The sequence below is a fragment of the Niabella pedocola genome (genome assembly GCF_021044425.1).
In the GTDB taxonomy this organism is placed as follows: domain Bacteria; phylum Bacteroidota; class Bacteroidia; order Chitinophagales; family Chitinophagaceae; genus Niabella; species Niabella pedocola.
In genome coordinates, this window is record NZ_JAJNEC010000005.1 from 2,767,862 (window position 1) to 2,883,204 (window position 115,343).

At 47.0% G+C, this 115,343-nt stretch carries 98 protein-coding genes (2 of these 98 running past the window's edge); 64 read left to right on the forward strand and 34 right to left on the reverse strand.

The annotated features are described in order from the left end of the window. On the forward strand, positions 1–962 hold the 3' portion of the coding sequence (locus LQ567_RS18920) for a 2-oxoacid:acceptor oxidoreductase subunit alpha (RefSeq protein WP_231007212.1). The gene continues 883 nt to the left of window position 1, outside the view; the window shows 962 of its 1,845 coding nt (coding positions 884–1,845); the start codon falls outside the window, past its left edge; the stop codon is at positions 960–962. Positions 963–1,049: 87 nt separating this feature from the next. On the opposite strand, the gene LQ567_RS18925 is transcribed toward LQ567_RS18920, so the two are convergent. After that, positions 1,050–1,487, reverse strand: coding sequence for a class I SAM-dependent methyltransferase (locus LQ567_RS18925; protein ID WP_231007213.1), 438 nt, complete (start codon positions 1,485–1,487; stop codon positions 1,050–1,052). A 189-nt stretch (positions 1,488–1,676) separates the two neighbouring features. On the opposite strand from LQ567_RS18925, the gene LQ567_RS18930 reads away from it, so the two are divergent. The 9 genes from LQ567_RS18930 (at position 1,677) to gltX (ending at position 19,020) form a co-directional block, all read left to right on the forward strand. Continuing rightward, entirely contained in the window at positions 1,677–3,143 is a 1,467-nt protein-coding gene (locus LQ567_RS18930) for a patatin-like phospholipase family protein (protein WP_231007214.1), read from the forward strand. Between the two features lie 114 nt (positions 3,144–3,257). Then, on the forward strand, positions 3,258–3,884 hold the full coding sequence (locus LQ567_RS18935) for an endonuclease III domain-containing protein (protein WP_231007215.1): 627 nt from the start codon (positions 3,258–3,260) through the stop codon (positions 3,882–3,884). A 386-nt stretch (positions 3,885–4,270) separates the two neighbouring features. Continuing rightward, positions 4,271–4,837: an RNA polymerase sigma factor gene (locus LQ567_RS18940; protein ID WP_231007216.1), complete on the forward strand. Its 567-nt coding sequence runs from the start codon at positions 4,271–4,273 to the stop codon at positions 4,835–4,837. Positions 4,838–4,883: 46 nt separating this feature from the next. Beyond that, on the forward strand, positions 4,884–5,930 hold the full coding sequence (locus LQ567_RS18945; RefSeq protein ID WP_231007217.1) for a FecR family protein: 1,047 nt from the start codon (positions 4,884–4,886) through the stop codon (positions 5,928–5,930). A gap of 25 nt (positions 5,931–5,955) precedes the next feature. Then, entirely contained in the window at positions 5,956–9,324 is a 3,369-nt protein-coding gene (locus tag LQ567_RS18950) for a SusC/RagA family TonB-linked outer membrane protein (RefSeq protein ID WP_231007218.1), read from the forward strand. Between the two features lie 20 nt (positions 9,325–9,344). Then, the gene (locus LQ567_RS18955) at positions 9,345–11,135 is read left to right on the forward strand and encodes a RagB/SusD family nutrient uptake outer membrane protein (protein ID WP_231007219.1); all 1,791 of its coding nucleotides are present in this window, start codon (positions 9,345–9,347) and stop codon (positions 11,133–11,135) included. 37 nt (positions 11,136–11,172) lie between these two features. Further along, complete coding sequence (locus LQ567_RS18960; protein ID WP_231007220.1) at positions 11,173–14,310, forward strand: glycosyl hydrolase; 3,138 nt, start codon at positions 11,173–11,175, stop codon at positions 14,308–14,310. A gap of 216 nt (positions 14,311–14,526) precedes the next feature. Next, positions 14,527–17,400, forward strand: coding sequence for a S9 family peptidase (locus LQ567_RS18965; RefSeq protein ID WP_231007221.1), 2,874 nt, complete (start codon positions 14,527–14,529; stop codon positions 17,398–17,400). 90 nt (positions 17,401–17,490) lie between these two features. Continuing rightward, on the forward strand, positions 17,491–19,020 hold the full coding sequence (gltX, locus tag LQ567_RS18970; protein ID WP_231007222.1) for a glutamate--tRNA ligase: 1,530 nt from the start codon (positions 17,491–17,493) through the stop codon (positions 19,018–19,020). A 162-nt stretch (positions 19,021–19,182) separates the two neighbouring features. Here gltX and LQ567_RS18975 read toward each other — a convergent pair whose 3' ends face one another. Then, positions 19,183–21,000, reverse strand: coding sequence for an ABC transporter ATP-binding protein (locus LQ567_RS18975; RefSeq protein WP_231007223.1), 1,818 nt, complete (start codon positions 20,998–21,000; stop codon positions 19,183–19,185). 67 nt (positions 21,001–21,067) lie between these two features. On the opposite strand from LQ567_RS18975, the gene LQ567_RS18980 reads away from it, so the two are divergent. After that, complete coding sequence (locus LQ567_RS18980; protein WP_231007224.1) at positions 21,068–21,451, forward strand: ribosome-binding factor A; 384 nt, start codon at positions 21,068–21,070, stop codon at positions 21,449–21,451. Between the two features lie 98 nt (positions 21,452–21,549). Continuing rightward, a complete protein-coding gene (locus tag LQ567_RS18985) occupies positions 21,550–22,773 on the forward strand; it encodes an FtsX-like permease family protein (RefSeq protein WP_231007225.1) in 1,224 nt (407 codons plus the stop codon). Between the two features lie 191 nt (positions 22,774–22,964). Here the strand turns inward: LQ567_RS18985 and LQ567_RS18990 are convergent, their stop codons facing one another. Continuing rightward, complete coding sequence (locus LQ567_RS18990; protein ID WP_449586101.1) at positions 22,965–23,852, reverse strand: transketolase; 888 nt, start codon at positions 23,850–23,852, stop codon at positions 22,965–22,967. Between the two features lie 172 nt (positions 23,853–24,024). Between LQ567_RS18990 and LQ567_RS18995 the strand changes: the two genes are divergently transcribed. From LQ567_RS18995 to LQ567_RS19015, 5 genes are all read left to right on the forward strand, one after another. Then, on the forward strand, positions 24,025–25,113 hold the full coding sequence (locus LQ567_RS18995) for an MraY family glycosyltransferase (RefSeq protein ID WP_231007227.1): 1,089 nt from the start codon (positions 24,025–24,027) through the stop codon (positions 25,111–25,113). Positions 25,114–25,200: 87 nt separating this feature from the next. Beyond that, complete coding sequence (gene frr, locus LQ567_RS19000; protein ID WP_231007228.1) at positions 25,201–25,764, forward strand: ribosome recycling factor; 564 nt, start codon at positions 25,201–25,203, stop codon at positions 25,762–25,764. 69 nt (positions 25,765–25,833) lie between these two features. Then, the gene (gene mscL / locus LQ567_RS19005) at positions 25,834–26,259 is read left to right on the forward strand and encodes a large conductance mechanosensitive channel protein MscL (protein ID WP_231007229.1); all 426 of its coding nucleotides are present in this window, start codon (positions 25,834–25,836) and stop codon (positions 26,257–26,259) included. Between the two features lie 106 nt (positions 26,260–26,365). Continuing rightward, entirely contained in the window at positions 26,366–27,154 is a 789-nt protein-coding gene (locus tag LQ567_RS19010; RefSeq protein ID WP_231007230.1) for a segregation and condensation protein A, read from the forward strand. A gap of 20 nt (positions 27,155–27,174) precedes the next feature. Next, entirely contained in the window at positions 27,175–27,591 is a 417-nt protein-coding gene (locus tag LQ567_RS19015; RefSeq protein WP_231007231.1) for an OsmC family protein, read from the forward strand. Between the two features lie 130 nt (positions 27,592–27,721). Here LQ567_RS19015 and LQ567_RS19020 read toward each other — a convergent pair whose 3' ends face one another. The 3 genes from LQ567_RS19020 to LQ567_RS19030 form a co-directional block, all read right to left on the reverse strand. Continuing rightward, positions 27,722–28,765 (reverse strand): patatin-like phospholipase family protein, encoded by a 1,044-nt coding sequence (locus LQ567_RS19020; protein WP_231007232.1) that lies wholly within the window; start codon positions 28,763–28,765, stop codon positions 27,722–27,724. A gap of 6 nt (positions 28,766–28,771) precedes the next feature. Beyond that, on the reverse strand, positions 28,772–29,311 hold the full coding sequence (locus LQ567_RS19025) for a hypothetical protein (RefSeq protein ID WP_231007233.1): 540 nt from the start codon (positions 29,309–29,311) through the stop codon (positions 28,772–28,774). Positions 29,312–29,517: 206 nt separating this feature from the next. Continuing rightward, on the reverse strand, positions 29,518–31,698 hold the full coding sequence (locus tag LQ567_RS19030; protein ID WP_231007234.1) for a helix-turn-helix domain-containing protein: 2,181 nt from the start codon (positions 31,696–31,698) through the stop codon (positions 29,518–29,520). 456 nt (positions 31,699–32,154) lie between these two features. On the opposite strand from LQ567_RS19030, the gene LQ567_RS19035 reads away from it, so the two are divergent. Genes LQ567_RS19035 through LQ567_RS19045 form a run of 3 tightly spaced genes read left to right on the forward strand, consistent with a single transcriptional unit; the run spans position 32,155 to position 35,032 of the window. Then, entirely contained in the window at positions 32,155–32,493 is a 339-nt protein-coding gene (locus tag LQ567_RS19035; protein ID WP_231007235.1) for an ORF6N domain-containing protein, read from the forward strand. Positions 32,494–32,530: 37 nt separating this feature from the next. Further along, positions 32,531–33,604 (forward strand): AI-2E family transporter, encoded by a 1,074-nt coding sequence (locus LQ567_RS19040; protein WP_231007236.1) that lies wholly within the window; start codon positions 32,531–32,533, stop codon positions 33,602–33,604. A gap of 9 nt (positions 33,605–33,613) precedes the next feature. After that, entirely contained in the window at positions 33,614–35,032 is a 1,419-nt protein-coding gene (locus LQ567_RS19045; RefSeq protein WP_231007237.1) for a S41 family peptidase, read from the forward strand. Positions 35,033–35,203: 171 nt separating this feature from the next. Here LQ567_RS19045 and ligA read toward each other — a convergent pair whose 3' ends face one another. The 3 genes from ligA to LQ567_RS19060 all read right to left on the reverse strand — a co-directional run bounded on the left by ligA (position 35,204) and on the right by LQ567_RS19060 (position 41,644). After that, entirely contained in the window at positions 35,204–37,372 is a 2,169-nt protein-coding gene (gene ligA / locus LQ567_RS19050; RefSeq protein ID WP_231007238.1) for an NAD-dependent DNA ligase LigA, read from the reverse strand. A 145-nt stretch (positions 37,373–37,517) separates the two neighbouring features. Continuing rightward, complete coding sequence (locus LQ567_RS19055) at positions 37,518–40,397, reverse strand: outer membrane beta-barrel protein (protein WP_231007239.1); 2,880 nt, start codon at positions 40,395–40,397, stop codon at positions 37,518–37,520. Then, positions 40,394–41,644, reverse strand: a complete 1,251-nt coding sequence (locus LQ567_RS19060) for a 6-bladed beta-propeller (RefSeq protein ID WP_231007240.1) — start codon at positions 41,642–41,644, stop codon at positions 40,394–40,396. Before LQ567_RS19060 ends, LQ567_RS19055 begins: the two co-directional genes overlap by 4 nt. Before the next feature lie 182 nt (positions 41,645–41,826). On the opposite strand from LQ567_RS19060, the gene LQ567_RS19065 reads away from it, so the two are divergent. The 5 genes from LQ567_RS19065 to LQ567_RS19085 all read left to right on the forward strand — a co-directional run bounded on the left by LQ567_RS19065 (position 41,827) and on the right by LQ567_RS19085 (position 50,360). Then, positions 41,827–42,531 (forward strand): NUDIX hydrolase, encoded by a 705-nt coding sequence (locus LQ567_RS19065; RefSeq protein WP_231007241.1) that lies wholly within the window; start codon positions 41,827–41,829, stop codon positions 42,529–42,531. Positions 42,532–42,653: 122 nt separating this feature from the next. Continuing rightward, positions 42,654–45,650 carry a SusC/RagA family TonB-linked outer membrane protein gene (locus LQ567_RS19070; RefSeq protein ID WP_231007242.1) on the forward strand — a complete coding sequence of 999 codons (2,997 nt, stop codon included), beginning with the start codon at positions 42,654–42,656 and terminating at the stop codon, positions 45,648–45,650. 39 nt (positions 45,651–45,689) lie between these two features. Continuing rightward, positions 45,690–47,270, forward strand: a complete 1,581-nt coding sequence (locus tag LQ567_RS19075) for a RagB/SusD family nutrient uptake outer membrane protein (RefSeq protein ID WP_231007243.1) — start codon at positions 45,690–45,692, stop codon at positions 47,268–47,270. A 16-nt stretch (positions 47,271–47,286) separates the two neighbouring features. Then, positions 47,287–48,324 (forward strand): SusE domain-containing protein, encoded by a 1,038-nt coding sequence (locus LQ567_RS19080; RefSeq protein ID WP_231007244.1) that lies wholly within the window; start codon positions 47,287–47,289, stop codon positions 48,322–48,324. Between the two features lie 113 nt (positions 48,325–48,437). Beyond that, on the forward strand, positions 48,438–50,360 hold the full coding sequence (locus LQ567_RS19085) for a beta-L-arabinofuranosidase domain-containing protein (RefSeq protein ID WP_231007245.1): 1,923 nt from the start codon (positions 48,438–48,440) through the stop codon (positions 50,358–50,360). Positions 50,361–50,379: 19 nt separating this feature from the next. Here LQ567_RS19085 and LQ567_RS19090 read toward each other — a convergent pair whose 3' ends face one another. Next, positions 50,380–51,210, reverse strand: a complete 831-nt coding sequence (locus LQ567_RS19090) for a hypothetical protein (protein ID WP_231007246.1) — start codon at positions 51,208–51,210, stop codon at positions 50,380–50,382. Between the two features lie 93 nt (positions 51,211–51,303). Beyond that, positions 51,304–52,131 (reverse strand): phytanoyl-CoA dioxygenase family protein, encoded by an 828-nt coding sequence (locus LQ567_RS19095; protein WP_231007247.1) that lies wholly within the window; start codon positions 52,129–52,131, stop codon positions 51,304–51,306. A gap of 125 nt (positions 52,132–52,256) precedes the next feature. Between LQ567_RS19095 and LQ567_RS26215 the strand changes: the two genes are divergently transcribed. The 15 genes from LQ567_RS26215 to tsf all read left to right on the forward strand — a co-directional run bounded on the left by LQ567_RS26215 (position 52,257) and on the right by tsf (position 69,329). Beyond that, complete coding sequence (locus LQ567_RS26215) at positions 52,257–53,111, forward strand: AraC family transcriptional regulator (RefSeq protein ID WP_231007248.1); 855 nt, start codon at positions 52,257–52,259, stop codon at positions 53,109–53,111. A 126-nt stretch (positions 53,112–53,237) separates the two neighbouring features. After that, entirely contained in the window at positions 53,238–54,017 is a 780-nt protein-coding gene (locus tag LQ567_RS19105; RefSeq protein WP_231007249.1) for a C1 family peptidase, read from the forward strand. Between the two features lie 145 nt (positions 54,018–54,162). Next, positions 54,163–55,278: a C1 family peptidase gene (locus tag LQ567_RS19110; protein WP_231007250.1), complete on the forward strand. Its 1,116-nt coding sequence runs from the start codon at positions 54,163–54,165 to the stop codon at positions 55,276–55,278. 27 nt (positions 55,279–55,305) lie between these two features. Continuing rightward, a complete protein-coding gene (locus LQ567_RS19115; protein ID WP_231007251.1) occupies positions 55,306–55,674 on the forward strand; it encodes a hypothetical protein in 369 nt (122 codons plus the stop codon). A gap of 206 nt (positions 55,675–55,880) precedes the next feature. Next, positions 55,881–56,186, forward strand: coding sequence for a protease inhibitor I42 family protein (locus LQ567_RS19120; RefSeq protein ID WP_231007252.1), 306 nt, complete (start codon positions 55,881–55,883; stop codon positions 56,184–56,186). Between the two features lie 113 nt (positions 56,187–56,299). After that, the gene (locus LQ567_RS19125) at positions 56,300–56,911 is read left to right on the forward strand and encodes an RNA polymerase sigma factor (RefSeq protein ID WP_231007253.1); all 612 of its coding nucleotides are present in this window, start codon (positions 56,300–56,302) and stop codon (positions 56,909–56,911) included. A 118-nt stretch (positions 56,912–57,029) separates the two neighbouring features. Further along, positions 57,030–58,268, forward strand: coding sequence for a FecR family protein (locus LQ567_RS19130; RefSeq protein ID WP_231007254.1), 1,239 nt, complete (start codon positions 57,030–57,032; stop codon positions 58,266–58,268). A 186-nt stretch (positions 58,269–58,454) separates the two neighbouring features. Continuing rightward, positions 58,455–62,024 (forward strand): SusC/RagA family TonB-linked outer membrane protein, encoded by a 3,570-nt coding sequence (locus tag LQ567_RS19135; RefSeq protein ID WP_231007255.1) that lies wholly within the window; start codon positions 58,455–58,457, stop codon positions 62,022–62,024. A gap of 19 nt (positions 62,025–62,043) precedes the next feature. Beyond that, positions 62,044–63,480, forward strand: coding sequence for a RagB/SusD family nutrient uptake outer membrane protein (locus LQ567_RS19140; protein WP_231007256.1), 1,437 nt, complete (start codon positions 62,044–62,046; stop codon positions 63,478–63,480). A 17-nt stretch (positions 63,481–63,497) separates the two neighbouring features. Beyond that, positions 63,498–64,616 (forward strand): TlpA disulfide reductase family protein, encoded by a 1,119-nt coding sequence (locus tag LQ567_RS19145; protein WP_231007257.1) that lies wholly within the window; start codon positions 63,498–63,500, stop codon positions 64,614–64,616. Between the two features lie 45 nt (positions 64,617–64,661). Next, positions 64,662–65,876 carry a TlpA disulfide reductase family protein gene (locus tag LQ567_RS19150; protein WP_231007258.1) on the forward strand — a complete coding sequence of 405 codons (1,215 nt, stop codon included), beginning with the start codon at positions 64,662–64,664 and terminating at the stop codon, positions 65,874–65,876. A gap of 497 nt (positions 65,877–66,373) precedes the next feature. Then, complete coding sequence (rplM, locus tag LQ567_RS19155; protein ID WP_231007259.1) at positions 66,374–66,817, forward strand: 50S ribosomal protein L13; 444 nt, start codon at positions 66,374–66,376, stop codon at positions 66,815–66,817. Positions 66,818–66,873: 56 nt separating this feature from the next. After that, positions 66,874–67,263, forward strand: a complete 390-nt coding sequence (rpsI, locus tag LQ567_RS19160) for a 30S ribosomal protein S9 (RefSeq protein WP_231007260.1) — start codon at positions 66,874–66,876, stop codon at positions 67,261–67,263. A 114-nt stretch (positions 67,264–67,377) separates the two neighbouring features. Next, positions 67,378–68,289, forward strand: a complete 912-nt coding sequence (rpsB, locus tag LQ567_RS19165; protein ID WP_231007261.1) for a 30S ribosomal protein S2 — start codon at positions 67,378–67,380, stop codon at positions 68,287–68,289. Positions 68,290–68,492: 203 nt separating this feature from the next. Next, the gene (gene tsf, locus LQ567_RS19170) at positions 68,493–69,329 is read left to right on the forward strand and encodes a translation elongation factor Ts (RefSeq protein ID WP_231007262.1); all 837 of its coding nucleotides are present in this window, start codon (positions 68,493–68,495) and stop codon (positions 69,327–69,329) included. Between the two features lie 87 nt (positions 69,330–69,416). Here the strand turns inward: tsf and LQ567_RS19175 are convergent, their stop codons facing one another. The 4 genes from LQ567_RS19175 to LQ567_RS19190 form a co-directional block, all read right to left on the reverse strand. Then, positions 69,417–72,926: an ABC transporter permease/M1 family aminopeptidase gene (locus tag LQ567_RS19175; RefSeq protein WP_231007263.1), complete on the reverse strand. Its 3,510-nt coding sequence runs from the start codon at positions 72,924–72,926 to the stop codon at positions 69,417–69,419. Positions 72,927–72,930: 4 nt separating this feature from the next. Next, positions 72,931–73,797, reverse strand: coding sequence for an ABC transporter ATP-binding protein (locus tag LQ567_RS19180; protein WP_231007264.1), 867 nt, complete (start codon positions 73,795–73,797; stop codon positions 72,931–72,933). Between the two features lie 80 nt (positions 73,798–73,877). Then, positions 73,878–74,090 (reverse strand): helix-turn-helix domain-containing protein, encoded by a 213-nt coding sequence (locus LQ567_RS19185; protein ID WP_231007265.1) that lies wholly within the window; start codon positions 74,088–74,090, stop codon positions 73,878–73,880. 3 nt (positions 74,091–74,093) lie between these two features. Continuing rightward, positions 74,094–74,612, reverse strand: coding sequence for a DUF2975 domain-containing protein (locus LQ567_RS19190; protein ID WP_231007266.1), 519 nt, complete (start codon positions 74,610–74,612; stop codon positions 74,094–74,096). Positions 74,613–74,822: 210 nt separating this feature from the next. On the opposite strand from LQ567_RS19190, the gene LQ567_RS19195 reads away from it, so the two are divergent. The 3 genes from LQ567_RS19195 to LQ567_RS19205 are packed head-to-tail and all read left to right on the forward strand — an operon-like array spanning position 74,823 to position 77,699. Continuing rightward, entirely contained in the window at positions 74,823–75,533 is a 711-nt protein-coding gene (locus tag LQ567_RS19195; protein WP_231007267.1) for a hypothetical protein, read from the forward strand. Positions 75,534–75,542: 9 nt separating this feature from the next. Beyond that, entirely contained in the window at positions 75,543–76,652 is a 1,110-nt protein-coding gene (locus LQ567_RS19200; protein WP_231007268.1) for a hypothetical protein, read from the forward strand. A gap of 27 nt (positions 76,653–76,679) precedes the next feature. After that, positions 76,680–77,699 (forward strand): hypothetical protein, encoded by a 1,020-nt coding sequence (locus tag LQ567_RS19205; protein WP_231007269.1) that lies wholly within the window; start codon positions 76,680–76,682, stop codon positions 77,697–77,699. A 755-nt stretch (positions 77,700–78,454) separates the two neighbouring features. On the opposite strand, the gene LQ567_RS19210 is transcribed toward LQ567_RS19205, so the two are convergent. The 4 genes from LQ567_RS19210 to LQ567_RS26105 form a co-directional block, all read right to left on the reverse strand. Continuing rightward, positions 78,455–78,610, reverse strand: coding sequence for a hypothetical protein (locus LQ567_RS19210; protein WP_231007270.1), 156 nt, complete (start codon positions 78,608–78,610; stop codon positions 78,455–78,457). Positions 78,611–78,672: 62 nt separating this feature from the next. Then, on the reverse strand, positions 78,673–79,149 hold the full coding sequence (locus tag LQ567_RS19215) for a hypothetical protein (RefSeq protein WP_231007271.1): 477 nt from the start codon (positions 79,147–79,149) through the stop codon (positions 78,673–78,675). Between the two features lie 169 nt (positions 79,150–79,318). Then, positions 79,319–80,326, reverse strand: coding sequence for a virulence RhuM family protein (locus LQ567_RS19220; protein WP_231007272.1), 1,008 nt, complete (start codon positions 80,324–80,326; stop codon positions 79,319–79,321). A 76-nt stretch (positions 80,327–80,402) separates the two neighbouring features. Next, entirely contained in the window at positions 80,403–80,525 is a 123-nt protein-coding gene (locus LQ567_RS26105) for a hypothetical protein (protein ID WP_262909628.1), read from the reverse strand. A 322-nt stretch (positions 80,526–80,847) separates the two neighbouring features. On the opposite strand from LQ567_RS26105, the gene LQ567_RS19225 reads away from it, so the two are divergent. From LQ567_RS19225 to LQ567_RS19260, 8 genes are all read left to right on the forward strand, one after another. After that, positions 80,848–81,363: a hypothetical protein gene (locus tag LQ567_RS19225; RefSeq protein ID WP_231007273.1), complete on the forward strand. Its 516-nt coding sequence runs from the start codon at positions 80,848–80,850 to the stop codon at positions 81,361–81,363. Positions 81,364–81,539: 176 nt separating this feature from the next. Beyond that, positions 81,540–82,121 carry an FEKKY domain-containing protein gene (locus LQ567_RS19230; RefSeq protein WP_231007274.1) on the forward strand — a complete coding sequence of 194 codons (582 nt, stop codon included), beginning with the start codon at positions 81,540–81,542 and terminating at the stop codon, positions 82,119–82,121. Further along, positions 82,114–82,947, forward strand: coding sequence for a hypothetical protein (locus tag LQ567_RS19235; protein ID WP_231007275.1), 834 nt, complete (start codon positions 82,114–82,116; stop codon positions 82,945–82,947). Before LQ567_RS19230 ends, LQ567_RS19235 begins: the two co-directional genes overlap by 8 nt. A gap of 74 nt (positions 82,948–83,021) precedes the next feature. Next, positions 83,022–83,378: an ADP-ribosylation/crystallin J1 gene (locus tag LQ567_RS19240; RefSeq protein ID WP_231007276.1), complete on the forward strand. Its 357-nt coding sequence runs from the start codon at positions 83,022–83,024 to the stop codon at positions 83,376–83,378. Between the two features lie 2 nt (positions 83,379–83,380). Further along, positions 83,381–83,782 (forward strand): hypothetical protein, encoded by a 402-nt coding sequence (locus LQ567_RS19245; protein ID WP_231007277.1) that lies wholly within the window; start codon positions 83,381–83,383, stop codon positions 83,780–83,782. A gap of 29 nt (positions 83,783–83,811) precedes the next feature. Next, entirely contained in the window at positions 83,812–84,318 is a 507-nt protein-coding gene (locus tag LQ567_RS19250) for a hypothetical protein (RefSeq protein WP_231007278.1), read from the forward strand. 134 nt (positions 84,319–84,452) lie between these two features. Then, a complete protein-coding gene (locus LQ567_RS19255; RefSeq protein WP_231007279.1) occupies positions 84,453–86,003 on the forward strand; it encodes a HEAT repeat domain-containing protein in 1,551 nt (516 codons plus the stop codon). Positions 86,004–86,081: 78 nt separating this feature from the next. Beyond that, complete coding sequence (locus LQ567_RS19260) at positions 86,082–86,282, forward strand: hypothetical protein (protein WP_231007280.1); 201 nt, start codon at positions 86,082–86,084, stop codon at positions 86,280–86,282. A gap of 86 nt (positions 86,283–86,368) precedes the next feature. Here the strand turns inward: LQ567_RS19260 and LQ567_RS19265 are convergent, their stop codons facing one another. Next, positions 86,369–87,184, reverse strand: coding sequence for an energy transducer TonB (locus LQ567_RS19265; protein ID WP_231007281.1), 816 nt, complete (start codon positions 87,182–87,184; stop codon positions 86,369–86,371). A 727-nt stretch (positions 87,185–87,911) separates the two neighbouring features. On the opposite strand from LQ567_RS19265, the gene LQ567_RS19270 reads away from it, so the two are divergent. Then, positions 87,912–88,790 (forward strand): alpha/beta fold hydrolase, encoded by an 879-nt coding sequence (locus tag LQ567_RS19270; protein ID WP_231007282.1) that lies wholly within the window; start codon positions 87,912–87,914, stop codon positions 88,788–88,790. A gap of 325 nt (positions 88,791–89,115) precedes the next feature. Here the strand turns inward: LQ567_RS19270 and LQ567_RS19275 are convergent, their stop codons facing one another. The 8 genes from LQ567_RS19275 to LQ567_RS19310 all read right to left on the reverse strand — a co-directional run bounded on the left by LQ567_RS19275 (position 89,116) and on the right by LQ567_RS19310 (position 98,544). Beyond that, positions 89,116–89,409, reverse strand: a complete 294-nt coding sequence (locus LQ567_RS19275; protein ID WP_231007283.1) for an STAS-like domain-containing protein — start codon at positions 89,407–89,409, stop codon at positions 89,116–89,118. Positions 89,410–89,469: 60 nt separating this feature from the next. Then, positions 89,470–90,432, reverse strand: a complete 963-nt coding sequence (locus LQ567_RS19280; RefSeq protein ID WP_231007284.1) for an ATP-binding protein — start codon at positions 90,430–90,432, stop codon at positions 89,470–89,472. After that, on the reverse strand, positions 90,432–93,608 hold the full coding sequence (locus tag LQ567_RS19285) for a type I restriction endonuclease subunit R (RefSeq protein WP_231007285.1): 3,177 nt from the start codon (positions 93,606–93,608) through the stop codon (positions 90,432–90,434). Before LQ567_RS19285 ends, LQ567_RS19280 begins: the two co-directional genes overlap by 1 nt. A 12-nt stretch (positions 93,609–93,620) precedes the next feature. Continuing rightward, entirely contained in the window at positions 93,621–94,604 is a 984-nt protein-coding gene (locus tag LQ567_RS19290; RefSeq protein WP_231007286.1) for a restriction endonuclease, read from the reverse strand. Continuing rightward, the gene (locus LQ567_RS19295; RefSeq protein ID WP_231007287.1) at positions 94,601–95,767 is read right to left on the reverse strand and encodes a restriction endonuclease subunit S; all 1,167 of its coding nucleotides are present in this window, start codon (positions 95,765–95,767) and stop codon (positions 94,601–94,603) included. The genes LQ567_RS19290 and LQ567_RS19295 overlap by 4 nt, the downstream gene beginning before the upstream one ends. Beyond that, positions 95,767–96,696 (reverse strand): hypothetical protein, encoded by a 930-nt coding sequence (locus LQ567_RS19300; RefSeq protein WP_231007288.1) that lies wholly within the window; start codon positions 96,694–96,696, stop codon positions 95,767–95,769. Before LQ567_RS19300 ends, LQ567_RS19295 begins: the two co-directional genes overlap by 1 nt. After that, the gene (locus LQ567_RS19305) at positions 96,696–98,234 is read right to left on the reverse strand and encodes a class I SAM-dependent DNA methyltransferase (protein ID WP_231007289.1); all 1,539 of its coding nucleotides are present in this window, start codon (positions 98,232–98,234) and stop codon (positions 96,696–96,698) included. The genes LQ567_RS19300 and LQ567_RS19305 overlap by 1 nt, the downstream gene beginning before the upstream one ends. Positions 98,235–98,325: 91 nt before the next feature. Continuing rightward, positions 98,326–98,544: a helix-turn-helix domain-containing protein gene (locus tag LQ567_RS19310; RefSeq protein ID WP_231007290.1), complete on the reverse strand. Its 219-nt coding sequence runs from the start codon at positions 98,542–98,544 to the stop codon at positions 98,326–98,328. Between the two features lie 432 nt (positions 98,545–98,976). Between LQ567_RS19310 and LQ567_RS19315 the strand changes: the two genes are divergently transcribed. The 4 genes from LQ567_RS19315 (at position 98,977) to LQ567_RS19330 (ending at position 104,006) form a co-directional block, all read left to right on the forward strand. Beyond that, on the forward strand, positions 98,977–99,444 hold the full coding sequence (locus LQ567_RS19315) for a hypothetical protein (RefSeq protein WP_231007291.1): 468 nt from the start codon (positions 98,977–98,979) through the stop codon (positions 99,442–99,444). Positions 99,445–99,968: 524 nt separating this feature from the next. Next, the gene (locus LQ567_RS19320; protein WP_231007292.1) at positions 99,969–100,532 is read left to right on the forward strand and encodes a hypothetical protein; all 564 of its coding nucleotides are present in this window, start codon (positions 99,969–99,971) and stop codon (positions 100,530–100,532) included. Between the two features lie 536 nt (positions 100,533–101,068). Beyond that, positions 101,069–102,145 carry a family 43 glycosylhydrolase gene (locus tag LQ567_RS19325; RefSeq protein WP_231007293.1) on the forward strand — a complete coding sequence of 359 codons (1,077 nt, stop codon included), beginning with the start codon at positions 101,069–101,071 and terminating at the stop codon, positions 102,143–102,145. Positions 102,146–103,403: 1,258 nt separating this feature from the next. Continuing rightward, the gene (locus LQ567_RS19330) at positions 103,404–104,006 is read left to right on the forward strand and encodes a hypothetical protein (protein ID WP_231007294.1); all 603 of its coding nucleotides are present in this window, start codon (positions 103,404–103,406) and stop codon (positions 104,004–104,006) included. A 144-nt stretch (positions 104,007–104,150) separates the two neighbouring features. Here the strand turns inward: LQ567_RS19330 and LQ567_RS19335 are convergent, their stop codons facing one another. Continuing rightward, complete coding sequence (locus LQ567_RS19335; protein ID WP_231007295.1) at positions 104,151–104,852, reverse strand: DUF4290 domain-containing protein; 702 nt, start codon at positions 104,850–104,852, stop codon at positions 104,151–104,153. A 130-nt stretch (positions 104,853–104,982) separates the two neighbouring features. On the opposite strand from LQ567_RS19335, the gene LQ567_RS26220 reads away from it, so the two are divergent. The 8 genes from LQ567_RS26220 to LQ567_RS19375 all read left to right on the forward strand — a co-directional run bounded on the left by LQ567_RS26220 (position 104,983) and on the right by LQ567_RS19375 (position 111,657). Beyond that, positions 104,983–106,050 carry a glycosyltransferase gene (locus tag LQ567_RS26220; RefSeq protein WP_231007296.1) on the forward strand — a complete coding sequence of 356 codons (1,068 nt, stop codon included), beginning with the start codon at positions 104,983–104,985 and terminating at the stop codon, positions 106,048–106,050. A 136-nt stretch (positions 106,051–106,186) separates the two neighbouring features. After that, positions 106,187–106,534, forward strand: coding sequence for a gliding motility protein GldC (gene gldC, locus LQ567_RS19345; RefSeq protein WP_231007297.1), 348 nt, complete (start codon positions 106,187–106,189; stop codon positions 106,532–106,534). Positions 106,535–106,678: 144 nt separating this feature from the next. Next, entirely contained in the window at positions 106,679–107,131 is a 453-nt protein-coding gene (locus LQ567_RS19350; RefSeq protein WP_231007298.1) for a GatB/YqeY domain-containing protein, read from the forward strand. 7 nt (positions 107,132–107,138) lie between these two features. Then, the gene (locus tag LQ567_RS19355) at positions 107,139–107,654 is read left to right on the forward strand and encodes a CvpA family protein (protein ID WP_231007299.1); all 516 of its coding nucleotides are present in this window, start codon (positions 107,139–107,141) and stop codon (positions 107,652–107,654) included. A gap of 128 nt (positions 107,655–107,782) precedes the next feature. Further along, entirely contained in the window at positions 107,783–108,565 is a 783-nt protein-coding gene (locus tag LQ567_RS19360) for an alpha/beta fold hydrolase (protein WP_231007300.1), read from the forward strand. A gap of 33 nt (positions 108,566–108,598) precedes the next feature. Further along, the gene (locus tag LQ567_RS19365) at positions 108,599–109,258 is read left to right on the forward strand and encodes a CBS domain-containing protein (protein ID WP_231007301.1); all 660 of its coding nucleotides are present in this window, start codon (positions 108,599–108,601) and stop codon (positions 109,256–109,258) included. Between the two features lie 24 nt (positions 109,259–109,282). After that, a complete protein-coding gene (locus LQ567_RS19370; protein ID WP_231007302.1) occupies positions 109,283–110,776 on the forward strand; it encodes a POTRA domain-containing protein in 1,494 nt (497 codons plus the stop codon). 2 nt (positions 110,777–110,778) lie between these two features. Continuing rightward, positions 110,779–111,657, forward strand: a complete 879-nt coding sequence (locus tag LQ567_RS19375) for an NAD kinase (RefSeq protein ID WP_231007303.1) — start codon at positions 110,779–110,781, stop codon at positions 111,655–111,657. Positions 111,658–112,475: 818 nt separating this feature from the next. Here the strand turns inward: LQ567_RS19375 and LQ567_RS19380 are convergent. The 5 genes from LQ567_RS19380 to LQ567_RS19400 form a co-directional block, all read right to left on the reverse strand. After that, positions 112,476–112,922 carry a hypothetical protein gene (locus tag LQ567_RS19380; protein WP_231007304.1) on the reverse strand — a complete coding sequence of 149 codons (447 nt, stop codon included), beginning with the start codon at positions 112,920–112,922 and terminating at the stop codon, positions 112,476–112,478. A 93-nt stretch (positions 112,923–113,015) separates the two neighbouring features. Next, a complete protein-coding gene (locus tag LQ567_RS19385; RefSeq protein WP_231007305.1) occupies positions 113,016–113,261 on the reverse strand; it encodes a hypothetical protein in 246 nt (81 codons plus the stop codon). A gap of 36 nt (positions 113,262–113,297) precedes the next feature. Then, positions 113,298–113,939, reverse strand: coding sequence for a ribonuclease HII (locus tag LQ567_RS19390; RefSeq protein WP_231007306.1), 642 nt, complete (start codon positions 113,937–113,939; stop codon positions 113,298–113,300). Continuing rightward, positions 113,936–114,835, reverse strand: coding sequence for a diacylglycerol/lipid kinase family protein (locus LQ567_RS19395; RefSeq protein ID WP_231007307.1), 900 nt, complete (start codon positions 114,833–114,835; stop codon positions 113,936–113,938). The genes LQ567_RS19390 and LQ567_RS19395 overlap by 4 nt, the downstream gene beginning before the upstream one ends. A gap of 15 nt (positions 114,836–114,850) precedes the next feature. Beyond that, positions 114,851–115,343 carry the final stretch of a 3-oxoacyl-ACP synthase III family protein gene (locus LQ567_RS19400; RefSeq protein ID WP_231007308.1) on the reverse strand. It continues 557 nt past the right edge of the window, so 493 of the gene's 1,050 nt are visible here — the last part of the coding sequence; its start codon lies off the right edge, out of view; the stop codon is at positions 114,851–114,853.

The following is a 115,343-nucleotide window of genomic DNA, read 5'->3' on the forward strand; positions in this document are numbered from 1 at the left end:
CGATCAGTGCCGCCATCGGTGCTTCCTACGGCGGATCGCTGGGGGTTACCACCACATCCGGACCGGGAATGGCCTTAAAAACAGAAGCTATGGGACTGGCGGTGATGCTGGAGATCCCGCTGGTGATTATCGACGTACAGCGTGGCGGACCTTCTACGGGGCTGCCTACAAAAACTGAACAGTCGGACCTCCTGCAGGCTTATTACGGCCGCAACGGTGAGTGCCCGATGCCGGTGATCGCTGCCGCTTCCCCGGCGGATTGTTTTGATGCGGTGTATGAAGCGGTAAAGATCAGTGTGCAGCATATGGTACCCGTTATCCTTTTAAGCGATGGATATATTGCCAATGGTGCGGAGCCCTGGAAGTTTCCAACAGAAGATTCCCTGCATCCCATTCACGTAAAATTTAAAACAGAGCTGGGACATCATGAAGATAAATTCCAGCCGTATATCCGGGATGAAAACCTGGTGCGCCCCTGGGTAGTGCCTGGTGCAAAGGGCCTGGAACATCGCATCGGCGGAATCGAAAAACAGAATATTACCGGCAATATCAGCTATGATCCGGCCAATCACCAGCAGATGGTAAAGATCCGCCAGGAAAAGGTAGATAAGATCGCGGAATTTATTCCCGAGCAAAAAATAGATACCGGCAAGCCGGAAGGCGATGTGCTGGTGCTGGGATGGGGATCTACCTATGGCGTCATCAAATCGGCAGTACTGGAATTACAGGCGCGCGGAAAATCGGTGAGTCATGCACATCTCCGGCATTTAAGACCCTTCCCCAAAAACCTGGGTGAGCTGCTACGGCGTTTCAAAACCGTACTGATCCCCGAGATCAATAACGGTCAGCTGATAAAGATCATCCGCGATCAATACCTGATCGATGCGAAAGGATATCATAAGATCATGGGCGTTCCCATTACCAAACAGGAGTTGATCGAGGAGATTGAAAATTATTTTTAATAGATTTTTCCAATAAAGTAAAAGGCAGTTGTGGCAACGTGCACAGCTGCCTTTTGCATGGGTAACCAGTCCAAATGCATTCTGGACTCAGGGTAACCGCAGGGCGCGAAAGCGCAATTCTTTCAGGGGATTTCCGCCATCAATAAATAACCGTCCTTTTTTTGTTAGTGCTTTTGCAATGCTTGCTAGTGCCAGTGGCTCCAGTTGCGGGTGCCGGCCGTCCAGGGCGCCTACGCGAACCGCAAATGCCAGATCAAATAACGGAACGCCGGCCGGTAGTTCAAAGTCTTCGATAGCACTTTGCTGAAAGCCGAGAAGCCCGGCGGCTATTTCCTCCGTAGCGCTTTTCAGGGCTTGCTGGATGGCTTTGGCCGACCGGTCTACCCCAAGCACGTAACCATTGCCGATGCGTTTTGCAATGGCCCGGGCCGCAACGCCGGGTCCGCATCCGATTTCCAACACGCGGATGCCACTCCAAAGGGGAAGGGCATTTACAATGGCGGCCAGGCGGGGCGAAAGATCCATGGGATGATGTTTTTGGTAAAATTGTATCCGGAAACGTTTGGGAACGCCGATCCCGGAAGAAGCGGGTATTACCCGAAAATAGCGATTTAATACTAAAAACGCGGCAGATAGAGTATCTTTAGGAGGAAGCAAAAAACCCTAAAGCCGGCCTGCTTTTACCAAGGCCCGTTCAATCTAAAACCTCCGGAGATGGCCGCCTCTAAGAAATTAACGGTAACCGATTTCCTGCAAAGCCCCAGGGTGCAGGAGCAGCTGGCAACGCTGAGAGCCGCCTTTGGCACCAACGGGGAGCACCTGGTGATTTCGGATACGTTGGATGGAGATGGCCATCAATATGTAAATCTTGTTCAAAAAGGAGGCGGCGTATTGGGTGTGGCCCTGGTAGGATATACCTATGTTCTTGAGCAGATGGGCATCCGCTTTATGCGGCTTGCCGGAACCAGCGCGGGTGCCATCAATACCGCGTTGCTGGCCATTACCGGGAAGAAGGAATCGGAAAAATCAGCAAAGATCCTGGAAGCGATCACTGCACTGGATTTTTTTGATCTTGTTGACGGCCATCCGGCAGCCCGCTGGCTGATCAAAAACTTTATCACCAAAAGCAGCTTTTTAGTAAAAATAAAAAGATGGGCAAACGGGTTGGGGATCTTTTATTCCCTGTTGCTGGCCGTTACGTTTGTATGCCTTTGGTTATTGCCGCACAATGCACCGATGCGGCAATTTACGCAAACGCTGGTAGTGCTGTTGCTGGTCATAACGCTGTTGCTGGGCGTGCTGGCCTGGTATATCAGCCGCCTGTTAAAACGGCTGCGTTCCAGTGGTTACGGGATCAACCCGGGTGATTTCTTTTATGATTGGCTAAAGCAGCTGATGAAAGAAAACGGGGTTACAAACCTGGAAGACTTTCGTCTTAAGGCAGGCCAGCCGGTGGACGGGCTTCATTTGCGGCAGGAACATCGCGATGGTTTAACGGGTCTGGTCCCGGATGTAACGGTAATTGCATCAGAGCTGATCACCGAGAATAAGATCGAGTTTCCGAAAATGTGTAACCTGTTCCGGCCGCCCGACCGGTTGCATGAATTGCATCCCGCCGGACTGGTACGGGCTTCTATGGCCATTCCGCTGTTTTTTGAATCCTATTTTATTTATGGGATACCCCGAACCAACGAAGACGTAAAAAAAGCATGGCTGGATACATTTGGCGAAAAGGAACCACCTGGAGAAGCCCGTTTCGTAGACGGAGGTATTTTATCCAATTTTCCCATTAATATTTTTTACAATCCCACAGTTGTAGTGCCGCGGCTGCCGGTATTTGGGATTGACCTGGATGACAGCAGTCCGGGCGATACCGGGAAAAATACCGCGGCCTGGACCTTGAGCGGGTATTTTTTCAGGATCTTTAATACGGTACGGAATTATTACGACAAGGATTTTCAACTCAAGAATAAAGTCTACTCCCGTGGTATTGGCCGCATTGCATTACCGGATTTCAACTGGCTGAATTTTTTTATTACCGATAAGGAAAAGCTGGTGTTGTTTGAACGGGGGGCAGAAGCTGCAGCACGGTTTTTACTGAACTTTGACTGGGAGGCGTATAAACAGGAGCGAAGCGTGATGCAGGTAACGCTGGAAACCAGGAAGCAACAACAGCCATAGAGAAATGATTGGGTATTGAAGCGTTAAGTAACAAAACACGAAAAACGGATCGCTGACCGCTGACGACTTTCCTCAATGCTCAAAAAATCGTAATTTCAATACAAATTCTATTTTATGAGCGCCCCTGTTAACTGGCCTGTGGCCATCCAACCGCTTTTAAAAAAATACAAAGCCACCAAACATCCGCTCGACTATAAAAACACCTACCAGCTATTGGTAGTGGTGGTGCTTTCGGCACAGGATTCGGACCGGCATATCAACCAGATCGCGCCGGCATTCTTTCATGCTTTTCCTACTATGACGGCACTCTCAAAAGCTACGGAAGCCGCCATTGCAGGGCAGATCAGCGATGTGCGCAACTTTGGAAATAAAGCCAAATGGCTTTTGGAAATTGCACAATCCTTAAAAAAGGATGCTGCTATTCCACTAAACCTGGAGGCGCTTACGGAATTGAAAGGCATCGGCCGGAAATCGGCAAACGTAATTCTTCGTGAAAGCGGCAAACCACCGGAAGGGGTGATCGTAGATCTGCATGTGGTACGAGTTGCACCCCGTCTTGGAATAGCCACCGGCTCCGACCCAAAGAAAATAGAAAAGCAAATCATGGATGCACTCCCGCAAAAGGACTGGGACGCCGGTATGGCCATTTCTTTTTTGGGAAGGGAGATCTGCCGCCCTACAAATCCCAAATGCGAAACCTGCCTGATGAATAAAGTCTGCTTGTTTTACAACAGTCATTAAAACCATGGTAGTGCAAAGCGCCTGCCGGTGACCGGCAGCTTTCCTTAGCAGCGTACACCGTGTAAAAGCCGGTGCCATAGCGGAACAGGACCTGCCGTTTCGGAGCGGTCAAGATTTTAGAAAAACATCTGGTGCTATTTTAGGATCGCGGGTTGGGCTTTCGAGAACAGCTATCCGGCCTGCATGACACAGCAGGATGGTTCAACCCTTATTATCATTTATTTTTGAAAGGAACAATGCGGGTTATAGAAATTACCGGGACATCAAGGATCGTTGTGTTCCGGATATGGTTGCTGTTAAACGATTATTATGGATGGCCACAGGGATTGTGAAGAAAATTTTCCATAATTTTCATCGCTTATAGTCAGAGTTAATATTTTAAAGGGTTGGAAATTTCCTGGACAGGTATTGAAGTGGGGGACAAGGACGCGTATTCGCATGCGTACAGGAAGCTGTATGAGCGATTTTATAACTATGGTGTAAAATTAGTGGAAGACAGCGCACTGGTAGAAGACGTGATCCAGGAGATCTTGATGACGTTATGGGTAAACCGCGAGGGCCTGAGGGCGATAAAAAACCCGGATGGATATTACTACGTGCTTTTCAGGAGAGCATTGAGCAAGCGGGTTGCGGCGCTTGCTAAAACCAAAACCATCGACGGTGCGGAGTTCGATCCTGAATTTGCAGCAGATGTGATGATGATCCGGCAGGAAACGGATCAGGCCCTTAAGGAAAAACTGGCTGCAGCCATTCATACCCTTTCGGCCAGGCAGCAGGAAGCACTGTTCCTGCGTTTTTATGAAGGCTTCTCCTATGAAGAAACGGCAACGATCCTGGGTATCTCAGTAAAAGCAACCTATAAACTCATGGCAAGAAGCCTGCTCACTTTACGGGACAAGGTTTCGGTTCCCCTCGTTTACATTTTTTTCTTACTGAAGGAAAATTTTCATTAACAGATGGGGTAATTTTTTGTGTTTCTCACTCATTATGTATCTGAGGATGAAAAAAGCAGACAAATACAGGCAATATGTGCTCGGGGATTTTTTATGTGATGAATATTTCCAGGATTGGATACACCTGCCTGATGAAGAAAAGAATGCTTTTTGGGAGCAATGGCTGCAGGCCAACCCCGGTAAGCAGCAAGAGATCGGGTTAGCACGGGAGATCTTATTCAATATCGGTTTCAAGACAAGCCGTCCGGATCCGCTAAACGTAGAAGCTTCTTTGAACCGGGCACTGGCGGCTATTGAGGAATGTAAACAAAGGCCGGCAGGCCCGCGCGGTTTTTGGGTAGCTGCCAAACGCTGGAAGGCAGCAGCTGTCCTGATCCCCTTGCTGCTCATCAGCTCATTGATTTTTTGGCGACTGAAAACGCCGGGGCAGTATACGGTTAATACCGGGTATGGAAAAATTTCCCGCCTGGTTTTGCCAGACAGTTCGGTGGTGGTGCTCAATGCTAACTCCACCATTAAGTATGGAAAAAAGTGGGACAAGAATGCGCCGAGGGAGCTATGGTTAAACGGGGAGGCTTTTTTTGATGTAAAGCATCTGGATAATGATCATAATATCGAAAATTACGAACGGTTTATTGTTCATACCGTAAACACAACGGTGGAGGTATTGGGTACCTCGTTTGATATCCGAGAGAGAAGAGGGCGTACGGAGATCTCCTTACAAAAAGGTGCCATCCGGGTGTTCCTTTCAAAAACCGGAACGCAGCCGGTACTGATGAAGCCGGGGGATATACTACTGGTAGATTCGGTTAGTGTGATCCATCGCACTTCAAATATCGAACATGCGCTGAATGCCTCTTCCTGGAAGGAAAAAAAACTGGTCCTTTCCGATCCTACACTGTCGGAGATTTTTAAATACCTGGAGGATACATACGGTAAGTCGTTTATCCTGGAAGACCCGGAACTGGCCCGGAAGAAACTGAACGGCCCCATATTAATCGATTCTTTGGATGACGCGCTTTTTGTAATGTCAACTGCTTTAAATATATCATTCACTAACGAGGGTGATCAAATAAGAGTAAACTTCAAATAGTTTTTCACTTATAATAAATGTCCATATGTTAAAAAAACGCTTGTTGCTGATTGCATCCCTGTGCCTGCTGGGGTGTATGTACTACTGCCCGGCTGTAATGGCGCAGGCCGGAGGTAAACGGGTTTCCATTGAAGAAGCCTTAAACCAGGTAAAAAAAGCCTACGGTACACAGTTTGTGTACGATCCGGACCTGTTAAAAGGCAAAACCACTACTTATGCCCTGGATCAGGTAAAATCAAAACAGGTTGAAGAAGTATTAAAGGGCATCTTATACCCCAACAACCTGGTATTCCTGTATGTAAAAAAGAATTATTATACCATTGTTCCAAAAGAGCGGCTAGGTGAAATTTCCCTTGAAAAACAGTCCGTTCCCGAACGGGAAAAAGAGCGGGATGTGGCGCCCGTAACAGCGCTGAGGATGCTTTCGGGGATGGTACGGTCCGATGCGGGCAGCCCTGTTGGCGGAGCCAGTGTTACCGTCCGGAATACGGGGAAAGGAACGGCTACCGACTCAAAAGGGGCATTCACCATCGGTGTAAGCGGCCGGAATGATGTATTGACCATTTCAAATATCGGGTTCAAAACGCAGGAAATACCGGTTGGCAACCAGACTGCCGTAACCGTAACCTTGTCTTCAGAAACGGCGCAGCTGGATGAGGTGGTGGTGATCGGTTATGGTACAGCAAAACGTAAAGATTTTACGGGTGCCGTAACCTCCGTAAAAGTAGAAGACGGGCCGGTGGGTATGCTGCCCAATTCGAGCCCCCTGGATGTATTGAAAGGAAATGTTTCGGGTTTAAACATCGGTGTGGCCAATGCTGCAGGAAGCCAGCCGTCGATGCTGATAAGAGGGCAGAATTCGATAAATGGAGATAATAACCCGTTGATCGTACTGGACGGGGTTATTTTCCTGGGCAGCCTGAATGATATTAACCCCAATGATATCGCTTCCGTGGATGTGCTGAAGGATGCGGTTTCGGCTTCCGTATATGGATCGCGATCGGCGAACGGGGTCATTGCCATTACTACCAAAAAAGGCAAAAGAGGCAAACCTTCTATTAACCTGAATGCCTCTTATGGAGCACAGTTCTGGCAAAACAAGCCGGTAATGATGACGGGTGCCCAATGGATTCAATCGGTAAACGCCCGTAACAACTATACCACTGGAGCTACCAATTGGATGAAGACCGGGGAACTGGATAATTACAATAATGGCAGGGAAATCAACTGGCTGGATGCAATTACCCGTACCGGCACCTTTGAAAACTACCAGGCGGCTGTTTCAGGTGCATCAGACAATGTAAATTATTACCTGTCTTCTTCCTATAACAATAATAAAGGCATCGTTATAGGCGACCGGTACGACCGCATCTCTGTTTTAAGTAAGGTAAATGCCCGGGTTACCAGTTGGCTGGAACTGGGTCTGGACGGGGCTTACAACGTATTGGATTATTCGGGCATACCGGCAAATGTGCTCGCTGCCGAACAGATGTCGCCTTACGGCGTGATGTACCGGGATGATCAGGGTCACCTGGAGAGGTATCCCTATACCCAGTCCGCCGTAAACCCGTTATGGGGTGTGCAGGATGGTACCGCCGACAACCAGGACCGGCGACATAATTTCCGGTTAAATACCTATGCCGTGGTTTCGGTACCCTGGATAAAAGGATTAAGCTACCGGTTAAACTATGCTGCCAACCTGGATAAAAATGAATCCGGTGCGTTTTATTATGAAAATTATTATATAGCCGAAGGTGAAGGCATACAGCGATACAGCACCACGGCCGTTAACGCACTGCTTTCTAAAGCCAATGGCAACCTGCAGCATACAACCGACTTTAACTATGTTATTGACAATATCCTGAATTATAAAAACCGGTTTGGCCAGCATTCGGTTGACCTTACGGCGGTAGCCACCAGAGACTTTACAAGGAATGAAAGCGCCAACATCATTGGCTCCGACTTTTCAGCGAATGGCAACTCGTTACTGGGCATCTGGGGCCTGTCCAAAGCAACGGTGCAGCAAAACGCATTAAACGTAACGCAACGGGCGAATATCGGCTATCTCACCCGCCTCAACTATGAATATGCCAGTAAATATATGCTGAATGCCTCTTTCAGGAGAGACGGGGCATCGGTTTTTGGGTCGAATACAAAATGGGGTGATTTTGGTGCGGTAGGCCTGGCCTGGCGCATTTCGGGGGAGGAGTTTATGAAAAATGTGTCGCTGATCAATGACCTGAAATTTAAACTTTCCTGGGGGCAGAACGGAAACCAGGGCATCAGCCCTTATGGAACATTGGCCAAGGTGGTTAACGGTCTTTCCGGTGGTTACCGGTACGAATTTTCCAACACGGGCAGCAATATCCTGTATGGACTGGCTCAATCAACATTGGGTAATAATGACCTGGGCTGGGAAACTACAGCCGCCTGGAATCTCGGCATTGAAGCGGCCCTGCTGCAAAGAAGGATCCTTTTCGATCTGAACCTGTATACTTCCCGGACGACGGATCAGTTATTTGTACGGGAAATTCCCATCATGACCGGGTTTAAATCCATTAATGCATCCATGGGCGAAGTGGCCAATAAAGGACTGGAACTTTCAGTAACGTCTGTGAATATTCAACGAAGCGATTTTAACTGGGCTACAACCTTAAACTACTGGGTCAACCGGAACAAACTGGTGCGTCTTTATGGTACCGACCGCAACGGTGATGGAAAGGAGGATGATGATATTGCCAACGGCCTGTTTATCGGAAAATCACTTGGGGCCATTTATGGGTACGAACAGATCGGGATCGTTCAAACCGCCGACAAAGATTATATCGCACTGAACGGTGCCGCGGCCGGCGATCCCCGGTACAATGATATCGACGGCGTTCCCGGGATATCGGTAAACGACCGCAAAATCCTGGGCTACACCAAGGAAAATTTCAGGATGAGCATGAGCAATACGGTATCCTACAGGAACTTCGAATTATATGCCCTGGTTGCGGGTATCTTCGGAGGGAACGGCTTTTATCTCAACAGCAATACAGGCGCTTACCTGTCAAGGTCGAACCGGTTTAATGATAACTCCATATATGTTCCTTACTGGACACCGGAAAATGCCGGCAACGTTTATCCGTCAGCTACCTATTCTGCCGATTCAAGATTTTTGGGGTTACAGTCAAGAAGTTTTGTCCGGTTGCAGGATGTAGTGCTTTCATATACCTTCCGTCAACCCTGGATGCAACGCATGCATGTATCTAATTTGCGGTTATTCCTTTCAGGAAAAAATATGGCAACGTTCACCCGCTGGGATGGCGGCGATCCGGAATTGGGGAATACCGTAAAGGATAATGTTATTCCGGTGCCTGCAACCTATTCTTTTGGCTTCTCTGCAAGATTTTAAATTCATTTAAACTGATTACCATGAAACGGTTCTTACATATTTTAACAGGATTATTGATTTGTTTTTTATGGCAGGCCTGTAAGTCGGACAAGGATTTTCTCCGGGAGCAACCGGAGACCTTCTATACGGTGGATAATGCCTTTTCAACTTCCGCACAGGTAGATCAGGTGCTCATTGGTATTTACTCCAATATCAGGGAGGCCTGGACCAACCCCAATGAGCAGGCCTGGATGTTCATTTTTAAAGGCAACGGAACAGATGAGTTTGATGTGCCCAGCATCCGCAGAGGTGGTACTTTTAACAACTACGCCAACATCAATCCGGATAATGCCAATTTTTACAATATATACAGTTTTTGGTACGACCTGATCAGCAAAGCCAATCTGGCCATTTATGGAGCCAACCTGCCGCAGGTGAAATGGGGTACCGAAGATGAAAAAAAATATGCCCTGGCACAGGCACGCTTTTTCAGGGCATTTGCATACCGGAACCTGGGCGAAACATTTGGCGGGGTGCCAATCGTTACGGAGATTTCAACCATACCCAAATACGATTTTACCCGCTCTACCCGGATCGAAACCTACGATTTTGCGATTACGGAAATGGAAGCCGTATTAAATGATTTACCGGCTACAACGGTAGCCGGAGGACGCCTGGTAAAAGGTGCCGCCCAGCACAATCTATGTGAGCTTTACCTGGCAAAGGGCATTGAACTGGATGCCGCATCAAAGACGGCAGAGGCTAAAACGGCCTACGATAAATCCGTCCAGTACGGTAATGACGTTATAGACGGAGGCTTGTATACACTTATGCAAAGCAGGTTTGGCAAACGGGCGGGAGAACTAACCATCAGTATCCCGATATACAAAGGCGGCGTTGCCGGTGCAGCAAATATTATAGACACTATTCAGCAGGCAACCAATGTTTTCTGGGATTTATTCCAGGAAGGAAATGTGAATTACCAGGATGGCAATAAGGAATGCATCTGGGCGGCCCAGGTCGATTACGCGGCTTACCGTACAGCAGACGGAGAATCGAAGCTTCCGTATTCGCGCACTTACGGGCCCGTGTTCAGGGATGGGTCTTCCGGTAATATAACCGGAACCAATGAAGATGTTGGCGGTCGCGGCATTTCACAGATGATGCCCACATTTTATACAAGGGAGGAAATCTTCAGCACCAAGTGGAGTGATGATATGCGCAACAGCGATGCGGCATTCCGTCGCCGGTTTAAAAGCAATGTGGTTGCTTCGTCCTATTACAGGAAAGATGTTCCCTGGACGGTATTATACAACGGCAGTGCCGATAATACGACCAATATCAATAACCGGAGTCTTTGCTATCCCATTTCCTGCAAAATTGCTACCGATAAATATACAGGCATTGCCGATGGCGAGAATATGAGCAACCTTTTTCGCGATGAGTACATTATCCGGTTGCCCGAAACCATCCTGCTGCGGGCCGAGGCCAAACAGCGGAGCGGGGATAAAGCCGGCGCTGCCAGCGATATTAACCTGCTGCGGAACCGTGCGCAGTGCAGCTATAAGGTTACGGCCGCCGACATGGATGATCAGTTCAATTTAATTCTGGACGAACGGGCACGGGAGCTGATCTATGAAGAGTGCCGGTGGAATACTTTGTTGAGGATGGGTAAGACGATTGCCGTAGACCGGATAAAAAAATATGCCTACTGGCCGGAAGCGCAGGCTACACTGACGTTTAATTTCAACCTTTGGCCCATACCGCAAAAGGTGATTGAAACCAATAAGGATGCGGTAATTGCACAGAATCCTGACTGGATGAATAAATAAACCGCCAACAAGCCATTCTATAAAATATCTTTAGCAAATGAGACGCATTGTTTTCCTAAGTATTTGTTTAGTTGCCGGAACACCGTTCCTGAACGGTCAGGCCGGCGGTTATGATTTACACACCAGCAAAAATGTTCCGGTTGAGCAGATCAGAAAAGGGTTTGGGGCACCCCCTCCCGAATCAAAATTGCGTTGTTACTGGTGGTGGCTCAATAGCATGGCTACCAAAGCATCCATTACCCGGGACCTGGAAGAAATGAAAAAAAAGGGGTATGGCGGAGCCTCGCTGGTAGATGCCGGCAGCTCCAGCTATAATGAAGCACGGAAAACCGCGGCCGGTCCCGTTTTCATGAGTCCGCAATGGATGGAATTGTATAAGCATGCCGTAAAAGAGGCCGACCGGCTGGGGATTGAACTGAGTGTGAACATTCAAAGCGGCTGGAACCCCGGAGGGCCCTTTGTAACGCCGGAGTATGCCCTCAAAAAGTTAGTTACAGCAGATACCCTTGTCAGCGGAGGCAGAAAGCTTTCCCTGGCGCTGCCGCAGCCGCCCAAAACATTAATGTACCGGGATGTGCTGGTGCAGGCCATCCGCAAACCTTCTGGTAACGTGCTGTTAAAAGATGCGGCCATCTCCGACTGGTCGTTAAAAACATTTAACCGTTCCATGGGTGGGGCAGGCATTTATCCGTTGTATAAATTCCGGTCGGGCTTTGATACGGTTTCCGGAACAACGCCCCTGCAGCAACAGACCATTATTGATCTGACCAGCCGTTTTGACGGGAAGCAGCTGAACTGGGAGGCACCACCCGGCGAATGGATCATTATCCGCTATGGCTGGACCAACACCGGTGTGGTAACCTCCACTACCAGTGACGGATGGAATGGCTTATCGCTGGATCATATGAGCCCGGCGGCTTTCAATTTGTTTAACCGCTCGGTGATCACCCCCTTGATCCAAACGGCTAAGGCTGCCGGAAACAGTGTGCGCTACCTGCAAACCGATAGCTGGGAAATGGGTGTGATCAACTGGACACAGGATTTCCCTGCGGAGTTCCGCAGCCGCAGGGGATATGATATCCGCCGGTTTATGCCGGTGCTGGCAGGGTACCTGGTGGAAAGCCAGGACCAGACGAACCGGTTTTTATACGACTTCCGTAAAACGGTGGGCGATTGTATCCTGGACAATCACTACCGTTTATTTTATAATACGGCCCATCAAAACGGTATGGGCATGCATCCGGAATCCGGCGGCCCGCATTCCGCTCCCATCGATGCCCTGCAGGTAATGGGCATCAACGATTTCCCGCAGGGCGAGTTTTGGGCGATGTCGAATACCCACCGGGTTTCGGACGCGGCAAGGCTGATCGTAAAACAAAGTGCCAGTGTGGCACATACCAACGGAAAACGTTTTGTAGGTGCCGAAGGACCCACCAGTATCGGTCCCCAATGGGAGCGGTCGCCGAAAGATCTGAAAAGCAATATCGACCGTATCTTTTGCTCCGGTGTAAACCGCATCGTATGGCATACCTTCACCTCTTCGCCGCAGGAGTATGGCCTGCCGGGGAATGAATATTTTGCCGGAACGCATATGAACCCCAATGTGACCTGGTGGCAGGAGGCCGGTGCGTTTGTTGCTTATTTGAACCGGGCCAGCTACCTGTTGCAGCAGGGCGTGTTTGTGGCAGACGTATTGTATTATTATGGAGATGATGTGCCCAATTTTGTTTTTTTAAAAGAGGAATTTCCACAACTGCGATTTGGATATGATTGGGATAAATGTTCCCGTGATGTAGTACTGAAGCGGCTTTCGGCAAAGGATGGCCACCTGCAATTGCCCGACGGAATGCAATACCGGCTGTTGGTATTACCACCGGAGCGCTCCATCAGTCTGGATGTATTAAAAAAAGTAGAACAGCTTGTAAAAGAAGGCATCACCGTATATGCGCCCCGCCCGAAGACCGCCACGGGTTTAACCCAATATCCGCAAAGCGATCAGGAGCTGGAGCGTATTGCCGGCCGTTTATGGGGAAATATAGATGGCTCGTCTGTAACAGAGCACCAGTATGGTAAGGGGCGTGTTATTTGGGGAAGAGATATCAATGAAGTGCTGGCATCGATGAAAATCGTTCCGGACTTTAGTTTCACCGCAGCGGAACCGCAGGCTTCCTTCGATTATATTCACCGCCGTTTGGAGAATGCCGATATTTATTTTTTATCGAACCGGTTCGAGCACCGGCAGTTCAACGATTTTGAATACCGGTACCTCCCGGTGGTACCGGACCGTTATGAACAGATCGAGGCCCGCTTTCGTGTTACCGGAAAGATACCGCAGTTATGGGATCCCCGCACCGGCGTGGTAACGGATATTGTGGTGTACCGGCAGGAACAGGACCACATCGTTATTCCGCTTCATTTTGAACCGGGGGGATCAAAATTTATTGTTTTTAAAAAACCGGATGTTCCGGACGTGCATATTACGGCTATCACGCAGAACGGGCAGGCTATTTTCCCGGGCAATACCAGCATAGCAAAGGCGCAGGTGCCGGTGCAGATCAGCCGGAGCGGGCAGCAGGTAACCGCCGCTGTTTATGATGAAGGGCGCTATACCTTTACCTGGTCTAACGGAAAAACTACGACCCTGCAACCTCAAAAAGGAAGTAAGGAGTATCTGCTTGGTAAACCCTGGAAGCTGCAGTTTGACCCGGCCTGGGGGCCGGCAGCTCCACTGATACTGGATACACTAAAATCCTGGACGGACTTGGAAGACCCCAACGCAAAATTTTATTCGGGCAGGGGAACGTATACTACAACAGCCGCGTTGCCTGCTGGTGCGCTCAAAAACAACCGCATCTTTATCGACCTCGGCAATGTACAGGATCTTGCTACCATTACCGTAAACGGAAAATTGCTGGAAACCACCTGGTGTTTCCCGTACCGGGCCGATATTACCGGGCTGGTTAAAGAAGGCAATAACGAAATCCGCATCGCTGTTGTTAACCTTTGGGCCAACCGGCTCATCGGCGACAGCAAACTGCCCGAAGCGGAACGGAAGACCCGTACCAACGTGGTAAAATTTGAAAAAGAGGGTTCCGAAAAACTGCTGCGGGTTTCCGGTTTATTAGGACCGGTAAAAATCATCGCCGTGCCGGAGCACCGGCTGCCACAGCCTTGATAGCCGGCAAGGAAGCATTTGATTAAAACGGGCATCAGGGAAAACAATCCTGGTGCCCGTTTGCTGTTGCAGGAGTGCTGCCGCCTTCAGCAGAGGGCTGCGGCTTGGGATTGCCGGTTTTGCCTGTAGCCTGAAGATACAGCTGGAAAAGAATCCCCTCAAACAGGGGTGCTCTTTTTTAACAAATAGTAATACTTTAGCCAAAAAATTGACTGGATGAAGAAATGGATCTTAATGGCCCTTGCAGGTGCAGGGTGCATTGCCGCAACTGCTCAGAAAAAACCATTGGATCATACGGTTTATGACCAATGGCAATCCATTGGCAAAACCGTTTTGAGTAACAATGGCAAATGGATCGTGTACAATATAAATGTACAGGAAGGGGATGATGAACTGGTGATACAGGCCACGGATCAATCGTATAAAAAAGTGATAGCAAGAGGGTATGATGCCCGGATCACCGGCGATAGCCGCACCGTGGTTTTCAGGATCAAACCGCTCTTCAGTGAGTTGCGGCAGGCCAGGATCAAAAAGAAAAAGCCGGCCGATATGCCCCGGGATTCATTTGCCGTACTAACATTAGGAGAAGACCGGATCCTGAAATTCCCGGGCCTGATCTCTTATAAAACTCCGAAAGATCAGAACGAGTGGGTGGCCGGACTATTGAAAAACGAGGTGAAAGAAAAGCTGTCGTACCAGTCGGATAAGAGCAAGGACAGCCTGCGCCAGGTGATCGATTCCCTGCAGTATGTCATCAATACCATCAAACCGTCCAAAGGAGATGCAGATAAAGACAGTGTAACAGATTTCGGAAAAAATAACCGCCTGTTGTTGATCAATACGGCTACCGGCGAGCAACACTATTTTGCCAATGTAAGTGATTATATATTTAATAAAAAAGGTAGCCAGCTGCTGATTTACCAAACCCTCGATCTGAAAGATACCGCCCGCTCGGCCCGGATGGTCCTCTATCATTTGACCGCAAAAAGAACCGATACCCTGCTCCGGGGCGGCAATAGTTTTAAGAACCTGGCATTGTCGGACGATGGCTCCCGGGCGGCTTTTATAGCGGAACGGAATGCCCGGCCCAGGGCCCCGCAAAAAAATTACAAATTGTGGTACTACCGCCAGGGAATGGATAGCGCAACGGTGCTGGTAGATACGCTTACCCGGTTCCTTCCCAAAGGCAGCGCCGTAAGTGAGTATGGTAAAGTAAGTTTCAGTAAATCCGGCAACCGGTTGTTATTTGGCACGGCGCCCATCCGGCCTCCGAAGGATACTACCCTGGTGGACATCGACAAAGTGAATGTAGACATCTGGAATTATAAGGACGATTATCTGCAGCCCTATCAACTGGAGAACCAGAAAAAAGACCAGGAAAAAAGCTATATGGCTGTTTATGATTTTGATCAAAGCCGGATGACACAGATAACCGGGAAAGCGCTACCCTATATTTACGAAGCAATGGAAAGTGACGGTAATTACTTTGCGGCTGTTACCGATACCGGCCGGCGGGTGGCCTCCCAATGGACGGGGCGTACATCTAAAGATGTGTACCGGGTCAGCATCAAAGATGGCCGGGTTGTGCCGGCTGTAAAGGACCTGGACGGGGAGATCAGGGGCTCCTGGATGGCGCCTTCAGGGAAATATGTGCTCTGGTACGATAACCGGCAACAACATTATTTTGTTTTTGATGGTACTGCTGCGCGTAATATTACCGCGGCGATCAAAACGCCTTTATACGATGAAGAAAATGATGTACCGGATGATCCGTCGCCCTATGGTGTGATGGGCTGGACGGAGGGCGACCGATCCGTGCTGATTTATGACCGTTATGATATCTGGATGGTAGACCCGTTGGGCAAGCAGCCCCCGGTGAACCTTACAAAGAATGGCCGGCAAAAGCAGATAGTCTACCGCTATCTTTCAACCGACCCGGAAGAACGGTATATCCGCCCGGCAAATAAAAGCCTGCTGAGCACGTTTAATACGGAGAATAAAAAAGCCGGGTTTGCCATGCTGGAAAACAACCGGCTGAATACCTCCCTGTTTACGCCGCAGCTTTTCCAGGAGCAGCCCTATTATTACGATTCGGCATCCCGGGCCAAAAATGCGCCGGTATATGCCTATACAAAGGAAAGCTATACGCAGTCGCCCGATCTGTATGTGTTTAATAACGGAAAGGAATTGCGGCTTTCCGCCACTAATCCCCAGCAGTCAAAATACAACTGGGGAACGGCTGCCTTATACCATTGGACCACGTTTTCCGGTAAACCGGCCACGGGCATCCTGTACCGGCCCGAAGATTTTGACAGTACAAAAAAGTACCCGGTATTACTTTATTTTTATGAGAAACTTTCCGATAATTTATACCAGTATATTCCGCCGGCTCCCACTCCCAGCCGGTTAAACATTTCTTTTTTTGTAAGCCGGGGATATGTGGTGCTCACGCCCGATATTTCCTATGCGATCGGTCATCCTGCACAAAGCGCCTACGATTATATCGTTAGCGGCGCCAGGGACCTTGCCCGTCATGCCTGGATAGATACCGCGCATATGGGTATCCAGGGGCAAAGCTGGGGAGGTATACAGGTAGCACAGCTTGTTACCATGACGCCCATGTTTGCCGCTGCCTGGGCCGGGGCGCCCGTGGCCAATATGACCAGTGCCTATGGAGGCATTCGCTGGAAGGGCGGGGTGAATCGGCAGTTCCAGTACGAAAAAACACAAAGTCGTATCGGGGCTACCCTTTGGGAAAAACCCGAGCTGTATATTGAAAACTCGCCGCTTTTTCACCTTCCGAAGGTGACCACGCCGCTGGTAATTATGTCCAATGACAATGATGGGGCCGTGCCCTGGTACCAGGGTATTGAATTGTTTACCGGTATGCGCCGCCTGGGCAAACCTGTGTGGATGCTCAATTACAACGGCGAAGAACATAACCTGGTTCAACGGAAAAACCGGAAGGATATTTCCATACGCGAACAGCAGTTCTTCGATTGGCTGCTGAAAGGTGCCAGACCACCCCGGTGGATCACTGAAGGCGTTCCGGCTGTAGATAAAGGGATCAACTGGGGATTAGAACAATAAAGATTGAGGTGCCAAGTGCTGAATGCTGAAAACTGACAGCCAACTACTGAAACTTGGAACCTGGAACCGGAAACTTTAAATTTGCAGCCTATGAGTACAGATAAGAAAGTAAGAGTGCGTTTTGCGCCTTCACCTACCGGTGGATTGCACCTGGGCGGTGTACGGACTGTTTTATACAACTACCTGTTTGCACGGCAGCATGGGGGTGATTTTATTTTAAGAATTGAGGATACCGATCAAACCCGTTTTGTACCGGGTGCAGAGGAATATATTTTTCAGTGTTTGGCCTGGGCCGGCCTTGAGCCCGATGAAAGTGTAAAACAGGGCGGGGATTATGGCCCTTACCGCCAAAGCGAGCGCAAGGAACTATACCGCGCCTATGCAGAGCAGCTGGTTGAAAAGGGGCAGGCGTATTATGCCTTTGATACCCCCGAAGAACTGGAACAGATGCGGCAGGATTTTAAAACCGAACAAAATCCCTCCCCGCAATATGATTACCAGGTGCGCAACAAAATGCGGAATTCGCTTACATTGTCAAAAGAAGAAACCGACCGCTTGTTAAAGGAGAATACGCGGCACGTGATCCGTATTAAAATGCCGGAAAATGAAAGCATTGGCTTTACCGATATGATCCGCGGAGCCGTGAGCTTTAATACTTCTTTGGTGGATGATAAAGTGCTGCTGAAGGCCGATGGGATGCCTACCTATCACCTGGCTGTGGTGGTGGATGATTACCTAATGAAGATATCGCATGCATTCCGTGGGGAGGAGTGGCTGCCCAGTGCACCGGTACACATCCTGTTATGGAAATACTTGTTTGGACTGGAAAATATGCCTCAATGGGCCCATTTCCCGCTGATCCTGGGGCCGAGCGGAAAATTAAGCAAGCGGGACGGGGCCAAATACGGCTTCCCCGTGTTTGCTATGAACTGGACGGATCCCAAAACCGGGGAACTTACCGAAGGATTTAAAGAAAAAGGCTTTTTACCAGAGGCATTCATCAACCTGCTGGCCGTACTGGGCTGGAATGATGGTACGGAGCAGGAACTGTTTTCGCTGGATGAACTGATCAGCCGGTTTTCAATTGACCGGGTACATAGTTCCGGGGCCAAATTTGATTATGAAAAGGCGAAATGGTATAATCATGAGTGGATCAAAAAACTGGCACCGGAAGAACTGACCGCGCGCGTGAAAGATGTGTTGGCTGCCAGGGGACTTGTTGTTTCCGATGATCCGTTGTTGTTGAAAGTAGTGCAACTGGTAAAAGACCGTGCGAGCTTGCTGACGGATTTTTATGACCAAACGGCTTATTTCTTCAAAACGCCTGAGAATATGGATCTTGCTGCCATTCAACCCAAATGGAATGAAGTCAAGCAATTGTTTTTTGCCGAGGTGATCCGTAATTATGAACTGACCGGCGACTGGAAAGCGGAAACGCTGGAAAATAATTTCAAGGAAATAGCGGCGGCCAACCAGCTAAAACCCGGCGAAGTAATGCTGCCGCTGCGCATTATGCTGGTGGGGGGAAAATTCGGTCCGCATGTATTTGATATTGCAGAGATCCTGGGGAAAGCGGAAACCATAAAACGCATTCAGCATACGTTGGGGCTGTTGGGTTGAGATTTGAGATTTGAGATTTGAGATTTGAGATTTGAGATTTGAGATTTGAGATTTGAGATTTGAGATTTGAGATTTGAGATTTGAGATTTGAGATTTGAGATTTGAGATTTGAGATTTGAGGAGGATCTATTAAGATACGAAAAAGATAGCAAATCTCAAATCCTATTTCACTTCCTGCATCTCCACCAGCTTTTTATAAAAGCCGTTCTGCTCAATCAGGCTGCTGTGGGTGCCCCGTTCCACGATCTGTCCTTTTTGCAATACAATGATCTCGTCAGCATTCCGGATGGTACTCAGGCGGTGGGCGATTACGATACTGGTGCGGTTTTGCATCATCTTATTGATGGCGTCCTGTACCAGCCGTTCACTTTCCGTATCCAGGGAAGAAGTGGCCTCATCCAGGATCAGGATGGGCGGATTTTTTAAAAGCGCACGGGCGATGGTCAGGCGCTGGCGTTCACCGCCGCTTAATTTGCTGCCCCGGTCGCCGATATTCGTATCATACTGCAGTTCCTTTTGCATGATAAAATCATGGGCATTGGCAATTTTTGCCGCCTGTACAATTGCTTCCTTTGAAGCGGATGTGTGGCCCAGTGCTATATTATGCGCAATAGTATCATTAAATAAAATGGGTTCCTGGGTTACAATGCTCATCAGGTTCCGTACGGAATGCAGGGAGTATGCGCGGATATTGATGCCGTCAATAAGCACTTCACCAGCCGTTACATCATGGAAGCGGGGAATCAGGTCGGCCAGTGTCGATTTTCCCGCTCCGGAAGATCCTACCAGTGCAACGGTTTGTCCCTTTTTGATGGTCAGGTTGATGTTCTGCAGGATTACCCGTTCGTTGTAGGCAAAGGAAGCGTTCCTGAATTCGATTTCGTGTTCAAAATGTTCCAGTGTTTTTCCATTAGGATTATCGTCTACTGTAACCGGGGTATTCAGCACTTCCTCGATCCTTTTGATCGCTGCGGATCCCTTGTTCAGGTTGCTGAATGAAGTAGAAAGTGTTTTAACGGGGCTGATGAGGTTGTAGAACATGGCCAGGTAAGCAAAAAAATCGGGGGCCTTTAGGTCAATGCTGTTAGAAAGTATCAGCCGCCCGCCAAACCATAAAATGCCTACAAAAACCATCACACCCAGGAACTCAGACATAGGAGAGGCCATATCCCGCCGGCGACTAACACGGGTTTTTGCATCCATCAGCTGATCGTTCACCGTATCGAACCGCCCTTTTAACAGTCCTTCCACATTAAAAGCCTTGATGACGCGAAGACCGTTCAAAGTTTCATCAAGGATGGAAAGTGACTCGCCCAGTTTGATGGCCGCTTCATTGGAGGGGCGTTTCAGGGCCTTTGAAATACGGCCTAAGATAAAACCAATTACCGGAATACACAGGAGAATAAAACCTGTAAGAACCGGACTGATCAGGAACAGGGCGATGAGGGTGCAAATAATATTGAGCGGGTCCTTGATCCAGCCCTCCAGCACACCAATAACTGATCCTTCCACCTCATTTACATCATTGGTGACCCGGCTGAGAATATCGCCCTTTCGCTGTTCTGTAAAATAACCGATCGGTAACTTTAATATTTTGTCATAAATATCTGACCGGAAGGTATTTACGATCTTATTCTTGATAGGATTTAATACATAGGAGGAAAGGTAAAGGAACAGGTTTTTTAGAAAAATGGAAATCACCAATACCACACAAATGGCCCCCAGTAGTTGTACGGCACTGAGATGTGTTCCATTCACCAAACTGATAAGGAGAGTTTTGAGATTTGTTAAGATATTAGGTGCAGTTTCGGCAACCAGCGCCGGCTTCTTATCACCATAGAAGATAATGTCAAAAAAAGGTTGTAATAGCGCAAAGCTGAACAGCGAGAAAACAATGGACAAAACGGTATATAAAAAAAACAGGAGGATATCCCGTCTATAGGGGCGCAGGTAGTGTAAAATCCTTGAATATTTTTTCATTCCGGAAGGTTGTGTGCACTAAAACCTGTAAAGTAACTAATTTTACACGGAACAGAAAGAGAAGATTATGCAGGAAAGTAAACGGCAAAAACAGGTGGCAGCGCTGCTGAACGAAGAAATGAATGGCATTTTTCAGCGGCTTGGGCTGAATATGATGGAGGGTGGAATGGTTTCCATATCGGGGGTGAAAGTAACACCGGATCTGCTGGAAGCACGTTTTTACCTGAGCTTCTTCCAGGTAACCGATGCGGCGGCAGCACTGAAAAAAGTAGAAGAACGGCATCACGAAATAAAAAAAGAACTGGCCGCTTCCGTTCGTCATCAGCTGCGCAATATACCGGTATTGAGATTTTATGCAGATGATACGCTGGACCATGTATTTAAAATGGAAGAGCTATTTAAGAAAATAGAGGAGGAGCGGAAACAGAACCAGAAGCCGGAGGACCAGTAAGCTTTCAGTTATCAGCGATCGGCCTTCAGCTGTTATGCATCAGCTAATGGCTGAAAGCAAAAAAGCTGATTGCTGCATCATCATCAAAATCATATCCATTGCAATTCCTATTCGCCTGGCGTTATTTCAGGGCAAAGAAGTCAACCAACGTCATCAACATCATCGCGTGGATCTGCATTGTGGCGATCATGATCGGCACCGCGGCATTGATCCTGGTGTTGAGTGTATTTAATGGTTTTGAGGGACTGGTAAAATCGTTGTATTCGTCTTTTTACCCGGATATCCGGGTTTCGCCGGCATCCGGGAAATACCTCACACTGGATGAAAAACAACTGCAGCAATTACGGGGTATCGGTGGCCTCCGCAGCTTTTCGCTGGTAGTAGAAGAAAAGGCCATTCTCCGCAACGGAGATAACCAGGCGCTTGTTTCCTTAAAAGGGGTCGACGACCGGTTTAAGACGGTCAACGGCATTACCAGTCATATGGTAAACGGCCGGTTTGATATCGGAACCGCAGCACATCCCAAACTGGTGGTGGGAGGCGGTATCGAGGGCTCCCTGGGCATCCGCTCTACGCCCAAGGCTGAGCCCATTAGCATTTATATTCCGCGGAAAAGTGAATCGGAAGCTTTTGATGCAGCCAGCAATATTACGCCGGACACCATACGAAGCGCCGGCACCTTTGTCATTCAGCAGGATTTTGATAATAAATACGCCCTTACACAGATCGATTTTCTGAAACAGGCGATGGGACTGGACGCCGGTGCTTTCAGTGCCATTGAAATTGCAGTAACGGACCCCTCGGCAACGGCAAAGATTCAACAGGCCATTCAGCAATTATTTGGCAAGAACTATAAGGTACAGGACCGCTACCAGCAAAACCAGAGTCTTTATTCCATTATGAACCTGGAGCGCTGGGTATTTTATGCCATATTGAGTTTGATCCTGGTGGTGGCTGCCTTTAATATGGTAGGGGCACTTACGATGTTGGTGCTGGAAAAACAAAAAGACATCAGTGTGCTGAATGCACTGGGCGCCAACCGGGGTTTTATCCTGAAGGTATTCCTCAGCGAAGGTTTTTTGCTGGCCACCATCGGTGGCGGCATGGGCATGCTGCTGGCACTTTTGCTGGTAGTGCTCCAACAGCAGTTTCACCTGGTACCCTTGCAGGGCGGCTCCTTTTTGATCGATTATTTCCCGGTAACATTAAAATTAAGAGACTTCCTGCTGGTGGCCGTAACCGTTTCAGTGATCGCATTTATAGCCTCCTGGACCCCGGCCCGTAAAGCCTCCAGAAAAGAATTCTCTTTAAAGGCCGAATAAAAACCTAAAAACAGTTTCCGCTTTTAATATTCCTGATGTTTCCGAAGCCCCAACCTGAAACGTTAAACCTGAAACCTGGAACATTACAATAAGGCGCCATAAAAAAATGGTTACCGCTTTTAACGCTAACCATCTTAAATATTTTAGTACCTGGTACGGGTTCCTTAAACTTTCCGGGCTCAACCTGAAACCTAATAATCTCCCAGTGTTTCCGGCAGTTGTTCCAGTGCCTTGGCCAGTTGCTCGTCATTGGGTGCAATGCCATGCCAGCCGTGGTCGTTTTCCATAAAGTCGATGCCTTTCCCCATAATGGTATGCATCATAATGGCGATCGGTTTACCCTTACCCGTAGCGGCCCGGGCCTTATCCAGTGTAGCCACTACCTCATCCATATCATTGCCGTTCATTTCCATTACTTCCCAGTCAAATGCTTTGAACTTTTCGCTCAGGTTGCCCATGTTCATTACTTTGTCCGTGGGGCCGTCGATCTGCTGGCCGTTCCAGTCTACTGTAGCGATCAGGTTATCTACTTTATGCGACGAAGCAAACATAATGGCTTCCCAGTTTTGTCCTTCGTTCAGTTCCCCGTCACCGTGAAGGGAGTATACAAGGTGCGTATCCTGGTTCATTTTTTTGCTCAGGGCGGCACCGATGGCTACGCTCATTCCCTGGCCCAGCGATCCGCTCGCGATGCGGATACCCGGCAGGTGCTCATGCGTGGCCGGATGCCCTTGCAAACGGCTGTTTATTTTGCGGAAGGTAGCCAGTTCCTTTACATCAAAATAACCGGAACGGGCTAAAACCGAATAAAATACGGGTGAAATATGGCCGTTCGACAGGAAGAAGAGGTCTTCATTGATCCCATCCATATTAAACGCGGGATCGTGCTGCATTTCCTTAAAGTACAGGGCGGTTAAAAAATCAGCGCATCCAAGAGATCCGCCGGGGTGGCCGCTGTTTGCACCGTGAACCATTCTAACAATATCACGTCTAACCTGTGATGCGATTTCCTGTAAACTTGCCATAGTTTGTTTTTTGAACAGCAAAAGTGCATTTTTTTTTTGATAATTCCTGTTCATTAGCAATGAATTCTGACCCCCTCCGGATTTATTTTATTATTAAAACCTGCCCAAAAATTGCAATCTTGGTTATAAAGCTTACTTTTGCTGTCGTAAACCTTATTTAATGCTAGAAATTCTGGTAACAGCTATAATAGCTTTTATAGTCGCGTTTCTCGCAATTCCGGTTGTAATGCTCATTGCTGACAAGAAGAAACTGTATGATATACCGGATGAACGTAAACTCCACACACATGCAATTGCCTCTTTAGGCGGAGTGGGTGTTTTTGTCGGTTTTCTTTTTGCGGGGCTCTTGTGCATTAATTTTTCCAATGCTCCGGAAATGCGTTATTTCCTGGCTGCGGCCACGCTTACCTTCTTTATTGGGCTTAAAGATGATATCATCGCATTGTCTGCTACAAAAAAGTTTGTGGCACAGATCATTGCAGCGGCCATCATTATTCACCTGGGGGGTGTGCGTCTTGAAAGTATGCATGGTGTTTTTGGAATGGAAACCCTGGACCCCATGTACGGGGTACCCTTAACCTATTTCACCATCATCCTGATCATCAATGCCTATAATTTAATTGATGGTATCGATGGTTTGTCCGGCAGTCTTGGGCTGATGGCCACCCTGCTTTTCGGAACCTATTTCCTGCTGGCCAAAATGTATCCCTACGCGGCTTTCTCCTTTAGTCTTTCGGCTGCGTTAATGGCGTTCCTCATTTTTAATTATCACCCTGCAAAGATCTTTTTGGGCGATTCAGGATCCCTGTTGGTGGGCATGGTCGTTTCCATACTGGTACTGAAGTTTATCCATGTGGCCAGCGAGCCGGGCGCAGCGCTACCGATTACATCGGCGGTGGCGGTAGGGGTTTCGGTGCTGATTGTGCCGCTGGTAGATACCATCCGGGTTTTCGGGAACCGGATCCTGCGGGGGCGGTCGCCTTTTTCACCGGACCGGAATCACGTGCATCACCTGTTGCTGGATCGCGGCCTCGGACATTCGACTGTAACGCTGATCTGTGTGATGGCCAATATCTCCCTGATTCTTGTTACCTATTTAAGCCGTGGTTTTGGCAATACCGCCCTGATCCTGGCCCTGTTTGGAACCTCCTTTATCGCGCTGGCGATCCTTTACTATACACTACCCAAAAGAAAGCTCGTTATTCACCGGAGATATGTGATAAACCAGGCCAACAAAGAGCGGCTCAGTGCACCTTCCCAATCTAAAGTGATCAACCTGCAAACCAAGGAAAAAGTTCAGAACCGCGTTCATTAGTAACAGGTAATTTCTGCATTTCAACCCTGTACTCCATAGTTTCAGTTCCAATTCATTAGATTTGCAATCTTAAAATTTTTTGATTTTATGCAGGAACAAGTAAGTAAGCTAATTGAATCATCGGAGGAAGGTATGCAGAAAGCCATCGCTCACCTGGAATCGGAGCTGGCCAAAATCAGGGCCGGGAAAGCAACTCCGCAGATACTGGATGGGATTTATGTAGACTATTACGGATCTGCAATGCCCATTAACCAGGTTGGGAACATTACGGTACTGGATGCCCGCACACTCAATATTCAACCCTGGGAAAAAAATATGCTGCAGCCTATTGAACGGGCCATCATTGCGGCGAATATCGGAATCAATCCGCAGAACGATGGTATCAATATCCGCCTGTTTTTGCCACCGCTTACTGAAGAGCGCAGAAAGGAATTGGTAAAGCGGAGTTATGCAGAAGGAGAAAACTCCAAAGTGGGGGTGCGGAGTGCGCGCCGGGAAGTGATTGAGGGCGTAAAAAAACTGCAGAAAGAAGGACTAAGCGAAGACGGGGTAAAAGATGCTGAAGCTACTGCCCAGCAACTTACCGACAAATACATTGCACTTATTGAAAAGTACCTTGCCGTAAAGGAAAAGGAAATCATGGCTGTTTAAGCGGCAGCATCGCACCAGCGCATCTCAGTAATTCGAATCACTATTTATAAAACTTAAAAATTCAGACACATGGGAATGCTTAAAGAATTTAAAGAGTTTGCTATAAAAGGCAATGCGGTCGACCTGGCGGTGGGTGTAATCATCGGCGGCGCCTTCGGCAAAATTGTTACAAGCATTATTGATGATCTTATTATGCCTGTGGTGGGTGCGCTCATTGGCAAGCCGGATTTCAGCAGTCTTTACGTGGTGTTAAAGGGAACTGTTCCTCCCGGAACCAAGCTGGAAGAAGCCCGGAAGATCGCCGATACTTCGATCTTTGCCTACGGTAATTTTATTACGATCGCCATTAATTTTCTGTTACTGGCCCTGGTGATCTTCTGGATGGTAAAAGCAATGAATAAAATGAAGAAGGATACACCGCCGCCGCCGGCAGAAGGACCGTCTTCAACCGATCAATTGCTGATAGAGATCCGTGATGAACTGAAAAAACGATAAAATCTGCCCAATTTATTCACAAAACGCCTTGCTGATGCAGGGCGTTTTTTAGTGTCAGGACCTTATTTGTTACATTTGTCTTCTTTTACAGATTCAATACTTTTAAGTGAGCGCAACGTATCAGATAAAACTCTCTCAATTTGAAGGTCCGTTTGACCTGCTGCTGTTTTTTATTGAACGGGATGAGCTGGATATTTACAATATCCCCATCACCCAGATCACCAATGATTTTTTGGCATACATCAAAGAACAGGATGCATTGAACATTGAACTGTCCAGCGAATTTATTTTGTTTGTATCCACACTGATGCGCATCAAGGCAAAAATGCTGATCCCGCGCAAGGAGCTGGATGCCCAGGGCAACGAGATCGATCCGCGCGAAGAACTGGTAAATAAGATACTGGAGTATAAACGCTTTAAAGAAGCATCGGCGCAAATGGCCGAACTGGAGGCGATGCGGATGCTGATGGTAAAGCGCGGCAATATTCAAAAAGAATTATCGGTGATCGGCGAGGAAGCCGGGGAAGGTACGGAGATCCATGCTATTACCATGTTTAAGCTGATGAAGGCTTTCGAACGGGCCATGCAGCGCTATTCGGATAAGGTCAATACACCGGTGCATACCGTGGTGCGGTACAATTATACCATGGAAAACAGCCGGAGCCAGGTGATGGAAGAAGCACAGCGGGCCAAGACCCTTTCTTTTGAAAAATTGTTTGATCATGCACAAACCCGCGTGCATGCTATCTTTCTTTTCCTGTCTGTACTGGAGCTGGTGCAGCAGAGTTTTCTGAAGATCATGATCGGGGACGGAAAGAATAATTTTATCCTGGAATATGTGGCACCGGAAGACCGTGAAGAAACCATGACGACGATAGAACCTACATTCTCTTAACCAATAAAAATAAAAAACTCATGAAACGTTTTGCAACAGCCAACTGGCAGGGCACGGGAAAAGAAGGAACCGGAAAAACGTCCACACAATCCGGTGTGTTAAACGAAACCCCTTATTCTTTTAAGACCCGGTTTGAAGAAGGCAATCCCGGTACCAACCCGGAAGAGCTGGTAGCAGCGGCTCATGCCGGTTGTTTTACCATGAAGCTGAGCTTTGTACTGAATGAAGCGGGCTTTACGGCTACCAACATCGATACAAAATGTACGGTTACGTTTGAAAATGGCGCGGTGACCGAAAGTCATTTGGATGTACAGGCTGCCGTACCGGGTATTGACCAGGAAAAGTTCGACGCGGCCATTAAGGATGCCGAAGCCAATTGCCCCATTAGCAAATTATTAAATACCAAAATCACCTCCACAGCCACTTTAGTTGGCTGATAGGGTGATTATTTATACGGGATTTGTAATTAAGCGGATTGTAATCAGATCATTTGATTACAATCCGCTTTTTTGTAAAGATGCATACTGGTATAAATGAAGTCAGATCCGCATTTTCCGCGTTACGGAGCTAGGCCCAGTCTGTTTCCCCCGGTCTTAAACGGGCTACATAATGTTGAAGGGCTGTTTTGCCCAGCTGAACCATCTGCTGCATTTTAGCAGGATCAAATACCAGTCCGCCGGGGCCGCCGTCCAGCGCTGCATCCGGTTGTAGGATATGTAATTTTACCGGGGCCCGGTTGATCAGGTTCTGGTAATCGGGGTTGGTACTGCCAAAATAACGATCAAGCGCAGCATCGGTAATGCCGTCTGCTTTCATGGCCGCTTTTACCTGGTTGATATAGTTGATGAAATGAATATACTGCCGGGAAGCAAACAGATCATTGTCTGCTACATCGGTTATAAAAACGGCAACGGTTTGCAGCAGGATCGCCAGCAGGTCGTTATAGCTGCTTTGATCGGGCGCATTATTCCGGGCAGAAAGCAGAATGGTGAACAGCTCCTGGGCACCGGCTTCCAAAGCGATGCCGATGCCGGCGTATTCACGCGTTCCCCCATCCACATATTGAAATGCCGGGTTGTTTGTTCCCGGAAGGTCTTTATTGATCCGTACAGGCGGCATAAATACTGGCTGACTTGCAGAGGCCATTACCGCTCTACGGAACTGCTCGGCACTCTTTATTTTCTCCGTACGGTAATATGTACCGGCGGCAGGATCCGGATCCGTGGTGTATACCACCAGCTCCTGGCTTTGCAAACAGGTAGTGGTGAGGTATACTTTTGCTCCGGATGCCAGCAGCTGGTTATAAAAGGCATCGGTATAAATCTGGCGTACCTTGCTGCCAAGACCGTTGGCGGTATACAGCGAGTTGCCGTTCCAGATACTGGCGCCCAGGTTTTGCGCTTCCAGGAGGTCGTCTGTCGTTACGCTGGTGTACAAGGTTTCCAGTACGTCCAGCTGGTTTAAGGCTGCAAGCGGAGCAATCAATGCACCGGTACTGGTTCCTACTACGGTATCAAAAGTAAGCCGGTAGGTTGTTTCCAGGTCTTTTACAACCCCTACAGCAAAGGCGCCTTTGGAGCCGCCGCCACTGATGATGAGCGCTTTCTTCATGATCTTTTATTCGAATTGCGGTTTAATCTTTTTTGTCTTATTAAACTGGTAAGCGATAAAGGACTGGAACCACCACTGGTTCAAATGATAATCCCGCTGTGCGGTAACACCCAGCTGGATCTTTTGCAATAACTCCAGCCCGATACCACCGCCGGCCATCCGTTGCCGGTGCGTGCCCCAGTTTGCTTCAGCAAGGAGCTGCAGGTTTCCAAAGGCCAGAGCCATCGGTTTATTGGTACGCAGGTCTGTGAGCTTTAGGGCTGCTACAGGACCAAATAGCCCGGAGATCTGTTTGTTGTTATAAACGATGCAGCCATTCGCGCCCAGTCGCAGCCTGTTGGGCACTACCGTAACCTGGGGTGTTAATGCCAGTCCCCCGGTATACAAATCGGGCGTATGGGCGCCAAAACCGGTGGTAAGGCCGTTGTTAAGTTTCACCAATAAAATGCCCCCTTTTATAAATTCTGTGATCTGTTTTTTTTGTGCACCTGCAGCAAGAAAAAACAGCAGCAGGATCGGTATAAGGGCTCCTGTTTTTATAGGCATCGGTAGAAGTTTTCTTAAAGTTACGATTTTGGAAGACGAAAAAACACCGCTAATTCCGGGGAGGGTGCACCGCACTAACGGGCGATTGAAGCGCGGGGAATCAGGTTGTTTTTATGGAACGGTGCATGTCAAAATATGTTAGCGTTAACGAAACATTTGATGGGGCGTGGACGGGGAAGTTGTTTCAGCGACTGATTACAGCTTTATCAGGAGGGTGTCTTTGCCGATTTCTTTTCCTTACCTGCCCAATAAGTGAAATGATTGATCAATACCCGTAGTTCGTGAAACTCAAAAACAGGAAGCGCTGCTTTGGCGGCGGTAACCGAGGGCCATTTATCGGGTTCAAATGCCTTGTTAAATACCTGGAGTTGCTCCTCTGAAAAAAGCCGTTGGATATCCAATATACCTACCTGGGCCACCTGGGCAAAATGTCCGTAAATCGTACTAACGGCAAGGTTCCGGACACCTGCGATTTCTTCGGCTGTGTTGCCTTCTTCCAGCAGGTGGTAGCTGACCAGGTGGGAGGGCTGGGCTTTTTCTTTTATGGTTGCTTCAATGTTCTTTTCTGCGGCCAGCAGCTTCTTTTCCAGGAAGCTGGCATTTTTCAATCCCTGCAGGTAAGCCTCCAGTTCGGCCATGAATTGTTCCACCGTGCGGATATAGCTTTTTACGCCTTTCTGATTTTTGGTGCCGTTGTAATATGTTTTTAAAGGGATAAAGATCTGTTCCTGCACCTGGTCAAAAAAATAGTTGACGGCTCCTGCGCCTTTCTCAGCAATCATATCCCAGGTGTCCGAAGAGGGCTCCCGCATCTTCCGTTGCACAAAGCCTTCAAACTTGATAAAGGTTGTTTCCAGCGACCGGCTATGCGCTTTTATCGGCTCCGTTACCCGGGTAAATGCTTCCTCGTCGTGCAGCGCTTTTTCCCGGCCTGCCTGCATCCAGTTTTCCATAACCGTTAAAAACGAAGCGCAGTTCAGTGTGCGCAATAGTTTGCTGGCCGCAAAAGCATGTTTTTCCGTTTCATAGATCCGTTCAATCTTTCCGGAAGCATCGGTTGCTTCATGAAAATCGGTGATCCGTTCATCCCGGAAGATATTGGAAGGCCTGATAGGCGATTTTAAAACAATGCCCTCCAGCGTGCGGCAACGGCTCAGTGCCACATATACCTGGCCGCTGGTAAAAGAGGCACCGGCATCGATGATCACGTTGTCAAAAGTGAGCCCCTGGCTTTTGTGAATGGTAACGGCCCAGGCTAAGCGGAAGGGAAACTGTTCGTAGCTGCCGATCACTTCTTCCTGGATCTCTTTTTTGTCATCCAGGTAATATTTTTTGTTTTCCCATAGTTCCCGTTCCACGGTCAGTTCCGTTTCCGAGCCCTCGGGCATTACTACAATTTTGTCTTCTTCTGCGCGTAATACCCGGGCAAGCCGCCCGTTATAATATCTTTTTGATTCGGATGCGTCGTTCCGGATAAACATTACCTGGGCATTGGATTTCAGCAACAGGTTGGGATCATTGGGATACAGGTGTTCTTTAAAATCGCCATTGATGATGGCAGGGCAGGGAATCCCGGTTCCGGCCAGTTCATTGAGTTGCCGGCTATTGATCGTATCTGCCATATAATTATGTGACACCAGGTACACATAACGGTCCTGCGGTTCAAAGCCGGGCCGGTACCGGGTGTTCAGTAACGGAAAGTCGATGCGGCTGGTTTCGCCTTCGCGGATGGAATTGAGCAGCGAAATAAAAACCGGGTCGCTCTGCCGGTAAACCGTCGTTAGTTCGATGGTTACAAAAGGAGTGGTCTTGAGTGCCTTCGATTCAAAAAAATAAGGCGAAGGGTAGAACGCCGACAACAGTTTTTCTGAAGCCGGTTTTACTACCGGCGGCAGCTGGTAGAGGTCGCCGATCAACAGCAGTTGCACCCCCCCGAAGGCTAGTGTTGAGCGTCGAGCCGTTTTAAGTGCCAGGTCAATCATATCCAGTACATCGGCACGGAGCATGGACACTTCGTCAATGACCAGTATCTCCAGTGCTCTTAAAAGATCCAGCTTCTCTTTCCGGTATTTAAAATGCGGCAGCAGCTGCGGGATATTGATGGCCTCGTTCCGGTCAACAGGATCTGTTGTGGGCAGAAACGTGGTAAGGGGCAATCCAAACATGGAATGGATGGTTACACCCCCCGCATTAATGGCGGCAATACCGGTAGGCGCCACTACCATGCTGTTCTTGATGGTGGTGCGTATAAACTGGTTCAGGAAGGTTGTTTTCCCCGTGCCGGCTTTCCCGGTTAAGAAAACATTCCGTTGCGTGAACTCTATGATATTGTATATTTTTTCAGACAATGAGCTGCGGCTTTTGGTGTTTTTAAATAGGTGCTGCAAAGATAATAGTTAATTTTTAATATATGGATCAGTGGGAAGGCCGTGAAATGCATCGATTTTAAAACGCCGGTAATCTTATGGGTCCGGAGGGTTTAATAAATGGGGCAGGGGCGATCCGCTAGTTTCCAAAGACAATATTTTGTATCTTTATACAGTACCTATTTAAAAACGTCAACCCATATGTGATTGAACGCATGCAAAGAATCATTATGACCGGGCGGTAAATGTAACAATGAACTTATGGAAAAACAAAGGCGTATACCGGTTCCGGCGATCAGTGATCCGGAAATCAGAAACAAGTTTATAAAGGGCAATATTGGAGGACGCAATTTGCGACCTCCGGTTTGAGAGGATTAAGAAACTGAGATCAAAACAGGTAATAAAAGCGCATAAAAAGATTGGAGGTCGCAGATTGCGTCCTCCAGATTCAGAACCAGATGTTAAATACCAAAAGCTATGGCCAGGAATACATTGCAGCAGCTAGTTGCCGAACAGAAGATCCTGAATCGTATCTACGTTGTCCGCAGGGAGCGGGTGATGCTGGACAGGGATCTGGCCGAATTGTATGGTGTAGAAACCAAGCGTTTAAAAGAAGCCGTAAAACGGAATGCCGGCCGCTTTCCTAAAGATTTTATGTTTGCCATGACGGCTGCTGAATTTAAGAAATGGAGGGAAAATGCAATCCGGAGTGCTGCTGATAAAAAGGGCCGGCGAAAAAACTTTATAGCGCCCGGCCATCATCAGGGAAATAAACCAGGGATAAGATGCTCCCTGTATTTGGAAGTAAAACAATGATCAAAATAAGCTATTTTTATAGGCATAAAATCATAAAATGAGCTATAGAAAAATTGATAACAATATACTCCGGCAAATTGTATTGATATTATTGATCGGGCTGCTTGGGTTTATGATCTTTTTTAACCTTCGATATTTTACACCCGGCGCCCTGGGAGCAATTACCCTGTATATCCTGTTCCGCAAAACCTTTTTCCGGCTAACGGAACAGCGAAACTGGAAAAAATCGCTGGCCAGCTTTTGCCTGATGTTCGCCACCTTGCTGGTGATTGCATTGCCCTTGTGGCTGATCATTGAAGTAATGATCCCCCAAATAAGCAACCTGCTGGCCAATAAGCAGGTGATCATCGAAAAATACAACGCCGTAAAAGCCTTTATTGCCAGCAAGCCGCTGCTGAACCGCATCAATCTTTCCGATGAATCGATGATGCGTACCCTGGGAAAAGTAACAGCTTATTTTCCGGGTATCCTCAATTCGGTGGCAGAGATCTTCGTAAATATTTTTACAGCATTGTTCATTCTTTATTTCATGCAGGTAAATGCCCGGGCAATGGAAAAACGGGTCCGGCTTTTTATCCCTTTCAGTGATGACAATACTCAAACCCTTTGGGAAGAAACAAAGATGATGGTGCGCTCCAATGCCTTGGGGATTCCGATCCTGGCCCTATGCCAGGGCCTGGTGGCCGTACTGGGATACTGGATCTTTGGAGTAGATAATTTTGTAATGTGGGGATTGATCACCGGTGCGGCATCGATGGTTCCGGCGGTTGGTACGATGATCGTATGGATACCCATCTGTATTGTGGTATTTGCCACGGGAAGTGTTGGTAACGGCATTGGGCTTACCTTATATTGCCTCATTGTTGTAGGAGGCATCGATAACGTATTACGGTTTACGATCCTGAAAAAAATAGGCGACATCCATCCGCTGATCACCGTATTTGGGGTACTCCTGGGATTGAAGCTGTTTGGAATTATGGGACTGATCTTTGGCCCGTTGTTTATGTCCTATTTTTTACTGCTGATCCAGATCTATCGGGTTGAGTTTGGTAAGAAAAGCGACAACCTCCCACATGGGCCGGAAACGGTTGGCATTACGGAAAAAAAGTAAGCAATCGGGATGAAATTTCTAAAACTGACGGTCTTATGCCTGCTGCTCCACGGTGCCTGCAAGGCGCAGTACCTTTATGAAAGGGTGGTGCAGAAGCATGCTCCGGCCGCCATCCAAAGCGATATTGCCCAACTGTATAAAGATCTTAAGAAATACCACCTGAACCTTATACAATATATTTCGCCCGGTGAATTGAAAAAAGATTTTGACCGCCTGCAGCAGGGGATAACGGATTCGCTCACCGCCCGGCAGGTGTATTACCGGCTGCTCCCCGTAATAAGCCGCATCGGCGATGGCCATATGGCGTTAAATTATTTTGACCCGGAAAAAATTACGGAGCAGGATATTGCAACATTCATACTGCGGTATGATTCCCCGTTCAGCCAGCTGCAGCTGCGGTTTATCGGTAAAAAGATCTTCGCGCTTGCGCATACGGGGGAGGGGAAAACGATCCCGCCAGGAGCAGCCATCGAACAGATCAATGGTCTCTCACCGGAAGTGATCATTGATTCCGTATTGAAGTTTATGTGCTCGGATGGCTATAACACCACGTTCAAATATTTCTTCCTGAACTACCGGGCGCTGAGCGGGTTGTGGGAATATGTTTTTCATAACTGCGAAACGCTCAACGTAGTTTATGCGCATCACCAGTCTGTGGATAGTGTGATCATACGCGGCAAACCTACCACTCCGGCGGTGCAGCAACCGGATTCTGTAAACCGGAAGCAGCCGTTCTTGAACTTCAGGCGGATGGACCGGGGAACGGCGTATCTGAAAGTAAATACGTTTGAACCGGCATGGGATGCAGCGGATCAGCAAATGTTTGCGATGGTATTTCTGAAAGAGCTTTCTCAAACAAGCCACCTGATCCTGGATCTGCGGGGCAATACCGGCGGGCAACAGGGATTAATGCTGATGCTGCTGAAAGGGCTGATCACAAAGCCGGTACAGCCCGTAAAATTCCCTTCGGAGCTGATCAAGGGAGTGGTGCTGCCGCCTTCAGATACGGTTAAGCGGAATCAATTGAAATATGTAAAAGATTATAACCTGCAAGGCTGGGGGAATGTGGTACCGTTTAACGGGTCCTATAAAAATAAATTGTATGTACTGGTAAACGGGGGTACTTTTTCTGCGGCTGCTATTATGGCCAATGCGTTGGGTATGGATAAACGTGCTGTATTGATCGGCGAAGAAACCGGGGGGGGCCGTAATACCACTACCGCGGGTATTATGTTCCACAACCGGATGAAACACACGGGTGTGGCTTATTCTTTCGGATTGATCCCTTTTAATGCCACGAATCCCGTAACGGAAACCGGTCATGGCCTGCGGCCGGATATCACCGTAACGTATACATTGGAGGACTACCTGAATAGCCGCGACCTGGAAATGGAGCAGGCGTTGAAACTGATTGAGAGCGGCCGCTAGGAATGTAAAAGATTAAATGTGGTAGTAAAGATTTCGTTGCTATTCGATGATCTTTCCTTCGTTCGATACCCGTCTATATCGCAGCAACCCGGAGTGAAGCGTTTTCCCTCCAGCTAAAAACGAAACCCAGTCTCAAACGTTAAGCTTCAAACCTGAAACCTTTTCCTTCCATTATTGCACCATTTTTAAAAAATCTGCTTCCGTAATGATCTTTACCGTATTGATCTTTTTGGCTTTTTCCAATTTGCTGCCTGCATCTTCACCTACAACCAGGTAATTTAATTTGGCGCTTACGCCACCTACGATCTTTCCACCCTGAGCCTCTGCCATGGCTTCGGCTTCGCTGCGTTTTAAGGTGGGAAGGGTTCCGGTAAATAAAAATGTTTGACCTGCAAGCGCTCCCGCTATATCCAGTTGCTTATGTGTATTGGTAAGTTGCACACCCAGTGTTTCCAGCTCCCGGATCATTTCAATATTGGAGGTGTTGCTGAAAAAATGTACAATGCTGCCGGCTACCTTCGGACCAATGTCTTCCAGGCCTTGCAGGGCTTCCTGCGAAAAGGTTTGTAATTCCAGCAGGTGACTGATATTGGCGGCCAGCACCTTGGCGGTGGTTTCGCCTACAAAGCGGATCCCCAGTCCGAAAATAATGCGGTGCAGCGGCTGTGTTTTACTGCGTTCGATGGCTTGCTGCAGGTTATCGATGGACTTTTTCCCAAAGCCTTCCAGGGCGCCCAGTTTTTCAAAGTCGAGCTTATAAATACCCGGGATATCCTTTAGCCATCCCAATTCATAAAACTTGCGAACATTTGCCTCTCCAAAGCCGCGGATGTCCAGGGCATCCTTGCTCACAAAGTGGATCATCCGTTCCACCACCTGTGCCGGACACTCGATATTGATACAGCGCCAAACCGCTTCCTCCGCTTCTTTAAACAGTTCACTACTGCATACCGGGCAAACCTTGGGAAAATGAATCTCCGTTTCATTGCCATCCCGCAGGTCCTCCATCGATTTTACAATATAGGGGATCACATCGCCGGCGCGTTCAACCAATACCGTGTCGCCGATCTTCAGGTTCTTTTCCCGGATCACTTCCTCGTTAAACAATGAAATCGAACTTACCGTAACACCTCCGATAAAAACCGGTTCTATTTTGGCAACGGGTGTTACGGATCCCGTACGTCCTACCTGGAATTTTACTTCCAGTAATTTGCTGGTGGCCTGCCGGGCCTTAAATTTAAACGCAATAGCCCAGCGGGGATGGTGGGAGGTCATGCCCAATTGTTCCTGCATATCGATGGCATTTACCTTTATCACCATACCATCGATTTCGTAAGGAAGCCCGTCTCTTCCTTCTTCAAACTCCAGGCAGTAATCAATCACATCTTCGATCCGCTCAAAAGTGCGGAGTTCTTTTACCGGGCTCCGGAAGCCCAGTTCCCACAATAGTTTCAGCGAGCCTTCATGGGTTTGCAGTGGTTCCGGCAGTTCCCGGCCCGGCAATAACGTATAGTCGCTGATATGGTACACAAAGGCTTCCAGGTTGCGGCGACGCACCTCTGCCGGATCCTTGATCCGGAGGGTGCCGGCAGCGGCATTCCGGGGGTTGGCCAGGGGAGCCTGTCCCTTTTCTGCCAGCTCTTCGTTGTATTTTTTAAAGTTGTTTTTATTAATCAATACCTCGCCTCTGATTTCGATCTGCTGGATCCCGTACCGGCTGAAGGTCGCCGAAAGTGGTACGGTCCGGATCTGGCGGATATTGGTGGTGATCTCATCGCCTTCCACACCATTGCCCCGGGTAGCACCCCTTACCAGCAGGTCGTTTTCATAAATAAGGGAAATACTTCCGCCGTCGAATTTAGGTTCTACGCAGTAAGTGACTGCATTTTTTTTTGACAGTTGCAATACCTTCCGGTCAAAATCTTTAAGATCATCGCTGTTATACGAGTTGTCCAGCGAAAGCATGGGTACCAGGTGTTGTACCGTTTTAAAATTGCCGTTCAAACTTTTGCCCACACGCTGGGTAGGTGAATCGGGTGTAACCCAATCGGGTTGATCTTTTTCTACCGCTTCCAGCATTTTATACAAATGATCGTATTCCGTATCCGCCAGGAGGGGATCGTTCTGCACATAATACCGGTGTTCATGAAAGCGCAGTACATTCCGCAAACTTTCCAGTGCTTCGGGAGTGGCGGGTAAATTGGTTCCTTCTTTTAAAAAGGCCCGGGTTTGATCCTGCAGTGCGCGTATTTCTTCTTTTGTATACATAGATGCCATTTGCGGATCTAAAAGTACTTTAAAACCGGGAAATAGCACCTCTTTAAAGCATAAAGCAGGCATGATTTTTTGGAGGTCATGACAACTCTCCGGAACGCAAACGGGCGCAGCGATAAGCGATAACGGGTACGATCGGCACCCCATGCCGGATAGTGCTGTATTACCGGGCAATGATCTGCTGCAATGGCAGCTCAAAGCATGTACTGGATTAGCGCCGCATCATGATCATGCCCGGAGATCCGCCTGAACGCCTGTTACCGCCGCCTCCGAATTTACGGGGGTAGTAAGAAAATGTGATCATATAATACTGCTGAAGCCCGTTGGTAACAGTAGTAATGGCGGCGTTATTCGCCAAAGAATTGACAATGTTTTTGTTTTGCCTCAGGAGATCGAATGCAGAAAGCCGTAGTTCTGCCTTTTGCTGCATGAAACGGTAGATCGCATTGGCATTCCAGATGGTAGCCGTTACCGCTTCTCTGTTGGCAGCTTTATTGGTTTGATAGTTAACGGACGTGTTAAAGGTGAGTGACTTGGTAATAAAATAATTGATATTGCTGGTGGTGGTATAATTGCGGATCATAGAGACCGGCTGTTTGCTGTTTGACTGACGGTTGCGGTTGGTGGAAACGATTTCACCAATGCTGATATTGAATTTATCGATCCAGTTATACAGAACGTTGAAGTTGTTACTAAGACTGGTGTTGTCGGAAGTAGACATTTTATTGTTGATATATCCGGGACGGTTGTTGTTGTTTAGTGAAGCGGTATAATTGAAACTGATGGTGTTCATCTTATTGATATTGGTGGAAAAGTTGAGATTAAGGTTTCCGCCCAGGGTTCGTTGATGCCCCACATTAATAAGATATCGGATACTTCTGCCGGTAGAGTCTGACAGATATACCAGACTGTCGCCGATGGCCCGGCTTACATCATTAAAATTGAATCCCAGTCTTGCCCCATAATTACTTTTACTATTGAGCCTTGCCCGGTTGATCTCAAAATTGTAGTTCACGTTTTTCGTTTTGGGCGCTTTCAGAAAAGGATTCCCTGCAATCATATTATATCGCTCGGCATCATCGATAATGGGATATAACTGGTCGATAGATGGCGGCTGGGCGCTCATATTGGCCCACACGTAAGAGTTGATCCGCATTGCGTTTTCCTTTTGATAGCTGAAGTTGGCATTCAGCGATGGAACAAATGCGTTGAACGAACGGTCGATGTTCCGGTTAAGGATGCTGGACTCATTGCTTTGGTTGAGGAACTGGTATCGCAGATCCATACCGAAGTTCAGCCAGTAATAATATTTGCCCCATACCGATTTGTTGATGGACTTGTTAAAGTTCAGCGCGGGATTATAGCTGAAGTTTGTAAGTGTATTGGTATTGGTGAGGTGTTGGTTAACCACATACTGATGGGTAAGCGTATCCAGGTCAAAAGCGGTGGCATCCTGTTCATTCCGTGAGAAGTTGATGTTATTCATCAACGACATATTGATGTTGAAAAAGTTGTAGATGCCAAAAAGCAGGGGCCGGAGTCCATCATAATTCAAACCGATATTGGCATTGTAACTTTTATTGTAGTTATTATATTTACGATCGATGGTATTGGTATAAATACTGTCTGCCAAAGATTCCAGGGTGTTAATGGTTCCCCTGTTGGTCTGCGATTCATTATACCCGCCACCGAAGTTAATGGAGTAATTCTTCCGCGGATCGTCACGCATTTCATAATCATTGGAGCGCATCCAGCCAAACATATAAAAGTTATTACTGTTGGAGGTAGAATAGCTGCTGCTGGAGTTCCGGCTCACCGCCGTGGTATCATTCCTGAAAACATTGGTTTGCCCCTCGCTGGAGCTCGTACTGTACTGGTTTACGTAGTTGGCACTGATGTTTACATAATTGCCGAACTTTTTCCGGTTCTCATAAAGAAATTTGACCGTATTACTGGTATTGTCGTTGTTGCTTTTATTGTTACTGATATTGCTCAGCTTATAGTTGTCAACTGTTTGTACACTGGTGCTGTTGGATAAATAATTCTTATACGTGTTCAGGTATCCGTAGTCGCTGGTAAAGCGGTTATAGAACTGGGAATTTTCAGATTCCGAGAAACTATGCTGCCATTTCAGATTGCCATAGGTTCGCCGGGTAATACCGTCATTGGCATTTCCTCTTCCCCCGTAAAAGAACCGGAAGTTCGATTTGAACGTGTTTTCCATAAACGCATTCTCGCCGGTACCTTCTTCCTTATTGATATTGTTAATGCCGGCGGCGACGCCTAACTGGTTCTTTTTATCATATGCCTGCGCCACCGCATCCCCGGTATAACGGTTATCCGTTCCATATCCCGCGCCTACTTTACCAAACAGCCCTTTCTTTTTATCGGCTTTTAGTTTGATGTTCATGGAGTAAAGGGAGTCGGTCTTTTCTTCTGTATTGGTTAGCTTGGAAACATCTTTTTCCTGGTACAGTTGTATCTTTTCGATGGCATTCTTGGGAAGGTTCTGGGTGGCTGTTTGGGCGGCCCCGCCAAAAAAGGGCTTGCCGTCTACATATACCTTTTCCAGCTTCCGGCCGTTCATGGTAATGGTGCCATCTCCCCAAACGGTAAGCCCCGGCACGCGGAGGAGCATGTCTTCTACAACGGCGTTGGAATCCAGCTTGAAGGCATCGGGATTGATCTCCAGGGTATCGCCGTTCATACGCAGTGGCTGTACGGCTTTTATCACTACTTCGTCTAACTCATCCTTACCCTGGTGGGTGAGGAACAGTTTTCCAAAGTTTGTGAGCATCGTGAGGGTATCCAGCTGGAAGTTCCGGATCAGCGGCCGGTATCCCGTATAGGAGATCATGCAGTACAGCGCTGTTTTTACCGGAATATTTTTAATCTCAAACTCGCCCTGGGTATTGGACAGCTGAAATTCCACGATGCTGGAATCGGCCTGTTTATAAACGGTAACGGAGGCCGACTGTAAAGCATAATCGTTGATCGAATCATACAGGATGCCTTTGATAGAGCCGGTTTTTTTCTGGGCAAAAACTGCAAAAGGAAGCAGGATCAAGGTCAGTAGTACAAGGCGTCTCATTTTACAGCAGGATTGATTTTTAATTGGATGATAACAGGATTACTGAATTTGCCGATCTGCTCCAGCAGTTCCTTCAGGAAGGGGGGCGGTTCATTATTATACCTGGAAAGAATACTGGCCTTTTCCTTTATCAGGTCGCTGGGAGAAACATAGGTATATACATAATCCTGATCGTAATTGCTGATTTTGGAAAAGATACCTGCGGGAAGATAACAGGTGGTACTGTCTGAAGTAATTTTTGAAAGATCGTAGAGAAGCGATGCATTTTTATTAAACACATAGCGTTTGTAACCCCAGGTATTGTCGTTCATACCAAAGAACAATACCTTATCCAGATCGATGATATTGAAAAACGCCCGGATAGCCTTTCCGTATTTCGTTTTATAGCTACTGAAATCGATATTGTTCCGGAATGCCGTTGTGTAAAAGGACGACGGCATCGTATTGGCGGCCGGAAATACAAACCGGTATTCCGGTATCAGCGAATCATTCACCAGTTTATAAAGCGTGTTGTCATAATTTTTTTGAAGGTAAACGGTCGAGTCGTTCAGGGTCCGGTCGATATTGATGGAGATGTCGTCGAAATCGGTCGGAAGTTTGGCTACATTCAGAAAAGGGAAATAGGAGCGCTCCCGGGTATTGCCGTTCATGATATCCAGGTGGTACAGGACGGTGTCCTTTGCATACTTGTTGTAGCGGCTGTTACGTACCAGGTACCGCCCGTTCATATAATACAGGTTGTTGAGTGCATAAAAGGGTACCGGCTGTTTTTCAACCCGGTATTGTTCGTTGTTGCCCAGGTATAATAACTCAATGTTTTTGTATTTGGAAAAATCCCTGTTGCCCGGCTTTTGGGTCATTTGCAGTACTTTGGAAAACGGGATGGTGTAATTCTTATTGGTGCTTGTAAAAAAAATGGCGTTTTTGGCGTAACTGTATTGAAGCGGCCCCAGCTTGTATTTTTTCTTTTTGAACTTATGCAGGAATTTTCCCTCTTTGTTGAATATAAGGATCGAGTTGGACTCGTTGTCCATAAAAACCAGCCGGTCCGGGGTTACCACAAAGTCGGCCATATTGTTGAAATAACTGGTGGAGGTGGTTTCAAGCGGAATCAGCCGGATCTCGGAAAAGAGATTGGCCGCCTTTATACCCAATGCGTTATCCGGAACGATGTATAGCGCCTGGTCCTGTGCGGGAGCGGTCAGCCTTAACAGGAACACACAGGCAACGGTCAAAAAATATCTCATAAAAAGTTTTGCGGAAGATACCCCGGATTTCTGTTCTACGATTTTTTCGTAGACTGTTTAACGTTTTATTGTGACTGAACAAACGATCGGTTGTTAGATGTTTTAAAGTACTTCCGGAAAATGCGGCTAAACCACGGGGATTTTATAACTCAAATTGTACTTTTGTAACCATCACGAAAACAATGGCTAAAAGTTCAAATCTGAAAACGGCGGCGCTGGAGAAAAGCAGTCACCTGGAGTATTTTAAAATCGCGGTGTCCGTCGATTGCGTCATTTTCGGATACGAGGAAAAGGAACTGAAGGTATTACTGATCAAATCGGACCTGAAGGAATTTGCCGGACTGTATTCCTTGCTGGGAGACCTGGTGCGGCCCGATGAGGATCTTGATAAAGCGTCTTACCGGATACTAAAAGAGCGAACCGACCTGGATGATGTATTCCTGCAGCAGGTGCATACTTTCGGTACGGTAAACCGGCATCCATCGGGAAGGGTGGTTTCAACAGCCTACTACTCCCTTGTAAACATTAATAACCATAAACTCAAGATCAATAATAATGACCTGCGCTGGCACACCGTAAAAAATGTGCACAAGCTGGCATTCGATCACAAGGAAATTTTGGCCACCAGCCTGCTGCATCTGCGCGGGCAGATTGAGGAACACCCGGTAATACACAATCTGCTGGATGAAAAATTTTCACTCCGGGAACTGCAGGAAGTGTATGAGGCGATCCTGAATACACCGCTGGACCGCCGAAACTTCCGTAAAAAAATCACTCTTAAAAACTGGCTGGTAGACCTTAATGAAATGGAGGATAATGTATCTCACCGTCCAGGAAAGCTCTATAAGTTTAAGCCCAAATTGATCAAAAACAACAAGTTAACCTAACGTATAATTTTTTTTGCAGACATTGTGTACTTTGTACACATAATGATGTACTTTTGATATTGTATTTTTCAATTAACGTGTATTAAGTACACAATTGATATTAAAACAATAATTGTTTGTCTATGTACATGAGAAGATTGTTTGCAGCATCGTTTGCATTGCTATTGCTGTTGTTATTTTCAGCCATTACCAGTGCTCAAACCCGCACTATCAGCGGTATGGTTTCCGATTCCAAAACAGGGGAGCCGCTTGCGGGTGTTACCGTTTCCATTGTGGGCCGCTCACTGGCTACGTTAACAGATTCCAGCGGCACCTACCACATTTTTGCAGGCAGCTCGGTAAGCGCCCTGCAGTTTTCGTTTATCGGCTATGCTACCCAAACGGTAAAACTTGCGGGTGACCGGCTGGATGTATCCCTGGTGCCGGAAATCGCCAACCTTGAAAGCGTGGTGGTGATCGGGTACGGCACCGCAAAAAAGAAAGACCTTACCGGGTCTGTGGCGCTGGTCACCTCAAAAGATTTTAATAAGGGGCAGGCAACTACACCGGAGCAGCTGATCGCCGGTAAGGTGGCGGGCGTGCAGATCACCTCCAATAACGGTGCACCCGGCAGCGGGAGTACGATCCGTATCCGGGGAGGGGCTTCGCTGAATGCCAGCAATGACCCGCTGATTGTGATTGATGGAGTGCCACTGAGCAACGACGGGCTTTCCGGCTCCCCGAATCCGCTGGCGCTGATCAACCCCAACGACATTGAATCCTTCAGTATCCTGAAAGATGCTTCTGCAACGGCCATCTATGGTTCGAGGGCATCTAACGGCGTGATCCTGATTGTTACAAAAAAGGGCAGGCGGGGTAAGCCGGTGATCAATTTCAATACGCAGTTTTCGGTTTCCAAACTGCCGGGATATGCCGATGTATTATCTGCAGATGAATTCAGGAATTATATAAACACCAATGGGGATGCCGCCCAAATTGCCTTAATGGGCAAGGCGTCTACCAACTGGCAGAAGGAGATTTACCGCACCGGCATCGGTTCAGATAATAATCTCAGTGTTTCCGGTGCTGCGGCAAAAGGAAAGTTGCCCTACCGGATTTCGGTAGGCTACCTGAAACAGCAGGGGGTTTTAAAGACCAGCGACCTGGAGCGCAAATCAGCGGGCATCAACCTGAGCCCCTCCCTGCTGGATGATCATCTGAAAATAGATATCAATGTAAAAGCGGCCCGCTCTGATGCGCGTTTTGCAAACACCGGGGCCATTGCGGCGGCCGTGAATTTTGATCCCACACAACCGGTATATTCAGGCGGCAACCGGTACAACGGCTATTATGAATGGCTGGATCCTTCTGCCGTAAGCGGTTTAAAATCGCTGGCACCCCGGAACCCGGTGGGTTTATTGATGGACTACAACAATAACGGAACAAATATCAGGAGCATCGGTAACATCCAGTTTGATTACAAGTTCCATTTTCTTCCGGAGTTACGGGCCAACCTGAACCTGGGATATGATGTGGCACATGGATACGGAAAGATATTTGTAAACGACAGTGCAGCCCAAAAATATGGCTCCGTAGTAGAAGGGAAGCAATACAACGGGCAGGCAGATAAATATGCTTCCTGGCGGGATAACGGTCTGGTTGAATTTTACCTGAACTATACCCGGCTGTTTAACCGGCATAAGATCGATCTTACGGCGGGGTATGGCTATTATGATTTTGTAACCCGTAACATCAACTTTGCCAGCTATGATGCCAGCGGCGACCTCATTCCCAAAACCACACCCAACTTTGCGCTGGATAAGCCGCGGTATACCATGCTTTCTTATTATGGCCGTTTAAATTACAGTTTTAACGACCGCTACCTGTTAACGGCTGCGCTTCGTACCGATGGCTCTTCAAAATTTAATTCCAATAACCGCTGGGGAATATTTCCTTCTGCCGCCTTTGCCTGGAAGCTGAAAGATGAAGCATTTCTGAAAAGCAGTTCCACGGTAAGCGACCTGAAACTCCGCCTGGGATACGGGGTTACCGGCCAGCAGGACGGGATCGGGAATTTTGATTATATCTCCTATTATAATTTAAGCTCGGCCACCGCCACTTACCAGCTGGGCGATCAGTATTATCAGATGTATCGTCCGGGTGGCTATTACTACGAGCGTAAATGGGAACAAACCACTACCTACAACGCCGGACTGGATTATGGATTTATCAATAACCGCATTTACGGAAGTATTGATGTCTATTATAAAAAAACCACGGATCTGTTAAATGAGATCAACCAGCCGGCCGGTACCAATTTTACCAATAAGATCGTTGCCAACATCGGCAGCATGGAAAACAGGGGCGTAGAATTTTTGCTCAATGTGGTACCGGTACAAAGCAAAGACCTTACCTGGAATGTAAATTTCAACGCTACCTACAATAAAAACCAGATCACAAAATTAACGGTGGTAGATGATCCTTCTTACCCGGGTGCACAAAACGGCGGCATTACCGGAGGCGTGGGTAACCTTATACAGATCCATTCTGTAAATTATCCGCGTTCTTCGTTTTATGTATTGCAACAGGTGTATAACGAAGCCGGCAAACCGGTGGAAGGCGTTTTTGTAGACCGAAATAAGGAAGGATTGATCAACGAAAATGACTTCTACCGGTATAAAAACCCCGATCCCCGGTTCTTCCTGGGCCTGGGTTCATCCGTTAACTACAAGAAACTTTCCGCCGGCTTTAGTGCCCGGGCCAATATCGGCAATTATGTTTATAATAACGTGATCTCTGCAACGGCGTTAGGAACAAATATCCTGAACCCCCTGAAATACCTCAACAACGGTTCCAGCGACCTGTTGCTGACCGGTTTTGCCGGTGGTGGCGATAAGCTCATCTTCTCGGATTATTATATTGAAAACGCTTCCTTCCTGCGGATGGATAATATATACCTGGGCTATGATTTTGGAAAACTGTTTCCCCAAACCGGTAATCTCCGTATGAACCTGAGTGCGCAGAATGTATTTGTGATCACCAAGTATAAAGGACTGGATCCTGAAGTACAGGGCGGTATTGATAATAATTTCTATCCCCGGCCACGGGTATTTGTGCTGGGATTAAATCTCGATTTTTAAATCATTGGATCTGTAACAACTTATAAACAACGAACACAGATGAAAAAAATAATGATTGTAGCAAGCCTGGTCGTGTTAACGCTGTCCTGCAGTAAGAAACTGGACCGGCTTCCCAAGAACGATATCACCGCAGGGCAGGTATACAGCACTCCACAGGGTTATATAGAGGCTGCTGCTAAAGTATATGGCGCCTATGCGCTCACCAGTAATATCGGACCGGCAAGTCCTCCCGGAGGCGGCGATATCAAAGGCATTGATGAAGGATTTTCCGATTTTTTGCGGCTGTTCTGGGGCGCGCAGGAGCTGAGTACCGACGAAGCCGTGATCGCCTGGGGCGATGCGGGTATCCAGGACTTTCATAACATGAACTGGTCTTCCAGTAACCCCTTTCTTACAGGGCTGTATTACCGGAGCCTTTATCAGATTACGCTGGCTAATGATTTTATAAAAAATGCGGCCGACGAGGTGTTAAATGCAAAGGGGTTCGGGGCGGCCGACGTGGCCAATATTGTAAGCTTCCGGAATGAAGCCCGTTTCCTGCGGGCTTACCAGTACTGGGCCTTGCTGGATCTTTTTGGCAATCCGCCCTTTGTTACCGAAAACGATGTGATCGGTTCCAATGCCTTGCCCAAACAGATTGGCCGGCCTGCTTTGTTCGCCTATGTTGAATCAGAATTAAAGGAGCTGGAAAACCTCTTGCCCAATGCGCGTACCAGCGATTATGGAAGAGCAGATAAAGGAGCCGTATGGGCCCTGCTGGCCCGCCTGTATTTAAATGCGGAAGCCTATACCGGCACTGCACGTTACAATGATGCGGTAGCCTATTCAAAAAAAGTGGCGGATGCCGGATATAGTCTTGTCGGCAACTACCAAAATCTGATGCGTGCCGATAATCAAAAGAATACCAATGAATTTATTCTTACCATCAACTATGACGGTACCCGTACTCAGAATTATGGTGGAACCACGTTTCTTACGCATGCTGCCGTTGGAGGTAATATGCCGGCTGCACAGTTTGGTATCGACGGGGGATGGGGCGGCATCCGTACCACAAAGGCACTGGTAAATCTTTTCCCGGATCCCAGCGGCAATACCGATAAGCGGGCGCAGTTCTGGACCTCCGGACAGTTGCTGGAGATCAATGATCAGACCAAATTTGAGCAGGGTTATGCGATCACAAAATTCAAAAATATTGAAATGGTATCCGGTAAGCCGGGCAGCAATCTCACGTTTCCGGATATGGACTTTCCCATCTTCCGGCTGGCGGAACAGTACCTGATTTATGCGGAGGCTGTATTGCGCGGCGGAACAGGTGGCGATGCTTCCACTGCACTGGGATATATCAATGCGTTGCGTACAAGGGCCGGTGCGGCCACCGTTGGCTCGGGTCAGCTGACCACTGATTTTGTCCTGGATGAGCGGGCGCGGGAGCTGTATTGGGAAGGGTTCCGGCGTACCGATCTGATCCGCTATAAACGGTTCACCACTGCCGGCTACCTGTGGCCATGGAAGGGCGGCACGGTAAACGGAAAGGCGGTGGAAGACTGGCGGAATGTGTATCCGATACCGGTGGCCGACAAGAATGCAAATCCGAACCTGCAGCAAAACCCCAACTATTAATTTTTAAACTGGCAATATGAAGTATTTATCGATATGCTTTTTAACCGCCCTTACAGCGCTTCTTTTTCATTCCTGTAAAAAAGATGAAACCAAGGTGGTGATGAATAATAATAAGCCTGCATTGAGCAGTAGCAATAATGGTCCTCTTGTATTGCTCCAGGGAAATGCAGATAAACCTGTGCTCACATTAACGTATAACAACGTAGACCTGGGATTTGCAGATGCTTTGGGTTATACATTGCAGATTGCACCGGCAGGGCGTGATTTTAAAGTAGATTCTTTGGTGGAGCGGGACTTGGACCGGAAGGCACTCTCCACCACATTTACCGCAAAAGAACTGAACAGTTTACTGTTAACAGAATTTTTCCCTGCGGAAAAAACAATAAATTATGAATTCCGGATAAGAACCTCAGCCGGGAATGTATATTCCAATGCATTGCCTCTAACCATCACTACATATGAAGATTGGCCAAGGGTGATCGCAAAAGACTTTTTATATACGCCGGGCGGCTACCAAGTCTGGAATCCCGCTGCTCCAACTATTGCAAAAATGTATGTGGTGTCTGGCGATAAAACATCTGGAAAACTGGAAGGATCAATATTGCTTCCAGATGCTGTAAACGAATTTAAATTTACCCCGGAGCCTAAGTGGGATAATGCTTATGGCAGTCTTTCCAATACCGGTAATCAAGGCACCCTTGTATATAACGGCGGCGGTAATTTTAGCGTAAAGGATGCGGGCTATTATAAAATGGAGCTTGACCTGGCGGCAAAAACCTGGAAGGCTACGCTGAATAATATTTCGATAATAGGAAATGCTGCTATTGACTGGAATACAGATGTTTCATTGGATTTTGACCAGGCAACGCAAACATTTTCAAAAACACTCACATTAAAGGCTGGTGGTGATTTAGGATTTAAGTTTCGGGCAAATGCAGATTGGGCGGTAAACTTCCCCGGCAGCAATCTTACAGTGCCATCAACCGGAACCTATAAAGTGCTTTTGGATATGCGTGTTCCCTCGGATCCGTACTGGAAGATCATCAAGCAATAATACGATATGATTGAAGCGCATTGCCCTGCACAATAAATGCGGGGCAATTGCTGTTTTTGTAAAAAGATAAGGGCTTTGGCAGGCCCGTCCATTTTATTGAATACTTTTAAGACATGAAGATTTTTATTGGAGGGATTTTATCGTTACTGCCCCTGATTTTTTTCGGTCAAAATGCCCCGTTCCGGCTGCGGGAGGAGCGATTTAAAAAATTGCCCTTTGGCGCTGTAAAACCCGCAGGCTGGATCAAAGCGCAGATGGAAAAAGATATGCAGGGTTTTGCCGGGCATCTGGATCAGATTGTACCGGACCTGGTCAATGATCCCATTTATTCAACACGCCTGCATAAACACAGCAAAGCCAAGGACCTTGGCAATCTGAAGGAGGGCGATATCGGTGGGGACGACCAGTACAAATGGTGGAATTCAGAAACGCAATCGAACTGGCGCGACGGCTTTATCCGGAATGCCCTGTTGCTGGATGATGACACCGGTAAAAAACGGGTAAAGCAATACATAGATCATATACTGGCCACCCAGGATAGCGACGGCTACCTGGGTATCTATGACGCGGAACTGCGGTACCGGTTTGTATCTGAGAACGGAGAACTTTGGGCAAAGACCACCCTGCTGCGCGGACTGCTGGCCTACTATGAGGCCACGCGGGACAGCCGCGTCTGGAATGCAATTCGGCGGGCTGTGGATGATGTGCTGAAGCACTATCCCATCCATCATTCCGATCCTTTTTTTGCCGGGAAAGAATTTTCGGGCGGCGTAGCACACGGGCTTACATTTACAGATATCTGCGATGAAATGTACCGCCTTACAAAAGACGGGAAATACAGGGCCTATGCATTGTTCCTTTATCAGAACTTCTCCGCTAACTTTTCATTTGAAAAAGATGTGCAATGGTCCAGTATTTTTAACCCGGCGTATAAGTTGTCCGGCCATGGCGTGCACACCTATGAACACCTCCGACCCTTAACGGTTGCCGCTTTTAGCACATATGATTCCAACTATACTGCAGCCCTTAGCATTTATTTAAAGCGGATACAGGATGCTACTACGGTTGCCGGCGGCCCCATTGGCGATGAATGGATCGGCGGCCGGAAAGCCAATGCTGCGCAAACCGGCTACGAGTATTGCTCGCTGCAGGAATTGCTGGATAGTTATGCAGGCTTACTGCAAAAAACAGGTGTCGCCCGGTTTGCAGACCAGATCGAAAACACCTTCTTTAACGCCGCACAAGGCGCCAGGGATCCGGATCATTCCTGTATTGCCTATCTGAAAACCGATAATTCATACGCCATGACCGGGCCGCTGAATGGCGGTGCAAGCGGGGATGGGAAGCAGACCCGTTATAAATATTCCCCGGCACACAAAGATGCCGCGGTTTGCTGTGTGCCCAATGCCGCCAGGATTACCCCCTACTACGTTCAAAACATGTGGATGATGCAGGGCGACTCGGTATTGGTGGCTGCCCTGCTGGGGCCTTCCCGCGTGCAAACCCGGATCAACGGAGCGGCCGTTGAAATACATGCGGCAACCGCATACCCGTACGATCTGTCCTGTGTATTTTCGATACGTCAGGCCGGGGCCCGGGCGTTTACATTAAAAATACGGAAACCCGCCTGGGCAACGGCGGTTGAAACCGATCAGTCATATGTAGAAGAAAACGGTTTTATAGTGATCCGGAAAGCATTTAAAAAAAATGAACGGATCCGTCTGAAGTGGCATACGCAGGTTATGGACCGGGAAGATGCCGCAGGTGCACACTATTTTGCTTATGGCCCGCTGGTATATGCGCATCCCATACCGGCAGTGGCTGCTACCGGAAGCGTATATACCCCCGCGTTTAAAGATTATCTGTATATGCCGCGTATTAAAAAAGAATATACGTATATCCGCAATAACGGAGCAGTGTATAAACAGGGGGGCATACAGTTAAAGGCCCGGGAAAACAACTCAGCTACCGTGGAAACCCTTACGCTTGTTCCCATTGGCAAAACCATTTTGCGCCAGGCCGCCTTTATGGAGTAGTATTCCGGTCGTAGACTGCTCAATAATGCGCAAACGCTTGTTGCAGATAATCCAGCATGTTGATATTGATGGCCCACTGGTCGGCCAACGGCTGACCGTTATCCGGGTTTACCGGCATATAAGGTACCGGCCCGGCTTCGGTGCAAATGGTAAACGACATTGTTTGCTGCCGGTGATAGTCCAGGATGTGCTGCCACCAGGAAGTGAACCGGTGCAGGTATTGCTGACAGGCAGGAGCAAAGGGGTCTGGTAATTGCGGGCCATGTTCATATCCCACCCTTGCATGAATATGCCTGATATGGGGCGTGAGCTGCTCCAATGTATCTTGCTGGAAGGAAAGCATGCTTTCCGATACCGTGCACCAATGGGAATAATCGGCCACCAGTTCCAGTTGCGGAAACAACGCGATATATTCCGGCATCCGGTGTAACGCATAAGAGAAGCGGCCGCGGTGGGTTTCATGATATACCGGGATCTTGTATTGCCGGGAGAAATCTGTTGCCAATTGGAGAAGGGCGCAGTTTTCCCGGAAGCTGAAATAATCCCGGCCCGTATGGGAATTGATAAAAAGCGGGTCAAAGCCGGTCAGCAGTTTCAGCCGGGGAATCATGGCCTCCCGGAATTGATCAAATGTTCCGTGGTCTTCCTCAAGCACCATCTGGGCTACTACGATAAATTCTTTATGCTGCCGGCGGATCGCTTTTAAAAGCCTGATCCAATGATGTGGGTCCTGCAATCCGCCGGGATTGATCTCAATGCCATGATAACCGGCTGCGATTACTTTTTCCAAAAAAGATTCGGGTGCTAATTGTTCCTGTCCCCAATGCGGACAGAGATATTGAACCTGCATGCGGGTGATTTTTTAATAATGCCTGCCGGGGGCGCCTTGCACAACAATGATGCACATATGCTGATGCGGCACCGGTGTGCCGGTATAATGTGGTTAAGCCGGTTCGTACAATACCGGGTTAAGGGGGGTGTTGATGATCTCCCCGATCTCCGCACCCGGGCACCAGGTATCCCAGTCGTTCTGCTGGTTTTTATTTTCCGGTGCTTTCAAACGCATATCCCGGTCCATATAAATGATCGTCATTACCCGGCGCATATCATTTGTTGTGTTTGCGCCCGCGCGGTGAAACACCCACCCGGAATGAAAGCTGATCTCTCCCAGATCAAAAGCTTCAATAACGTGATGGAAATCGGTCACGCGCAACCGTTGCTGGATCAGGGTTTCGCTTTCATCGCCAATGGCCAGTTCCCTTCCTTCAACGATCTGGTGGCTGCCGGCACTAAACTCCAGCGGTCCCATTTCCAGCGGTGTTTCCTGCAAAGGGATCCAGGCTGTAATGGTTTTATCGGTTTCCAGCGGCCAGTAATACTGGTCTGCATGCCAGGGCGTAATGCCGCCGCCACCTTCTTTAAACAGGGCCTGATCGTGGTACATCCGCACGCCTTCCACCTGCATCAGGTCGGCCGCAATTTTGCCCAGGCGTTTGCTGAAAACCAGCGCCTGTACATCCTCATTTTCACGCCACAGGTTAAACAGTTGTAAAAAAGCTTTACCATAAGTATCCCGTTCCTGGAGCGTGGTTTTTGTGGTATTCATTTTTGCTACCTGCGCGGCAATTACATCACGGAAGCAGGCGATAGCTGCAGCGGAGAGTACCTGCTTTAATTTAATAAAGCGGTGCGTATCATAAAAGCGGATCTGCTCAGCAGTAAGTTCGTAAGGCTGTGCAAGCTCCCGGAGAATGGTTTCTGGTATTGCCATCGTTATAAGATTTTGATATAAAATTAATGGCTTTCGACAGTGATCTTCATCACTATATTGACAAAACATACACTATATTTTCCTTTTGTGTAAATTTATAAGCTCAATCATACAATATTGTACCAGTGAAGCCCAGTTTTGAGCATATTAACAGGATAGGAGCGGAAGAAAGCTTTGTCGTGTATGCGTATGAAACGGCGCATTTCCCGTTTAAATGGCATTATCACCCGGAGTATGAGCTCACGCTCATCACTTCAGGATCCGGCAAACGGCTGGTGGGCGATCATTATGCGGCGTTTGCTGCAGGCGACCTGGTATTGCTGGGAAGGAGCCTGCCCCATACCTGGACGAGCGAGCCGGCGCGGCAGCCTGCTTCAGCAATCGTGATCCAGTTCTCGGAAGCCTTTATTGCCCCGTTTCTGGAATACCCGGAGTGCAGGGGCATCTCCGGGCTTTTGCGAAAGTCGGAGAGGGGACTTTTTTTTGGGAAGCGAGCGGGCCAGGTAACGGAAAAGATCCGGCAGTTATCCAAAGCAGCAGGTATAGAAAAGCTGCTGGCGCTGATTGACGTATTGCATCACCTGAGCAAACTGCCGCCGGTAACGTTAAGTTCATCGGTGATGCCTCCTGCTTCAACTGGTACCGCAGAGGCACGTATCAACAAAGTATTTCAACACCTTTACCGGAATTATAAAAAGCCGTTACATATCGAGCAGTTTGCCCGGCTCATCCACCTGTCGCCGGGGGCATTCTGTAAATTTTTTAAGAAAATCACGGGCAAAACTTTTTCCGATTATGTAAATGAATTGCGGATCTCAAAAGCCTGTACCCTGCTGCTGGAAACCGACCGGAACATCACCCATATAGCCTATGATGTGGGCTTTGAAAGCATTACCTATTTCAACCGGGTTTTTTTCAAAAAGAAGGGCGCAACACCGCGTGCCTTCCGGGCGCAGGTAAAACACTGGAGAATGCATTAAACACCCCCGTAAAAATACGGTACACGAAGCGTACTATCCCTTTCGCCCAATTCAGGTATTGACATCCCTTGTGTGGCAACGTAATATTGTATCATTAAAAGATACACCACACCAAAAATAAAAACCATGGCAAAGCCTTCTCAACAACTGCCCCACCGCTCACTGGGCTGGATACCCGACCTTCCCGATGCAAGAGATTTCCTCTATGCGGCGCCGCTTAAAATCATGCAGCAACTGCCGGTTAAAATCGATCTGCGAAAAACCTGTCCGCCGGTATATGATCAGGGAAGCCTGGGTAGCTGTACCGCCAATGCCCTGGGTGCCGCATTTGAATTTGGAAAAAAGAAATTGCGTAAAAAAACGTTTCGCCCCTCCCGGCTGTTTCTTTATTATAATGAACGGGTAATGATGAATACGGTGCAGTCTGACAGCGGCGCCTACCTGCGCGATGGGATCAAATCATTAAACAAACAAGGCATTTGTCCTGAAAAAGACTGGCCCTACAAGGAAGCTGCATTCGCGCAAAAGCCACCGGCTGCCTGCTATAAAACGGCGCTCGGTAACCAGGTACTGTCTTACTGGAGGGTACCGGTGAATCTTACTTCCATAAAAGGATGCCTGGCAGAAGGATATCCGTTTTCTTTTGGTTTCAGTGTGTATGAAAGTTTTATGGCCCGTAAGGTTGCAGACACCGGTATCATGCCACTGCCCAATATCGCAACAGAATCCATCATAGGCGGTCACGCAGTATTGGCCGCGGGCTATAATGATGCCACACAAATGGTGCTGGTGCGCAATTCCTGGAGCAAAAAATGGGGTATTGGCGGTTATTTCTGGATGCCCTACACATATATTTCGAACCCCTCGTTCTGCCAGGACTTCTGGACCATCCGCGATGTAGAATAGTTTGCCCGATCATAAAATTTATGACTGTAACGGCAGTTCAACCGGTTTGAATCCGTAATGGGAATACATATGCCTGCCAGTACCGGCGGAAACCACTTTCATGTAAATCATCAAATTCAATTTTTTAATAAACAAAAACAAACACATGTCAAAGATCAACGTTGCGGCCATTCAGTCGTCCATCACTGAATCGGGCTTAACCTGGCAAGCCGCCAATAACGAATTTACCGCTATGACGGAGGCGGAACGTAAGTATTTCCTGGGTTTTACACCAGGACCTAAGGAGCGGTCGCTGGCAGCCCGGGAAGATGCTTCGGAAAAAGCCCTTCGCTCTTTTCAGCTGTCTGCGGCAGGAAAGGGTATTAAAAAGAAAAAAGCATTTGGATATCCAACCATCTTTGACTGGCGCAACAGAAGCGGTCAAAACTTTGTTACGCCCATCAAGAACCAGAGTTCCTGCGGATCCTGCGTGGCTTTTGGAACCATTGCCACTGCAGAAACAGCCTACCGCATCCAGCGGGGCAACGCTGCGCTGGCCATTGATTTTTCAGAAGCACAATTGTTTTATTGCTATGCAAAAAGCGAAGGACGCAACTGTGCCAATGGCTGGTGGCCGGATCGGGCGCTCATCGCCTTCCGGGATAAGGGGCTGGTGGATGAAGCCTGTTTTCCTTATACCCCCGGTGATCAGGCCTGTAATACCTGTAGCAATGCAGCAGACCGGTTATTGAAAATAAGCGGTTTTACAAAACTTACCACCACTGCCGCTATGAAAGACTGGATCAGCACCCGTGGAGCCCTGGTAGCCTGCTTTACCGTATATACCGACTTCTTCAGCTACCGCTCCGGTATCTACCGGAGGGCCAATAACCATGTGGAAGGCGGCCACTGCGTATCGGTAGTTGGCTATGATGATGTAAACCAGTGCTGGATCTGTAAGAACAGCTGGGGTGTTGGTTTTGGAGAATCCGGATTTTTCCGCATCGGCTATGGTCAGTGTGGCATCGACGCAGAAATGTACGGTGTTAATGGCATTGTAGAAACCTTGTGGACCGGCGCTCAGAAGATCATCGGCCTCTGGTCCAATGATGCGGCCAATAATGCATGGGCCTATATTGCCGATTTCGGATGGCGGAAGATTTCGCCTGCCAGCGATAACATTCACCTGAACCTGCTTACCCAATGCATTTCTGCAAAGAACCGCGGAGCTGCTGTAAGTATTCACCTTACCAACGGCGTTATCGACCAGATCTATAATTAAATATTTAACCGGATAAATAGTCATACAATGAATGCAGTTAAAAAGGCATCTGCCAAAAAAACAACAAAGAAAAGTGCAACCACTCCGGTTGCAGCCGTTACTACCACGGAAGTAGTGGCCGCAAAAAGGGCCAATGAACCAACCTTGCTGCCTCCCGGCGCCGGCGGACTTACCGCCTGGAACAATAATGTAAAAATTGTAGGTACCTGGGGCATTGCAGAAAATAACAATGCATGGCTGAATGTTAGCGGTATGGGGTTCCGCAAGATCAAGGAAAGCAATACCCAGGCATTGCTGGCCATTTTAATGATCGGGGCACATGCGCGCGATAAGAACAGCGTTGTAAACGTACGGACGGAAGCCGATAACAAGGTGTACGAAATATACGCCTGGTAGGACGTATCGTCAAAATCAATGGAATTGCTTTCTTTTGCCGAACAGCGGAAGAAGGCAATTCCTATGTACGGAACGCCCGGGGCAAAAAGTTATTTAATTTTAAATTTCAGCTGGTTTTGCGGATTCAATAACGGTGCTGGCTTTCACCGGATGGGTTTACAGGGAACGAAAACCACATGAAAATTTAAACAACTTCTTATAAAACCATGGAAAAGAAAATTACATTAAAAGTGAACGAGGTTTTTCAGCTGCAGCTGGATAGCCTCGGAGGCGCCGGGTACAGCTGGGTGGTTACTGAAAATAATGAAACGGTCACAAGTGTTACAATGACCACTGAAGAGGGTGCCGGCACAAAAAAACGCCCCCCCGGTGCGGCCGTAAAGCTGAAGGTGAAGATCCGCGGGCTGAAACCGGGCAATTCGCATATTACACTCGTACAAAAGCGCATATGGGAAACAGATACGGCCCCGGCTGATACCGTTGGGATCACGGTAACGGTAACCGAAAAATAACGTGGTGCGGCCATAACAAGCTACAGGCCGCGGCCCTTAAAAAAAGGGCCGGTTTGCGATGAACATCACAGGAATTTCTTCCGATAAAATCCGTACCTTTCTCCCAGCGATACATGAGAGCAACAGGTACACTCGAAGACTACAATTTATGGCAATCCTTAAAAGAGGGGAACCAGGAGGCGCTTGCCACCATCTATTTTACGCATTTTAAAAATCTATACGAATACGGCTTACGGATCGTGCAGGATAAAGAACTGGTCAAAGATGCGATACAGGATCTTTTTATAAAATTATGGACCAATCGCACCGGTTTTGAGGATATTTCGAAAATACGGCCCTATCTCCTTATTGCCCTCCGGTCTGGCCTTTACAATAAGCTGCAACAAAAAGAAAAACGGCCCGTTCGCCCGCTGGGTGCCGGCGAGGAATTTGACATGGTCTTTTCGGCCGAATCGATCTATATCGATAAAGAATCCTTTTCGCAACAGACCCAGCAGCTGGTACATGCACTAAACCAGCTTACGGCTAAACAAAAAGAAGTGGTATATCTGCGCTATTTTGAGGAACTCGATTACGAGGAAATCGCGAAGGTTATGGGCAGTTCCCTGAAGTCGGTATACAAATTAAAGGCCCGGGGGCTGGATGCACTCAAACAGCTGCTAAACATATCCAATACCTCCCTGGTGATGCTGTTTGCTGCCTGCAGGGCAGAGCTGTTTTCCTGAATCGGAAACGGTCCTCAAATACCATAAAAAAAATTTCAAAAAAATTTTCGCAGACGTGGGGTAAAATGAAAAGATCAACTGTCCTTTAAGAGGATGGCCTGTAAATAGGCTGGTTGTAATGGAGCATACAAACTATCATTCATATACTACGGCAGACTTTCTGGAGGACCGGCTTTTCCTGGAATGGGTAAAGTATAATACGCCCGGATCTGCAGCATTCTGGGAAGAGTGGATCAGCAGCGCTCCTGCAAACCTGGGTGCGATGCGGCAGGCAGCATTGCAATTAAAAGCGATTCTTTCTGTAAAAGAAGCCGGTATAGGGGACGATGAAATACAGGAAGTATGGACCCGTATCCGGCAGGGAATGCAGGCGCCGGCGGTGGGTAGGGAGGGTAAAAAAATGTTTGCCATAAGCCCGTCCTGGCTGAAACGGAGTATTTCGATTGCCGCTGTTTTCCTGGTCATCGCAGCAGCGGGTTATTTCTTTTTACTACGGCCGGCTTCAACGCAAAAGGATACCCCGGCCGGAGAAACGGCTACAATAAAAAACCGGGATATTGCCCCCGGCGGTAATAAGGCGGTACTAACGCTGGCCGATGGTGGCCACATTGTGCTGGATAGTGCACAGGATGGTACCCTGGGAGTACAGGGTGGCACCAAACTTATAAAGCAGCAGGACGGACAGCTGACCTACAACGCAGATGCGGCGAAGCCGGCGGGGATCCTCTATAATATGCTGAGTACGCCCAGGGGCGGCCAGTACCAGCTAACGCTGGCGGATGGTACCCGGGTTTGGCTAAACGCAGTTTCCTCTATCCGTTTTCCAACGGCTTTTACAGGTAAGGAGCGGAATGTGTCCATCACCGGGGAGGTGTATTTTGAAGTGGCACATGATGCAGCAAAACCATTTAAAGTAACCGTTAACGGAATGGCGGTGACGGTACTGGGCACGCATTTTAATATCAATGCGTACAGCGATGAGGATGCCATCGCCACTACATTGCTGGAAGGATCGGTTCTGGTTAGCCGAAACGGCGCCGCCAACCTGTTAAAACCCGGCCAGCAGTCGCGCGTGGATGATCGTGGAACGATTTCCATACAAAATGATATCGATATCAACCAGGTGGTGGCCTGGAAAAACGGATTCTTCCAGTTTAAGGAAGCCGATATGGAAACCATTATGAAACAACTTTCAAAATGGTATAACATGGACGTCGTTTTTGAAGGTTCCAAGCCATCAGCTGTTTATACGGGCCGGGTACCACGGAACTTAAGTCTCAGCGCCTTATTGAAGGTACTGGAGTTAAGCGAGGTACGCCTTGATGTGGAAGGCAACCGGATCATTATAAAAAAATAAGACCGGGGCTCTTAATGCCGGAGCAGATTGCAGCTCCGGCTACCATCAGGCTCCGGTTTATACCCATAGAAATACGCGGTTTTCCCGGAGCGGGGCTATTGCCGCCTGCGATCATATTGCAGGCGGAGGGGGAACCGGTAAACCAAAATTAATATTCATCAATTCCAAAAAAAACAAAGAAAAGTCATGAAATTTGAAGTTGTCAATTCTTTGGTTTCCAGCGGCAGGGGTGTTGCTGTACGTCAATTTTTCCGGTCAAAAAAAACGATTCTTTCCGTGAAGTTCAGTTTTATTCTGCTAACAGTTGCCTGTATGCAGGTGGCGGGCCGCGGTGTTGCCCAAACGGTAAATATTACCGGCCGGAATATAACGCTTGAGAAGGTCTTCAGTTTAATTGAGCACCAGACCGGCTATAGTTTCTGGTATAATGCAGCATTGGTCCGGAAGGCAAAAAAAGTCAACCTCTCCCTAAAGGACGCGCCACTGAATGAAGCGTTGAATGCCTGTTTGAAGGGACAGGAACTCAGCTACCGCATTGTAGAGCGGGTGATCATCATACGACAGCAAAACGAGCCGCCGCCGCAACCGGTACCAACGGTACCTGTTGTAATCGGCCTGAGAGGTATCGTTAAGGATGAAGATGGCCGGCCGCTGGAATCCGTAACGGTAAAAAATCTTCGGACAGGGAAAGCAACCGTTACCGGTGCAGATGGCGGGTTTTTGATTCCGGCAGAAGTGGATGATGTGATTGAATTTACGTTCGTGGGCCATGCTCCGGAGCGGTATAAGGTTACGGCCGGCGACAACAATATCCAGGTCCTGATGAAAATACAATCCGGCGAATTGTCTGAAGCGGTAACGGTGGGTTATGGTACTACCCAAAAGAAAGATCTTACCGGTTCTGTAGCTGTGGTAAAGGGCAAGGATATCCAGGATATTCCTTTTATAACCGTTGATAACGCACTGGCCGGTAAGGCGGCAGGGGTGCAGGTGGCCAAAAGTGACGGCACTCCGGGTGGTGCCGTTCGGGTACGTGTACGAGGTACTACTTCCATGCTGGGCGGTAATGATCCCTTATATATTATTGACGGTATTCCCATACAGCCGCAAAACAATTATATGAACCCGGGATTTGATGTAAGCAATCCTGTAGGTAACGATGTTACCGGTTCCGGCGGTGTAGCGGCCGGTATGCAGGCGGCTTTTGTAAACGGGCTGAACGGTCTGGGAGGCATTAACCTCAATGATATCGAAACCATCAGTATCTTAAAAGATGCCTCTGCTACTGCCATCTACGGTTCAAGAGCTGCTAACGGGGTGATCATTATCACCACGAAGAACGGCAAAAAGGATATGAAACCCCAGGTTAGTTTTAATTATTATACTACGTACAGTAAGCCGATCGTGGCCAAAGTGCTCAACGCCGATCAATATAAAATGCTCCTGATCGAAGGCGGAAAAAATGCGTACGCCTACCTTGATTCCACCGGACAGAACATTCCCGATGAGCTGGATGCGATCGTAAATCATGCAGACAGTTATTTTGGGAAAGCCCATACCGATTGGGTGAAGCTGGCTACAAGAAATACCTTTTCCCAAAATGCAGAAGTGTCGTTACAGGGCGGAAGTGCCGCCACCACCTACTATACTTCCCTGGCATATACCTATATGCCCGGCACCCAGATCAATACAGACTATCGCCAGGTGACCGGTAACCTCAAGATCTCCAGCGAGATCGGGAAAAAGTTCAAATTCGGAACCAACCTGTTCCTCGGCTCCATCGATCAGGATATATCTAACGGGGTTTACGGGCAGGCGCTTCGTGCAAGACCCGATCTGGCCCCATACGATTCTACCGGGAGCTACACCAGTTTCCAAAACATCGGCTACAGTTACCAGGGGTTCCAGAACCCGCTGGCATTGGCCAGTTCGCTCAATATCGGCAAAACGTTCCGCCTCCTGGGTTCGTTTAATGCGGCTTACGAATTGACAAAACACCTGAAGTGGAACGGAATGGTGTCCCTGTTTATGGAACATTATAACCAGCAGAATTATACGCCCAGTTATGTAAGCATCGGAAGCTTTTATGGCAATGTGCAAAACAGCGGCGGCATCGGAAGTAATTCCAATATGCGGAAGAATAACTGGACGATATCCAATAACCTTACTTATAACAATGTTTTTAACAACAAGCATCATCTGGATGTGGTGGCAGGTACGGAATATATTACAACCCGTACCAGTTTCTTCAGCGCAACGGCCACAGGGTTCCCGAATGATGATGTGCTCAACAATCTCTCCTCAGCTACCACACCTTTAATAACACGGGCAGATGATCCGCAAAAACCACAGAGTTACCTGTTATCTTTTTATATGCGGGCAAACTATACCTTCCGGGATAAATACCTGTTTACACTTACCGGCCGGGCCGATGGCTCTTCGAAATTCGGAACCGATGATAAATGGGGCTACTTTCCTTCCGGGTCCGTAGCCTGGCGGCTTTCGCAGGAAAATTTTCTGCGGGATGTGGCGTGGATCGATGACATCAAATTAAGGGCAAGCTATGGTACGGTGGGTACCCAAAACATCGGGGACCAGATGTACCGGACCTTGTACAGCCCGTTTATGTATGGAGGCAGCAGCGCCCTGGTACCCAACCAGCTGGGGAATCCCGGCATCCGGTGGGAATCTACAAAAGAGTCGAACCTGGCTTTGGACCTGGGCTTCTTTAAGAACCGCCTGCAGGCTACGGTAGAATATTATAACCGGCTTACAGACGGTGCCCTGTTATCGCTGCCTGTGGCGCCCAGCAGTTCCTATGGATCGCTATTGGGTAATGTGGTAAGTTTTAGAAATAAGGGTATCGAGATGAACCTTCAGGGAGATATCATCCGCTCGAAGGATTTCCGGTGGAATGCATCGTTAAATGCTACCTGGGGTAAATCGATCGTCACCAAATTACGTGCCGATGCCAACCTTGGCCAGATTGGTAATGCATCGGGTGTGGAAAGCGGTAACACGACCTTTATAGAAGGACAGCCGCTGGGCCTGATCACCGGTCTTAAAGTAACCGGTGTGATCCGGAACCAGGCGGAACTGGATGCCTATGCTGCGGAGCTGGGTATTTGGCGCGACTTTATTTTTCCCAATCTCGCCATCGGCGATCCGATGTTTGTATTAGATACATTAGAAACGATCCCCGGTTTGGGCAGCGGACGCTATCCGGCTTTTAACCAGGTTATCGGCCATGGCGCACCCAAATGTTTTGGTGGTTTTACACAGGGGTTTTCTTATAAGAATTTTGACCTCAACTTTTATTTTACTTTTTCTTACGGCGGACAGCTCATGTGGGGCGATCATGTTTCCAGTATCAATATGGTAGGTACTTCCAATGCCAATGTGGTACGGCTTGAGCGATACTACCCCGGTAATACCGGTGCCGGTTTGCCGCGGTTGTATTACGATGGTCAGTCGCTGCTGTATAATACCAATCTGAGTGTATTTAATTCTTCTTATCTGAAGCTGCGTACCCTGATGCTGAACTACCGGTTTAACACCGTTGGCTGGATGCAGCGGGCAGGTGTACGCGCCCTTTCGGTATACGCATCGGCAAACAATATTTTCACCGCTACCAGCTATCCGGGAAATGATCCGGAAACGTCGAATGATCCATATAGCGTGGGCGGTGGCTATTTTGATATCAGTAACTACCCTACTACAAGATCCTTTGCGGCCGGGGTTAAACTGGGTTTTTAATCAACATAAAAAAGGAACAATGCGAAAAAATATAATAGGCAGGATCATCTTAGGCTTCGCCCTGGCAGGCCTGGCAGCCGGTTGTAAAAAGCAGCTGAATGTATTTCCTACCACTTCGGAAGTAGACGGAATGGTGATTACAGATGCTAAAAGCGCAGCCACAGTGCTTAACGGCGTGTATTACCGGTTTGCAAATTCCGGTGCCGATAATAATGATGCACCCGTCATCAAATGGGACCAGGTATCGGAATGGAGGTACTCGCAGCTCTGCGGATCGGCAGCGGTACAGCAGTCCATCGACCTTCCGCTTTCCGATCACAGTTATAACGCAACAGATGGCGTGGCGCTGATGTTTTGGACCTATGGTTATTCCCTGGTAAATGCCGCCAACGGATTTCTTAAAAACATCGATCCGCTAAGCAATATCCCGGATGCCTCAAAAAAACAAATGATCGCCGAGGCGCGTTTTTTAAGAGCCTATGCCAACACGTACCTGTTGCTGAATTTTGGTGAATTCTATGATCTGAACAGCGCCTATGGCATCGTGCTCCGGGATGCGTTCGTAAAACCGGATAATATCCGCAAATCGAGAAGTTCCGTAAAGGAGGTATATGATTTTATTCTTGCGGATCTGAGTGATGCGTGGATTGATGCGCTGCCCGACCGGAATACAAAAAACTTTTATACCAACAAATGGGCTGCGAAGCAGTTAAAAGCAAGGGTGCTGATGAACCGTGGCACTGCAGATGATTACAACCAGGTGATCAGTCTAACACAATCGATCATTGCGGGCAGCCCCTATACCCTGGAGCCGAATACAAAAGATATTTTCTGGACGAAGGGTACGGCAAGCAATGAGGTGATGCTGAGCGTGGCACCCGTTGCCGGCCAGGGCGCCAAGTACCAGAGTTACCTGTATTATATTACGGCCACCCCCAGCGCTTTTGGTCAAAGCCTGTTTGCAAATGACCCGCGCAATACCTGGGTATATCAAACAGTAAAGAACCGCAGCAACCGGAATGTGCTTGCATTTACCAAGTATTACCCCGGGCCCACCACCGGTTTGCAATCCATGGCAATCACAGAAAACGGGTATGCGTTCCGGCTTTCAGAGGCCTATCTGCTGCAGGCAGAAGCCATCACTGCAGCGGCCGGAGGCAACCTGGAAACAGCACGCACATTGCTGAAAACCGTAATGGGACGCTCGGGCGTTACCAATTTTTCTGAGGTGGATGCCGCTGCTGCGGCTTCAAAGCTCAGAGAAGTGGTGGTAAAGGAAACGATGCGGAATTTTATCTGTGAAAGCGGGCTCGACTGGCAGGCCATGCGGCGATTGCCGTTTGCAACGGTGCAGAGCTGGCTGCCGGTTATCAAGGCGAAAAATCAACTGATCTTTCCCATCCCGCAGTCAGAAATAAAATCGAATGACCTGATACAACAAACTCCCGGATTTTAAACATAAAAAACACGAACATGAAGCAATTATTATGGATAGGGTTGAGCATGCTGTCGTTAACCGTTACAGCACAATCAGAACAGGTAACCGTTAAGGCCTCTATAAAAGGAACGGAACCCGGTAAGTGGGTTTATTTCCGCGAGCAGGGCGGTGGCAATAAAAAAGACTCGGTAAAAACAGTGGCCGGTGGTTTTACGTATACATTGGATATCCCCAGGGGTGAAGGAAATATGTTTTTTATCAATATGGGGAAGGGATTCGAGGATCCCAATGCCTATACCATGGTTTATCTGGATAAGGGAGCTGTAAATATTGCCGGCGAGGGGCCTGGTTTTAAAGAGGCACGTATTACGGGAAGCGCGGGCCTGATGGATTACCAGGCGTTTGAAAAATTCATCAAAACGGCACCGGAATTAAGTACGGCAGATTCGGTATTTAGCAAGGCCAATGAACTGTACCGGAACAAGGACACTGTTGCGCTGAATGCGTTGCAGACCGTTATAACGCAGCTGCGCACAACCAGAACCGAGTTGATGAAAAAATGGATCAGTGAGCATACACAGTCTGCGGCCAGTACGGTGGTGCTTTCTCAAATACGGTTCGATCTGGGCGAGGGTGAACTGGAAACGATTTTTAATACCCTGGATGCTACTGCAACCGATAACGCCCCCGGAAAAAATATTGCCCGGAGTATCGCAGTTGCAAAACTTACAGGTATTGGTCAAACGGCGATTGATTTTACACAGAATGATACCCTGGGCAAGCCGGTTTCCTTAAAGGATTTCCGGGGAAAATATGTATTGCTGGATTTTTGGGCCAGCTGGTGCCGGCCCTGCCGTGCAGAAAACCCCAATGTGGTGGCCATGTATCAGAAGTACAAAGACAAAAATTTTACCGTGCTCGGGGTTTCGCTGGATCAGCCGAATGCAAAAGAAAAATGGCTGGAGGCAATTCATAAAGACCGGCTTACCTGGACGCATGTTTCCGATCTGAAATTTTGGGACAACGCCGTGGCAAAACAATATGATGTACAGGGTATTCCTGCCAATTTTTTAATTGGGCCCGACGGAAAAATTATTGCCCGGGACCTGCACGGGGATGAACTGGGTAACAAGCTGGCGGAGCTCCTGAAATAGCCATACAAAGAAAACAATACGGGATGCCGTAATAATATAAAAGATATGAAAAATAGAATGACGTTGAACCTGTGTTTTGTATTGCTGAGCGCCGCCGCACAGGGCCAGGCTCCGGAAAAAAACTTTAGCGTGCAGGGCACGGTTATCGGGGCTTCGGAAGGCAAGGTGGCGCTTCATTATGAAAAGAGCACCGGCACACGGGTTACGGATAGTACACAGGTGGTAAACGGCCGCTTTGTTTTTGAGGGAACCATTAAAGAGCCAACCAATGCCTGGCTGGAGAACCGGTTGCAGCTCGCCGGCAAGGACCGTCAGAACGGCCGGCAATTCTTTTTGGAACCGGGCACGGTAACCATTATGGTCCCGGCAGATAATTTTGAAAAAGCAACGGTCACCGGTTCTGAAATCCAGGAAGAAGCCAATGGGTTAAAAGCAAAAGTGGATGCTGTGTATGCTGAAATGAAACCGCTTTCGGATGCCTATTCGGTGGCCAATAAGGAGATACGGCTGGCGGAGCAAAATAAACGGCCGGAGGCAGAGGTCGATACCCTGAAGTACAGGGCTGCAGCCATTCATGCCCAGTTTGATCCGTATTTTCAGCGGATCGCCAGGATCCATTACGATTTTTTTGACGCGAACCCCAGTTCCTATGTTACCGGGTACAATTTGCGCTATTATACCGGCCGCTGGGGACTGGATACATTGGAATATTTCTACAATAAAATGAATGCGGAGCTGCAGCAAAGTGCAGGCGGAAAGGACCTGGCTAAGGAAATAAAAAAGTTGAAAGCCGGTTCTCCCGGTGCCATGGCCGCCAATTTTACAGCCAAAGAGCTGAAGGGAAAAAACATAAGCCTGGCTGATTTTAAAGGGAAATATGTATTGCTCGATTTTTGGGCCAGCTGGTGTGTGCCCTGCAGGAAAAGTATGCCGCATATGAAGGAGCTGTATGCCGCATATAAAGCAAAGGGACTGGAGATTATTGCGGTGGCGGATGATGACAGCGATCATGATGCCTGGAAGAAGGCCATTGAGAAGGATGGCACGGGGAAATGGTACAACGTGCTGCGCGGCCTGAACTGGGATAAGATCAACAAGGGCGAAGAGAATCCGGATGATATCAGTGAAAAATTTGGCATCCACTCCCTGCCCACCAAGATCCTTATCAACCGGGAGGGAACGATCATCGGCCGCTATGAGGAGTCGAATGAAGCCTCACTGGACGGAAAGTTGGCCGAGGTGTTGGGCAACGGTAAATAACCGGTAGTGTAAGAAGGCGGCCCGCCGGAATAACCGCAGCGGCATAACCGATCTCAGGGAAATTTAAACGGCCTACGTATATATAGAGTGCATACCTGTTGGAATTTGGGTTCCGCAGGTATTTTTTTATGCCCGGCCGGTTCGTAGGGAAGGGCATCGGCTGGGTTTCAGGGAATGAGACAGGGAGCAAAAGGACGATCGTTGCGCCTTTTTCTGGTTCCGGGATGCATATAAGGGCTGTTTTAGATACCGGGGCTTATGATCCGCCCACACAGATTTTTTCCCGTTCCTGGGTGGTGTTAGGCTGAAATTACCGGCATGATAGGCATTGATATATTTTTTTGATCAAAATTATTACTGAAAATCAGTTCGTTGCAAAGGAGTGGTTAAAAATACTTTCGTTTTTCATTGTTTTTTAAACAATACTCGTCTACCTTTGCACTCCCTTAGAAAAAGGGCCGGGGGATAGCCCGGGTCACTAAAAAATAAATTTTAAAATGAGTAAACAACATTTCACTACGAAACATGCGAACGAGGCTACCGTGCAGCGTAACTGGTACGTTGTAGATGGTACTAATCAAACTGTAGGACGTATGTGTTCCCGTATTGCTGCTATTTTACGCGGAAAAAACAAAGCCATTTATACACCTCATGTGGATACCGGCGACTACATCATCGTGATCAACTGCGAGAAAGTAAAGCTTTCCGGTAGCAAAATGGATCAGAAAGTATATGACACCTACAGTGGTTATCCTGGCGGTCGTAAAGAAGAAACAGCATCTGATCTGCAAAAACGTCGCCCGGAAGTGATTATTGAGCGGGCTGTAAAAGGGATGCTTCCTAAAAATCGTCTGGGCCGTAAGATGTACAAAAAATTATTTGTATATGCCGGCGGTACCCATCCGCATATTGCACAACAACCCAAAGAACTGAAGTTCTAAATCACCAATTCCAAATCACATCCCGATAATGATCGGGACCAAATAAGAAATAAATAATGGAAAAGCAAAAAAATGCTGTAGGACGTCGTAAAGAAGCCATTACCCGCGTTTTCTTATCTAAGGGTACTGGTAACATTACCGTTAACGATAAAGACTATAAAAATTATTTTTCCCTGGTATACCTGCAAAACCAGGTAGACCGCCCGCTGAGAACCGTTGAAGTAGCTGATAAATTTGATGTAAAGATCACAGCTACCGGCGGAGGCGTAAAGGGCCAGGCAGAAGCGGCCATGCTGGGTATTGCCCGTGCACTGGTAGAAGTAAATGCTGAGTTCCGCCCTGCATTAAAAGCGGCCGGGTTATTAAGACGGGATCCCCGTTCTGTTGAGCGTAAGAAATTTGGTCACAAAAAAGCAAGAAAGAGCTACCAGTTCTCTAAACGTTAACAACGTTTGTGGTTTATGGTTTGTAGTTTATGGTTGTTCATACCTTTTAAAACTGCTCAACCATCGCAAACCAGCAATAAACAATAAACTAAAAACGATAAATATTTTTAATAGATGGAAAATAATAATACATCCTTACAACAGCAGCTTCTGGAAGCAGGTGTACATTTCGGTCACTTAAAAAAGAAATGGAATCCTAAAATGTTGCCGTACATTTTTGCTGAGAAAAAAGGCATTCACATCATCGACTTAAACAAAACCGTAGAATGCCTGCAGGAAACTGCAGCTGCAATGAAACAAATTGCACGCAGCGGTAAGAAAATACTTTTTGTAGGTACTAAGAAGCAAGCGAAAGATATTGTAACTGAGTGCGCACAAAGAGTAGGAATGCCTTATGTAACCGAGCGTTGGCTGGGTGGTATGCTTACCAATTTCAATACCGTACGTAAGTCGGTTAAGAAAATGCAAAGCATCGAAAAAATGCTGGGTGATGGTTCTTTCGACAGCATTACAAAGAAAGAGCGTCTGACATTAACCCGTGATAAAGAGAAAATGGAAAAAGTATTGGGAGGGATCGCCCAGCTGGGTCGTGTTCCTGCTGCTTTGTTCATCGTGGATATCGGTCATGAGCACATCGCGCTGGCTGAAGCAAAACGCCTGGGCATCGGTACTTTTGGTGTGGTAGATACCAACGGAGATCCTAATAAAGTTGATTTTGCAATTCCTGCAAATGATGATGCTACTAAATCTATTGCCATTGTTGTAAACTACATCACTGCTGCAATTGCAGAAGGATTGAGTGAAAGACAAGCTGCAAAAGATGAGGATGTAGAAGATAACTTTGCAGACGAAAAAGAAAAACAAGCTGCAAAAATGCAGGCTGAAGCGGAAGCTGAAGCTGGCCGCGGCGGTCGTGGACGCGGAGCCGGTACAAATGCCGGTCAGGGTCAGGGCCAGGGTCAGGGTCAACGTCGCAGAACAACTACCGGAGGTGGTGGTTCAAGAGGCGGAGCTCCCAGAAGATAATAAATGTTTAAGGTTTAAGGTTCAATGTTTGAATTTAAGGCAGGGCCTTAGAAATCAGATACTGAATCTTAAACCTTACTCACTTTGATCCGGTTCCGTAAGTAGGGTCAGGATTGATAACAATAAGATTTCATACATAAGTCCGGTTTAAGATCTGAAGTACCGAACTTCAAATCGTAAACTCCAAACTTTAAACAAAAACAATGAGTACAGTAACTATAACCGCACAGGATATTAATAAGCTGCGCCAGGCAACCGGCGCCGGTATGATGGATTGCCGTAAAGCATTAACTGAAACAAACGGCGATTTTGAAGCTGCGATCGACTGGCTGCGCAAACAAGGCCAGAAAGTAGCAGCAAAAAGAAGCGACCGTGAAGCAAAAGAAGGTGTAGTCGTGGCTCAAACTACAGCAGACAACAAATCGGGTATCGTTGTATGCGTAAGCTGCGAAACAGACTTCGTTTCTAAAAATGAAGACTTTGTTGCGTTTGTAAAAAGCATCGCAGATGCTGCAATCGCTAACGATATTAAAACCGCTGAAGAGCTGAATGCAGCAGAAATCGGCGGTGCCAAGATCGCAGACCTGGTAAATGATAAACTGGCGTCTATCGGCGAAAAGATCGGTATCACCAAATTCGAAAGAGTAGATGCACCTTATGTGGCTGCTTATATTCATGGTGCTTACCGTATTGGTGTACTGGTAGGACTGAATAAAGAGGCTGCTGAAGTAGGTAAAGATATAGCAATGCAGGTTGCTGCCCTGAGCCCGGTAGCTGTAGACGCAGCAAGCGTTCCGGCTGATGTGGTAGCACGTGAAAAAGCTGTGATCATGGATATCATGAAAGAAGATCCGAAGATGGCAGGCAAGCCGGAAGAAATGCTGGCTAAAATTGCCGAAGGTAAAATGGCTGCATTTTTTAAAGAGCAGACGCTGACCGCCCAGGCTTTTGTAAAAGATGCCGGTAAATCGGTAGCAGACTACCTGAAAGAAAGTGGTGATGTAACCGTTACCGAATTCAAAAGAGTAGCATTAGGATAAACCTACAGGTTTTGTAAAATAGCTTTAAGCACTCCGAAAGGGGTGCTTTTTTTATGCGCGTTTTCCCCTGGAGCGATACTGCAGGGTTTAAAGGATTGTTTTTTCCTTAGCTGCATCCGAGCGGTTCAGGAATTTAAGATCCGGATCCAGCACCACGCGCAGGGGCTTCTTTGCAAAGGAAAAATTTGTTTGAACCCGGTTGTGCACCGGCTGCAGTACCCGTTTTTCAGTAGCACCTCCGGCAAAACAGATCAGCACGTCGATGGGCTCATCAAAAGAAATGATGGTTGCATTTCCCTTTCCGTCTTCCCGGTATTTAGTAAGGGCCGCATCCAGTTTTAATGTGTAGGTATGATTTGTCTGCAGGCTTGCTGTGGCTGTTTCCAGCACCAGGTCGTAGGTAACCATCTGGCGGAACCATTCATTCAGTTTTGCCGTATCCGAAGGCGTTGCAACGGCGTATAGCGCCTCCAGGAGGTCGGTGGAAACCGGTACAGGCCGGGGATAAGTATGTTGCCGGTAAAAGTTCCTTAGAGCTTCGTTGATGCGCGCTTCACCCAGCCGCAGGTAAAGCTGGTACATAATCACCATTCCCTTGTCGTAGGAAAGATAGGATTGCGCCGGATGCTGCCGGAATAAGGGCCGTTCATCAGACAGGTTGCGGCTGCTGAGGTACAGGTCCTTGTGTACACTCACCCGGTCGGCAAGCACAACGTTGCCATACATTTTTTTGTAGCACATCAGTTCTGTATACATGGCCAGCGTTTCGGTCATCAGCGTGCTGCCTTCCCGCTCATCCGGCGCAATGCCGCTGTTGCCCCACCAGGCGTGTGCCGTTTCATGGCTTACCATTTCATTGATGATATCCTTTGCCGGATCCTTGCCGATCACATTGCGGTATCCGAATCCTTCATTGATGAATAAGCTGCCGGGGTAGGCCGTTCCTGCAAAGCCTTTGGTAAGCGCTGATATTTCCACGAACCGGGCGGTTGAAAAAGGGTAGGGACCAAAGTTGGTTGCACAATAGGCTATACTCTCACGTGCGGCTTGCATCAGGTGAGCGATGTTGCGGGCGTGCGACGGATCATAATACACTTCAATAACGGTATGGCCCTGCTGTTGCTTTTTAACCGCATACCGGGCGGATGCCACTGCAAACCGGAAGGGTACCGGTGCCGGAGTTTTGTAACGGTAATAATTGCGGGATCCTTTTTTCCATTGCCCCGTCAGCTCGCCAATGCTGATGGCCGTTTGGTTGTCATCAACCGATACTACGGCTTCAAAACGTACAAAGCCCGCATCTTTTTCCCGGGGCGATGCCAGGGGTAAGAGCCGGCCGGCCGTATCGAGCCCCAGTTTTTTACGAACCTGCTTGTCTTCAATTTCATTGCTGTTATTATACCCCGGTACCGGAAAGTACCGGCTGATGCGGATAAAGCTTCCGTTCCGGGCAATGGTGTTAAAACCAGCGGCCGGTTTAAAGGGATTGCCCTGGTATTCAAAACTGAATTGCAGGTTCATGCGATCATTGGGCATTAACGGGCGGTGAAGCTTAAATATATAATAACCGTATAGGGAGTCGGCTGCGATGCATTTGCCGCTGGGAAGCTGCCATTGTTGCCAGTGCATTTCCTTATCGCCATACATATAAAGCGTGTCGATAGGGGTATCGGTTTGATTAACCATCTGGTAACGGCCCTGCACCTTATAACCCCCTTTGCCGGGGTAAAGATCAATTGCCGCCGTTACATCGGTGATCACCGGCTGAGGCCTGTTTGCAATAAAGGCATATTTTTTTTCATAGGAACATTTCCAGTCTGTAAGAGTTTGCCGGTTCATAGACGGCGTGTTGATGAAAATAGTAGCGCCTGCATAAATAGCGGTACCTGCAGGCACGCACAATGTACAAAGCTTCCACATCCATGAGGCCCGGTTGCGGCTAACAGCACCCCGCCTGAACGCAATTGTGAGCATAAAAAGCAATAAGGTAATGCAGAGCCAGTACAACATCTGGTAATGAAAAGCAGTAAGGGTATTGTCAAAGCCATTCATTTCGCTATAAGCCCCCTGAAATGCATTGGCAAAGCGCAGCAATGGATGCTTCAGTCCAAGCAGGTTACCCATACTGGTGTTGGTTAGTAACACCACCAGCCCTGCAACCACAATGCCGGCATACTTATTTTTGATGAGCGCCTGTATGCAAATGATCAATCCTGCATTCAGGAATAAAGGCAGGCCGATAAGGTAAAACAGCGAGGTGTACAACGCCCAATTGATGGGCGCATTGTGCTTAATGAGCTGGATCAGCAGCCCCATGCCGATACCCGCCAGCAATAAGAGGAGCACCACTGGCAATAGCGACAACCATTTTGAAACCAGCAGTACTACCGAGTGAACGGCCGTGGTGTTTTCCAGCGCATCAAACCGGGTATTGCGGCTACGCCAGAAGAGCTCATTGCCATAAAACACCAGTACCAGCAGCGCCACCAGCGGCAACCCGGACAGGATCCCTTTAACGAGTACAGCGGTAGTGGCCAGGTGTTCCGGCAGCCGGCTGTTGCCGTTGATATCGCTGAAGGTTTCAATGCTCATAAAGCCCACCCAGCCCGCAAGGATCAGCCAGATAGGAATGCTTTTAATAATATTGTTCCACCCGATCGATACCAGGCTTTGCAGGCATTGCAGGTTATAACGCCGGGCGGTTGTACGGGTACTTACAGGGTGGTAGGGGTTATGAGGTACCACTGATGACGGGCGTTGTCTTCGGCTCCCGGCTTCAGGCTGTGGCTGCAATACAAATTTTTTATAGGCCAGTAAAAGCAGCAATCCGGATATGGCCAGGTAAAGCAAGCGGTTAATAAGCAAATGGCCGTGCAGTTGCAGCAACTGTGTATTGCGCTGGGGGGCGCTCCAGTAGCGGGTTTGCTCCAGGAAGGCCGATATGCCGAACGGATCTGCCAATGCGGCCATACGCATCGCCGAAGCCGGCATTGGTGTACTGTTGGCAATGATGGGTGAGTTGGCATAAAACGAAATGCCCCAGTAAAGAAAATAAACCAGTATACCAGATACATACACCAGCATCTTATTGCGGGTAAACAACCCGATGCTTACAGCTACTGCTGTGCAGAAAAGAATATTGGGCAGTAGCAGCATGAAAAAGGGCTGGATATATCGCAAGGGATGTATGGCATCCAGCTCATCCGGGTACTGCCCGGGCATCAGGTGACCCGCCATCATACCCGCTATCAGCAGCAGGTAGCAGAGGGCGCTCACCAGAAAAATAATACCGAACCGGCTGCATACATACGGGCCTTTGCGCACGGGTGTGGCGTAAAGGATCGACTCAAAGCGACTGTCTTTTTCGCGGAACAGGGTCTGCGCGGCCAGTATGGTAGTAGAGAAGATACATAGTAAGGACAGGATGCCTATGATATAATTAAGTACATACGTGCCGTTCTTAAAGGTGTTGGGAAAGGGGAAACGCGCCACCGTACCGGCTGCAAGGCCCAGCAATAAAAAGAAGAGAAGTAACAGATAAAATGATCGCTTCCTGCTGATGAACAGCCATTCAAAGTGGATTAACTGCCGGAACATAATTTCAGGATTGAGTGAGTTGGGTAAAATAGACATCCTCCAGGTCAGCCTGTTTGGGCAAAAAGCCATCCCCCGGTGTATCTTCTGCGTACACATTGATGTGCAGCTTTCCGGCCGTAAAATGCGATGAAATCACCCGGTGTGCTTGTTGCGCCTCATCTTTTTTGTCGATCCGTTTCGACCATATTTTTCCATCAAGCGCCTTCACAAAGTCATCGGGTCTTCCTGTTGCAATAAGGGTTCCGTTTTGAATAATGGCCATGTTGGTGCAAAGATTCCGCACATCTTCCACCAGGTGGGTAGAAAGGATCACGATCACTTGTTCACCGATTTCGCTGAGCAGGTTGTTAAAGCGGTTGCGTTCTTCCGGATCCAAACCTGCGGTAGGCTCGTCCACAATGATCAGCTGCGGGTTGCCCAGCAAGGCCTGCGCGATGCCAAAGCGCTGCCGCATCCCTCCGGAAAAACTGCTTACCGCTTTGTCTTTATGCGCATAAAGGTTGGTGCGTTGCAGTAAGGCGCCGATCTGTTCTTTCCGCTCTGCTTTTTGTGCAATGCCTTTCAGGATCGCCAGGTGATCCAGTAAAGTTGCAGCAGACAGCTTCGGATACACCCCAAAGTCCTGGGGCAAATAGCCCAGTTGTTTTTTAATAAGCACCGAACCCGGTGTAACGGTGCTGCCGTTAAAGATAATGCGGCCCGAGTCCGGTGACTGCAGACCGGCAATGGTGCGCATCAATGAAGATTTTCCTGCGCCGTTGGGGCCCAACAGGCCAAACATCCCATTCGATAATTCCAGGGAAATAGCATTAAGGGCTTTTACCCCGCCGGGGTAGGTTTTGCTAAGCTGTTCAATAGTAAGACGGTTCATGTGATCCGGTTTTGTAAAGACAATAAAATTCCCCGCAGCCTCGCGGCCGCATTTTTTATACCAGTGCTGTTATGATGGATTTAGCTTTCTTCCTCTACATATTCCAGTATATCCCCGGGCTGGCATTTCAGTGCTTTACAGATAGCCTCCAGCGAGTCGAAGCGGATGCCCCTGGCCTTGCCCGTTTTGAGTATGGATAAATTGGCGGGTGTAACGTTTAAAATTTCGGCCAATTCCTTTGACTGCATCTTACGTTTGGCAAGCATTACATCAAGGTTTATGATAATTGGCATGGTTTAAAATATTAAATCTTGTTCGTTTTGTAATTGTAGGCCCCGGCTAAAAATAACGGCCATAAAATAAGCAAAGATGCCCAACACCCAATGCAATACCGTAAGAATCACAATGGTGCTCACTTCATAATGATCTGCCAGGTGCCGTATAAGGAAGGGAAGCGGCGCCAGGAAATTGAGCAGGTAAAAAACTTTCAGCCGCTGTACGCCCTTTCGGGTAAAGAGTTTTTGCTCCCGGAACGTCTTAAAAATATTGCCAAGCATCCAGAAGAAAACGCCGTATAAACCGATAAACGCAATCATCTCAAAAATATAGATGAACCGGTACTCATCCCCTATTAAAAAATTAGTGGATGTAAACGGGTAATGCAGGGCAAAACGTTGTCCGCCATCCAGTGGGTGTACCATTTGATTGCTGAAAAGAAAGCAAACGATGATGTACAGCGCAGTAGCCAGGTAAGGAACCGCCAAAAGACGGGACAGATACAACAGAGCCGTAGCAATAACGCGAACCTTTTGCATTTGGAGAATTTCTGTAAAGGTATAAGTAATTATCGTAAAACAATAATTAATTTCTTTTTTGCTTAATTTTTTCACCAGGTGCATGTCTTCCGGCAGAATGGGGGATCCGGCGCCCGTTTTTTAGCAATTCACCGGCAAAGGCGCTTTGTTCGCCGTCGCGGTACCGCTTTTTCTAAGGAGTTTTTGTATTTTAGCTTAGATTTATTGAATATGGACACAAAGCCTGGTAAGACGAGCTTCGGAATTCTCCGGAATATTAGAAGACTGATTTTTGAAGATGAACATGTAGAAACTACAGGAACTCCCGAGCCTGCTCCTGTTACACCTGTAAAAAAACCGGAACCTGTGGCCGTTACACCCGTTGTGCCGGTTTATGTGCAGCCGGTGCATACGGAAACCGCACAGGATACCGATCTTAAAGAAATGAAAGGGAAAGTGCTGGACCTGCTGGAAAAGCTGAACGAAGACGGCATCGATTTTTTTGAAGTGTGGAACGCTGCTGCGGATATGGGCACCATCGACGCTACCTCTATTAAAGCGGCCTTTACCTCGTTAAAATATGTAGACAAATCGCTCACGAAAGAGAAGCTGCTGAAAACCGGCCGCAACTATGCCGCACGGATACAGGAGGTGATTGCCCAGGATGTGGCACAAAAGGAAAACCAGAAACAGGGCATTCAAAACAACCTGGTGCGGGAAAAACAATCCCTTGAAAAGGAGATACAGGACCTGAAGACAAAAATTGCAGACCTGCAGCAGCAGCTTTCTGCCAAGGAGCAATCCTATAAAACGCTGGACGGTTCTTATGATAGCCAGCTTACAGACATCGACCAAAAGATCCGCACCGGTAAGGCAGCGGTAACCGAAGTGGTGGGCGATATTGAAAAAGCGCTTTCGATTATTGAACAAAACATAAACTAAAAATTGACAATGGCAGAAAAATCTCAGGTAATCAACATCCCGGCAGAAATAAAAAGTCAGTTACCTATTTTTCAGGTACTGGGCGATAAACTGCCGGCACAGGTAATGACACCGGAAGGCAAAAAAACGATCTCCGCTATTTTTTTCTGGGCCCTGGTTATTGGCGGTGCGTTTGCATTTTTTAAGTACCTGCCGGTATTGCTGGAATATGCCCAGAAGAGCGTGTTGCTCGTAATTTTTGGTATCGTGCTCGTGTCCCTGTTATTGCTGGCACCCAAAATCGTTTCCCTGCTGCATCGCCTGGGAACCGTGCTGTTGTTTAAGGGAGAAAAAGAGATCATCCGCAGGAACCCGATTGAAACCCTGCAGTTGCTGGAGCGGGATGCAAAGGATACATTAAAGCGTGTAAAGAATAAGATCGCCAATGTAGATGGTGTGCGTATCGATATGATCACCAGCGGGGAAAATGCACAAAAAACAGCCGAGGAAAAATACCAGTATGCACGGCGCTTTACCACCGAAGCAGGTAACCTGGAGGAAAAAGCCAAACAGGCGGCTTCCGGCGGCAATAATGAAAAAGCCAATGAATTTACACGGGATGCCAAGGAAACCCGTACCAAGGCCTTCCTGCTGGGCAAGGAAGGAGAGGCAGAAGAGCAAAATGCCCGCAGCTATGCACAATATGCCAACCAGTTCAGCAAAGTGCTGGAGGTATTAAAGGATAACGAGAGTGCCGCGCGCATCTATGTAAGCACGCTCAACAGCAGCATCTCCATCATTGCCAAAAAACTGGAGGCCACCCAAAAAATGAAAAGTGCCACCGAAGGGCTGGCCGATGTATTTAACATTAAGGATGGCTGGGCCTTCCAGGAAGCCATGAATGCCGCTACGGGCGCTATCAGCCAGAACATTGCCTCCATCCGTTCCAACCTCGATTTCCTGGATCAGAACAACAACATTACCGTAGGTGGCACACCTTCTCAAAGCGAGCTGGAAGCCTTTATTAAGAAGGTGGACGAGCGCAATCTCAAAGTGCTCAATGTAACTGAAATGTCCAGTGCCAGTTACGAACTGAAACCGGAAGAAAAAGTAGACAGAGGCTTTTCATTGCTGGATTAATCAAACAACAAAACACAGACACATACTATGGAACAAAGATCAACCTGGTCGCGGTTACGCTGGCCGATTAAGGCGTTTATTATTGCCATTCCTATTTTCCTGCTTGGCTATTGGGGTTATAAAAGCGGCGTATTTAACAGCCATGATGATGTAAAAACCGAGGCAACCACCACCACTACTACCGGCAGCGACGAAGGTCCGAAACCTTCAGAAGCAAAAACAAAGACAACAGCCTCCGGCAGAACCTTTAACTATGAGCCGGAAAAACCCGTAAACGGCGAGCTGAAAGGCGTGGTAGAAGTAGGCGCTTCCGGGTTTAATTCATTTATCATCAACATGGATGCGGAAAAACGCTGGGAGATCGTTTCCAAAGATTTTGGTCAGTCCTTTGCCTATGAGGGAATGGCTACCACGGAAGATATCCGTGCGGGTTTGAAGAAATACATCGGAGATATGTTTGATAAAGGCGTACGCTCCAAAAACGTACATTTTGTGATCAGCTCCGGCGCGCAAAAAGAGCCCAAAACGGCCATCATTGCTTCTGAGCTGAAGAAGATGGGCTACGTGGTAAACCTGGTTACGCCAGACCAGGAGGGAAAGCTGGCGCTGAAATCCGTGCTGCCTGCGGCTTACAGGGATAATTCTTTTGTAACGGATATTGGCTCAGGAAATACAAAAATTTCCTGGGTGAACGCGGGCGACAATGTACAGGCTGTAGAAACTCCGGGAGCCAAGTATTATGAAAAAGGATTGAAAGACGATGCCGTATACGGTGAAGTAAAAACCGCGGCGGCAAAGATTCCTTCCGGTAAACGCGAGGTATGCTTTATACTGGGCGGTGTGCCTTTTGAGCTGGCCAAGGAGATCCGCAATGGCGAAGAGCGGTATACCGTATTAAACGACCCGGATACCTATAAATCCGACAAGATAAAAACCAAGAGCGGTGTAAATATTTACAAAGCCATTAAGGATGCTACCAATTGCGACACCTTTGTGTTTGACTGGGATGCTAACTTTACTATTGGCTTTTTGCTGTCGTTGAAATAAGATACAGCAATGCAAATAAAAGGTCTGGTTACAGCGGTAGCCAGACCTTTTTGTGTATTAGGGTGTTATGTCTCCCTGAGTTTTTGATTTACGTTGTAAAATCAATGTGCCTATGACATCATATTCTTTCGTCACCCTGACCGCAGCGAAGCAGAGCGGAAGGGTCTCTTAATGCCCGGGCAGTCTGACATCACAGGGATGCCTCGGCTCCACTTCGTTGCACTCGGCATGACGAAAGTATAATTGGCTTTCAATGTATAATGGAATCTGCAGAGCCGAAGGGCCTCAACGGCTGGTGACTATATGCAGCGGGGACTGGCGGGACAAGCGGGACCGTTTTTCTCAGCAGGGTCTCTCGCGGAGGACCCTGCGTTTTTGGAGCCGCTGCTATCACTTTTTTTGGATGTCATCCTGAGTTGTCCATTTGCGTAGCAAAATCAATGAAGCCATGACAAATCTGTTTTGGGTCATCCTGAACTTGTTTCAGGATCTGCCTAAATCATGCATAGATGCCGAAACAAGTTCGGCATGACTAAAGTATAATTGATTTCCAATGCGTAAGCAATCTGTCATTGGCAACTTGTTTCAGAATCTGCATGATTAAAGTATAACTGAAAGCAGGCGGGTCATCGCGTTATTATTGTTGCGGTCATAAAAAAGGCCGGCGAGGTCACGCCGGCCTTTAATGTACAACCCTGCAGCCTCTTTTTCTCAGCAGGGTCTCTCGCAGAGGACCCTGCGTCTTGCGCAATGCCTTAAAACCGGAATGCCAGTTTTGCCGAGCGGCTGCCCATATCAAAAGACATGCGGTCTGTATATTTTCTCACCCGGTTGTTGCCGATGGCCCACATGGTGATACCCCCGCCCAGGGCCATAATACCACCCACAATACCCATAGCGCCTACCACCACTTTTGCTTCCCCTTTTTCTCAGCAGGGTCTCTCGCAGAGGACCCTGCGTCTTGCGCAATGCCTTAAAACCGGAATGCCAGTTTTGCCGAGCGGCCGCCCATATCAAAAGACATGCGGTTTGTATATTTTTTCACCCGGTTGTTGCCGATAGCCCACATGGTAATACCCCCGCCCAGGGCCATAATACCCCCGGCAATACCCATTACGCCCACTACCACTTTTGCTTCTCCCGGGCTATCCGAGTAATAATCGTACCCGTTGTTCGACTGGTTATCGCCTACAGCCACCAGCGCAATACCGCCGGCAATACAGGCAATACCTCCGCTGGTTAATATGATCCCCGATCTCCGGAGCCGTTGCCAGTCTTCAATCGTTTTGGTCGCACGAGCGGCGGCCGCATCTCCAGACCGGAATATTGTTTTCGATTGCGGGTCTTTCAAAAGAAGGGTAGATGCGTTAACCGTTGTTTTTGCCAGGTCGTTTTGAGCACCGGCGGTAACAGCAGCACCCATCACCATAAGCAATAGTAGTTTTTTCATGTTTCATGTTTTTTTGATAAAGATATCGTCAAACGAATATAATTGTTTTGACTTCATGATGGTGAAAGATTCTGTTAAAAGCCTTCGCGGGATGTGCAGTAAGATCTGCCTCTGTATTGGCGAGGGGCGCCGTTCCGTGCCATACTAAGTATCAGTAGTGCTTGCGGCTTTATGGCATCCTGTTTTTTATTGCCTGTTCTAATTTCTTTATTTCCTCGAGGTCTGCTGCATCGGCCTGCAGCGCGTCATTGGTTTTTCGTTTGGCATCAAATTGTTCATATACGTCTTCAATCATTTTTTCCATTTGAGCATTACTAATGCTGCCTTTGTGGGCCAGCACCGGCTTATCATTGAGCTGTAAAATTTTGTCTACATTTTCCTTCCAAAAATCCATGGTAATATCCTGTCTGTTTTTGGCCCGCAATTCGGCAGTTTCTAAAAACACAACTACAAAACGGTTCAGACTATCTATTTCGTCTTCCAATAAATAGTTTTTTGCAATAAAAATATCCTGCTTTCTTACAATTGTGCCTTTCCAGCTGGTAAGCGCCATGTTGGGATCGTTGGCGTTGGCGCGACTTATAATGATTTCGGCGGCTGTTTTGCCCGTAATAGCAAAAAGCAATTTGTTTTGGGTTTCTGCAAAAAACATTTGGGTAGCTTTATCGGTGGAATCATAGTCGCTGCTTAACGAAAATAAATCCTTTACCTTTTGATAGAAGCGTTTTTCCGAGGCCCTAACGTCCCGGATACGGGCCAACAGCTCATCAAAGTAATCCGGCCGGCCATCGGGATTTTTTAGCCGTTCGTCATCCATCACAAAACCCTTAATCAGGTATTCTTTCAAATGACGGTTTGCCCATTGCCGGAACTGTGTACCTCTTTTGCTCCGTACCCTAAAGCCAATGGCAAGAATCATATCTAAACTATAAAAAGTTACCCTGTAGTCTTTACCATCAGCGGCAGTAGTTAAGTATTCCTTAATAACTGAATTTTCATTTAATTCTCTATCTTTCAGTATATTAGATATGTGCATGCTGATATTAGGGACGGAGGTGTCAAAAAGTTCCGCCAGCTGTTGCTGGTTCATCCAAACAGAGCCGTCTTTAGCGTATAAGGAAACGGAAGTTTTACCATCCTGTGTCTTATAAATGATAATGTTTTGCTCTTCTTTCATGTCAAAAATAGGATAAGACTAAACGTTGATTGTTGCAAAGTTGCTGCAATTAAACATTACAATGATAAACAGATTTTCACCAGAAGTTATAACCCAAGAACGGCTTCAACTCCCGGGCGCTCCAGCATTCCACCCCTTTTACTTCATAGCAGGCGGCTTCAAATTTGTGTAATCCTCCGGTGATCAGTTCTTTTTTCATGGTTGCATATTTTTTATAAAGTTAAAGGTGTTTTTAATGTAATGAAGCATTCGAATATACATGGGCATAGCCTTGTTATTACAAACTTCTTTTGCGGTGAGCTTTCAAACGAAAGGACCGCCAGGATTTCGCGAAGTGCGCCAGGATGTTCAACCGCTGGAGTCCGTCATAGCGATCGTTGCGGATCCATAGCGGACTTTGCGTTAAAAAAGGAATACAAAAATGTTGTGCATCCAGGAAAGGATAGATTTTTGCGAATAAGCGCACTATTGTTGCGTTTGGGTAAAATGCTTCGTTTTATTTGGAAAGCAAAACAAATTTCATGAGAATCATTGTATCCATTGCCTGCCTGCTAACGGTTATTGCAGCCTGTAAAAAAGACAACGACCAAAAGAAGGGCTACACTTTTACCACCGCCTTTAAAAACGAACTTCCGGTACCGGTGGAGATCAGGAGAGGGGTAATATGGCACAGAGGCCTCGATAAATCTGATACACTGGTCTACCAGGATACCCTTAAAATAGCCGCCGCCGGTGTGTACGAGCAGGATCAGTTTATTTGCACCGAAAATTGCAATCCTATGCGGGTTCAATATACCAGCGTAGTGACAGTATATCCTATTGCGAAAATCCTCATTCAGGGTAAAGAGCGTATGGATACCGCCTGCAATACGAAGGCCCTTATTTTAAAAGACCCGTTTTTCAAATGCGAAGATGCTGCCACCGGCACCCCTAATATTTATAATTACCGCCAGTATAAGGAAACAAAAGATGTGCAGGGAAATATTATCCGCAGGGAATATGTATTTGATGCGGAGGACCAGGCAACCGTAAAGTAAATACAACCCCTTTTATCCTTGATGCACAGGCCCGGGGGGCTGTGTGTATTATGATAAAGGGGGTTTGGCTATTGTGCAGATTATGTAGGACCTGTTGCAAAAATGCAACTGATTCCAGGAATAGATCTATTTTTACAGAAACGGAAGCATTTATAACACCAATGAAATAATATAGTATGCTAAAACACCTGCTGCTTATCATCATCACGACCATGTCGATCAGTACCACCCAGGCGCAAACAGCTTCGCCAAAGTACCGGCTACTCGTTTACGGATTGCCCAATTTTTCGCGGCAGAATGCCGAAGATGTTATTGCCCATAAATGGGGTATTGAATTTTACCCCGTTGGGGATTGCACTACACCGCAGGAAATTGCTGATAGTGCGGAAAAACACAATACAGCGGTTAAAGCGCTGATCGCTAAAAAATATGGCCGGCAATGGAATAAGCGGTTTGATGAAGAAGTGAATGCAGAGTTTGCCCGGCAGCGGCAAATAATTGAATGGATAGAGTCATTGGATTATGTAAAGAAAAAGAAGGCTGAAATGGAAGCCAATGAAGAGATCTTTTTTAACCTGCTCACCCCCATCCCTCATACCTATAAATACGACGTACAAATAAGGGGATGGGAAAAACACAATGATGATGACGTCTTTTACCGGTTTTACCGTTTTGAGGTAGATTACAAGAACCGGCGGGTTAAACTAGTCAGCGATAAAAAGGAAAAACAGGACGATAAACGGTATATTGATGGATGAGAAAAATGAATGCATTCATATGCTTAAAACCATATTTATAATTATCCCATTATTTACGGTATCTACGGTAGTTGCGCAAAATCCTTCTTTGCTAAAGTTGCAGAAAAGCAAAATATTCATAAGTGATCACCTGGAATATCTGGAAATACTCAACGACACTTTACTCTGTTCCTCTCTCAACTCTTACGCTGATACCGCGTTCTATTTTTTTAACAATGATACCCTTTGCATTGGGCAAACCTACCGGGAAACAGATCAGACTGGAACTAAAGAAATAGAGCGTTTGTATGACTATAAAATGCTGAAATGCACAGCAGACACTATCATACTGGAAAATATCTTCCGATATTTTAACAAACCGGATAACTGGGAGGATACGCTCGTTTTAGTAAATATTGAAAAGCAAAAAGAACCCGTAGATAATTTCCGTGCTCTAAAATTGGATTTCTTCAACCCCTGGAGTGGAGAAAAGAAAATTATTATTGATAATAAGGGAAGGGTAACTTTTATAGATACTACAACAATAACCCTGGATCGCTTCCTTAGTCCAGACAGAGAAACGAAGAAACAGTTGTTCACGGGATCGTTCACGCCAGAGGAATTTATTATATTTAAGAATCTGCTATCAAGATCATTACCGTCAAAACTGCCACCTGAGCGTAATTGCCCTATGGATGGAGCGGTTTCCAATTTCGAGATCCGCCTGGGAGCACGGACCATCACCAGTACTGGCTGTACTCTTAGCCGGGTACATTATATTTTATTGGACTATCTGCTCGGGCTGGATCAAAATAAAGGAATTGTCAAAAAAAGCGAGTTGCACTGATTCGTAGAAGAAGAAATACGGAGCAATAAAAATATATCGAGAAGCAGAATAAAAAAATAAGAACTTTACAAAATATGCGTGCGACCGAAACCATCACATTATACCGTCCCGTTAACCAAACAGAGCTGGATCTGATTGCGCAATCCGGCTATAAACGGTTCCCGCCCCGCCTGCCGGATCAGCCCATTTTTTATCCCGTAATGAACGAGGGCTATGCCATCCAGATCACCAGGGAATGGAATGTGCCGGCCTATGGTGTGGGCTATGTAACCCGTTTTGCCGTAGACAGCGCATACCTGCAAAAGTTTACCGTACAGAATGTTGGCGATCAGCGGCATGATGAGCTTTGGATACCGGCAGAAGAGCTGGAGGAATTCAATGATCACATTATTGGTCGTATTGAAGTGACGCATACATTCAAAAACCAATAGCGATGGGCTATGAATTGCACATTACCCGGAGGGAAAACTGGGCAGATGAAGACCCGGCTGCAGCTATTTCCCTGCAGGAGTGGATGGAGCTGGTAAAGAATGATCCCAAAATGCAGCTGGATCACGAGGCAACGGCTGCCACAACAAGCGGCGATGCCATAGCAGTAGATAGCGAGGGGCTTTCCGTATGGACGGCCTATTCTCGCGATGGCATTGAGGGCAACCATGCAAGGTTTTCATACCATGCGGGTACTATCGATGTAAAGAATCCAGATGCCGAAATTATTGATAAAATGCTGGCTATGGCTATGCAGTTACGCGCAAAGGTAGTGGGCGATGATGGCGAGCTATGCGCGCCCAATAATAAATCCGGCGCTACAATTTCTTCTAAAAAAAGTTGGTAGAAGCGTTGGTAAATGATAAATAATCAAGGATGATTGAAAAATATGCACATATCTGGTCCCGGTTAAATGGCGGATATAAGATACCCTACAATGCGGCTATGCCCTTAAATCTATTACAAAAGGCAACAGATGAAAGATCAGCCGAACTGGTTTTTGATGAACTTTGGGATAATTTGCATCACCAGGGCGATGTAGGCGAGGCTTCCTATTATGCATTACCCTGCCTGGTACAAACCGGTATGGAGCAGCAATGGCTGCACTGGAAATTTATTGGACTTTGCCTAGTAATCGATCATTGCCGCCGTGCTCCTCACAATCCACCATTGCCGCTGGAACTGGAGCCTGATTATATCGGCGCGCTGCAACAACTGGAAAAATACCTGTTATCCCATTTTCAGTATATAACAGATCCTGTTGCATTCCGGCTTACATTGGCTTTTTTTGCTACGCAACATGGGCAGGCTGATTTGGGAAAAACCATCGAATATTTAGATGACGACGTGCTGGAAGAGGTGCAGGAGCATTATGGATTATAATCGAACAATCCTCTTCTTACGCAGGCCTCCGGCCTGTGCGGATTATGGAATCCCTGGACCTGACGCTATATCTCCTTAAAAGCATTAATTACACAAACCAATACTTAAATTAGCAACCGTACTACCAGCTAAAAATGGACATCTGGCAACACATAAAAATTCTAAAACAACCCGGTAAAAGCTGGTTTTTTCAGAAGGACAACACGGTAGAAAAGCTCGATGCACTTCAGCAAATTGCAGCTTTTGGGTCCCCCATTGTTATTGAGGAACTGATTCCATTTCTTAAAAGCGGCAATAATGAACTAAGAGCCGCCACCTGCCAAACCATCATCCAGCTTTTTAGGAAGGTTCGTGGTAAAAACGGCTACTATAACACACTGCGGTATTGTAACATATCTAAAGACGATATCGATTTTTACCAGACTCACTTTCCGCCAGCGCAATATGTGCAGCTGCTGGCCATTGCTTCCTTAAACGGAAACGGCCGCATCAGGGAAGAAGCTGTTAAAAAGCTGGCATTGGTAAACCTCCCCGAGGCAGTCCCTTTTATCGTTTACCGGCTGGCAGATTGGGTATTGCCCATCCGGCAAGTAGCACTCAAGAGTATTGAAAATTATAAAACGCCTGCTTATTTAAATGCACTTATTGATAACCTTCCGGTTTTTGAAGGCCTTCAAAAGGTAATGCGTATCAATCTTGGGGATGTTTACCAGGACATGATCCGCTACATCCTTTCTGCCGGCAGGGAACACATTGTTCTCCATTTTAAGAAGTATGCAGATAAGCCACGGTATATTTTAGCAAAACACTTCTCCGCTTCCATAACCGGAGGTTCATACGGGCTGGAGCTGCTGCTTACAGACCAGCATTTTTTGATCCGTTCCCTGGCGCTTGATCATTTTAGCAATCTTCAGCAACCAGCCAGGATGCAATTGTTAAAGGATCCATCCGCCAAAATAAGGCTCCGCACACTTTACTGTTTTAAGGGCGAAAGCGGATTCCAGGATATTGTTTTACCGTATTTGGCTGATAGCTCCGCTTCGGTACGATATTTTGCCCGGTTTACGTTACAACATGCAGGCATTAACCTTGCTCAGTTTTACCACCAAAAGCTGCAGGAAGGTATACAGGTACCCGGTGCGCTTGCCGGACTGGCAGAGGTAGGTGCAAAAGAATATGCGGCAACAGCAGAACAGTACATGTTTCATCCAAAAATCAAAATCCGTAATACGGCATTTTTAACGCTCCAAAAGCTGGATCCGCCGGCGGCCTATGCTTTTGCGTTATCCAATCTTGGCGGCAGCCGGGATAGCCTTGGCAAGAGCATTCTTCATTTTTTAGCCCGCTTTAAGGGAGTGCGAACCCTGGAAAAAGCCCGGGTCATTTATAGCGAAGGGAACAGGGAGCAACGAAAGAATATGCTTACGCTTTTTAGCAATTTTGGTGGCTGGGCTATAATTGCAGACCTGATCATGGGTACAGTAGACGAAGATGCATCCGTGCGGGAGTGGGCAACACATTGTATTGAAAAATGGCGGGCAAATGCAACTGCCCTGTACGCTGCACCAGGAGTGGAAGACCAGGCACGCGCGTTGCAAATGCTCCATACGGCTGCTGCGCTGCATAATACTCATCGTTATTTTAAAACAGACCCTTTAAGGGATCTGCACTTCTACCTTCAATAAAACCGGGTTCACGACTCTTTTATTAAGGAAAACATACGGTTGTGATATCGTTCCCCGGATGTTAAAAAAAGGTTCTCTATGAAGCGAAAAAAGAAAAAACAAGTTCAACAGCAACGACAAAAACGATGGCCAAAGCAAACGCGGCAAGAGGCTCCCAATGAGTTGTCAAAACTGGAAAAAATTGTTTTTTGGACGGCGCTCATTGCTGCGGCACTTTATATACTGTTTTTCTGGAAATATGTTCCCCGCACTACGTTTCCTTCATTTCGCGGTAAGTAGAAGCAGCAGGTGCTTCCCTTTGTTATCCGGCGGTTACCGGAAGCACGGTGTAGAACAATTCCCGTCTCCTTATCCAGGACGGGACTCTAAGCCGGTGATCTTGGTACAAAAAATGTAACCGGCACTATTCTGTATGATTTTACAGGTTTACCATCTATAATGGCCGGGTTCCATTTGCCCGATTTTTTTATAACCCGCATGGCCTCTTCCTCCGTCCCATATCCTTCAAATGTTACCGGCCGTATATCGCTGGTAGTTCCGTCCACATCAACGATAAATTGAATACGTACATGGTATACGCCTCTGTTTGCGCCATTTTTGATGGGAACAAATTGATTAAGGTAATACTGAAGAAACTGGATCCAGTCATCCGGACTACCCGGGTAAAGGGCATCTTTATCCGGGTGTGTTACAATACCCGGCAGCGGAGGCGTTAGGGAATCCACCGGTATGTTGGCCGTGGGATATTTTTTAAGATAAGCCGCAAATATGTTTTCTTCGCTAAACACGAAGATTTCTTTTTTAAAACACCGTACAATTACTTTGTTCTGCTGTGCCGGCATCCACCGTCCGCTGGCGGTAATTACACGTATGGCTTCTTCTTCCATACCATACCCTTCCTCGGTTAAGGGCTTTATATCGGTAATACTGCCATCCTTTTCTACGATAAACTGAATGACTACCCTGTAGTTTTTTTGAGGGGCGCCCTTCCTAAATGGCAGGCCGGTATCTAAATTCTTTGCCAGGTACTGTATCCAGCTATCGTAGCCCAGCCGGTACACCGGGTCTTTTTCGGCAACGGCAAATATCATGGGTTGAGGCTCCGGTTTGTTTTGTGCAGCAACTGGCGCATAGCGCATTATTGTTAATAAGAGTAATAAGCAGAAACCAGTCTTTTTCATAATGCATTTAATTTTTGCAAAAATAAGAAGAGGGAGCCCCCTTTCTGCCTGTCATACTGGCAAAAATGTTCCAAAAATCACCCATGCCGGTTCAAAAAGAGGGATATACGAACACCGAACCCAGGATACAGAAAGGATATACAAACGATACAGAAACGATATACAAAGGATACAGAAACGATACAGAAAGTTCAGCCTTTTTGGTTTGGGCCATAATAAGGCGATTTAAGGCTTTGATGCATTGTTTGAATATCTTTTATTTAAGAAGCGCAGAAGCGGCGGCTATGTGGCCTTAAAACCGGGCTGGAGGGCTTTAAAAACGCAACAGACCTGCCGGTATTCCAAAGTATTAAAAATGCCCTCAAAGGCAACGTTGCTGCCATCCTGGCACCGCGTACAAAAAAGTAAAAAAATGGTTGTTCTTGTAAGCCAAATCTGGTAGCAGCAGGATGGGCCCGGGCACCGCTGCACAAACGTTACTGCAATCATTTTTTACCAGCCCCTCTATCGTCACTAACCGATCCACCCCAAGGGGGCCATCAGCCCCTGCACGTAACACGCTCTAGTCCCCCAGTCGCCCAGGTTCCCCAAAAAAATAGTACGCCCCAAACACACCCCGGTAAAATCCACCCCCAAACTTGTCGTTTTTACACGGCTTCCATCCCCCAAAGCTACTCCATCTTTGTAGGGTTAAAAAACAAAAGCATACAACCCTAAAACAGGCGTTATGAACAATAGAACCAACACAAAAAATCTTTTCAACACCATACGTTTAATCATCATTATTATGCTTACAGCAGCCACCACCCACGCGCAACAACCCGGCTCCCCGGCCGATAGCGGCTATGCCCCCGTTAACGGCATTAAGGTTTATTACAAGGTATATGGCCAGGGCCAGCCCCTGGTATTGTTACACGGGGCTTTTATGACCATCGATGGCAACTGGGGCAAATTGATCCCCGAGCTGTCCAAAACCCGTAAGGTGATAGCCCTGGAACTACAGGGCCATGGGCACACCCCGTACTCCGATCGTAAATTATCCCATGCCACCCTGGCTGGTGATGTGGCCGGCGTAATGGATTACCTGCATATAGACAGTGCCGATGTAGCCGGGTACAGCTTTGGCGGCGCCGTGGCCTACCAGTTTGCCATACAATACCCTAAGCGCTTAAAAAAGCTGGTCATCATTTCCGCCACTTATAAAAGTGAAGGCTGGCTGCCCCAGGTAAACGCCGCCTTTAAACAAATGAAGCCCGAAATGTTTGACCAATCGCCCATGAAGGCCGCCTACGATGCCGTTGCGCCGGACCCCACCAAATGGACCCCCTTCCTGCAGCAGATGATGGCCTCTGCCCAGCAGCCCTTTAACCTGGGCGATGCCAATATTGCCAAAATCACCGCCCCCGTGCTCATTATTGCGGGCGACAATGACGGGCTGGATAAGCTGGAGCTCATCAAAACCTACCAGCTGCTGGGCGGCAATGTAGTGGCTGGCTTTGGCCCCGCCCCCGCATCCCAGCTGGCCATTGTACCCGGGCAGGGCCACGTAAGCCTTATGGAGCAAACCACCACGCTTTTAAACTATTTCAACGGGTTTTTAAAGTAGGAGGGGGGTATCCGTATCATCGTCATCCTGACCGAGCCTGAAGGGCGAGCGGAAGGATCTCTCCGAGGGACTTTTTATGAGCCCGGCTGCACTGCTCATGGCAGCCCGGTTGTGTCACTCACTTGTACTGTGGAATATAGAGCGGCAGAATCGCACACTTAAACACCTCAATATATATCCGCCATAGCTACCGGCCGCCTGCGGCCGGGGTGATGGCGGTTTCTTTTGGTTACCAGACCTAGTACATGCGTGTCCGACTACGGTCTCTATTGGGCGCAACCATACCGCAATACAAGCGGTAATTGTAAAATTTTAAAACGAAAAATTAAGCTAATGCCTGCTGCTGAAGTCTTGCCTTAAAAGAATTGGCAATAACTGCTTTAATAAAAGGGCTGGCGTTGACAAAGGTGGTTTTGCTTTTCACTTCATCCAATGAGAAAAATAGTGTTAGTTTAGCAAAACATTCATCAGCAAAAGAGTTTGAAACTGTTTCTACGTCTGAAAAGTCAAAAACGATCTTATCGGACTGTTTCATAGCCTCAACAATTTGACTACGAATTTCAGCTCCGTGTACCCTTGTCCCTAAATGAATACCGATATTTTTGAATTGGATGTTCATGCTAAGTTTTCCTACAAATACGCCTAAGTTGTATATAAATATAGAAAATTCTGCGCAAAATTACCACAATTCCTCATCAATACCAAAAGCATTAGGTAAATGAATATCATTATAATCATCCAGTAAAGTGTGCCCTTCTGGCATAATTCGTTTATAATCAACAGATATATTTGTGTTGATTCTCATGAAAATGAAAGTTCCATGCCAAAATTCGCCATTATTAACAGTATGGTTTCCTTCAAAAATGTGTGAATAATGATTCCCAGAATAAACAATCATATCTCCACCATTCTCCTTAATAAATTCTGATGAAGCATAAAGACCGAATCCCAATCCTGAACCATTCGTAACGCCTTTTTCAGTACATAATGCTATTGCTTCTTTATCTGACAGTAGCTTATACTTTGACTCAACTGGGGCTGTTAAAGCAGTATGTATACCTACTCCTGTGTCGCAAATCATTAACCGAATCTCTTGCTTGACCGGAAAAAGCTGGGCACAAACAATACCTTTGCCTTTGCCAAAATTTGGATAGTCTGAATGGTTTAAGGCATTATCCATTATTTCAGACAGACAATAATCCAACAAGGCCTGTAGCTCCTTGTCTACATTAATATTAGCTATTACAACTCTTCTTAAATTATTAGAAACAGAATAGAATGTATCCTTATCATATGGTGTAATTTCAGTAAACTTGCCGTCCCCAGGTTTTCTTTCAAATTTTTCTTCGTATTGCAACCCTATTAGTTGAAAAAAGTTTACTCTGCTTGCATACTGGGTCTTGCTATCATTATTATGCGTAACAATGCCGCTTACTTTAATCCCTTTACTTCTTAAATGAATTACACATGAAGAAACTAAGGTCAAAAAATCGGAGTACAGGAATGTAGCATATGGAATTAAGATAATCTGAAAATCCACTGTATCACCAACGTGGGCAGCAAATGCAGGGCTTAAATCCAAAACCAATTGTGGGTGGGATGTATAGCGTTTAAAATCGATATTGATACTGATAGTTGCCATTAATGCTCTTGCTCTTTAGCCCAGGTATCTGCTAACATTTCTGCTTGCTTTAAAACTGTTTGTACAGCCTTTTCCTGCTTGTCGGGTGGATAACCATATTCTCTTAAAACCTTACGAACGATTACCCGTAGTTTGGCCCTTACATTTTCTTTTATTTGCCAATCAATAGTTGTATTGGCTCTCACGCGCTCAACCAATACCCTGGCTATCTCTCTTAGGGTATCATCAGCCATAATTTGTGTTGCCGCATCATTATCACAAATTGCATCGTAAAACGCTATTTCATCTTTTGAAAGATTAAGCGCTGTGTTGCTTTCATCCGCATGGCGAACGTTTTTTGCGAGGTCTATTAGCTCGTTTAAAATTTCGGCACTCGTCAATAATTGATTTTGATATTTTTTAATGGCCGTTTCAAGCATTTCAGAGAATTTTCTACTCTGCACCAGGTTGTAAGTTGAGCGGCCTTTTAATTCATCATTCAATAATTTTTTAAGCAGTTCCAATGCAAGGTTCTTGTGTTTCATCCCTCGCACTTCCTCCAAAAACTCATCGCTAAGAATAGATATGTCGGGCTTTTTAATACCGGCTGCATCAAAAATATTTACCACTTCATTGCTCACAATGGCTTTATCTACCATCTGGCGAATAGCTGTTTCAATTTCTTCATCAGTTTTTCCCGCGCCGTTTGTTTCAAACTTTGCCAATCTTGCTTTCACCAACTGAAAAAATGCTACTTCCAATGCTATATTCGCCGCTTCGGGCGTGCTTTTGCAAAGGGCAAAGGCGTTTGATAATAAACCAACTTCTTTACTGAAACGCTCCTTGCCATTTGCTACTGTAAGAATATGCTCTTCAGATGTAAGTATAATAGAAAGTTTTTCTGCCACCGGAGCTGTAAAATAAGGTGTGTAATCATAGCCAATCATTATTTGCTGTACCACTTCCAACTTTTCCTTCATAAAGGCTATTGCATCCTCTAATTCAAATGTTGGTTTACCACTGCCACCGCTTTCTGTATAAGCAGAAAGGGCTTTCTTCAAATTTTGAGCTATGCCAATATAATCAACAATTAAACCCCCTGGTTTGTCTAAGTACACTCGGTTCACCCGGGCAATAGCCTGCATCAAGCTATGCCCTTTCATAGGTTTATCTACATACAGCGTGTGTAAAGACGGAGCGTCAAAACCAGTAAGCCACATATCCCTCACTATTACCAGTTTTAAACGGTCTTTCGGGTCTTTTAATCTTTCGCCAATGGCTTTATTTCTTTCTTTGGTTCTCAAATGTGGCTGAAAGGAAGCAGGATCAGAGGAAGAACCTGTCATCACTATTTTAACTACTCCCTCGCTATCATCTTTACTGTGCCAATGCGACCTTAGTTTAACGATTTCATCATACAGTAATACGCAAATTCTCCGGCTCATACACACAATCATTCCTTTGCCTTCAAATACTTCCTGCCGTTCTTCAAAATGATTAACAATATCTGCAGCTACATTTTTTATCCTGTTTGCATTTCCTACAATGGCCTCTAATCTCGCCCATTTGGTTTTTGCCTTCTGTTTTTCGGTAAGCTCCTTATCCTCCGTTATTTCTTCAAACTCATCATCCAGTAGTTCTTTGGCTTCCGGGTCAATATTTACTTTTGCTAACCGGTTTTCATAATAAATCTTCACGGTCGAACCATCTTCTACACCTTGCTGTATGTCATATACGTCGATATAATCTCCAAATACGTTTTTGGTATTCCTGTCAGTTAGTTCTACCGGGGTGCCTGTAAAGCCAATAAAAGTTGCACCGGGCAACGCGTCACGCATATATTTGGCAAATCCATAAGAGGTTTTGGCTCCTATTTCGTTACCTTCATCATCTTTAATGATCTTGTTTTTTGCCTCAAAGCCATACTGGGTTCTATGGGCTTCGTCCGCAATAACTACAATATTTTTACGGTCACTTAATAAAGGGAAACTATCCTTCCCTTCCTTGGGGAAAAACTTTTGTACAGTTGTAAATACCACCCCACCGGCTACTACCTTTAGCTTGTATTTCAAATCCTCCCGGTCTTTTGCCTGTGTTGGATCTTGTCGTAATAGTTGTCTGCAGGCAGCAAAAGTGTCAAACAGCTGTTGATCAAGATCGTTTCTGTCGGTAATGACTACAACAGTAGGATTGCGTAATGCCTGGATGATTTTTCCGGTATAAAAAACCATTGATAACGATTTGCCGCTTCCCTGTGTATGCCACACAATACCTCCTTTCTGCGTGGCATTGGCACTGCTATAGCCGGTAGCATTAATAGTGCTTTCTACAGCTTTATTTACTGCATAATATTGATGATAAGCAGCAATTTTTTTTGTAGTTTCTATTGTAATAATATTCGTGACTGGATCTTCTTTTTTATCTTTTTCAAAAACAATAAAATAGCGGATGTAATCCTGTAAAGTATTTTTATTCAGCAAGCCCTCAATTAAAATCAATAGTTCGCTTTCCAAGTGGGAAGCCTGTTTTTTGCCATCCTTTGTTCTCCATTTGGCAAAACGGCTGAAGGAAGCGCTAATACTTCCAGCCTTGGCTTCTAACCCATCACTTGCCACCATAAAGGCATTGTAGGAAAATAAAGACGAAATGGCCGCTTTATAATTGTTAAGTTGTGCATACGCTTTTTCTACAGTAGCTTTTGGATCCGCGGGATTTTTGAGCTCTATTATTACTAAAGGAATACCATTGATAAATAAAATAATATCTGGCCGTTTGTGTTTTGTGCCTTCTGTAATGGTAAACTGGTTTACACAGAGGTAGTTATTGTTTTCCTGGTGCTCATAATCTATAAGGAATACTTTATTGCCTCTGGTTTCCCCGTCTACGGTATATGTAACATCCACACCCTCAGTAAGCATTACATGGAAGTCTTCGTTCGCCTGCATCAGGTCTGGGCTATTAATTCGTAAAACCTTACTAATAGCTTCCTCCTGGGCTGTTTCTGGAATTTTATCATTTATAACAGCAATATGCTGGCGCAAACGTTCTTTTAATATTACATCCTCGTAATTGTTTCTTTCCGGAAATTCGCCATCCGGTGCCAATACAGGACCATACAGGTAATCCCAGCCAATAGTTTGCAGGTGCTCTATGGCAAGGCGTTCTATACTATCTTCGGATATGATTTCGTTGTTCATAAAATATAGTATTTATGAAATAACCAGTCCCAGTTTTAAATTTAGCTTCTCTTTAAATTCATTTGGAATCTGGTCCCAGTATTTAACTAACAGGTCTACCAATTGGTTCCCGTTAATTAAACCGATTCTTGGAAAGCCGGTTTCTACGGCAATATCTTTCGCATCTTTACTATAATCGCAAGTAGTAATGAATGCTCCCTGACCATTAGAAGGAATATTCTGCCGCAATGCTTTTACCGTATTAGCATTTATTCTTGAGCCTAGTTTGTAACGTTTTGCCTGGACAAACAGTTTTATTTTTGCCATATTTGAAACATCCAGTTCGCCAGTAGCATCTACACCACCATCACCAACTTTTCCTGTATGTTCAGCCCCTTCAAAGCCCACTGCTGTTAACAAGTGCGTAATCAGTATTTCAAACTCTTTGTCATCCAGTTCTAAAATGCGGTTAAGGACAGTATTGTAGTAGTCGTACTCCTGATGCTGTAAACCCTCTGCAACAAATTCTTTTTTACCGATTGCTTCAAAAAAGTTTTGCTTATGTACAATACTAAAAACTGTAAGGGAGGAGCGGATAGTATTTTGAAATGGAACAGAAAAAATGCTTCGTTGCACAGGTGTTTTGTTCCATCTTATACGCCGGCGATGTAAAAACGGGCAGCCATCTTCTCCGTTACCATAAAAATAAGATGGATCATTTTCTATAACACCATAGTGAATATATTCTGTATTACTATCGGGAGTAATTACATAGTCTCCCGCCTTTATTTCCAATAAAAACCGCGCAATTTGCCCTACTTGCTGCCCCACAACCACATTACTTTCATCTTCAGGATAATCATTTCTATAGATAGGGTATAGGCTTTCACGATCTTTAATTTCAGATAGATTATGACCACTTAACCATCCGATTGCCACATAACCGCCTTTCAAAAAATGTTTGGTATAAGTGCCAAAATCCGCTCGTACGCAATATAGATTTGGGTTACTGCTCATGCCTTTAGTTTTATTGCTCCACTAATCAATTGCGGCAATAAACTATCCCGCAATTGATTGAGGTTTTTTATTTGGTGAGAATTATTAATTTGCTTTTGGAATAGCAGTTTTGATTTTTTGTTAAACTCTTCAATATAATTTGGGGGGATTTTTGGACAATGAAATGAAAATATAGTAGACGGGTCAATTCTTTGATGGCTACCGCTTGTGCCACCTGATCCGGACGCTATTTTGTTATAGTTTTCTCTGAGCGTAAGCCAGCCATAAAGAAAGTATAAATAGCCCTCATCTATGGGCTTTATAATTTGAAACTCTGTTGAACAAATTGAATTGTTCAATACTTCATCTTGCAATAACCATACTCTTTTATCTTTCTGTGGATTTAGTTTAGAAAAAAGAATGGCATTCTCTTCCAAAATATACTTTGAGCTTTGGATTGTTGAACCCAGTTCTGATAATGGCTGTTTAGCATTATCAAACGAAGGGATACTATAATGCTGAAACTCAATATCCGGGTGTTTTTGTGGATTAACTGATTTCTTCAAATGCGTTGCCACATCAGAAACTGTTCCTGTTTTCCAATTTTCTTTGGCATCTTCCACAAACCATTTTCTAAACAGTGTTTCTGCCATTTCTTCCAGTATTTCATTTTGACGGTGCAGTAGGTCTATCTTGGCATCTAAGCAATTGAGAGTGGACGCTATTGCTTTTTGGATGGGTGGTGGCGGAAGTACCAGATATAAATTGTCAAAAGCACTCTTTGGAACACGCTGACGACCAGACGTGCCATCAAAATTACTCTCGGCAAAATTCCTTACATCATCATATCTTGATAAGTAAAAAACAAAATCAGTATCGGAAATATCTTTTTTACCTCTGAAGACTAAAAACTCAGTCGAGCCATAACCAACACCATTCTCCAGGTTTCTAACCTGGCAAATTTTTCCATTTTCTAAACAAGGCGTTATCCTCGCAAATAAAGTATCGCCTTCCTCAAATCTTGCTCCTCCTTTCAATATTCTTTTTTGTGAAGGCTCGCAATGTTTGCTACTTTCATTTAAATCCTTCATTTCTACAAAAGAATATTCCTGATTACTCTTTAGAGTGATCTTAGGGTTTATGTCTACAAAATCAGAAAATCTATATTCTTTCCAGTTTTTCATTAATCATTAGTTGTACTTTCAGTGACTCTTTTAATGCTGTAGGTAAGCTCTGTCATGCTTACGCTACGCTTGTTACATTCCATTATTTCTTCTAATCCAAAAAATGGTATAGGGATACCTTCTTCGCCTCCTGTTGGTTTATCTTTCTCAAGGGTTATTTTTCGCAGGTAGGTAATATTTGCTATAAGATTGGAGCAAAAGCGAGTCATTTCGAAATCCCTTTTGCTATCCATTGGTACGGTTTTAGAAATAATTTCATCTTCGTTTTTTTGTTTTATCAGATAGGAGAGACTATCGGTAAGATCGAATTTCAAAACTATTTCAGGATTGTCAACTCTTGCAAATATTAATTCGGAAATGGTTGGGATAATCCGTAATCCATGCTTATAACTGTTATATTCATCCCTATTTGAAAAGTCAAATGCAAGTAATTTTAAACCATGTTTGATTGCCTGAACGCTGGCATGTACTCTGTTTTTGTAATCGGTATTGAATTTTTCAAAATTGAATGTTCCATAATAAAACAGGTAATGGCCAACCGTAATTCCCGGATTGCCCTGTACTTCGTTGTCTAAAAAGTCAAGACGAAACGAACCGTCAGCTATTGCTGAAATTTTCTTGTAATTATCATTCCATCTGGAATTAGTGAGGTTGAATAAAATATTCGTATCCTGAAACGTGGGCGCACCTTCTGGTGCCAAAGCAAAAAACAATTCAAAAAATGTTTCGATACAGTGAAAATAATTTTGTCGTAGATCTGTTTTTAACGTACGCCTGAAAGAACGTTTCCCATCCTCATTCAATCCCTCCGGGAAAAATTCTGCTTCATATCTCGGTAAATCATCAATCATTTTGTTATAAATAGTAGCTTTAACAAAATGAAAGTCATTTAAGTAGTGGGAATAGAATTTTGTAGCATCAATAATCATTACACTATTATTTTTCTAAGACTCTCTTCAATTTCTTTATTTAGCCTGGCTTCTTTCTTCATTTGCTCTTTTAAAGTAGCTTTAAGGGCATTAAAGCGATCGGTAAAATCAAATGCTTCCTCTTCATCAGCTATGCCTATGTATCTGCCAGGTGTAAGCACATAATCCAATGCATTTATTTCGGCAAGTGTGGCGCTTTTGCAAAAGCCCTGTATATCCGTATACTTTTTATTTTTTGTCTTCCAATGATGAAAAGTATCTGCTAGCAATTGTATATCAGCATCAGATAGTTCCCGGTTGCGGCGGTTGATCAAATGCCCCATATTACGGGCATCTATAAACAAAACTTCTCCACTACGTTCTTTTTTACCCCGGCTAAAGAACCAGAGGCAGGCTGGTATCTGCGTATTTAAGAACAACTTGGTGGGCAGGTTTACAATGCAATCTATTAATCCTGCTTTTACCATTGCTTTGCGTATTTCACCCTCGTTACTACTTTTTGTACTAAGGCTACCTTTTGCCAATACAATTCCGCCTTTTCCGTTGGGGGCAAGGTGGTAAATAAAATGCTGTAACCACGCAAAGTTGGCATTGCTGGTCGGGGGAATACCATACTTCCACCGGCCATCTTTAACAAGCAAGCTACCACTCCAATCACTATCGTTAAAGGGTGGATTGGCTATAACATAATCAGCTTTCAAATCTGGGTGGGCATCTTTTAGAAAGCTACCTTCAGTATTCCATTTAATGTGCTGGCTGTTAATACCCCGGATAGAAAGATTCATCTTTGCCAGCCGCCAGGTGGTTTGGTTGCTTTCTTGTCCGTATATATTAATGTCATCTATTTTTCCCTGATGACTAAGTATAAATTCCTCGCTTTGCACAAACATGCCGCCACTGCCACAGCAGGGGTCATATACCCGTCCCTTATATGGTTCCAGCATTTGTACTAAGAGTTGTACAACACTTTTGGGAGTATAGAACTGTCCACCTTTCTTGCCTTCAGCGAGGGCAAACTGTCCCAAAAAATATTCATATACTTTGCCCAGCACATCCTTTGCGCGGCTTTCTTTATCGCCAATAGTAATATTGCTGAACTTATCAATTAAGCCACCCAAAGAAGTTTTATCCAAATTTTCCCTTGCGTATTGCTTTGGTAATACGTTTTTAAGGGTCTTATTTTCTTTTTCAATGGCATCCATAGCATCATCTACGGTTCTGCCAATGGTAGGCTTTTTAGCCTCTGCCTTCAGATGGGACCAACGGGCTATTGCCGGTACATAAAATACACTTTCAGCAAGGCATTCATCCTTAAACTCGCCAAGCAGGATTTCATCCTTTTCAAAATCTGCACCGTGGTGTTCTATAAAATTGTTGTACAATTCCTCAAAAGCATCACTGATATATTTAAGAAATATCAGACCTAATACAATATGCTTATACTCGGCTGCATCAATATTTTTTCTCAGCTTATCCGCGGCCAACCATAATGTTTTTTCTAAAGGGGCTTCTTTAATTACTTTTTTCTTTTTTACCATAAAATGTTTACCTGTTCACTAAAATTTAATCGCTGCTAATAATTTCAAAAAGGGGAATAAAAGCCCAAACTATTTATATAACAGGCCGTCTTTATTTTTGCACCAATTTCACTCCCTCACACACATACTCCAACAATTCAATTGGTTTAACTCCAATAGCCAAGGCAATCAGGTACAATTCATCTGCCCTTAAATGACTACGATCATTCAGTGTTAGCTCGTTCATTCTTGCTCTGGACAAGCCTGTTTTGCGTGCAACTTCTGATTTATTTACCGATTTCTGAGCAAGATAGGTACCAAGCTTAGTCATTGATTTTAAAGATTTTCTATAAGAATTGATGTTTTAAAAGTAAAAAATTATAAAAAAAGCGCAAAAATATTTGGCTGGGTGTATGTTTAGTTGTAATTTTCGTAGGAATTTCTATAATAATTGATTGTTTAACTATCGTTTTAAAACAAGTATTTATGAAAAATAACAGCACCTAAATACAGTATTTTCGATATTTATAAAGCGCATTTGCTTTTATTCTCGTACTGAAAACTACGACCTTTCAAAAAAATCCGGGATTAAGGTAAATCGCTCATGCTTTCTCTTTATAGTATATCTTTAAAGATCAAGCGTGGGCGTTCTTATTCGGATTTGGGGTGTCGTAGCCCTTCAGTACGGTAAGGACTAACCCACGCTTTTTTTTTGCGTGCGGTAGTCGGGCTTAAAAAAATTCCAGTTGCTAAAACCACTACTATGCACGCCGTTACTACACCCACGCAAAACACCCACACTTTTAATGAAGAGCAATGGCTGCCCGTGCTCTTTTTACTGGCAGATACCCAAACCTGGCTGCAACAATTGCAGGAGGGGCACCTGCGCCAGCTACCCGTAAAAAACCGTAAAAAGCTGCTGCGCAAAAGCTGGTACCTGGGCGTAAAGGCCCTGGCCCATATACTGGAGCGCCATTACCACAAAGTAGCCCGCCACCCGCTGGCGGGCAAATTTACCATCCCCATACCCGCCATTGTAGCTGCTATAAAAGACGCGTACCAGCAGCCGGCCCAACAACTGGGGCAAAGCGGCCATTGGCAGCGCGTGCAGGATATGGGCAGCACCATCGGGTATAACAGCCGCGGCCAGCCGGTTAGCACTATTACCATAATTACGGATGCCGCGGGGGAGATCATTACCGCCTTCCCCGGCGCTGCTGCAGACCGGTGAGGACTGTACGCGGGCAGGGCAACAGATCGCACCGGTCTGCCCTTGCTAAAGAGCAGGACACTACAACAACGGCCGGCACCGGCCTGCCAGTCCGCGTGTCCCCCCAAAGAGCGAAACGCTGGGGTTGCATTGCACCCCGCTGCTAATGACAGATCCTGCTATCGTCATGCTGAGCGCAGCCGAAGCATCCCTGTAATAATGGGCCGCTCAACAATTGAGCAACCCTTCGGCTTCGCTATGCTACGTTCAGGGCGACGGCAGTGTGTGTTGTCATTGTTTCGTTGATGTTGCTGTACAAAAATTAAATACGCTGCTGCTAATGACAGATCCTGCTATCGTCATGCTGAGCGCAGCCGAAGCATCCCTGTAATAACGGGCTGCTCAACAATTGAGCGACCCTTGGGCTTCGCTATGCTACGCTCAGGGCCACGGTAGCGTGCGTTGTCCTTGCTTTACTGATTTTACTATGCAAATAAAATACTCCGCATAACAAAAGAAAATCTTCACCCCCAAAAACAACAACCATGAAAAACCCCAGAACCCCGGATCCCTTCCATACCCAATTCTGGTGCCAGGAGGCTACCACCAATCCCTACCGTGCCTTTTACCTCTGCTTTAGCCATGCGGGGGATATACACGAGCTGCGCAACATATTGCAGCATGTATTGCTGTTTATAGAACGGGAGGAACCGCAAACCGCCATACCCGTGTACCGCGTTTGCTGCGCCTTTATGGCCATTAACTCTGTGATTACCGCGGCACATTATATTTATACCCATCCGGAGCTGGAGCCCGCGGCCGGTTTACCCGCCTACCTGCCCGTGCTCAAAAGCAAACTGCCGCCGGAGCAGATGAGTTTTACCTCTTACTTTATATCCGAAGCGGAGCATGCCAACCTGCAGGAGGTACTAAAAACATTTTTCGGCTATCAAAGCTGTGAAGACTGGAACTCCGAACTGCACCTGCTGCTGTACCATTGCCTTACCCACTGGACGGTGCCCGTGGTGGTAGACCTGTTCTCCCACTGGTTCTACCTATCCAAATTGCTGGAAGCGGCCTGGCTCTTTGCCCAGCGGGATGTGGAGTAGGCGGGTGTATGTGAACGCGCACGGGGCTCGAGGACTGTTGAATAAAGAAGGGTAGTAGATTTTCTTATGCCCATTTTGCAGCAATAGTATTGTAGCCGTTTTAAAGGGTTACGCATATGCCGGTTACAAATTTGCAGCACTGTTTTTTGTAGCCGGGAAAAATGCTGCAAAATTTTTTGCTACAATTTTTGTGAGCGGGTGCGGATACTGCTGCCTATCGGTTGCAGCAAATACCAGTGCTTTAAATGGATAAAGGCAATAGGAAAACGTTGCCGGGGCTGATGGGGGATGAAATGGGAGGGGATATTGTTGCCGGGTGCTGCCAAGGTTGCCGGCTACCGTTTGTGGTGTGCCCGCCGGATAAAACCTGCTTTATGCGATCCCCGGCCTTACCGCTTTTACTACTGTAAAATTTGTAGTGCCCCTGTAAATTTTGTGTTACCAAACAGGGCCGCGCTAATGGGCCTGGTTTCCGGCTTGTTTGTTGATGCGGATTACACGATACCGCTTTAACACACTAAATTAAAACTACAAAAATGAAAACAACAACGCTGGGCATCCTCCTCCTGGGCTTGCTGCTAACAGCATGCAAACAAAGCATGAAAGATACAGAACTAACGGCCGCCAGGGCCGCCAACCGCCAATCAACGCTGGCAGCACTGGCATCGGTATACCAAAACCCGGTAATACCTACCGCGCAGGACCCTAAAGACCCGCAGGTATTTAAGGCCGCAGACGGCAAGTTTTACCTGGTGCACCCCAATGATAATAAGTACAAGATCTATTCCTCGCCCGACCTGGTAAACTGGACCCTAAAAACCGCATCGGGCTTTAGTAAGGCAACCGGCTCCTTTTGGTCGGCCGGCAGTTTTAAATACGGGAGCACCTATAACCTGTACTATACCTATGTACAGGGAGCCAATAACAAACGGATCGGCGTGGCTACTTCCACTACCCCGGAAGGTCCGTATACGGATGCCAATGCCAACCTGGTGGTAAAAACGGACGCCGGCGGGGGCTATATTCCGGTAATAGATCCATCGGTGTTTAAAGACCCTGCCAATGGTAAGGTATACCTGTACTATGCGCGGAACGTGGGCACGGGTACCCTGCCGGATCTGCGCTGTGTGGAGCTTACAGCCGATGGGTTAAACACGGTAGCGGGTACGGATAAGCAGGTGCTTACGATTACACAGGATTGGGAAAAGATCAATATAGAGCATCCGCTTGTATACTATGCGCCCAATGCGCAAGCCAGTCACCGCTATTATATGTTGTATAACGGCGCGGGTGGCGCGTTGCCCCGTTATGCCATCGGGTATGCCTATGCGGCGTCTCCTACCGGGCCCTTTACCAAGGCCGTGGCCGGTACCAGTACGGGCAATAATCCCCTGGTGGCACAGGACCCGGCCAAAGGCATTTATGGCCCGGGTGCGCCCAATACGGTGGTGGATGATGCCGGCGAGCGCTGGCTGATCTACCGGATTAAAACCACCAACACCGAGGCCTGGAACGACCGTGCCATTTGTATCGATGTGCTGTTTCGCAATACGGCCGACCAGCTGATTTGCACCCCCACCAAGGGCACCAATCAAACGGCTCCAACCTTTTAATAATACCTCAACGCCAACGGGCCCTGCAGCTATGCGGGGCCCGTTGGCTATTATATTACCGCCGCGCTGCGGCTGGAAGGGATTTTACGCGCCTTGAGGTTACAGAGGGGAACGGCGCGCTGCGCCTTTGCCTTGCTTGTTTGAATAGATCTGATTTGGCAGACGGCCACTCTTGCTGCATTGCTGTTCCCACATCTCTTGGGGAGATACCGCGGAAGGAGCAAATATTACCGCCGCGCTGCGGGCTGGAAGGGATTTTGCGCACCTTGAGGTTACAGAGGGGCACGGCGCGCTGCGCCTTTGCCTTGTTTGTTTGAATAGATCCATTTTAGCAGACGGCCACTCTTGCTGCATTGCTGTTCCCACATCTCTTGGGGAGATACCGCGGAAGGAGCAAATATTACCGCCGCGCTGCGGCTGGAAGGGATTTTACGCGCCTTGAGGTTACAGAGGGGCACGGCACGCTGCACCTTTGCCTTGCTTGTTTGAATAGATCCAATTTAGCAGGCGGCCACTCTTGCTGCATTGCTGTTCCCGCATCTCTTGGGGAGATACCGCGGAAGGAGCAAATATTACCGCCGCGCTGCGGCTGGAAGGGATTTTACGCGCCTTGAGGTTACAGAGGGGAACGGCGCGCTGCGCCTTTGCCTTGCTTGTTTGAATAGATCCATTTTAGCAGAAGACCCAATGCTCAGGATGCTTTATCCTGACAAGATCTTATTGCCCCAGCACATAATTTTTGTTACCAGAAGCTGCAGCGCAGCGCCGATCTTGCTAGCCAACAGCAACAAACGACAATGAGGTGCAGCGCACCGGTAACAGGGAACAAGCCTGGGATGACATCTTCAGGATCAGTGCAAATAACGTATATACTGAATAGAAGCTGAAACAATCCCGATTGATCGGGACAGCTTGACAAAAGTATGATTGATCTCAATAAAGTTATTTGTTATGGCGGGGGAAGCCGAAAGATCCTCAATTGTCGGGCAGTTTGGCATCACAGAGATCCTTCGGCTTCTCCCGCTTTTGCGGGATGCACTCAGGATGACGGCAGGGTGATTTGTCATCGCCAGGTAGATGAGTATGTATAACTGAAAGTTCCGCGAAACCGCACGCCAATCACCTTTCATTAACAGCCTCTGGCCTCTGAAAATAACAGCCGGGCAAGGGTTTTTCTATCACCGTTTATCCGGGTTTGCTTTAAATGCCTTTACTTTATATGCTGAAACCAATTATTAAACACAATAAAAACTATCTTATGAGCAAAGGACTGGATACGGAACAGGTACGGGCATACTATCAACAACTGGATAATGATGAACTGATGCGCATAGCGCTGCACGACGCGGCCGGACTAACACCGGAGGCACAGCAGATCGTACAACAGGAACTGGAAAAACGCAAGCTGGGTACCGCGGCGGCAGATGCGGTGCGGGTGCAGAATAAACGCCATAGCATGGAAGAAATAGACGCGTATTGTGCGCTGGTCCGTAAATTGAATTGCCCGCAATGCGGCGGCTCCATAACGCCGCTTAACGCGGCGCTTATCAGCAGCACCATCAGCATCCTTATTGTAACCATTCAAAATAAAAAGCTGAAAGTAGCTTGTCCGGATTGCCTGGATAAGGCGAACGGAAAAGCCATTACCACAACCTTATTGCTGGGCTGGTGGGGTTTTCCCTGGGGCCCGATAAGGGCTATTCAATCCCTGGGGCATAATAACAAAAGTAAAACCATGAACCACGAAGAAGGTCCGAATGATCATTTAAGAAGCTTTGTAGCAGCAAACATCGGTGCTTTTGAAATGTATAAAAACGATACGGAAAAACTAAGGGAATTGATTTCGGTTGATTTGGAATGATCTCCGGTAACAAACGATGCTGTATCTCCGGGCAAATCAAATCGTCCTATCTGTCTCCCGGGTCACCCCGTCCCCACAAAATAACTCCCCAATAAAAAAGCCCGGCTAAAAACCGGGCTTTGTATATCATTACTAGTAAATACCCTAAAGAAAACGCTTCTTTTTAAAGCCACCGCCGTTATTGTTGTTGTTGTTATTGCGGCGGTTATTGTTTCCGTTGTTATTGCCGCCGTTTCCGTTGCGCGGCTGAAACTTATTGCGCTTGTTAAAGTTGTTTTTGTTATCGCGGCCGTTGTTATTATCCGGGCGAAATGCTTTAACACTGGGCGTATTGGTAAAGGCCAGTTGACCATTGGTAATATCGCTCAGTTCGCTTTGAATAGCATCATCATGCACAATTTCCTTATGCCAGTTGCTGTATGCCAGCTTCATGTAATAGGCAATGCTGTTGGCAAAGCCCTGCTTTTTATCGGGGTCTGTTTCTTCCAGGCCTTTTTCAATCAGTGCTTCCAGGTTCGATCCCAGGTGCGCCAGCTTGGAGCTGCGGGTAGGGTAAGGGATCGGGTCCGGTTTGGCACTCAGCTCTTCCTTGGTAGGCTTGGGGTAGGGGGCATCCACATCCAGTTTAAAATCGGATATCTGGAAGAGATGGTCCCATAATTTATGTTTGTAATCTTCTACGTTTTTCAGTGAAGGGTTCAGGATGCCCATCAGCTCAATAACGGCATAGGCATTTCTTTTTCTTTTTTCAGGGTCTTCAATGGTTAAGATGTATTCCACCATCTTCTGCACATTACGGCCATACTCCCGTATGGTCAGATGATTCCTTGTTGTATTATATTCCATAAAAATGTTTGGGATCGCTCAAATGTATGTAAGTTCAATATTCGGATACGTTATACCTTTGCAGCTGTTTACAAAGATAGAAAAAATCGATTTAATTGAACAGAATTTTCAACGAACCCCGGATTGAGCAGTGTCTATAGCAATTTACAGCCGCAATTTACAAAAAGATCTTGTTTTTAACCGGTTTAATAACCTGGTAATAAATGGTTTAAATCAATGTTTGCCGGAGGCGGGACTACTGGTTTTTTCAACGGCCCCCACGGCGGATCTGCCTTTTCCGCATCCCAATCTGCGGGTCGTACAGCCCGCTAAAAAGCAGTCGGGCTGGCTGGGCCGGGCGCTGGAAAAGAAATGGACCCTGCCTAACCTGCTGAAGAAAAACCAGGTACAGGCCCTGCTGCTGGCAGATGTAAAAGACCTGTTAAAAATCAATATACCCCAGTTTTTGCTGGTGCCGGATGACGCCGCTTATATAAAAAACGGGCATCCGGCGTTGCGCAAACTGGCCGGACTGGTAGTGAGTTCCCCCGTCTTGAAAGAAGCATTGGTAAAACAGGCAGGTGTACACGCCGGCAAGGTGTGGGTGGTGGAAGGGCTGGTGGCGCCGGGTTTAAAACCGGCGGAGGTACACGCGCAATTTGACTTTAAAGACCGGGTAACCGAGGGCCGGGAGTTTTTTATTTGTGCCGATGTGCACTGGAGCCGGGAGCAACTGCTGACCCTGCTCAAAGCCTTTTCCCGCTTTAAAAAAATGCAGCAATCTGGCTGGAAGTTGCTCATCACCCAGGGGGGCAATCATCCGCGCTCCGCATGCAGCGCCGTTTTTGCCGCCCTGGATACCTATAAATACCGGGAAGATGTGGTGCTGTTTGAAAGCACCGGGGCGGAGGATTATGCCGCGGCCATGGGTGCCGCCTATGCGGCGGTTACCTTTCAGCAAAACGGTGGTTTTCCCGCAGCGGCCTTTGAAGCACTGCAATGCCAGGTGCCGGTAATGGCCCCCGCGGCACAAAAAGAACGTATACATCCTTCTGCCCTGTTATTTGCAGATGAAGCGGCCCTGGCACAGCAGCTGATGGAGCTGTATAAGAATGAAGGCCTGCGGCAGCAACTGGTGCTGCAATTGGCGAACGACCCGCTGAAACCGGCACCGGAAGGCGCGCTTACGCTGCTTAAACAGCGGCTTTTGCAGGCCTGATGGTGATTGCTTACATTTGCGGTGCTGCGGCCGGGTGCCCGGGGGGCGCCGGTACCGGTAAAAATTCCGGATGCAGCAGGTAATTTAAAGGGGCCGGCCGGCGGGCTGGTCATTAAAGAAAGCGTAAAAATATACGATGAAATCAACGATCACGATAAATGTGGATTTGGATGAAAACAAGGTGCCATCCGACATTAGCTGGAGCGCTACGGCCAGCACGGCAGAAAAAGAGAAACGGGCAAAGGCGGTGATGTTGTCATTATGGGATGGGGCAGAGCGCGCGGCGTTGCGGATAGACCTGTGGACCAAGGAAATGATGGTGGATGAAATGGCCGATTTCTTTTACCAGTCTATGATGACGATGGCCGATACCTACGGGCGGGCTACCCAATACCACGACCAGGTAAAGGAAATGAAGGACTTTGCCCAGGAATTTTATAAAAAATTCCAGGAAAAACAACTGGAACAACAAAAAGCAACCTAAAGGCGGAACGCGGAACGCTGAATGCGCAATGCAAAAGGCTGGTCGCTGAAATCTGAAGGCTAACAGCTGACCGCTCAAATCTCAAATCTGAATTCTCGAATCTGAATTCTCGAATCTGAAATCTGAAATCTCAAATCTCAACCCATGTTACTGGAACAAACCATAAATGAAGATATAAAGAAAGCAATGCTGGCCAAACAGGAAGTGGCATTGCGCAGTTTAAGAGCCATTAAAGCCGCTATTTTACTGGCCAAAACGGCGGAAGGCGCCAAAGACAGCCTGTCGGCCGATGATGAAATAAAGCTGGTGCAAAAGCTGGTAAAACAGCGGAAGGATTCGCTGGAGATCTTTGAAAAACAAAACCGGCCCGATCTGGCCCAAAAGGAAAAAGAAGAAATTGAAGTGCTGGAAAAATACCTTCCGGCGCAGCTGAGCGTGGAGGAAATTAAACCCATTATTGCCGGTTTTATTGCCCAAACGGGTGCCTCCGGCCCGGCAGATATGGGCAAGGTAATGGGCCTGGCTTCAAAAGAACTGGCCGGTAAAGCAGATGGCAAAACCATTGCGGCAGTAGTAAAGGAACTGCTGGCTCAATAAGCACCGGATGATCATTGATATCGTTTTTGCCGTACTGGTATGCCTGGCGGTATTTAAAGGCTACCGGAAGGGGTTGATCGTGGGGCTTTTCTCCTACCTGGCCCTGGTGATTGGCCTGGCAGCAGCCATGAAATTATCTTCCGTGGTGGCCGGTAAAATCGGTACCATTGTAAAGCTATCCGACAAATGGCTGCCGGTGGTGGCCTTCCTGGTGGTATTGATAGGGGTAATCCTGCTGGTGCGGTGGCTGGCAAAGTTGCTGCAGTTTTCGGTGGAAAAGATCATGCTGGGATGGGTGAACCGGCTGGGGGGTATGGTGCTGTTTACCATGTTGTACCTGGCAGTGTTTTCGATCCTTTTATTTTATTTAAACCAACTGCATTTGCTGCCGGCAAACACGGTAAAGGATTCCGCTACCTTTGGTTTTACCCAGTCCTTCGGAAAACGGGCTATTGATACGATCGGCCTCCTGATTCCTGCTTTCCGGAACCTGTTTGGGCAACTGGAACAGTTTTTTAATTGAAAAATTAATAATTTAACTATCGTTTTGACAGTATTTTTTTTATAGAATTTAATACTTTTATATAAATTAACATTTTGATTCATTATTAAAATCAATATATTAGCAGCTATATTGCTATAAACAAAGGAATGGAATACGAAATAAAACAGCACGATAAGTTCAGGTACATTGAGGAAGGCGAGGGACAAACGCTGGTGCTGTTGCATGGTTTGTTTGGAGCTTTGAGCAATTTTGGGGATCTGATCAATTATTTTAAAAACCACATGAAAGTTGTGGTACCCATGCTTCCGCTGCTGGAAATGGATATCCTTAACACCAGCGTAAGCGGCCTGGCCAAGTACGTGAATAAATTTATTGAAGCCCGGGGGTACGAGGATGTACACCTGCTGGGCAACTCCCTGGGCGGCCATGTGGGCCTGGTATATCTTTTAAGGAACGAACCTACGGTGGTAAAATCGCTGGTCCTTACGGGAAGCTCCGGCCTTTTTGAAAACGGCATGGGCGACAGCTATCCTAAAAGGGGCGACCGGGAATACATCCGCAAAAAAACGGAGTATACCTTTTATGACCCGGCCATGGCTACAGAGGAGCTGGTAGATGAGGTGTTTGACATTACCAACAACCGGTTAAAAGTGATCAAGATCATTGCGCTGGCCAAAAGTGCCATCCGCAATAACCTGGGCGAGGAATTAAGCAGGATCACGATCCCTGCACTTTTAATATGGGGTAAAAACGATAATGTAACCCCGCCATTTGTAGCCGAAGAATTTAAAAAATTACTCCCGAACAGTGAGCTTCATTTCATCGATCAGTGCGGCCACGCACCTATGATGGAAGTTCCGGCCGAGTTTAATAAAATTTTACTTAATTTTCTGCAAAGACTGGGAGCTGTTGCAACAAATGTCTCCTGAGCGCTGTCTTATCGGTAAAGACAGACATTTATCATGTTAGTTAAAGATTTATCATTTGAAGCATTGCCACAACTTAAGTTGTCGGACCGCGTTTATCAGGTATTGAGCCTGATGCAGGAGCACCATGTGATGGACCTGGCGGTAACCAACGAAGGCAAGCTGGCGGGCCTGGTAAATGAAAACACCTTGCTGGATGTAGATGATGAATTATCCATCAGCGAAATACCGCAACCGCTGCGCACTTACTCCGTAAAAGAGGATGAGCATTTTTTAAAGGCCTTTGCGCTGGCTACTGCCAACCACTTATCGGTAGTACCGGTGGTAGACAAAGAAAATAATTTTATCGGGGCGATCGAATCCAACAGGCTGGCCGGCTATGTGGCCGATTTTCTGCAGCTGCAGGATCCGGGCGCTTTGATCGTTCTGGAACTGGAGACGAGCCAATATTCCTTTGCAGAGATCACAAAAATTGTGGAGGCCAATGATGCGCATATCACACAATTAAATACCCGGGCCATCCGGGAGCGAAACGCACTCGAAATCACCATTCGGATTAATAAACTGGAGGTATCAGACATTGTAGCTAGTTTTCAGCGGTATGATTATGTTGTTAAATATTATTTCGGCGAAGAATTATACACCAATGAGCTAAAAGAGAATTACGAAAATCTGATGAACTACCTGAATATATAGCACCACCCGTAATGATCTTTTAATGTGAAAATATTGCTCCTGAAAAATAGCTTTCTCCTTTTTATCCTTATTTTATCGGGGTGTTATACAACTATATTCGCGCAGACGGATACCCTTCCCTCCGGCAACAAGGAGGTTAACAAAGCTTCACCCGTTACACAAAATGATCCAAGGATTGATAGCCTGCCGCAATCAACGGGCCAGCGCTTCATCATCCGGAATATTGTATTTGAGGGCAACAGAAAGACGCAGGATACCATCCTGCTTCGGGAACTGCCGTTTAAAAAAGACGATTCCATTCTGCTGGAGAAAATTCCGGAATTGTTCGAACTGGCGAAAACACGGATCCTGAACCTGAACCTGTTTCAGAAAGGAAATGTATCGGTATTGTTATTTGACCCGCCCTATGTGGATATTAAAATAAGGGTGACGGAAAAATTGTACCTGCTGCCCCTTCCTTATTTTAAGCCGATAGACCGGAACCTGAACCAGTGGCTGTTTGAAAAGGGCGCCAGCACGGCAAGGGTTGATTATGGCGCAAAACTGCTATGGGATAACGTTACAGGGAATAATGATAAATTGCGCTTTTTTTTAATAACGGGCTATACCCGGCAATTGAGCTTTGGTTATCAACGGCCCTATATCGATAAAAAACTAAAATGGGGCTTCAATATAAACCTGGATCTTGGCAAGAACCATGAAGTGCTGTACAATACGCTCCATGACAAGCAGCAATTTATAAAGGATAGCAGCTTTTTGAAGAATTTTTTCGATAGCAGGCTTGAATTTTCCTATCGGAAAAAAATATATACCACACATTATTTTGGTCTCGGCTTTCACTCGCTCCGGTTGGGAGATACGGTATTCCGGCTGAATCCGAACGTAATCAATCACAGCGGCGAGCAGATAAAGTATGGTGAAGTGTTTTACCGGATGCGTTATGAGAATGTGGATTTTATACCGTACCCCACCCAGGGGCATGCGGCAGAAGTTTCCGTTTCCAAGCAGGGATTTAACAATGCGATGAACCTTTGGCAGCTCAACGTAAAAAGTATCGGCTACTGGCGCCTGGGCCGGCTTTCCTATTATAGCATTGGTGCCGGCGGTACGCTGAAAGTGCCGTTTAAACAGCCGTACTATAACCAGCGGCTGCTGGGCTATGGCGATATGTTCCTGCGGGGATATGAGTACTATGTGATCGATGGCGTGGCCGGCGGTTTTGTGAATGCATCCCTGGCTACAAGACTTACAAACTTTAGCTTTTCGCTTCCTTTTCTTAGACGGCAGTTTCCAGAAGCAGTGCCACTTAAAATTTACAGCAAAATATTTGGCAACGCAGGCTATGTATACAACCCACATCCGGGCCCAACAAACCGGTTGCCGAACAGGATATTGTTTGGCGGCGGTATAGGGTTTGATATTTTTACGATTAACAACGTTACTTTAAAAGTGGAGTTCTCCTACAACCATTTAGGTGAAAACGGTATATATTTACAAAAGAAGGAGGATGTTTTTTAAAAATGACAATTGCCGTTTACAGCCGCGGGATCGATCAGTTACAACTGGAAGATGTAAAAACGTTTTTCCAGGAGCTGAGTGCCTATGGCCTCAGCTATATCGTGTTCCGCCCGTTTTTTGATGAAATCAAAACGGATGTGGGACTGGATGCGCAGACCCGCGTGTTTGAGCAAACCTCCGATCTTTCCCGGGATGTGGAATGTATTGTAAGCCTGGGCGGCGATGGTACCCTGCTGGATACGGTGGCGCTGATCATGGATAAGCCCATTGCCATTATGGGCATTAACTTTGGCCGGCTGGGGTTTTTATCCAGCATTGGCCGCGATAACCTGCGGCTGGCGATAAAGTCTCTCGCTTTAAGAACCTATGTAACCGAACAGCGAACCCTGGTGCACCTGGATGCGGATATGCCGTTGTTTGGTGACAAGCCTTTTGGGCTGAATGAATTTGCCATACACAAAAGAGATACCGCTTCGATGCTGAAGATCCACACCTACATCAACGGGGAATTTCTGAATGTATATTGGGCGGATGGTTTGGTAATCGCAACACCTACGGGTTCTACCGGTTATTCGCTGAGTTGTGGCGGGCCGATCGTTTTCCCGGACTCGGGTAATTTTGTGATTACGCCGGTGGCACCGCACCACCTTAATATGCGTTCGCTGGTCGTAAATGATAACAGCATTATTTCATTTGATATCGAAAGCCGTTCGGATGATATCATCTGCGCGCTGGATTCCCGCAAGGAGATCGTTACCAAAAACGTATCGCTGGCGGTAAAAAAAGAATCCTTCACTATTGCGCTGGTGCGCCTCGGCGAAAACAATTTCCTGCATACCTTACAAACAAAACTCATCTGGGGACTGGACCGGAGGAACTGATCTACTGCCTTCTTCCCGGTGTCTCCTGAAAGGGGCGCCGGGAACAGTAATTATGTTATGGTCATCCTGAGCGCAACGCAGTGAAGCCGAAGGATCTCTGTAAATACAAACAGCCCGGCGGCCGGGAGACCTTTCGACTTCGCTATGCTGCGCTCAAAGTGACGAAGGGGTATTGTGTCGTGGTTCCAATGATGTTGAACGTATAATTGATTTTCCGTTCTTCGGGCGTTTGCTGAAATGCAGGACAGGGAATAGCAGACTTGTACAGTGCGGCGCGCAGGGTCCTCTGCGAGAGACCCTGCTGGGAAGAACCACCGTCTTCTTCCCGGTGTCTCCTGAAAGGGACGCCGGGAACAATAATTATGTTATGGTCATCCTGAGCGCAACGCAGTGAAGCCGAAGGATCTCTGTAAATACAAACAGCCCGGCGGCCGGGAGACCTTTCGGCTTCGCTATACTGCGCTCAAGGTGACGAAAGGGTATTATGTCGCGACTCCAATGATGTTGAACGTATAATTGATTTTCCGTTCTTCGGGCGTTTGCTGAAATGCAGAACAGGGAATAGCAGACTTGTACAGTGCGGCGCGCAGGGTCCTCTGCGAGAGACCCTGCTGGAAAGAACCGCCGTCTTCTTCCCGGTGTCTCCTGAAAGGGACGCCGGGAACAGTAACGTTGCAATAACGCAGGGTCCTCTGCGAGAGACCCTGCTGGGAAGAATAATGTTGCAATAGCACAGGATCCTCTGCGAGCGACCCGCTGGGCCGGTAAATAAAAAAGCACCGGCCAATGCCAGTGCTTCTGTGTATTTATTTAGAGAATTAAGAACCAGACTCGGTGCTTTCTGTTTTATCTTCCTCCTTATCTTTTTTCTTTTTCTTAAAAGGATTGGGCGGCTTGGGAGGATGTGGTGGGCGACGGTCTTCCTTTTCTACCTTGGATTCTTTGGCATCCGCTTTTGAATCACCGGATTCCTTGGAGGCCGTTTCCTTTTTATCGTTCTTTGCTTCCCTTGCCTCTTTGTTCTTTACATGGCGCTCATGCTCTCCTTTCCAGTAGTCACGCTCATTGGTTCCTACTTTTCTCCAGAACTCTTTCTGCCGTTCATGACGCTCTTCCGCCGTTTCCTTCTCCGCCTTCTTTGTTTTTTTTGTATCTGACTTGGAGGTTGTTTTTTTATCGTCCTTGTCGTCCGGTTTAGAGCTCTGCGCATAGGACGCACTTAACAAGCCCATGCCGAGCAGTAAAAGAAAAAGGGATTTTTTCATATATGTTTTAATTTAAATAGTAAACGTTCCAAAAAAACGCCACCAAATTTATTAAGAAACCAGAAATTCCGTTATACCTGATTCCGGGTATATTTATGGATGTGGAGGCAGGGGCGGACGCGGTGGCAATGGTGGCCGGGGCGGATGGTGCGGACGCCGTGCCGGGCGGTAATGCGCATGCCGTTTTTTATAATACTTTTTGTGGTGCTGTTTTTTAGGTTTTTTGTAATGGGGCGCATGTGGCCGGGGTGGATGCGGCGGCCTTGGCGGGCGCGGCTGTGCATCGGAGCTGATGAATGCAAATACCGCAATCATCATTAAAAGAAACACTTTTTTCATATATACAGATTTAATTTACAAACTGAATATCCAAAATCAATGCCATTCGTCTTCCAGCGATGGCAGCTGACCCGGCAAAATGTTAAAACTTTTCCGGTGGTGTATGCAGATCCCGTTTTCTTCGATCGCTTTCCGGTGTGTTAACGTGCCGTATCCTTTATTGGAGACCCAGTTGTAATGAGGGAATTCTTCGTGAATCCGTTGCATGTACGCATCCCGGTAGGTTTTGGCCAGTATGCTGGCTGCGGCAATATGCGCATATTTGCCATCGCCCTTAATAATACAGGTGTGGGGTGTTTGCCGGTAGGGAATAAAGTAATTACCATCTACTGCGATGAAGGCCGCTTCCGGAATCAGCGCATCCAGTGCCAGGTGCATGGCTTTTTGTGACGCTTTTAAAATATTGATGGTATCGATCTCCTCCACACTTACCTGGGCCACGGCATAGGCCAGGGCGTTTGCTTCAATATAGTAGCGCAGCTCCGTCCGGATCTCCGCTTTTATCTGTTTGCTGTCGTTCAGCAGGGGATGATAAAAACCTTCCGGTAGCATAACGGCTGCTGCAAATACCGGGCCCGCATAGCATCCCCGGCCGGCTTCATCACAGCCGGCTTCCAGCAGATCCTGCTGATACCGAAGTTGCAGGCGGGGCGCATCAGATAACACTTTCTTTGTCATTGTACCAATAGCCGGAAACAGTTTTTTTCAATTTCAATATTCAGTTTCTTCTCAGTGTCTACCGGTTCACCGTCAATGTGCATGGGCGCCTCGCTCCAGTTGCTGATGCGGATGGTTTCCGTTTGAAAATAAATGATCCCCCGCTTTTTCCGCACTTCTTCCACGGTTTGCACCTTGTTCCGGCCGCCCACCTGTATGAGTGTGTTATACAACATGGCCAGTTTCGATTGCTCGGTAACGATCACCACATCCAGCAACCCATCATTCAGACTGGCCTTGGGCGCAATGGTAAAATGGTTACCAAACTGGTTGCTGTTGGCAATGCTGATGAAATAGGCCTCGGTTTCGAACCGTTTTTCGCCCAGCTTTATTTTAAAGGAATAAGGTTTGGCGCCAAAGAAGTTTTTAAAAACCTGGTTCACATAGGTCATCAGTCCCCGTTGCGGCTGATTGGCAAAATCATGGGCCACTTTTGCATCAAAGCCCAGGCCGCAGAGCATACAGGCAAACTTGCCGTTGATGCGGAACCCATCCACCGGGATGCTTTTATTCTTAAAAACAATATCCAGTGCCTTTTGCGGTGTTTTAGGAATCCCCGCTCCAAACGCCAGGCCGTTACCCGATCCGGAGGGAATAATGCCGAAATGCAGCGGCAGGTGCTTCAGGCTGTCTACCACCTGGTTTACCGTTCCATCTCCGCCAACAATTACAATATCCGTATACTTTTCGTCCGTAAGCGTATCGTACAGGTACGAGTAATCGCCATTGGCCACCGACGGGAAAAAGGAAAAGGGGATGCCCTCCCGTAAGGTTTCCCGGGCAATAATGCTGGAAACCGCGTCCTTGGATTTCGTACCCGATATCGGGTTAATGATATAACCTATTTTTCTTTTCATGCGGTGTCTTATAATCTACCATCTTAACAAGGCGCTGCCCCAGGTAAAGCCGCTGCCAAAAGCTGCCAGGCATACCAGGTCCTTTTCTTTTACCCGGCCGTTTTCCCAGGCTTCACACAAAGCTAAGGGAACGGAGGCGGCTGTGGTGTTTCCATATTTTTGAATATTGTTAAAAACCTGGTCATCCCGCAGCCGCAGCGTTTGCTGTACAAACTGGGAAATGCGCAGGTTGGCCTGGTGCGGAATTAAAAGCTGCAGGTCTTCCGGTTTATGCTGGTTGGTATTGAGGGCCTCCATGATCACCTCCGGCATTTTGACTACCGCCTTTTTAAACACGGCCTGTCCATCCATGTAAGGATAAAAATCTTCCTTATCTAAAAGGTCCTGTGTAATAAAAACGCCACCATATTTTTGTGGGGGAACCGGTGGCCGCCATTCCGGCCGGTGTGCGCCCGCATGAAAACCGGGATTGGGCATGCTCAGTACTTCGGCGTCCGAGCCGTCGCTG

What these genes read in the sequence shown, in the direction of transcription:
- LQ567_RS18925 (WP_231007213.1), bottom strand. Translation starts at nt 1,487, where the DNA reads ATGGATCTTTCGCCCCGCCTGGCCGCCATTGTAAATGCCCTTCCCCTT.
- LQ567_RS18930 (WP_231007214.1), top strand. Translation starts at nt 1,677, where the DNA reads ATGGCCGCCTCTAAGAAATTAACGGTAACCGATTTCCTGCAAAGCCCC.
- LQ567_RS18935 (WP_231007215.1), top strand. Translation starts at nt 3,258, where the DNA reads ATGAGCGCCCCTGTTAACTGGCCTGTGGCCATCCAACCGCTTTTAAAA.
- LQ567_RS18945 (WP_231007217.1), top strand. Translation starts at nt 4,884, where the DNA reads ATGAAAAAAGCAGACAAATACAGGCAATATGTGCTCGGGGATTTTTTA.
- LQ567_RS18950 (WP_231007218.1), top strand. Translation starts at nt 5,956, where the DNA reads ATGTTAAAAAAACGCTTGTTGCTGATTGCATCCCTGTGCCTGCTGGGG.
- LQ567_RS18955 (WP_231007219.1), top strand. Translation starts at nt 9,345, where the DNA reads ATGAAACGGTTCTTACATATTTTAACAGGATTATTGATTTGTTTTTTA.
- LQ567_RS18960 (WP_231007220.1), top strand. Translation starts at nt 11,173, where the DNA reads ATGAGACGCATTGTTTTCCTAAGTATTTGTTTAGTTGCCGGAACACCG.
- LQ567_RS18965 (WP_231007221.1), top strand. Translation starts at nt 14,527, where the DNA reads ATGAAGAAATGGATCTTAATGGCCCTTGCAGGTGCAGGGTGCATTGCC.
- gltX (WP_231007222.1), top strand. Translation starts at nt 17,491, where the DNA reads ATGAGTACAGATAAGAAAGTAAGAGTGCGTTTTGCGCCTTCACCTACC.
- LQ567_RS18975 (WP_231007223.1), bottom strand. Translation starts at nt 21,000, where the DNA reads ATGAAAAAATATTCAAGGATTTTACACTACCTGCGCCCCTATAGACGG.
- LQ567_RS18980 (WP_231007224.1), top strand. Translation starts at nt 21,068, where the DNA reads ATGCAGGAAAGTAAACGGCAAAAACAGGTGGCAGCGCTGCTGAACGAA.
- LQ567_RS18990 (WP_449586101.1), bottom strand. Translation starts at nt 23,852, where the DNA reads ATGAACAGGAATTATCAAAAAAAAAATGCACTTTTGCTGTTCAAAAAA.
- LQ567_RS18995 (WP_231007227.1), top strand. Translation starts at nt 24,025, where the DNA reads ATGCTCATTGCTGACAAGAAGAAACTGTATGATATACCGGATGAACGT.
- frr (WP_231007228.1), top strand. Translation starts at nt 25,201, where the DNA reads ATGCAGGAACAAGTAAGTAAGCTAATTGAATCATCGGAGGAAGGTATG.
- mscL (WP_231007229.1), top strand. Translation starts at nt 25,834, where the DNA reads ATGGGAATGCTTAAAGAATTTAAAGAGTTTGCTATAAAAGGCAATGCG.
- LQ567_RS19015 (WP_231007231.1), top strand. Translation starts at nt 27,175, where the DNA reads ATGAAACGTTTTGCAACAGCCAACTGGCAGGGCACGGGAAAAGAAGGA.
- LQ567_RS19020 (WP_231007232.1), bottom strand. Translation starts at nt 28,765, where the DNA reads ATGAAGAAAGCGCTCATCATCAGTGGCGGCGGCTCCAAAGGCGCCTTT.
- LQ567_RS19025 (WP_231007233.1), bottom strand. Translation starts at nt 29,311, where the DNA reads ATGCCTATAAAAACAGGAGCCCTTATACCGATCCTGCTGCTGTTTTTT.
- LQ567_RS19035 (WP_231007235.1), top strand. Translation starts at nt 32,155, where the DNA reads ATGGCCAGGAATACATTGCAGCAGCTAGTTGCCGAACAGAAGATCCTG.
- LQ567_RS19040 (WP_231007236.1), top strand. Translation starts at nt 32,531, where the DNA reads ATGAGCTATAGAAAAATTGATAACAATATACTCCGGCAAATTGTATTG.
- LQ567_RS19045 (WP_231007237.1), top strand. Translation starts at nt 33,614, where the DNA reads ATGAAATTTCTAAAACTGACGGTCTTATGCCTGCTGCTCCACGGTGCC.
- ligA (WP_231007238.1), bottom strand. Translation starts at nt 37,372, where the DNA reads ATGCCTGCTTTATGCTTTAAAGAGGTGCTATTTCCCGGTTTTAAAGTA.
- LQ567_RS19055 (WP_231007239.1), bottom strand. Translation starts at nt 40,397, where the DNA reads ATGAGACGCCTTGTACTACTGACCTTGATCCTGCTTCCTTTTGCAGTT.
- LQ567_RS19060 (WP_231007240.1), bottom strand. Translation starts at nt 41,644, where the DNA reads ATGAGATATTTTTTGACCGTTGCCTGTGTGTTCCTGTTAAGGCTGACC.
- LQ567_RS19065 (WP_231007241.1), top strand. Translation starts at nt 41,827, where the DNA reads ATGGCTAAAAGTTCAAATCTGAAAACGGCGGCGCTGGAGAAAAGCAGT.
- LQ567_RS19070 (WP_231007242.1), top strand. Translation starts at nt 42,654, where the DNA reads ATGTACATGAGAAGATTGTTTGCAGCATCGTTTGCATTGCTATTGCTG.
- LQ567_RS19075 (WP_231007243.1), top strand. Translation starts at nt 45,690, where the DNA reads ATGAAAAAAATAATGATTGTAGCAAGCCTGGTCGTGTTAACGCTGTCC.
- LQ567_RS19080 (WP_231007244.1), top strand. Translation starts at nt 47,287, where the DNA reads ATGAAGTATTTATCGATATGCTTTTTAACCGCCCTTACAGCGCTTCTT.
- LQ567_RS19085 (WP_231007245.1), top strand. Translation starts at nt 48,438, where the DNA reads ATGAAGATTTTTATTGGAGGGATTTTATCGTTACTGCCCCTGATTTTT.
- LQ567_RS19090 (WP_231007246.1), bottom strand. Translation starts at nt 51,210, where the DNA reads ATGCAGGTTCAATATCTCTGTCCGCATTGGGGACAGGAACAATTAGCA.
- LQ567_RS19095 (WP_231007247.1), bottom strand. Translation starts at nt 52,131, where the DNA reads ATGGCAATACCAGAAACCATTCTCCGGGAGCTTGCACAGCCTTACGAA.
- LQ567_RS19105 (WP_231007249.1), top strand. Translation starts at nt 53,238, where the DNA reads ATGGCAAAGCCTTCTCAACAACTGCCCCACCGCTCACTGGGCTGGATA.
- LQ567_RS19110 (WP_231007250.1), top strand. Translation starts at nt 54,163, where the DNA reads ATGTCAAAGATCAACGTTGCGGCCATTCAGTCGTCCATCACTGAATCG.
- LQ567_RS19115 (WP_231007251.1), top strand. Translation starts at nt 55,306, where the DNA reads ATGAATGCAGTTAAAAAGGCATCTGCCAAAAAAACAACAAAGAAAAGT.
- LQ567_RS19120 (WP_231007252.1), top strand. Translation starts at nt 55,881, where the DNA reads ATGGAAAAGAAAATTACATTAAAAGTGAACGAGGTTTTTCAGCTGCAG.
- LQ567_RS19125 (WP_231007253.1), top strand. Translation starts at nt 56,300, where the DNA reads ATGAGAGCAACAGGTACACTCGAAGACTACAATTTATGGCAATCCTTA.
- LQ567_RS19130 (WP_231007254.1), top strand. Translation starts at nt 57,030, where the DNA reads ATGGAGCATACAAACTATCATTCATATACTACGGCAGACTTTCTGGAG.
- LQ567_RS19135 (WP_231007255.1), top strand. Translation starts at nt 58,455, where the DNA reads ATGAAATTTGAAGTTGTCAATTCTTTGGTTTCCAGCGGCAGGGGTGTT.
- LQ567_RS19140 (WP_231007256.1), top strand. Translation starts at nt 62,044, where the DNA reads ATGCGAAAAAATATAATAGGCAGGATCATCTTAGGCTTCGCCCTGGCA.
- LQ567_RS19145 (WP_231007257.1), top strand. Translation starts at nt 63,498, where the DNA reads ATGAAGCAATTATTATGGATAGGGTTGAGCATGCTGTCGTTAACCGTT.
- LQ567_RS19150 (WP_231007258.1), top strand. Translation starts at nt 64,662, where the DNA reads ATGAAAAATAGAATGACGTTGAACCTGTGTTTTGTATTGCTGAGCGCC.
- rplM (WP_231007259.1), top strand. Translation starts at nt 66,374, where the DNA reads ATGAGTAAACAACATTTCACTACGAAACATGCGAACGAGGCTACCGTG.
- rpsI (WP_231007260.1), top strand. Translation starts at nt 66,874, where the DNA reads ATGGAAAAGCAAAAAAATGCTGTAGGACGTCGTAAAGAAGCCATTACC.
- rpsB (WP_231007261.1), top strand. Translation starts at nt 67,378, where the DNA reads ATGGAAAATAATAATACATCCTTACAACAGCAGCTTCTGGAAGCAGGT.
- tsf (WP_231007262.1), top strand. Translation starts at nt 68,493, where the DNA reads ATGAGTACAGTAACTATAACCGCACAGGATATTAATAAGCTGCGCCAG.
- LQ567_RS19175 (WP_231007263.1), bottom strand. Translation starts at nt 72,926, where the DNA reads ATGTTCCGGCAGTTAATCCACTTTGAATGGCTGTTCATCAGCAGGAAG.
- LQ567_RS19180 (WP_231007264.1), bottom strand. Translation starts at nt 73,797, where the DNA reads ATGAACCGTCTTACTATTGAACAGCTTAGCAAAACCTACCCCGGCGGG.
- LQ567_RS19185 (WP_231007265.1), bottom strand. Translation starts at nt 74,090, where the DNA reads ATGCCAATTATCATAAACCTTGATGTAATGCTTGCCAAACGTAAGATG.
- LQ567_RS19190 (WP_231007266.1), bottom strand. Translation starts at nt 74,612, where the DNA reads ATGCAAAAGGTTCGCGTTATTGCTACGGCTCTGTTGTATCTGTCCCGT.
- LQ567_RS19195 (WP_231007267.1), top strand. Translation starts at nt 74,823, where the DNA reads ATGGACACAAAGCCTGGTAAGACGAGCTTCGGAATTCTCCGGAATATT.
- LQ567_RS19200 (WP_231007268.1), top strand. Translation starts at nt 75,543, where the DNA reads ATGGCAGAAAAATCTCAGGTAATCAACATCCCGGCAGAAATAAAAAGT.
- LQ567_RS19205 (WP_231007269.1), top strand. Translation starts at nt 76,680, where the DNA reads ATGGAACAAAGATCAACCTGGTCGCGGTTACGCTGGCCGATTAAGGCG.
- LQ567_RS19215 (WP_231007271.1), bottom strand. Translation starts at nt 79,149, where the DNA reads ATGAAAAAACTACTATTGCTTATGGTGATGGGTGCTGCTGTTACCGCC.
- LQ567_RS19220 (WP_231007272.1), bottom strand. Translation starts at nt 80,326, where the DNA reads ATGAAAGAAGAGCAAAACATTATCATTTATAAGACACAGGATGGTAAA.
- LQ567_RS26105 (WP_262909628.1), bottom strand. Translation starts at nt 80,525, where the DNA reads ATGAAAAAAGAACTGATCACCGGAGGATTACACAAATTTGAAGCCGCC.
- LQ567_RS19225 (WP_231007273.1), top strand. Translation starts at nt 80,848, where the DNA reads ATGAGAATCATTGTATCCATTGCCTGCCTGCTAACGGTTATTGCAGCC.
- LQ567_RS19230 (WP_231007274.1), top strand. Translation starts at nt 81,540, where the DNA reads ATGCTAAAACACCTGCTGCTTATCATCATCACGACCATGTCGATCAGT.
- LQ567_RS19235 (WP_231007275.1), top strand. Translation starts at nt 82,114, where the DNA reads ATGGATGAGAAAAATGAATGCATTCATATGCTTAAAACCATATTTATA.
- LQ567_RS19240 (WP_231007276.1), top strand. Translation starts at nt 83,022, where the DNA reads ATGCGTGCGACCGAAACCATCACATTATACCGTCCCGTTAACCAAACA.
- LQ567_RS19245 (WP_231007277.1), top strand. Translation starts at nt 83,381, where the DNA reads ATGGGCTATGAATTGCACATTACCCGGAGGGAAAACTGGGCAGATGAA.
- LQ567_RS19250 (WP_231007278.1), top strand. Translation starts at nt 83,812, where the DNA reads ATGATTGAAAAATATGCACATATCTGGTCCCGGTTAAATGGCGGATAT.
- LQ567_RS19255 (WP_231007279.1), top strand. Translation starts at nt 84,453, where the DNA reads ATGGACATCTGGCAACACATAAAAATTCTAAAACAACCCGGTAAAAGC.
- LQ567_RS19260 (WP_231007280.1), top strand. Translation starts at nt 86,082, where the DNA reads ATGAAGCGAAAAAAGAAAAAACAAGTTCAACAGCAACGACAAAAACGA.
- LQ567_RS19265 (WP_231007281.1), bottom strand. Translation starts at nt 87,184, where the DNA reads ATGAAAAAGACTGGTTTCTGCTTATTACTCTTATTAACAATAATGCGC.
- LQ567_RS19270 (WP_231007282.1), top strand. Translation starts at nt 87,912, where the DNA reads ATGAACAATAGAACCAACACAAAAAATCTTTTCAACACCATACGTTTA.
- LQ567_RS19275 (WP_231007283.1), bottom strand. Translation starts at nt 89,409, where the DNA reads ATGAACATCCAATTCAAAAATATCGGTATTCATTTAGGGACAAGGGTA.
- LQ567_RS19280 (WP_231007284.1), bottom strand. Translation starts at nt 90,432, where the DNA reads ATGGCAACTATCAGTATCAATATCGATTTTAAACGCTATACATCCCAC.
- LQ567_RS19285 (WP_231007285.1), bottom strand. Translation starts at nt 93,608, where the DNA reads ATGAACAACGAAATCATATCCGAAGATAGTATAGAACGCCTTGCCATA.
- LQ567_RS19290 (WP_231007286.1), bottom strand. Translation starts at nt 94,604, where the DNA reads ATGAGCAGTAACCCAAATCTATATTGCGTACGAGCGGATTTTGGCACT.
- LQ567_RS19295 (WP_231007287.1), bottom strand. Translation starts at nt 95,767, where the DNA reads ATGAAAAACTGGAAAGAATATAGATTTTCTGATTTTGTAGACATAAAC.
- LQ567_RS19300 (WP_231007288.1), bottom strand. Translation starts at nt 96,696, where the DNA reads ATGATTATTGATGCTACAAAATTCTATTCCCACTACTTAAATGACTTT.
- LQ567_RS19305 (WP_231007289.1), bottom strand. Translation starts at nt 98,234, where the DNA reads ATGGTAAAAAAGAAAAAAGTAATTAAAGAAGCCCCTTTAGAAAAAACA.
- LQ567_RS19310 (WP_231007290.1), bottom strand. Translation starts at nt 98,544, where the DNA reads ATGACTAAGCTTGGTACCTATCTTGCTCAGAAATCGGTAAATAAATCA.
- LQ567_RS19315 (WP_231007291.1), top strand. Translation starts at nt 98,977, where the DNA reads ATGCACGCCGTTACTACACCCACGCAAAACACCCACACTTTTAATGAA.
- LQ567_RS19320 (WP_231007292.1), top strand. Translation starts at nt 99,969, where the DNA reads ATGAAAAACCCCAGAACCCCGGATCCCTTCCATACCCAATTCTGGTGC.
- LQ567_RS19325 (WP_231007293.1), top strand. Translation starts at nt 101,069, where the DNA reads ATGAAAACAACAACGCTGGGCATCCTCCTCCTGGGCTTGCTGCTAACA.
- LQ567_RS19330 (WP_231007294.1), top strand. Translation starts at nt 103,404, where the DNA reads ATGAGCAAAGGACTGGATACGGAACAGGTACGGGCATACTATCAACAA.
- LQ567_RS19335 (WP_231007295.1), bottom strand. Translation starts at nt 104,852, where the DNA reads ATGGAATATAATACAACAAGGAATCATCTGACCATACGGGAGTATGGC.
- gldC (WP_231007297.1), top strand. Translation starts at nt 106,187, where the DNA reads ATGAAATCAACGATCACGATAAATGTGGATTTGGATGAAAACAAGGTG.
- LQ567_RS19350 (WP_231007298.1), top strand. Translation starts at nt 106,679, where the DNA reads ATGTTACTGGAACAAACCATAAATGAAGATATAAAGAAAGCAATGCTG.
- LQ567_RS19355 (WP_231007299.1), top strand. Translation starts at nt 107,139, where the DNA reads ATGATCATTGATATCGTTTTTGCCGTACTGGTATGCCTGGCGGTATTT.
- LQ567_RS19360 (WP_231007300.1), top strand. Translation starts at nt 107,783, where the DNA reads ATGGAATACGAAATAAAACAGCACGATAAGTTCAGGTACATTGAGGAA.
- LQ567_RS19365 (WP_231007301.1), top strand. Translation starts at nt 108,599, where the DNA reads ATGTTAGTTAAAGATTTATCATTTGAAGCATTGCCACAACTTAAGTTG.
- LQ567_RS19375 (WP_231007303.1), top strand. Translation starts at nt 110,779, where the DNA reads ATGACAATTGCCGTTTACAGCCGCGGGATCGATCAGTTACAACTGGAA.
- LQ567_RS19380 (WP_231007304.1), bottom strand. Translation starts at nt 112,922, where the DNA reads ATGAAAAAATCCCTTTTTCTTTTACTGCTCGGCATGGGCTTGTTAAGT.
- LQ567_RS19385 (WP_231007305.1), bottom strand. Translation starts at nt 113,261, where the DNA reads ATGAAAAAAGTGTTTCTTTTAATGATGATTGCGGTATTTGCATTCATC.
- LQ567_RS19390 (WP_231007306.1), bottom strand. Translation starts at nt 113,939, where the DNA reads ATGACAAAGAAAGTGTTATCTGATGCGCCCCGCCTGCAACTTCGGTAT.
- LQ567_RS19395 (WP_231007307.1), bottom strand. Translation starts at nt 114,835, where the DNA reads ATGAAAAGAAAAATAGGTTATATCATTAACCCGATATCGGGTACGAAA.